General features: G+C 44.9%; 95 protein-coding genes and 1 pseudogene (1 of these 96 running past the window's edge). 34 read left to right on the top strand and 62 right to left on the bottom strand.

The window, feature by feature from the left end:
* On the bottom strand, positions 1-1,121 hold the 5' portion of the coding sequence (locus FFR00_RS10735) for a YifB family Mg chelatase-like AAA ATPase (RefSeq protein WP_137673397.1). 394 nt of this gene lie to the left of the window's left edge; the window shows 1,121 of its 1,515 coding nt (coding positions 1-1,121); its start codon is at positions 1,119-1,121; its stop codon lies off the left edge, out of view.
* A gap of 152 nt (positions 1,122-1,273) precedes the next feature.
* On the opposite strand from FFR00_RS10735, the gene FFR00_RS10730 reads away from it, so the two are divergent.
* A complete protein-coding gene (locus FFR00_RS10730; protein ID WP_137673396.1) occupies positions 1,274-2,074 on the top strand; it encodes an ABC transporter substrate-binding protein in 801 nt (266 codons plus the stop codon).
* Between the two features lie 145 nt (positions 2,075-2,219).
* On the opposite strand, the gene FFR00_RS10725 is transcribed toward FFR00_RS10730, so the two are convergent.
* The 4 genes from FFR00_RS10725 to FFR00_RS10710 all read right to left on the bottom strand — a co-directional run bounded on the left by FFR00_RS10725 (position 2,220) and on the right by FFR00_RS10710 (position 4,324).
* Positions 2,220-2,636: a CBS domain-containing protein gene (locus FFR00_RS10725; protein WP_137673395.1), complete on the bottom strand. Its 417-nt coding sequence runs from the start codon at positions 2,634-2,636 to the stop codon at positions 2,220-2,222.
* Positions 2,637-2,758: 122 nt separating this feature from the next.
* Positions 2,759-3,241: a hypothetical protein gene (locus tag FFR00_RS10720; RefSeq protein WP_137673394.1), complete on the bottom strand. Its 483-nt coding sequence runs from the start codon at positions 3,239-3,241 to the stop codon at positions 2,759-2,761.
* 10 nt (positions 3,242-3,251) lie between these two features.
* Positions 3,252-3,815, bottom strand: a complete 564-nt coding sequence (locus tag FFR00_RS10715) for a sugar O-acetyltransferase (protein ID WP_137673393.1) — start codon at positions 3,813-3,815, stop codon at positions 3,252-3,254.
* 59 nt (positions 3,816-3,874) lie between these two features.
* Positions 3,875-4,324, bottom strand: coding sequence for a DUF192 domain-containing protein (locus tag FFR00_RS10710; RefSeq protein ID WP_137673392.1), 450 nt, complete (start codon positions 4,322-4,324; stop codon positions 3,875-3,877).
* A 505-nt stretch (positions 4,325-4,829) separates the two neighbouring features.
* Between FFR00_RS10710 and ilvG the strand changes: the two genes are divergently transcribed.
* The 5 genes from ilvG to FFR00_RS10685 all read left to right on the top strand — a co-directional run bounded on the left by ilvG (position 4,830) and on the right by FFR00_RS10685 (position 11,128).
* Positions 4,830-6,488 carry an acetolactate synthase 2 catalytic subunit gene (ilvG, locus tag FFR00_RS10705; protein WP_137673391.1) on the top strand — a complete coding sequence of 553 codons (1,659 nt, stop codon included), beginning with the start codon at positions 4,830-4,832 and terminating at the stop codon, positions 6,486-6,488.
* A complete protein-coding gene (gene ilvM / locus FFR00_RS10700; RefSeq protein WP_137673390.1) occupies positions 6,488-6,760 on the top strand; it encodes an acetolactate synthase 2 small subunit in 273 nt (90 codons plus the stop codon). The genes ilvG and ilvM overlap by 1 nt, the downstream gene beginning before the upstream one ends.
* A gap of 36 nt (positions 6,761-6,796) precedes the next feature.
* On the top strand, positions 6,797-8,644 hold the full coding sequence (gene ilvD, locus FFR00_RS10695; protein ID WP_137673389.1) for a dihydroxy-acid dehydratase: 1,848 nt from the start codon (positions 6,797-6,799) through the stop codon (positions 8,642-8,644).
* Positions 8,645-8,708: 64 nt separating this feature from the next.
* Positions 8,709-10,244 carry a threonine ammonia-lyase, biosynthetic gene (gene ilvA, locus FFR00_RS10690; RefSeq protein ID WP_137673457.1) on the top strand — a complete coding sequence of 512 codons (1,536 nt, stop codon included), beginning with the start codon at positions 8,709-8,711 and terminating at the stop codon, positions 10,242-10,244.
* Between the two features lie 146 nt (positions 10,245-10,390).
* The gene (locus FFR00_RS10685) at positions 10,391-11,128 is read left to right on the top strand and encodes a hypothetical protein (RefSeq protein WP_137673388.1); all 738 of its coding nucleotides are present in this window, start codon (positions 10,391-10,393) and stop codon (positions 11,126-11,128) included.
* 25 nt (positions 11,129-11,153) lie between these two features.
* Here the strand turns inward: FFR00_RS10685 and FFR00_RS10680 are convergent, their stop codons facing one another.
* Together FFR00_RS10680 and rlmF are read right to left on the bottom strand one after the other, a co-directional pair.
* Entirely contained in the window at positions 11,154-12,038 is an 885-nt protein-coding gene (locus FFR00_RS10680) for a PA4780 family RIO1-like protein kinase (RefSeq protein ID WP_137673387.1), read from the bottom strand.
* 79 nt (positions 12,039-12,117) lie between these two features.
* Positions 12,118-13,077 carry a 23S rRNA (adenine(1618)-N(6))-methyltransferase RlmF gene (rlmF, locus tag FFR00_RS10675; RefSeq protein ID WP_137673386.1) on the bottom strand — a complete coding sequence of 320 codons (960 nt, stop codon included), beginning with the start codon at positions 13,075-13,077 and terminating at the stop codon, positions 12,118-12,120.
* 289 nt (positions 13,078-13,366) lie between these two features.
* Between rlmF and FFR00_RS10670 the strand changes: the two genes are divergently transcribed.
* The 3 genes from FFR00_RS10670 to FFR00_RS21815 all read left to right on the top strand — a co-directional run bounded on the left by FFR00_RS10670 (position 13,367) and on the right by FFR00_RS21815 (position 17,233).
* A complete protein-coding gene (locus FFR00_RS10670; RefSeq protein ID WP_137673385.1) occupies positions 13,367-14,995 on the top strand; it encodes an alpha-amylase family glycosyl hydrolase in 1,629 nt (542 codons plus the stop codon).
* Between the two features lie 154 nt (positions 14,996-15,149).
* A complete protein-coding gene (locus FFR00_RS10665) occupies positions 15,150-16,910 on the top strand; it encodes an alkaline phosphatase (protein WP_137673384.1) in 1,761 nt (586 codons plus the stop codon).
* Positions 16,911-17,059: 149 nt separating this feature from the next.
* A complete protein-coding gene (locus tag FFR00_RS21815; RefSeq protein ID WP_201798731.1) occupies positions 17,060-17,233 on the top strand; it encodes a hypothetical protein in 174 nt (57 codons plus the stop codon).
* A 427-nt stretch (positions 17,234-17,660) separates the two neighbouring features.
* Here the strand turns inward: FFR00_RS21815 and FFR00_RS10655 are convergent, their stop codons facing one another.
* Entirely contained in the window at positions 17,661-20,075 is a 2,415-nt protein-coding gene (locus FFR00_RS10655) for a TIM-barrel domain-containing protein (protein WP_137673383.1), read from the bottom strand.
* A gap of 371 nt (positions 20,076-20,446) precedes the next feature.
* On the opposite strand from FFR00_RS10655, the gene FFR00_RS10650 reads away from it, so the two are divergent.
* Entirely contained in the window at positions 20,447-22,153 is a 1,707-nt protein-coding gene (locus FFR00_RS10650) for a hypothetical protein (RefSeq protein WP_137673382.1), read from the top strand.
* 38 nt (positions 22,154-22,191) lie between these two features.
* On the opposite strand, the gene FFR00_RS10645 is transcribed toward FFR00_RS10650, so the two are convergent.
* From FFR00_RS10645 to FFR00_RS10625, 5 genes are all read right to left on the bottom strand, one after another.
* Positions 22,192-24,399, bottom strand: a complete 2,208-nt coding sequence (locus FFR00_RS10645) for a multiheme c-type cytochrome (RefSeq protein ID WP_235836205.1) — start codon at positions 24,397-24,399, stop codon at positions 22,192-22,194.
* A 223-nt stretch (positions 24,400-24,622) separates the two neighbouring features.
* Positions 24,623-25,030 (bottom strand): GNAT family N-acetyltransferase, encoded by a 408-nt coding sequence (locus tag FFR00_RS10640; protein ID WP_137673380.1) that lies wholly within the window; start codon positions 25,028-25,030, stop codon positions 24,623-24,625.
* A 358-nt stretch (positions 25,031-25,388) separates the two neighbouring features.
* A complete protein-coding gene (locus tag FFR00_RS10635; RefSeq protein WP_137673379.1) occupies positions 25,389-25,826 on the bottom strand; it encodes a GNAT family N-acetyltransferase in 438 nt (145 codons plus the stop codon).
* 159 nt (positions 25,827-25,985) lie between these two features.
* Positions 25,986-26,519, bottom strand: a complete 534-nt coding sequence (locus tag FFR00_RS10630) for a DUF1993 domain-containing protein (protein ID WP_137673378.1) — start codon at positions 26,517-26,519, stop codon at positions 25,986-25,988.
* A 122-nt stretch (positions 26,520-26,641) separates the two neighbouring features.
* Positions 26,642-27,997, bottom strand: a complete 1,356-nt coding sequence (locus FFR00_RS10625) for a DUF4397 domain-containing protein (RefSeq protein WP_137673377.1) — start codon at positions 27,995-27,997, stop codon at positions 26,642-26,644.
* Positions 27,998-28,559: 562 nt separating this feature from the next.
* On the opposite strand from FFR00_RS10625, the gene FFR00_RS10620 reads away from it, so the two are divergent.
* Positions 28,560-30,779: a glycoside hydrolase family 3 N-terminal domain-containing protein gene (locus FFR00_RS10620; protein WP_137673376.1), complete on the top strand. Its 2,220-nt coding sequence runs from the start codon at positions 28,560-28,562 to the stop codon at positions 30,777-30,779.
* Positions 30,780-30,830: 51 nt separating this feature from the next.
* On the opposite strand, the gene FFR00_RS10615 is transcribed toward FFR00_RS10620, so the two are convergent.
* The 6 genes from FFR00_RS10615 to FFR00_RS10590 form a co-directional block, all read right to left on the bottom strand.
* The gene (locus tag FFR00_RS10615) at positions 30,831-31,361 is read right to left on the bottom strand and encodes a DinB family protein (RefSeq protein ID WP_235836204.1); all 531 of its coding nucleotides are present in this window, start codon (positions 31,359-31,361) and stop codon (positions 30,831-30,833) included.
* Positions 31,362-31,379: 18 nt separating this feature from the next.
* Positions 31,380-31,826 carry an N-acetyltransferase gene (locus FFR00_RS10610; RefSeq protein ID WP_137673375.1) on the bottom strand — a complete coding sequence of 149 codons (447 nt, stop codon included), beginning with the start codon at positions 31,824-31,826 and terminating at the stop codon, positions 31,380-31,382.
* Positions 31,827-31,906: 80 nt separating this feature from the next.
* Positions 31,907-32,356, bottom strand: coding sequence for an inner membrane protein YiaA (gene yiaA, locus FFR00_RS10605; protein ID WP_174235946.1), 450 nt, complete (start codon positions 32,354-32,356; stop codon positions 31,907-31,909).
* A 127-nt stretch (positions 32,357-32,483) separates the two neighbouring features.
* Positions 32,484-33,287, bottom strand: a complete 804-nt coding sequence (locus FFR00_RS10600; RefSeq protein WP_137673373.1) for a DUF2145 domain-containing protein — start codon at positions 33,285-33,287, stop codon at positions 32,484-32,486.
* Between the two features lie 31 nt (positions 33,288-33,318).
* A complete protein-coding gene (locus FFR00_RS10595) occupies positions 33,319-33,705 on the bottom strand; it encodes a hypothetical protein (protein ID WP_137673372.1) in 387 nt (128 codons plus the stop codon).
* A gap of 34 nt (positions 33,706-33,739) precedes the next feature.
* Positions 33,740-34,045, bottom strand: coding sequence for a hypothetical protein (locus FFR00_RS10590; RefSeq protein ID WP_137673371.1), 306 nt, complete (start codon positions 34,043-34,045; stop codon positions 33,740-33,742).
* A gap of 113 nt (positions 34,046-34,158) precedes the next feature.
* Between FFR00_RS10590 and FFR00_RS10585 the strand changes: the two genes are divergently transcribed.
* Positions 34,159-34,905, top strand: a complete 747-nt coding sequence (locus tag FFR00_RS10585) for a helix-turn-helix transcriptional regulator (protein WP_137673370.1) — start codon at positions 34,159-34,161, stop codon at positions 34,903-34,905.
* Between the two features lie 79 nt (positions 34,906-34,984).
* Positions 34,985-36,355, top strand: coding sequence for a carboxylesterase (locus FFR00_RS10580; protein ID WP_137673369.1), 1,371 nt, complete (start codon positions 34,985-34,987; stop codon positions 36,353-36,355).
* Here FFR00_RS10580 and FFR00_RS10575 read toward each other — a convergent pair.
* Together FFR00_RS10575 and FFR00_RS10570 are read right to left on the bottom strand one after the other, a co-directional pair.
* Positions 36,352-37,476 carry a diguanylate cyclase gene (locus FFR00_RS10575; protein WP_137673368.1) on the bottom strand — a complete coding sequence of 375 codons (1,125 nt, stop codon included), beginning with the start codon at positions 37,474-37,476 and terminating at the stop codon, positions 36,352-36,354. The genes FFR00_RS10580 and FFR00_RS10575 overlap by 4 nt on opposite strands.
* A gap of 203 nt (positions 37,477-37,679) precedes the next feature.
* Positions 37,680-38,087, bottom strand: a complete 408-nt coding sequence (locus FFR00_RS10570; RefSeq protein WP_137673367.1) for a 2TM domain-containing protein — start codon at positions 38,085-38,087, stop codon at positions 37,680-37,682.
* Between the two features lie 385 nt (positions 38,088-38,472).
* Here FFR00_RS10570 and FFR00_RS10565 point away from each other — a divergent pair, with 385 nt between their 5' ends.
* A complete protein-coding gene (locus tag FFR00_RS10565) occupies positions 38,473-40,098 on the top strand; it encodes an AbgT family transporter (protein ID WP_137673366.1) in 1,626 nt (541 codons plus the stop codon).
* 62 nt (positions 40,099-40,160) lie between these two features.
* On the opposite strand, the gene FFR00_RS10560 is transcribed toward FFR00_RS10565, so the two are convergent.
* The 7 genes from FFR00_RS10560 to FFR00_RS10530 form a co-directional block, all read right to left on the bottom strand.
* On the bottom strand, positions 40,161-41,444 hold the full coding sequence (locus tag FFR00_RS10560; RefSeq protein WP_137673365.1) for a TRAP transporter large permease: 1,284 nt from the start codon (positions 41,442-41,444) through the stop codon (positions 40,161-40,163).
* A gap of 21 nt (positions 41,445-41,465) precedes the next feature.
* Positions 41,466-41,984 (bottom strand): TRAP transporter small permease, encoded by a 519-nt coding sequence (locus FFR00_RS10555; RefSeq protein WP_137673364.1) that lies wholly within the window; start codon positions 41,982-41,984, stop codon positions 41,466-41,468.
* A gap of 71 nt (positions 41,985-42,055) precedes the next feature.
* Positions 42,056-43,042 (bottom strand): TRAP transporter substrate-binding protein, encoded by a 987-nt coding sequence (locus FFR00_RS10550; RefSeq protein WP_137673363.1) that lies wholly within the window; start codon positions 43,040-43,042, stop codon positions 42,056-42,058.
* A gap of 377 nt (positions 43,043-43,419) precedes the next feature.
* A complete protein-coding gene (locus FFR00_RS10545) occupies positions 43,420-44,244 on the bottom strand; it encodes a pentapeptide repeat-containing protein (protein ID WP_235836203.1) in 825 nt (274 codons plus the stop codon).
* A 6-nt stretch (positions 44,245-44,250) separates the two neighbouring features.
* On the bottom strand, positions 44,251-46,236 hold the full coding sequence (locus tag FFR00_RS10540) for a DNA topoisomerase III (RefSeq protein ID WP_137673362.1): 1,986 nt from the start codon (positions 46,234-46,236) through the stop codon (positions 44,251-44,253).
* Between the two features lie 50 nt (positions 46,237-46,286).
* Entirely contained in the window at positions 46,287-47,432 is a 1,146-nt protein-coding gene (locus tag FFR00_RS10535) for a glycerate kinase (protein ID WP_137673361.1), read from the bottom strand.
* Positions 47,433-47,467: 35 nt separating this feature from the next.
* The gene (locus FFR00_RS10530; RefSeq protein WP_137673360.1) at positions 47,468-48,370 is read right to left on the bottom strand and encodes a LysR family transcriptional regulator ArgP; all 903 of its coding nucleotides are present in this window, start codon (positions 48,368-48,370) and stop codon (positions 47,468-47,470) included.
* Positions 48,371-48,462: 92 nt separating this feature from the next.
* On the opposite strand from FFR00_RS10530, the gene FFR00_RS10525 reads away from it, so the two are divergent.
* On the top strand, positions 48,463-49,074 hold the full coding sequence (locus FFR00_RS10525) for a LysE/ArgO family amino acid transporter (RefSeq protein WP_137673359.1): 612 nt from the start codon (positions 48,463-48,465) through the stop codon (positions 49,072-49,074).
* On the opposite strand, the gene FFR00_RS10520 is transcribed toward FFR00_RS10525, so the two are convergent.
* The 5 genes from FFR00_RS10520 to FFR00_RS10500 all read right to left on the bottom strand — a co-directional run bounded on the left by FFR00_RS10520 (position 49,071) and on the right by FFR00_RS10500 (position 53,612).
* Entirely contained in the window at positions 49,071-49,616 is a 546-nt protein-coding gene (locus FFR00_RS10520) for a DUF2301 domain-containing membrane protein (RefSeq protein WP_137673358.1), read from the bottom strand. The two genes, FFR00_RS10525 and FFR00_RS10520, sit on opposite strands and share 4 nt — an antisense overlap.
* 14 nt (positions 49,617-49,630) lie before the next feature.
* Positions 49,631-50,164, bottom strand: coding sequence for a hypothetical protein (locus FFR00_RS10515; protein ID WP_137673357.1), 534 nt, complete (start codon positions 50,162-50,164; stop codon positions 49,631-49,633).
* A 78-nt stretch (positions 50,165-50,242) separates the two neighbouring features.
* Positions 50,243-51,136 (bottom strand): DMT family transporter, encoded by an 894-nt coding sequence (locus FFR00_RS10510; protein WP_137673356.1) that lies wholly within the window; start codon positions 51,134-51,136, stop codon positions 50,243-50,245.
* A gap of 145 nt (positions 51,137-51,281) precedes the next feature.
* Positions 51,282-52,100, bottom strand: a complete 819-nt coding sequence (locus tag FFR00_RS10505; protein ID WP_137673355.1) for a hypothetical protein — start codon at positions 52,098-52,100, stop codon at positions 51,282-51,284.
* A 165-nt stretch (positions 52,101-52,265) separates the two neighbouring features.
* Positions 52,266-53,612 (bottom strand): class II 3-deoxy-7-phosphoheptulonate synthase, encoded by a 1,347-nt coding sequence (locus FFR00_RS10500; protein WP_137673354.1) that lies wholly within the window; start codon positions 53,610-53,612, stop codon positions 52,266-52,268.
* A 248-nt stretch (positions 53,613-53,860) separates the two neighbouring features.
* Between FFR00_RS10500 and FFR00_RS10495 the strand changes: the two genes are divergently transcribed.
* The gene (locus FFR00_RS10495; protein WP_161985146.1) at positions 53,861-54,874 is read left to right on the top strand and encodes a LacI family DNA-binding transcriptional regulator; all 1,014 of its coding nucleotides are present in this window, start codon (positions 53,861-53,863) and stop codon (positions 54,872-54,874) included.
* 2 nt (positions 54,875-54,876) lie between these two features.
* Here FFR00_RS10495 and FFR00_RS10490 read toward each other — a convergent pair whose 3' ends face one another.
* A complete protein-coding gene (locus FFR00_RS10490) occupies positions 54,877-55,500 on the bottom strand; it encodes a DUF1349 domain-containing protein (protein ID WP_137673352.1) in 624 nt (207 codons plus the stop codon).
* Positions 55,501-55,515: 15 nt separating this feature from the next.
* Positions 55,516-56,124 carry a GNAT family N-acetyltransferase gene (locus FFR00_RS10485; RefSeq protein WP_137673351.1) on the bottom strand — a complete coding sequence of 203 codons (609 nt, stop codon included), beginning with the start codon at positions 56,122-56,124 and terminating at the stop codon, positions 55,516-55,518.
* Between the two features lie 182 nt (positions 56,125-56,306).
* Between FFR00_RS10485 and FFR00_RS10480 the strand changes: the two genes are divergently transcribed.
* The gene (locus tag FFR00_RS10480) at positions 56,307-56,546 is read left to right on the top strand and encodes a GlsB/YeaQ/YmgE family stress response membrane protein (RefSeq protein WP_137673350.1); all 240 of its coding nucleotides are present in this window, start codon (positions 56,307-56,309) and stop codon (positions 56,544-56,546) included.
* A gap of 64 nt (positions 56,547-56,610) precedes the next feature.
* Here FFR00_RS10480 and FFR00_RS10475 read toward each other — a convergent pair whose 3' ends face one another.
* The 6 genes from FFR00_RS10475 to FFR00_RS10450 all read right to left on the bottom strand — a co-directional run bounded on the left by FFR00_RS10475 (position 56,611) and on the right by FFR00_RS10450 (position 64,565).
* Positions 56,611-57,441 (bottom strand): carbohydrate ABC transporter permease, encoded by an 831-nt coding sequence (locus FFR00_RS10475; RefSeq protein WP_137673349.1) that lies wholly within the window; start codon positions 57,439-57,441, stop codon positions 56,611-56,613.
* 9 nt (positions 57,442-57,450) lie between these two features.
* Positions 57,451-58,443, bottom strand: a complete 993-nt coding sequence (locus FFR00_RS10470) for a carbohydrate ABC transporter permease (protein ID WP_137673348.1) — start codon at positions 58,441-58,443, stop codon at positions 57,451-57,453.
* Positions 58,444-58,497: 54 nt separating this feature from the next.
* The gene (locus tag FFR00_RS10465) at positions 58,498-59,757 is read right to left on the bottom strand and encodes an extracellular solute-binding protein (RefSeq protein WP_137673347.1); all 1,260 of its coding nucleotides are present in this window, start codon (positions 59,755-59,757) and stop codon (positions 58,498-58,500) included.
* 86 nt (positions 59,758-59,843) lie between these two features.
* Positions 59,844-60,947, bottom strand: coding sequence for an ABC transporter ATP-binding protein (locus tag FFR00_RS10460; protein WP_137673346.1), 1,104 nt, complete (start codon positions 60,945-60,947; stop codon positions 59,844-59,846).
* A 319-nt stretch (positions 60,948-61,266) separates the two neighbouring features.
* Positions 61,267-62,373, bottom strand: coding sequence for a helix-turn-helix domain-containing protein (locus FFR00_RS10455; RefSeq protein ID WP_137673345.1), 1,107 nt, complete (start codon positions 62,371-62,373; stop codon positions 61,267-61,269).
* Between the two features lie 110 nt (positions 62,374-62,483).
* On the bottom strand, positions 62,484-64,565 hold the full coding sequence (locus FFR00_RS10450) for a glycoside hydrolase family 52 protein (RefSeq protein ID WP_137673344.1): 2,082 nt from the start codon (positions 64,563-64,565) through the stop codon (positions 62,484-62,486).
* Positions 64,566-64,985: 420 nt separating this feature from the next.
* Here FFR00_RS10450 and FFR00_RS10445 point away from each other — a divergent pair, with 420 nt between their 5' ends.
* Entirely contained in the window at positions 64,986-66,671 is a 1,686-nt protein-coding gene (locus FFR00_RS10445) for a PKD domain-containing protein (protein ID WP_235836202.1), read from the top strand.
* A gap of 185 nt (positions 66,672-66,856) precedes the next feature.
* On the opposite strand, the gene FFR00_RS10440 is transcribed toward FFR00_RS10445, so the two are convergent.
* The 10 genes from FFR00_RS10440 to ilvY all read right to left on the bottom strand — a co-directional run bounded on the left by FFR00_RS10440 (position 66,857) and on the right by ilvY (position 73,941).
* Entirely contained in the window at positions 66,857-67,357 is a 501-nt protein-coding gene (locus tag FFR00_RS10440) for a carbohydrate binding domain-containing protein (RefSeq protein WP_235836207.1), read from the bottom strand.
* 40 nt (positions 67,358-67,397) lie between these two features.
* On the bottom strand, positions 67,398-67,931 hold the full coding sequence (locus FFR00_RS10435) for a carbohydrate binding domain-containing protein (protein WP_137673342.1): 534 nt from the start codon (positions 67,929-67,931) through the stop codon (positions 67,398-67,400).
* 63 nt (positions 67,932-67,994) lie between these two features.
* On the bottom strand, positions 67,995-68,747 hold the full coding sequence (locus FFR00_RS10430) for a hypothetical protein (protein WP_137673341.1): 753 nt from the start codon (positions 68,745-68,747) through the stop codon (positions 67,995-67,997).
* 364 nt (positions 68,748-69,111) lie between these two features.
* Positions 69,112-69,621 carry a carbohydrate binding domain-containing protein gene (locus FFR00_RS10425; protein ID WP_137673340.1) on the bottom strand — a complete coding sequence of 170 codons (510 nt, stop codon included), beginning with the start codon at positions 69,619-69,621 and terminating at the stop codon, positions 69,112-69,114.
* A gap of 42 nt (positions 69,622-69,663) precedes the next feature.
* Complete coding sequence (locus FFR00_RS10420; protein WP_137673339.1) at positions 69,664-70,215, bottom strand: carbohydrate binding domain-containing protein; 552 nt, start codon at positions 70,213-70,215, stop codon at positions 69,664-69,666.
* 86 nt (positions 70,216-70,301) lie between these two features.
* A complete protein-coding gene (locus FFR00_RS10415) occupies positions 70,302-71,024 on the bottom strand; it encodes a hypothetical protein (protein WP_137673338.1) in 723 nt (240 codons plus the stop codon).
* 462 nt (positions 71,025-71,486) lie between these two features.
* Positions 71,487-71,741: an accessory factor UbiK family protein gene (locus FFR00_RS10410; RefSeq protein WP_137673337.1), complete on the bottom strand. Its 255-nt coding sequence runs from the start codon at positions 71,739-71,741 to the stop codon at positions 71,487-71,489.
* A gap of 68 nt (positions 71,742-71,809) precedes the next feature.
* A complete protein-coding gene (locus FFR00_RS10405; protein ID WP_137673336.1) occupies positions 71,810-72,547 on the bottom strand; it encodes an ABC transporter substrate-binding protein in 738 nt (245 codons plus the stop codon).
* 28 nt (positions 72,548-72,575) lie between these two features.
* On the bottom strand, positions 72,576-73,049 hold the full coding sequence (gene ybaK / locus FFR00_RS10400) for a Cys-tRNA(Pro) deacylase (protein ID WP_016401925.1): 474 nt from the start codon (positions 73,047-73,049) through the stop codon (positions 72,576-72,578).
* 10 nt (positions 73,050-73,059) lie between these two features.
* A complete protein-coding gene (ilvY, locus tag FFR00_RS10395) occupies positions 73,060-73,941 on the bottom strand; it encodes an HTH-type transcriptional activator IlvY (RefSeq protein ID WP_137673335.1) in 882 nt (293 codons plus the stop codon).
* Positions 73,942-74,185: 244 nt separating this feature from the next.
* On the opposite strand from ilvY, the gene ilvC reads away from it, so the two are divergent.
* Positions 74,186-75,667, top strand: coding sequence for a ketol-acid reductoisomerase (gene ilvC, locus FFR00_RS10390; protein ID WP_137673334.1), 1,482 nt, complete (start codon positions 74,186-74,188; stop codon positions 75,665-75,667).
* Between the two features lie 229 nt (positions 75,668-75,896).
* The gene (locus tag FFR00_RS10385) at positions 75,897-76,883 is read left to right on the top strand and encodes a fibrinogen-like YCDxxxxGGGW domain-containing protein (RefSeq protein ID WP_137673333.1); all 987 of its coding nucleotides are present in this window, start codon (positions 75,897-75,899) and stop codon (positions 76,881-76,883) included.
* 946 nt (positions 76,884-77,829) lie between these two features.
* Here the strand turns inward: FFR00_RS10385 and FFR00_RS10380 are convergent.
* Positions 77,830-78,636, bottom strand: a complete 807-nt coding sequence (locus FFR00_RS10380; protein ID WP_137673332.1) for a helix-turn-helix domain-containing protein — start codon at positions 78,634-78,636, stop codon at positions 77,830-77,832.
* A gap of 97 nt (positions 78,637-78,733) precedes the next feature.
* On the opposite strand from FFR00_RS10380, the gene FFR00_RS10375 reads away from it, so the two are divergent.
* Entirely contained in the window at positions 78,734-80,128 is a 1,395-nt protein-coding gene (locus FFR00_RS10375) for an SLC13 family permease (RefSeq protein WP_137673331.1), read from the top strand.
* 41 nt (positions 80,129-80,169) lie between these two features.
* On the opposite strand, the gene FFR00_RS10370 is transcribed toward FFR00_RS10375, so the two are convergent.
* Complete coding sequence (locus tag FFR00_RS10370) at positions 80,170-80,583, bottom strand: glycine zipper 2TM domain-containing protein (RefSeq protein WP_137673330.1); 414 nt, start codon at positions 80,581-80,583, stop codon at positions 80,170-80,172.
* 491 nt (positions 80,584-81,074) lie between these two features.
* Entirely contained in the window at positions 81,075-81,545 is a 471-nt protein-coding gene (locus FFR00_RS10365; protein ID WP_137673329.1) for a carbohydrate-binding protein, read from the bottom strand.
* Between the two features lie 421 nt (positions 81,546-81,966).
* Between FFR00_RS10365 and FFR00_RS10360 the strand changes: the two genes are divergently transcribed.
* Positions 81,967-83,001, top strand: coding sequence for a carbohydrate-binding protein (locus tag FFR00_RS10360; protein WP_161985145.1), 1,035 nt, complete (start codon positions 81,967-81,969; stop codon positions 82,999-83,001).
* A gap of 74 nt (positions 83,002-83,075) precedes the next feature.
* Here the strand turns inward: FFR00_RS10360 and FFR00_RS10355 are convergent, their stop codons facing one another.
* The gene (locus FFR00_RS10355) at positions 83,076-84,029 is read right to left on the bottom strand and encodes a choice-of-anchor A family protein (RefSeq protein ID WP_137673327.1); all 954 of its coding nucleotides are present in this window, start codon (positions 84,027-84,029) and stop codon (positions 83,076-83,078) included.
* Between the two features lie 491 nt (positions 84,030-84,520).
* On the opposite strand from FFR00_RS10355, the gene FFR00_RS10350 reads away from it, so the two are divergent.
* On the top strand, positions 84,521-87,913 hold the full coding sequence (locus FFR00_RS10350) for a DUF5060 domain-containing protein (RefSeq protein WP_137673326.1): 3,393 nt from the start codon (positions 84,521-84,523) through the stop codon (positions 87,911-87,913).
* 90 nt (positions 87,914-88,003) lie between these two features.
* Here the strand turns inward: FFR00_RS10350 and FFR00_RS10345 are convergent, their stop codons facing one another.
* Positions 88,004-88,879 (bottom strand): LysR substrate-binding domain-containing protein, encoded by an 876-nt coding sequence (locus tag FFR00_RS10345; RefSeq protein WP_137673325.1) that lies wholly within the window; start codon positions 88,877-88,879, stop codon positions 88,004-88,006.
* Positions 88,880-89,070: 191 nt separating this feature from the next.
* Between FFR00_RS10345 and FFR00_RS10340 the strand changes: the two genes are divergently transcribed.
* On the top strand, positions 89,071-90,201 hold the full coding sequence (locus FFR00_RS10340) for an S-(hydroxymethyl)glutathione dehydrogenase/class III alcohol dehydrogenase (protein ID WP_137673324.1): 1,131 nt from the start codon (positions 89,071-89,073) through the stop codon (positions 90,199-90,201).
* A 12-nt stretch (positions 90,202-90,213) separates the two neighbouring features.
* Positions 90,214-91,053, top strand: a complete 840-nt coding sequence (gene fghA / locus FFR00_RS10335) for an S-formylglutathione hydrolase (protein WP_137673323.1) — start codon at positions 90,214-90,216, stop codon at positions 91,051-91,053.
* A gap of 62 nt (positions 91,054-91,115) precedes the next feature.
* Here fghA and FFR00_RS10330 read toward each other — a convergent pair whose 3' ends face one another.
* Positions 91,116-92,231, bottom strand: a complete 1,116-nt coding sequence (locus FFR00_RS10330) for a DNA alkylation repair protein (protein WP_137673322.1) — start codon at positions 92,229-92,231, stop codon at positions 91,116-91,118.
* 154 nt (positions 92,232-92,385) lie between these two features.
* On the opposite strand from FFR00_RS10330, the gene FFR00_RS10325 reads away from it, so the two are divergent.
* A complete protein-coding gene (locus FFR00_RS10325; RefSeq protein WP_137673321.1) occupies positions 92,386-93,675 on the top strand; it encodes a hypothetical protein in 1,290 nt (429 codons plus the stop codon).
* Positions 93,676-93,716: 41 nt separating this feature from the next.
* Here FFR00_RS10325 and FFR00_RS10320 read toward each other — a convergent pair whose 3' ends face one another.
* Positions 93,717-94,751 carry an acyltransferase gene (locus tag FFR00_RS10320; RefSeq protein ID WP_137673320.1) on the bottom strand — a complete coding sequence of 345 codons (1,035 nt, stop codon included), beginning with the start codon at positions 94,749-94,751 and terminating at the stop codon, positions 93,717-93,719.
* Between the two features lie 172 nt (positions 94,752-94,923).
* On the opposite strand from FFR00_RS10320, the gene FFR00_RS10315 reads away from it, so the two are divergent.
* Positions 94,924-96,330: a sensor domain-containing diguanylate cyclase gene (locus tag FFR00_RS10315; RefSeq protein ID WP_235836206.1), complete on the top strand. Its 1,407-nt coding sequence runs from the start codon at positions 94,924-94,926 to the stop codon at positions 96,328-96,330.
* Positions 96,331-96,376: 46 nt separating this feature from the next.
* Here the strand turns inward: FFR00_RS10315 and FFR00_RS10310 are convergent, their stop codons facing one another.
* Complete coding sequence (locus FFR00_RS10310) at positions 96,377-96,904, bottom strand: DUF4136 domain-containing protein (RefSeq protein ID WP_137673318.1); 528 nt, start codon at positions 96,902-96,904, stop codon at positions 96,377-96,379.
* Positions 96,905-97,056: 152 nt separating this feature from the next.
* Here FFR00_RS10310 and tcdA point away from each other — a divergent pair, with 152 nt between their 5' ends.
* The gene (tcdA, locus tag FFR00_RS10305; RefSeq protein ID WP_137673317.1) at positions 97,057-97,830 is read left to right on the top strand and encodes a tRNA cyclic N6-threonylcarbamoyladenosine(37) synthase TcdA; all 774 of its coding nucleotides are present in this window, start codon (positions 97,057-97,059) and stop codon (positions 97,828-97,830) included.
* A gap of 183 nt (positions 97,831-98,013) precedes the next feature.
* Positions 98,014-99,648: a methyl-accepting chemotaxis protein gene (locus FFR00_RS10300; RefSeq protein WP_137673316.1), complete on the top strand. Its 1,635-nt coding sequence runs from the start codon at positions 98,014-98,016 to the stop codon at positions 99,646-99,648.
* A gap of 65 nt (positions 99,649-99,713) precedes the next feature.
* Here the strand turns inward: FFR00_RS10300 and FFR00_RS10295 are convergent, their stop codons facing one another.
* Genes FFR00_RS10295 through FFR00_RS10285 form a run of 3 tightly spaced genes read right to left on the bottom strand, consistent with a single transcriptional unit; the run spans position 99,714 to position 104,516 of the window.
* On the bottom strand, positions 99,714-102,785 hold the full coding sequence (locus FFR00_RS10295) for an efflux RND transporter permease subunit (RefSeq protein WP_137673315.1): 3,072 nt from the start codon (positions 102,783-102,785) through the stop codon (positions 99,714-99,716).
* A gap of 11 nt (positions 102,786-102,796) precedes the next feature.
* The gene (locus FFR00_RS10290; RefSeq protein WP_137673314.1) at positions 102,797-103,918 is read right to left on the bottom strand and encodes an efflux RND transporter periplasmic adaptor subunit; all 1,122 of its coding nucleotides are present in this window, start codon (positions 103,916-103,918) and stop codon (positions 102,797-102,799) included.
* Between the two features lie 16 nt (positions 103,919-103,934).
* Positions 103,935-104,516, bottom strand: coding sequence for a TetR/AcrR family transcriptional regulator (locus FFR00_RS10285; RefSeq protein ID WP_137673313.1), 582 nt, complete (start codon positions 104,514-104,516; stop codon positions 103,935-103,937).
* Between the two features lie 154 nt (positions 104,517-104,670).
* On the opposite strand from FFR00_RS10285, the gene rep reads away from it, so the two are divergent.
* From rep to FFR00_RS10260, 5 genes and pseudogenes are all read left to right on the top strand, one after another.
* Positions 104,671-106,695, top strand: coding sequence for a DNA helicase Rep (rep, locus tag FFR00_RS10280; RefSeq protein ID WP_137673312.1), 2,025 nt, complete (start codon positions 104,671-104,673; stop codon positions 106,693-106,695).
* A gap of 204 nt (positions 106,696-106,899) precedes the next feature.
* Positions 106,900-108,003: a phosphotransferase gene (locus tag FFR00_RS10275; protein WP_235836201.1), complete on the top strand. Its 1,104-nt coding sequence runs from the start codon at positions 106,900-106,902 to the stop codon at positions 108,001-108,003.
* 274 nt (positions 108,004-108,277) lie between these two features.
* Entirely contained in the window at positions 108,278-111,283 is a 3,006-nt protein-coding gene (locus FFR00_RS10270) for an alpha-amylase family glycosyl hydrolase (RefSeq protein ID WP_137673311.1), read from the top strand.
* A 68-nt stretch (positions 111,284-111,351) separates the two neighbouring features.
* Complete coding sequence (locus FFR00_RS10265; protein ID WP_137673310.1) at positions 111,352-114,423, top strand: alpha-amylase family glycosyl hydrolase; 3,072 nt, start codon at positions 111,352-111,354, stop codon at positions 114,421-114,423.
* A gap of 95 nt (positions 114,424-114,518) precedes the next feature.
* Positions 114,519-115,343, top strand: a pseudogene (locus FFR00_RS10260) (IS3 family transposase); the annotation flags it as partial.

Below are 115,343 nucleotides of genomic sequence, written 5' to 3'. Positions count from 1 at the left end.
GAAAGCTTACTCAAATACTTGAGGATTTGATCGGGGTTACTGCGCAATTGTTGGCCTTGGTAATATCCACAGGGCGACGGATTCATGGCTGCTATGAGCTGAAAACGCGAAGGGAAACGAACTTGCAAAGCAGCGCGTGATATATGTACCTCGCCTGATTCTAGGGGCTGACGCAGGGCATCTAGGGTACTGCGGGCAAACTCTGGTAGCTCATCTAGAAATAACACTCCATGATGAGCCAGAGTAATTTCTCCCGGCTTTGGGTTTGATCCTCCGCCCACTAAAGCCACCATAGACGCACTATGATGTGGGCTTCTAAATGGCGGTATATACCATTGTTCAAGCTCTCTTTGCTGGGCACTGACCGAGTTAATCGCCGCGACCTCTATTGCCTGCTGCTCACTTAGGCTAGGTAAAATACCCGGTAAACGGCTGGCCAACATGGTCTTGCCCGTTCCCGGCGGGCCTAACATCAATAAGTGATGTGCCCCTGCCGCAGCCAGCTCTAAAGCACGCTTGGCTAAGTGCTGGCCCTGCACGTCACTCATATCTAACTCTAGCTTGCTTAATGCCGGCTCAATGGGGCTTGCAGCCAACAGATTAAAAGCGCTTTGACCATTTAAACCAGCGCTAAGCTGCTGCAGGCTGGCGCTGCCATGTACTTTCACCTCAGGCACCCGTGCTGCGGCGTCAGCGTCTTGTTCACTAGTGACTAAAGTGAGATGCTGCTGGCTTATAGACAGTGCCGTGGCAATGGCACCGCTAACTGGGCGAATAGCACCGGAAAGCGCCAGCTCTCCACAAAAAGCCATATCGTTTAAACAAGCTAGCGGAATATCGCCAGCAGCAGCGAGGATGCCTATCGCAATAGGTAAATCAAATCGACCTCCGCTTTTAGGAACGTCTGCTGGGGCAAGGTTTACGGTGATGCGTTTTGCCGGAAAAGAAAAGCCACTGTTTAGTATCGCACTACGCACTCTGTCTTTCGCTTCTTTAACCGAGGTCTCTGGCAACCCCACAATACTAAAGGCTGGTAAACCGTTGGCCAAATGAACTTCTACGGTAACGTTTAAGGCTTCCATGCCTACCAAAGTACATGTTTTAACAATCGCTAAACCCATAATTTTCCCAACAATTAATAACACCTTTGATACTAGTCGTATTTTAATAAAAGTGTCATTAATGGCCCCTCACTAACCTAGCAGCTTTTCTAGTGAGTATGGCCCTCTTGAGTGTGCTCGTTTTTGCTTCAGCAACTGCTATATTTTAATTTATGATATGGATCCGCAGCGCCTTCACCGTTTGCCTATTGCTTATGAGTAGCTCTCTTTGCTTAGCGAAGGATAATGTCATTTTGATCGGTGTGGCTGACTTTCCGCCTTACAGCATTGTAGAGGGCGACAAGTTTTCTGGTGCCGAAGTGGATATAGTGCGAGAGAGCCTCACTATTGCCGGTTATCAGGTAGAATTTACTAGCTATCCCTACGGACGCCTGCCGATATCCTTTCGCCAAAAGCAAATTGATGGTGCCATTGTTACCTTAAAAAACTTTAAAGATATTGAGGTTTTTTATTCCGATATCGTGCTGCCCGAATATCAAACCGTCGCAATACACTTAAACAAGACAGGTCTCGATATTTCAACGATTAATGATTTACAAGATAAGTCGATATTGGCGCATCAACGAGCCAGCCTATTTTATGGCGATGACTATAAGCGCATAGCGCTATCAAACAAGGAGAAATCTCTATACCAAGAAACCTCAAAACAACAATCTCAAATCTTAATGCTGTTTAAAGAACGTGTAGATGTGATTGTTTTAGCCCATGAAATCTTCAACTATTTTAAAGCGAGAACAGAATATAAGAACTCCGATACTGAGTACGTGGTGTCAAAAATATTTGGTGAGAAGTTTGGTTTTTATAACGTGTTTTGGGATCGCGAAGTATGCGATGGCTTCAATAGAGGGCTTTATATCATTAAAGAAAATGGTACCTATGACCGGATTGTCAGCCAATACCTTGAAAGCCAAGAACCCAATCCTCACCAAGAACGCTTCAGAGATCTCGAGTAAGTTGATATTGAGCGTTTAAGAGAATCAATATTTTCCGCTTCTTAGAATCGGCCTAAAAAGCTTTAGGTAAAAGCAAAATGAAAGCTCTCGAAAAGAAGAGGCACTTATCAACGTTCTCAGTTGAATAAAGCGCCATTAATCGCTTCTACTGCTTTACGCTAAAACATTGCTGCTGTTGTTTATGTAGCGCGGCTAATACTGCCTTGCGTTCTATTAAACCCAGTAATTTGCCATTTTCAACCACCGGATAGCTCTTCGGTTTGTTGTCGGTCATGCTTTTAGCCAAATCAAGAATATTCTCGTCGGGGCCAACACTTAATACCTCTGTGCGCATGATGTCTTTCACTAAGGCACTTTGGTCACAGTAATAACCGGCTTGCAGCATTTGGGTTACGCAGTCTAACTCTGATAACCAACCGATTAAGGCACCCTTGGCATCAACCACTGGCGCACCAAGTTGCTGGGATTTTGTTAGGGCGTCACTGGCTTGGTTAATGCTTTGCTCTTGAGTAAAGCTAAGTAACTGAGTACGCATATAGTGTCGAACATTAAGCTGTTGCATAAGACCTCCTTCAAGGGCCTTTAAGATTACAACTTAACGGTATTACAAACCAAGACAGATAAGAAATGGCTTATAACTATTAGATTGATAGGCATAGATGTAAAACACCTCAAAGCCCACTATTAGTTTGGTAAGCTTTTAAGCAATAATTGCTCTTGAAAGTGAAACAACGCGATAATAATCCAAAATGAAACTACCCTAGCCAACTGCTTTTGCATTGCATGTTGCTCTGTTAGATAAGCAGCAACACTATTTACTATGCCAAAGCCAATATGCTCACCCTCGGTGATAGGAAAGTTCAATAGGCGCTGCCTTATTACTTTCTCATGCAACAGTGCCAGACAATTTAATCCACTATCTTCATCTTTATTTACTGAGTATTTGACACTATCCATTGTGAAATTTACATAACCAAAAGACTGAATCGAATCTATCAAGGTATAGGTATGCCACATAAGGTGCTTTAACGTTACTTTTTTATCTTGCCCCAAATACTGAAAATACATCTCTTTTGGCCTCTGCCGCTCGATATCGGGGACTAACAAAGTAATAAATTCGTCATAAGAAAAACTGCGAATAAAATGCTCAATTAAAACTGTTTGCACAACTTACCCTTCACTGGTCTTCATCTTCTGGCACGTCACGCAGATACTTGACCGGTACACCTGCCACCACAGTATTGGCCGCAACATCTTTATTCACCAAGGCACCCGCGGCAATCACTGCATTGTCACCAATGGTGACTCCAGGTAGTATATTCACTCCCATGCCTACCCAAACGTTGTTACCAATGGTCACCGGTAATGCGGTTTCTAAACCTTCGGTGCGCTGCTTAACATTTAAAGGGTGAGTGGCTGTGGAAATATTGACAGATGGTGCAAACATGACATCATCACCAATCGTCACTGGCGCACCATCGAGAATCACGCAATTATGATTAGCGTAAAAGTTTTTGCCAGTGGTAATGTTATAACCGTAGTCACAGTAAAAATGCGGCTCTATCCAAGGATCTAAACTATTAGGCAATAACTCGGCAAGCACTTCGGCACGTAAATCTTCCTCTGGGTGTAACAAGTTCAGCTCGTAACACAGTGACTTGGCAATATTGCGATCTTCAACTAACTCGCCATCAAAGGCTAAATACAGCTTCCCCGCTAACATCTTTTCTTTTTCTGTCATGCCTACCTCTTGAGTGAAAACTCACAGCAAAAATCACGATATCTTTTAGTTTCAATAACTTATTCTAGCGGTTTTATGCTCGCCATATCTCCGACCTGGATTGCATTTTTACTAAACCACCCTAGGTTCATTTCCCAAGCGTAAAGAATATTCTGTTTAGCAACGGTTAACCGAACGTCATGAGCTTGCATAGAACAAATTTCAGAAATACGTCCATCTTGACGGATAAAAGCAACATCCAGTGGGAGATAAGTGTTCTTCATCCATAAACCAGCGCGCTTAGGCTGCTGAAAGTTAAATAACATTCCGCAGTCTTCACACAGAGACTGACGATACATTAGCCCTCGAGTGCGCTGTTCTCCACTATATGCATATTCCAATACATAGACTTGTTGTTTAACCCTTACTTCAACGCTAGAGAACGTCACTTTTTCAGGCGTTGCCGTAGCATTAACACTCAGCAAAAAGCTCAACAAAAAGATCCAATGTGATGGTTTGCCAATGCCCATATCTAAGATCCTTTGCTTACTTTAGCGTACTGTGACCTAACCATGACAGATATCACCATCAACACGCAATAAGGCTAAGTGATTTCTCATTAGGCCCATTCTGCAAAAAAGTTGGGAGAAAAACAGTCAATTTAGCAATGAATAATATGCTAGAGATACAACAGATATAACCATGACCAAAGAGTTAAATAAAATATAAAACTACAACTAAAACACAAAGCAGCTAATGGCACTTCATTTTGTATATTAAGTATACAGAAAGCAGAGCTTTTCACAGATAAAGCGGACTTGAATCACATTTTATCCTGTGGTACTTGTTAACCAATGCTTTAGGAAAGTTTTAAATATGTCTTTTTCAGTTGCACTAATTATTAGCGTGGTCCTTGTGGTGATTATTCTGTCACCTCGCGGGGATGCGCTGTTGTAACTGAAACAAGCAAACAACACCAAACCCCCGCGCTGCAAAGCTCGGGGGTTTTTTGTTAACGGTGGAAAGGAAGTAGTGATGAATGGTGCTCAACAAATTGTAGCGACTCTGAAACAACAGGGCGTTGAACAAGTATTTGGTTATCCCGGTGGGGCAATTATGCCGCTTTATGACGCGCTTTATGATGGTGGGGTCAAGCACATGCTGACGCGCCATGAACAAGGTGCGGCAATGGCTGCAGTGGGTTATGCCCGCGCAGGGGCTAACCGTGGACTAAAAGTAGGCGTATGTATCGCTACTTCTGGGCCTGGCGCAACCAACCTTGTCACCGGCCTGGCTGAGGCACAATTAGACTCTATTCCTTTAATCGCCATTACCGGGCAAGTTGCCCAACCTGTGATTGGTACAGATGCCTTTCAAGAAGTCGACGTATTAGGCATGTCTTTATCGGTGACCAAACACAGTTTTATGGTCACTGATGTTAAAGAGCTAAAGCGCACCATTGAGCAAGCCTTTGAAATTGCCACTAGTGGCCGCCCCGGCCCAGTATTAATTGATGTGCCTAAAGATATTCAACTGGCCGAAGTGGAAGAAAGCCTAGCCTACGTGGCCTCGGCTAAACCAGCCACAGCGCCTAATGCCAGTTCACTCGCTCAAGCCAAGCGATTAATTTCCGAAGCCAAACAACCCATGGCCTACGTGGGTGGCGGAGTAGGTATGGCGAACGCAGTAAGCGAATTACGTGCGTTTTTAACAGATAGCCAAATCCCTAGTGTGAGCACGCTTAAGGGTATTGGCGCAATCACAGAAGACCAGCCTTACTACTTGGGTATGTTGGGTATGCACGGCACTAAGGCCGCTAATTTAAGTGTTCAAGAAACCGACTTACTGATTGTTATTGGCGCTCGCTTTGATGACCGCGTTACCGGCAAGTTAGATGAATTTGCACCAGATGCTAAGGTCATTCACTTAGACGCCGATGCCAGTGAGTTTGGAAAACGCCGTGAGCCAGATGTTGCCCTTGATAGCGATTTAAAACTCACCTTGCCAGAACTGCATGGCAAGTGCGACATAGCCCCTTGGCAAGCTACGGTAAACCAACGTAAGCATGATTTTGCATGGCGCTATGATCACCCTGGCGCACATATTTTTGCTCCAGCAATGCTTAACGAACTAAGCAAGATGATCAACAAAGACACCGTAGTAGCCTGTGATGTTGGCCAGCACCAAATGTGGGTGGCTCAGCATATGCAATTTGACGGCCCAGAAAATCACCTTTCTAGCGCTGGCTTAGGCACTATGGGCTTTGGTTTGCCCGCGGCTATTGGCGCTCAGTTTGCTCGCCCTAACGATACCGTGATTAACGTATCTGGCGATGGTTCGTTCATGATGAATGTACAAGAGCTCACCACTATTAAACGCGCTAAGTTACCCGTTAAAATGTTGCTAATCGATAACAATCGCTTAGGCATGGTGCGCCAGTGGCAAGATCTATTCTTTAATGGGCGCTTTAGCGAAACCATTCTTGATGACAACCCCGATTTTGTAAAAATGGCCTCTGCCTTTGACATTCCGGGTGAAACCATTAGCAATAAAATTGATGTTCACGCTGCACTGCAACGGATGCTAAATAGCGACGGCCCTTACCTGCTGCATGTATTAATTGATGCTGAGGAAAACGTGTGGCCATTAGTGCCACCGGGTGTGGCCAACGACAAAATGATGGAGGACTGCTAATGCAACATTCACTAACCATTACTACCCGCAGCCAAGCCGATGTATTAGAACGTGTATTACGAGTGACACGTCACCGTGGTTTTTTAGTACAATCGATGCACATTGAACATGAGGTTCAGCACCTGCCTGCGGGTTATGCGATTGAACTAACCGTCACTAGCGAGCGTCCAATAGCGCATCTCACTAATCAATTAGTGAAGTTATTCGACGTAGAGCAAGTAACATTAAAGCAATTACAAGCAGTGGCTTCGCCAGAAGCGGCCATTGCCTAAACAAATAGCAAACACAGATTAACGGAGTAAACCGCAATGCCTAAACTGCGAAGTGCCACCACCACCGAAGGCCGTAACATGGCCGGAGCTCGCGCCCTTTGGCGAGCAACAGGAACCAAAGAAGAAGATTTTGGTAAGCCAATTATTGCGGTAGTGAACTCTTTCACTCAGTTTGTACCGGGTCACGTTCACCTTAAAGATCTTGGCCAACTGGTTGCACGCTCAATTGAAGATGCAGGCGGCGTAGCCAAAGAATTTAATACCATTGCTGTAGACGACGGTATTGCCATGGGTCATGGCGGTATGTTGTATAGCCTACCGTCGCGCGATTTAATCGCCGACTCTGTTGAATACATGGTAAACGCTCACTGTGCCGATGCCATGGTGTGTATTTCTAACTGTGACAAAATTACTCCAGGCATGTTAATGGCGGCTATGCGCATCAACATTCCAGTTATCTTTGTGTCTGGCGGTCCAATGGAAGCTGGCAAAACCAAACTTAGCGACCAAATCATTAAGTTAGACTTGGTTGACGCAATGGTAATGGGCGCAGATAAAAACGTCTCTGACGAAGACAGTGAAAAAGTTGAGCGCAGCGCTTGCCCAACTTGTGGCTCGTGTTCAGGCATGTTTACCGCCAACTCAATGAACTGTTTAACCGAAGCGCTCGGCTTAGCCCAACCAGGTAACGGTTCTATGCTGGCCACTCACGCCGATCGCGAAAAATTATTCGTGAACGCCGGTAAACGCATCGTAGATTTGTGTAATCGTTATTACCAACAAAATGACGAAAGTGCCCTACCGCGCTCTATTGCTACTTTTAAGTCGTTTGAAAATGCCATGACACTTGATGTTGCCATGGGTGGCTCAACCAATACTGTATTGCATCTATTGGCCGCCGCCCAAGAGGCTGGCGTAGATTACAACATGGACCACATGGATGAGCTGTCTCGTAAGGTACCTCAGTTATGTAAAGTTGCCCCATCAACCAACAAATACCACATGGAAGATGTACACCGCGCGGGCGGTATTATGGGTATTTTAGGCGAGCTAGATCGCGCCGGTTTAATTAACCGCGACGAGCCAAATGTAATGGGAGGCACCCTAGCTGATACCTTGGCTAAATGGGACGTAATGCAAACCCAAGATCAAGCCGTAAAAGATTTCTATCGCGCTGGTCCTGCGGGTATTCGCACCACTAAAGCCTTTAGCCAAGATTGCCGTTGGGATGAGTTAGATACTGACCGCGCAGAAGGCTGTATTCGTAGCCTTGAAAACGCCTTTAGTTTAGAAGGTGGCCTAGCAGTACTGAAAGGCAACATAGCTTTAGATGGCTGTATTGTTAAAACCGCAGGCGTAGATGACGACAACTTAGTATTTCGTGGCCCAGCCTGTATTTTTGAAAGCCAAGATGATGCAGTAGCCGGTATCTTAGACGGCACCGTTAAAGCAGGTGACGTGGTATTGATTCGCTACGAAGGCCCTAAAGGTGGCCCAGGCATGCAAGAAATGTTGTATCCAACCTCTTACTTGAAATCTATGGGACTCGGTAAGAAGTGTGCCCTACTTACCGATGGTCGCTTCTCTGGTGGTACTTCTGGTCTATCGATTGGCCATGTTTCACCAGAAGCTGCTAGCGGTGGCATAGTCGCTTTGGTTGAGCCGGGCGATATTATCGACATCAACATTCCTGAGCGCAGCATTGTGCTAGAAGTGAGTGATGCAGAGCTAGCAACACGTCGCTCAGCCATGGAAGCAAAAGGCAGCGATGCTTGGCGACCGATTGGCCGTATTCGTGAGGTGAGTACTTCACTGAAAATGTACGCCCACTTTGCCACCAGTGCAGACAAAGGCGCAATTCGCGATCAAAGCAAACTAGACTAGTTTTGCACTAGAAAGTTTGCGTAAATAGCCCGGTACGCCGGGCTTATTTTTTTAAGGTTATATGATGACGCAACACCTCCCCTCCGCTAACGAATATCTTCGCCGAATCCTGCTTTCGCCAGTGTATGAAATTGCCCAAGTCACCCCGCTGCAAGACATGAACAAACTGTCGAAGCGAATTGGCAATAACATTCTTCTCAAACGTGAAGACCGACAAAGTGTGCATTCGTTTAAATTGCGTGGGGCTTACAACAAAATAGCGCAACTTAGCCAAGAGCAAGGCCAGCGAGGAGTGATTGCTGCATCAGCGGGTAATCATGCGCAAGGTGTGGCAATGTCGGCACAGCGTTTAAATATTTCCGCCATCATTGTTATGCCTACCACTACGCCCGATATTAAAGTGGATTCAGTTCGTGCCATGGGCGCAGATGTGCGCTTAGTCGGCGACAACTTTGACGAAGCCAGCCACTATTGCAAACAGCTAGCCGCCGAGCACGGTTATACCCTCATACCTCCCTTTGACGATGTAGATGTGATTGCCGGACAAGGCACCATTGGTAAAGAACTACTTGAGCAAGACATGCACCTAGACGCGGTGTTTGTGCCAGTAGGTGGTGGCGGAATTGCCGCTGGCGTATCTGTTTACATTAAACAACTGATGCCACACATTAAGATTATTGGCGTAGAAGCCGAAGACTCAGCCTGCTTACAGGCAGCGTTGGCTGCAGGAAAGCCAATGCCTTTAGAGCGAGTGGGCCTGTTTGCCGATGGTGTGGCAGTAAAGCTCATTGGCACAGAAACCTTTCGCTTATGTCAGCAGTATTTAGATGAAGTCATCACGGTAAACTCTGATGAGATATGCGCTGCTGTAAAAGATATATTTGAAGATACTCGTGCTATCTCAGAGCCCTCTGGCGCTTTAGCCTTAGCCGGCTTAAAAGCCTACGCTCAACAACACAAGCTTCAGGATCAACGTTTAGCGGCGGTATTATCCGGTGCTAATGTAAATTTCCATAATCTACGTTATGTCTCAGAGCGCACTGAACTAGGCGAGAAAAAAGAAGCGGTATTAGCGGTCAATATTCCCGAGCGCCAAGGTGCTTATTTGGAATTTGTAGAGCATTTAGGTGGTCGCGCAATTACCGAGTTTAACTACCGCTATGCCAGTGAACAGCAGGCCAGTATTTTTGTCGGTATTCGAGTAAGCAACAGCGATACCGAACTGCCAACACTATTAGATACGCTCAATAACAGTGGCTACCAAGTGGCGAATTTAAGTGACGATGAACTCGCTAAGCAGCATGTTCGCTATATGGTGGGCGGCCACCCGGGCGCGAAGCTAAACGAGCGCTTATATAGCTTTGAATTCCCAGAACAACCCGGCGCTTTGCTTAAGTTTCTGCGTACCCTTGGCCCACATTGGAATATTACTCTATTTCATTATCGTAACCACGGTTCTGCCTACGGGCGAGTCTTAGCCGGTTTTGAGCTGCAAGACAGTGATCAACAGGCTTTTAGCAAGCACTTAGCGCAGCTTGGTTTTGATTATCGCGACGAAACTAATAATACCGCTTACCAGTTTTTCCTGGCACAGCAATAACCTTGCGTTAATCTAGAACCGCAGCTCAAGATCCCATCAGCCCGATAATTGATATTTATCGGGTTAATCGGTCTCATCACAGGCTTTATCTCTACTCAACTGGTAAAAAGATACCTTGTTTCTTTTAGATACTGGATAAACAAACCATGTTGAAGACGACTCCTTTAGTTAGCGTATTTATCGCCGCTATTAGCTTTAATCTTAGCGCCGACACTCTCACCCTTAATAATGGCAGTGTGCTTGAAGGTACCTTGCTTAGTCGCGATGCAGAGAATATTCAGTTTGAAATGGCTGGCAACGCCATGACGTTTAGCACCAGCGACGTTAAAGACCTAGACGTTTCTTTTACTGCCCCAGCGAAAGCTGAGCCAGCTCCGGTAGAAAATAGTAAGGCCGCTTCAGCTATAACGCACATCCCGGCAGGTACCCCCTTAATGGTAAGCTTAGATACCGCCATTAGTAGCCGTGAACATCGCTCTGGCCATCGTTTTTCAGGCAAACTAGAGGGTGATTTATCGGTAGGTGGACACCTTATCGCAAAAACTGGCGATACGGTTTACGGCAAGGTAATACAAAGCGAACAAGCGGGTCGTTTAGCGGGTAAATCTAGCTTAAGCATTGCTTTAACCGACATCACAATCAATGGCCAACGTATCGCTATTCAAACCAATAGCTTTAATGGCTTAGGTGACGCACAAGCCAAAAACACCGTGAAAAAAACCGCTGGCGGTGCAGCCATTGGCGGCTTAATAAACGGTAGTGATGGCGCTAAAGACGGCGCCAAGGTAGGTGCAGGATTAGCCCTAATAACTCGGGGTGGAGCGGTGCAAATCCCCGCAAATACCTTGTTAGAATTTCACACCAGTGCAAATGTGAATATCTAAGCCAATACACGCTGGGCAGATTAGATTAATCAGCCCAGTTAAATTTACTTTCATCTACCCCTTGTTGGGCTTCATTAATTCGCTCTCGGCGCGCCAACTCTTCTTCGCGAGCAGCATCAATCTCCTGCATAATCGCCGCAATATCTGCCACGGTGTCCTGCTGAGTAAATTCTCCGGTCAGTTCGGTATCTGCAGTTAACTCGCCTTTTTCAAACAGTGCCCACATCTCTTTGGCATATTCGGTGCTGGCCAGCGAAGGCGCAAATTGGGTGTAATAGTCGCGCATGTTATTGATGTCACGCGCAAGCATCCACTCGGCGTTATTGTTAGCAGCAGCATCTACTGCTTGCGGTAAATCAATAATCACGGGGCCATATTCATCCACCAGCACGTTGAACTCTGATAAATCTCCGTGTATCAAACCCGCACACAACATTTTTACAATGTAACCAATCATGGTTTGATGGTCTTCCAAAGCTTGCTCTTCAGACATCAGTACATCATTTAGTCGCGGTGCCACATAACCTTCATCGTCGGTCACCAACTCCATCAACAACACGCCATCAAAGCAGCCGTAAGGCTCCGGCACTCTCACACCTGCTGCAGCTAGCTTATACAGAGCATCAACCTCGGCACTTTGCCACACTTTTTCCTGTTGCTCACGACCAAAACCAGAGCCTTTTTCCATCGCTCGAGCACGGCGACTATTACGTACTTTACGCCCCTCACGATAAGCCACCGCCTGTTTAAAACTGCGCTGGCTGGCATCTTTATACACTTTAGCGCAGCGGATTTTATCGCCGCAGCGCACCACGTAAACCGAGGCTTCTTTGCCACTCATCAGCTGGCTTTTCACTTCATCTACTAAGCCATCATCAACTAAAGGCTGGATTCTTTTAGGCGTTTTCATTGCTCTCTTTTATCACTAATAATTAATAGATTCAGCACCTTGATTAACGATGCTGAAACGACAAAAACAACAGCAAGGCTCATGATGATAAAAGCCACTGCGCTTGTTGTTCTGGTTTTTGGTAAGTCCACGCGACAAAGCGACTCACTTTGTTACCTTGGCCCATCTTTATGGTTTCAAATTGCGCCACTTTTTGCTGCTTCAACGCTTGATATATTGCCTTAAGATTAGCCTCTTTTGATACCAAACTAGTAAACCACAATACTTGAGCCGAAAATTGCTGGCTTTCACTGATCATATTTTTAATGAAGCTTAGCTCTCCTCCTGGGCACCATAGCTCGTTGCTTTGGCCGCCAAAATTCAAGCTATCTTTATGTTTCAACGAGGCTTTTAAGTTAGTTTGCTTACGCTGCGTTCCCGCTTTAGCCTCCGCTGCCGAACGGTGAAAAGGCGGGTTACATATACTTAAATCAAAACGCTCAGCGGCTTGAATTATACCGTTAAAAATAGCTTTTTTATTGGTTTGCAAACGTAAATCGATTTGGCGCTCTAACTGAGGATTGGCTGCCAAAATTAATCCGGCCGAGCGCAACGATGCGGCTTCAATATCGCTACCGACAAACGACCAATCATACTCACTGGCGCCCACCAAAGGGTAAACACAGTTTGCCCCAACACCAATATCGATGCAGCGTATGGCCTTGCCTGTAGGAACATTTCCTTTGCTCGATATTGCCAATAAATCAGCCAAGTAATGCACATAATCAACACGGCCAGGAATGGGCGGGCAAAGGTTATGTTTAGGAATGCTCCAGCCATCAATCGCATAAAAGTGCTTCAACAAAGCCTTGTTTAAACAACGTACTGCGTCAGGGTTGAAAAAGTCGATAGACGCATCACCATATTGATTGTCTGCCACAAAGCGGGTCAATTCAGGGCAAGAGCTTATCAACGCAGGAAAATCATAACGCTGGCGATGTTTGTTGCGCGGGTGCAACTGACTTTTAGTGGCTGGACGGGCTGTTTTTTTATCTCGCATTAATCAGCAAAGGCCTAAAGGTTTATAAATACTCCACCATTATAAAGCGAAGCGCGAGCAAAGGCTTGTATCGATCGAGATAAAGCCAAACTCAACACTATTGATAAATATGTGATCAACAGTGGTGATAAAAAAAACAATATAGTGAAAAATATCATCATCAATTATTAGTAATTGATATAAAAAGCGCTTGTGTGAATAAAGATGACAAATTAATCACAGATCATCGTAGCCAGCACTACTTAACACAAGCCTTGTTTTCAGCAATGTTACAAGGAAAGTAAAAACAATGATTAAACACCTACTATACGGTGCGCTTCCGCTTGCCGTACTTACAGCCCTAAGTGGCTGTGGTTCTAGCACAGAAACACCCGCTCCCATCGAGTTACCCGTGGGTGAGGCTAAGGCCGATACTCTGGTTGATATGAGTTCAGTTGCTGTAGACGACCAACCCGCCCTAGCCAAAGATTGGTACAAAGGGGCAGTGTTTATGGAGATCTTTGTACGCAGCTACAAAGATTCTGATGGCGATGGAATTGGAGATTTTAAAGGGCTTACCTCTCAGCTAGATTACATTGCAGACTTGGGGGTTGAAGGTATCTGGTTACTCCCCTTTAGTAAAAGCTCTGATAAAGACCACGGTTATGAGGTGGTGGATTATCGTAGCATCGAAAGCGACTACGGCTCTCGAGAAGACTTTGATGAATTTTTAGCGCAAGCGCATGCCCGCGGAATTGGCGTTATCGCCGACTATCTCATTAACCACAGCTCTGGTGACAATCCAGTATTTGCTGACTCTAACAATAATGCTGGCGGAAAACGCGATTGGTATATGTGGCAAGACAGCGATCCTAAATGGACAAATTGGTCTGGGGATTCATCTTGGCATAAAGGACAATATGGTTTTTATTACGGTATTTTTCAGCCCAATATGCCTGATTTTAACTTACAAAATGAAGAGGTTATTCAGTTTCATTACAACAATCTACGTTATTGGTTAAATGCAGGAATGGACGGTTTTCGTTTTGACGCGATGACCCACTTAGTCGAGAACGGGCCTAATCAATGGTCCGCACAACCGGAAAACGCAGCGATTATGTATGGTATCCAACAATTGGTGATGGAGGACTACAGTAATCGATACATGATCTGTGAAGACTCTTCAGATTCACTGGCCGCTGCTCAGCAAAGCTTTTGTGGATCTGCGTTTTCCTTTTACCTGAATAAAGCCATTATGTCGGCTGTAAATTCAGGCTCAAGTGATCAGACTTCAATGTCTTATTGGCTTAACCAGAGCTCTCTAGATAGCATGGGTTTATTACTCGCTAATCATGATTCATTTGCAGGCCAACGTATATTCGAACAATTTTCCGGTAACGAAGCTAAATATCGCTTGGCTGCTGCCACCTTATTAACCCTACCAGGTCAGCCTTTTATTTATTACGGTGAAGAAGTAGGCATGGCACACACCAAAAACAGTGGGGGCGACTATTTACTCCGTGCACCAATGAGCTGGACAGCCGATGGTGGATTTACTTCAGCCACGCCATATCGAGAAATTGCCAATAACACTGCAAACTATAACGCTGAAAGCCAAATGGCTGATAACAGCTCGCTTTACCATCATTACAAAAACCTTATTCAACTGCGTAAAGCCACACCGGCATTGCGCAATGGTGAATTAACATTACTCAATCAAGGTGAAGTACTGGCCTTTACGCGCACAACAGCAGGCAGCAACGTGCTAGTTGTATTTAACTACAGCGAAAGTGCCCAAACCCCGAGCATTGCTCTTGAACAACAGTCTGCGGTGCTAACTCCGCTGGCGGGCTTTGGCTCAGGCAATATCAGCAGTACTTCTGCAGGCCAAGTAAACTTAAGCTTAGTCCCGCAGGAAATTAGGATTTACCAGTACTAATCTAAGCAGCAGAACCAGCTCTTCGGCAGTTTAGCGAGGAGCTTTTTTATTATTGGTTTTGTTATTTTTGACAACTTAATTAAGTTGTCATCTTTTCTGCACACACTCTTCCTTTTTAGATATCTGGCCAGTTTTATTTACTGAGGGAGTTGTAATGGCGAGTCCAATTTCACGTCGAGATTTTTTAATCATGTCTGCCAAAGGTGCAGGTGCAGCGGTGGTGTCTTATGGCCTAATGGGATGCGGCAGCGCCATCGAACCAGAGCTCCCTGTTGAGTTTACCCACGGCGTAGCCAGTGGCGACCCCTTAGCTGATGCGGTCATCTTATGGACACGCGTAACGCCCGCCCGCACCGGTAACATTAAGGTGGCTTGGGAGATCGCAACAGATATAGACTTTGCCAATATTATTAGTAATGGCAATACCACCACCAACGCCAGCCGCGACTATACGGTTAAAGTAGACGCTATTGGTTTAGAAGCCGGTCAACACTATTACTATCGCTTTATCAGCGCTGGCACCCTGTCAGCCATAGGTAAAACCAAAACCCTAGTACAAGGCTCGCCAGCCTCTGTGAAACTGGCTGTGATGTCTTGTTCTAATTATCCTGCAGGCTATTTCAATGTTTATGATTTAGCCACTCAGCATGAAGATATCGACGCGGTATTGCACCTCGGTGATTACATTTATGAATACCCACGTGGCGGCTATGCCAGCGAACAAGCCGAACAACTCAATCGCCAAGTATTGCCTGAAGGCGAGTTGTTTAGTTTAGACGACTACCGCACGCGCTACGCCCAATACCATGGTGATAGCAGTTTACAAAAACTGCATGCCATGGTGCCATTTATCACTGTATGGGACGATCACGAAGTTGCTAATGATACTTGGCGCGATGGCGCAGAGAATCACCAAGCAGGCGAAGGTGACTTTGAGCAACGTAAAAACGATGCCCTACAAGCTTACTTTGAGTGGCTGCCTATTCGCCCTTGGTCAGAAGGTAACCATCAAGAAATTTACCGCAGTTTTAAGTTTGGCGACTTAGTTGATTTACATATGTTAGATACCCGCGTTATTGCTCGAGACAAGCAACTAAATATTGCTGATTATGTCGATTCAAGCACCGGTAGTTTTAACGATACCGCTTTTCATGCAGACCAAAACGACCCTAATCGCAGCATGTTAGGTGCAGAGCAATTACAGTGGTTGCAAGACAGCGTCAGCAACACCAGCGGTCGCTGGCAGGTACTTGGCCAACAAGTATTGATGGGCGAAATGTACCTACCGGGTGCAGTAGCACTTAACCTTATGTCGATTCAGCAATACGCAGAGTTGGGTGCCTTAGCTCAGTTGGCTGGCCGCGCTCAAGCAGCTGATCCTACGCTCACCGCTGATGAACTAAGTTATTTAGCTGCCAACCAAGATAAATTAACGCCTGAAGTCATCGCTCAGCTGCAATTACCAAACGTCCCCTACAACCTAGACGCTTGGGATGGCTATGCAAACGAGCGTGAAATCTTACTACAAAGCTTTAAAGCGCAAGGTAAAAACCTAGTGGTACTTGCTGGTGATACGCATAACGCTTGGGCTAGTGAGCTTGCTGAGAAAAGCGGCCAGGTGGTGGGTGTTGAATTTGCCACTTCATCGGTAAGTTCACCGGGCTTAGAATACTACTTAGGCATAGATGCCACCGCTGCACCCGCTGCCGAAGCAGGTATTGTGTCTTTGATTGACGGTTTAAAATACATGAATATTCTCAATCGCGGCTTTTTAACCGTGACTTTTACCCAGCAAAGTGCCAAAGCCGATTGGTATTTTGTGGACACTATTTTGTCCACCAACTATCAAGAACTCGGCAGCCGACGAGCTAGTGCAACCAGCACTGCGGGAGCACCAGCAGTAAGCTTAAGCTAATACTCGGTGTAACCGGCGTAGTAATAACTCCAGTATAAACTGGGGTTATTTTTCCCTTTGCCACTCCCCACACTCCATGCTGTTATTTAAGGCTTGAGTTTCGGCTATCCAGAGTATTCTAGTGTCTTACTCATAAGAAGGATCTTACGATGCCTAGCCCCACCTTAATAACGGCGAACTACAGTGATATTCCAGCCTTAAGCCAGATGTTTATCGCCGCCTACGCCAACAACGAAACCATGCAAGCAGCACTTCGTAGTAATGAAATTGATAACTACGCTCATGATAGCTATGGCGCTTTGCTCTGGGTGAATGGGGAATGAAGCAAGGGACGGTATTTACTACCGCAGATCATGAAGGCTGCGTGATTATGGTGCCACCGGGCAAACACCACAAAAAATAGAAGCTTCGGCTATTGTGGCACGCATTATAGATGCCCGAAACACTGATCTAGCCAAAGACATTTCGAAGCAAATGCTTATTGGCCTAATAACCAAGATAGCTATTGGCTATGGGGGTTAGGCGTCGCGCCTTCTGCCGGAGGGGAAGGTCTAGCAGATGCTGATAATAAAGCCTGTTTTGTTGTAGCCTCTAGCGAAAAAGTGGTACTTACCGTTGAGCATAGAGGCTTTGAAACGCTGTCAAAAAATGACAATTTTCCTTACTGGTTTATGTTACACCCGGCTCAAGCTTAAATCAGGTTAATAACAATAAGCTCACAGCCTACTTCACTGTGCGCTTTATTATTGATTACTCGGCAAATTCCACCAACCATTCACCACCTTGTTCCACGTCAATGCTTTGCATGCCAAGGATTAATCGATGCCCATGCTGCTGCCATTGAGTGACTTGCTCCCCCTCAAAACTCACATTTTTAACCACTGTTTCTGGGGGAATATTGGCTAGTTCCAACTGATAAGCCTTATGTGTTGGGGCCTTAGCATAGCTACCTTTAGCGGCTGATAGCTGTATACCAATGTGCTGCTGATGAATCTGCGCGCTAAACTCTGTGAATTGCCACTGCTGCTGTTGATAAGCAATAGACTCCCCATCATCTTCAATCAACTCTCCTCTAGCGTAACCGCGCTCATCAAGCACTACCAATAGATCAATGGTTTCATCTTCATTAGTTCGAGGAATCACTGCTCCAGCTTTTACAAATAGCGGCAAACGGTATACACCATCAATGTATAAAGGCTGCTTATAATACTCACCACCGCTGTTTAGCATTTGTTGGCTGCGGTAGTCATACCAAAGACCTTGTGGCAAATAAGCTTGGGTATACTTAGCGTTATCTTTCGCCTCTAAGGCCACCAGCATAGCGTCACCCACCAACTTCATTGAACCATTAGTTCTGGCCTTAACATCTTCTTGGTAGCCATATACTAGCGGAGCAACCACTGCGGTGCCGTTGCGCCATGCTCGATGAGCCAAGGTGTAATAATAAGGATTTAGAGCATAGCGCTGCTGAACATTAAACAAGTTGCTGGCAGTATCGCCAATCCTGTCTGGTGCAGTTTCTTTGCAGTTACACAAATTTTGGGTATGCGGGCGCACAGGTAAGTCGGTAAACAAGGCTGCTGCTAACCACTGAGTATATTGCTCGTCCCAAGGCGTACCATGAAAACCGCCAATATCTGAGCCGAAGTAATCAATACCCGACAAACTCATGTGCATTTGGGCATTAAAATGGCTGCGTAAATTGGCCAAATTTACTCCAATATCACCCGACCACATGACCACACCGTATCCTTGGCTACCGGCAGTGCCGGAACGACTCATAATAAACGGACGCTGGCTGCGTTTATTGCGCAAATACCCTTGGTAAATACTGCGGCTCCACAGCAAGTTATAAAGATTATGCACGCTTTGATGATCATGTTTTAGCGCACCATCAATTTTCACCCCTGCATACCAGGCTTTGCGATGATAAAGCTCGGGTTCTCCGAGATCAGTCCAATGGGCAATAATGCCGTCGTCAATCAAGGCTTCACGGCGGTAGTCATGCCAAAATGCCGCACCTTTTTCACTGGAAAAATCCAGCATACCACCCTTACCCCACCAGGGATTTTCCTTGATTTTGGCAGGTGTCATGCAAGGGGGTTCGCAATTGCGGGCCAATGCGCCAGCGTGCGCTAACGATTGAAACTCATTAAGCGCACCGCCGATATACGGCTCCTCAATGGCCATCACTCTAATGCCGCGTTGTTTTAAGTCGGCAATTTTTTGTTTAGGATCGGGGAAGTTTTTTTCATCCCAAGTAAGTGACCCCATTTGCGTATGATTAGAATTTTCGCGTATTCCACCAAACCACTGTAAATCCATCACCACGCCCGACAAGGGGAACTTAGCTTGCTGTAACGTAGCCAGCTTATCGTCTAACTCTTGCCAGTTATCAAAGCCGTATTCAGATAACCACAAACCAAACATTGCCTTAGGTGGCACCGGCGGTTTGCCCGTTAGTGTTAAATAGCGCGCTCTCAGATCAGCGAGGTTATCACCAGCAATAACAATAATTCGCGCGCGCTGGCCCTTACCCTGAATCTGATAAGGCTGCTTGGTAAAGTCAAAAACTAGCGGTTGAATATGATCAAAAAACAAAGCAATGTTTTGTTTACCCTCACCCAGTAAATACATAATGGGTATTTGAGTATTGCCCACGGCACCTTCACCTTGGTAAACCATGGCATTTCCCATTCGGCTACCCGGTAGGCGTTTTCGCCCCAGCCAATCGCCATCGGCTTCGCCTTGAGTATTATGCTGCTGGCCTAATCCATACACCTGCTGAATACCACCTCTGCTTAGGCTTAGCTTCCATCGTTGATGGGTGGTGGATTCAATACACAATTCGCTGAGTGCCTGCTTTGCATGAGCGGCATCTGTTAGCAACAAACAACGGCCATTCGCGTTTAAGCTAAGCGAATACCAAGGGCTAGAAACAGCATCAACAATAGGCGATAAAGTCTGGGTGTCGATGCGCGAAGCCGCTAACATTAAGCTTGGCTCAAACTGGCTGAGTGCGGCATCGCCAGCCAAGAGAATAACGGTATGCTCGTCTAATACCTTGCTTTGCCAAATTGCCTCTGCAGCCTGAGTCGCAACACTGCTTATTGCCAATACCAAAGCAGCGGCTAGTTTAGCCGAAAGGTGTAAGCCCATCTTCATATTTGTTCCTTCAATAAAGGCCTAATAACTAGCAGACCTTACCAGTAAACAAATTCCTTAATAACTAAATTAATCAGCATCTTGTAAAAATGTGACTCAGCAAATTAAGGGCTTCAAATTGTCATCAAAACAGCCTAAGTAACCTTCGTCATTTGCTCCTTCAACAAGCCAAACTCAATTCACACCAAACAGCACAATATTTTAATTTTGAAAAATTAACAGGATAAACACTCTACCACTTGACGTCTCAGCCATCTTTAACAGAGTTTGTTGATAAAAATATAATTTTACTTTACGCGCTAAATAAAACACATTCCCCACTCAAAACAGCAGTAATTACTGCCATAAAAATGTAAAGGATTGAAAGTATTATGAACAAGTTTGCAGTACTCGGCAGCAGTGCCTTGGTAACGTTAGCCTTAAGCGCGTGCGGTGGAAGCAGTAGCGATAACGGCAATGAGCTCCCTCCAACTACAGACCCAGTAAACGGCACCTTTATTGATGCCGCCGTAGAAGGTTTATTCTATAAAGCCTCTCCCAGTGGTTTAAGTGGCTACACTAACGCTGAAGGTACCTTTGAGGTTGAACCTGGTGATGTAGTGTCATTTTATTTGGGCGGCGAAAATGGCATGTTCATCGGAAATAGCTCTTACCGTAGCGTTGTCTCTCCCTTTGAAGTCACCGCCGATACCGGCTCTGCTATGAACTTAGCACGAATACTGCAATCGTTAGATGATGCCAGTACCGGCAGCATCGTTATTCCAGACGATATTGCTAAACCAGCAGCCGACAGCAATACCCTTATCGCACTCAAGCAAGTGAAGCTAAACAACCTTAATTCTGCAGATGCATTACTTGAAGAAGTGGAAGCCAGTGAGTGGGTAAGCGAAGAAGAAGCCGCCGAGCATTTAAATGAATCACTAGATGGCATTGAACGTGGCGATAGCGATGTAATTGATGCCTTTAGTAAAGGCAGCGGCGAATACTTACGTTTATCTGAAGTGGTTATGAACGGCCAGTACGGCAATAACTCAACGCTATATCAAAACGTACACATGGACCGGACAATTCCCGATGAAGCATTCAAAAATGCCAGCTTCGGAATAAGCTCTGAAGTGCTGCATTTAGCCAGCAATGCATTGGTCATTAAAGCTGGAACGTCTGACCAGCGTTATAGCTCACAATGGGCCAAAGAGTTCATTGCTTGTGAACTAAACGGCGGCGAATTTACCGTAAATAACAACACTCCAGAGTGTTTTAACGCAGATTCAAACACTTACTCTGCAGAAGACTTCGCGATTGAACCCGGCTTTCAATTAGTGGTTAAAGATCCAAGCCAAATTAACACCGAAGATGAAGCAATTGATTACGCAGAAGTGGCCAGTTTTGGTGGCTTATTTGCGTGTATGAACGAGCAAAACTGTAGCCAAGCAAACTTAACCGCTTTAGGTCAAAGCGAGTTTGAAGACGATGGCGAACTTAAGCAACAAACCTATAGCACCAGCTACGACAATGCGACCGGAATTTACACCGACCAAACCATTGAAGTTACCCTTGACGGTGCAGGCAATCAGCTAAGAAAAAGCGCATCTACTTCATACAGCTATTTGGTTAATCCAAACGTAGACAATGGCGAACGCTATATAGATTTTAGCGGTACCTGGTTAGCTGAAACCAATATCGCAGGCTGTAGCTTAACCGGTCAACTCAGCTATCAGTTTGGCGCAAGTGATATTCGCGTGGTAGGCAAAGAGTTGCATACTCAACAAGGCGGAGATTGCATACTTGAAGATATGGACGAAACGGTTTCTTACGCAGATTTAGCCAACATGGCCTTTTGGTGGTTTGGCGTAAATGCTGGCCAAACAAGCAAAGCGACCTTAGCTCAACTTAACTCGTCAGTTCGTTGGTGTGATGACGACGAAGTGATTGAGGGACAATTGTGTCAATCACCAAAGATTGAACAATGGAGTTATGTTGCAGCAGGTAAAAACTGGGACCAAGGTGTATTAACCTCTACAGCCTTCGTACAGGGTGGTCAGCCTAGCTTTATTACTACTTACACTAAATCATTGTAAGTAATAAAGCTTTCGAAAGGCGCTCTAGAGCGCCTTTTTTATTGCCTATTCAACTCTAGATTGAGTCTCTTAATAACATCCGGTGGAGCTAAAGCCTGCAGCTGCAAAATACATAATTTTGCTTTTGCATCTTTGTGCCGCACCTTCATTTCACACAAGGCGTATAAGTGCTGGGGATTCCGGCTCGTATCATAAGCCCTGCTTAAAGCTTGCTGGGCTTTGCTTACGTCTAAAGACTCTAAAGACAAGCCATAAACATACCAAAAATGGCTATTACTCGGTTCACGTTCAGTGGCTAACAAAAAGTACTGACTAGCCTCCACCACTTGCTTTTGCCGCAATAAACTCAAACCAGCGCTATACACCAAAGCAGCACTTTTGGGTTGGCCTTTAATACCTTGCGTTAACACAGCAAAGGCTTTTTCTTCTTGCTGAGTGGCGCGGTACATATCCGCCAAATTCACATAGCTATTAACAAAATAAGGCTCTAACTCTATTGCTTGTAGGTAGAGTTGCTCAGCCTTTTTAAACTGACCCTGCGCTAAATACACACCCGCTAGATTGCTTAAAGCAAAACCACGGTCAGCATTGTATTGCTGAATAGCAATATACTCTTCAAGCGGCCCTTGTAACTGCTGCTGTTGCACTATGCTTAAGCTTTGCCAATCTTTGACCAATGCCGCTGCCGCTTGGCTACGCACTGCCAAAGTCGCATCGCTTAGCAAAGGTTCCAATAAGCGCCAACGCTCGGCAGCCGGGTAATGCTCAATAGCTTGTACCGCCCCCAAACGCGCTAACGAATTCTCACTAGTCACTGCATTGGCAATTGCAATCACTCCCCTGGACCCAGGAAAGCCAGCTAAACGCTGTACCGCAGAAGCCCTAATAATGGGACTTTGATGACGATCTTGAGCAATCAAGGCTAAAGCTTGCTCGGCGCTGCGTAAGCCTTGGTTGGCAAGATAAAATGCCTTAGCGAAATGTTGTTCTTGTGTAGACGCTGAATCAGGAAACCACTGCCTTAATACTTGCTCTGCCCAAACCGCATTTTTATCGGTGTGACAGGTCGTACATACGTTTGGTACACCTGTGGACTGACTAAGATCCGGCCGCGGAACTTGCCAACTATGATCGCGTCGTGGATCCACCTGCATATAAGTAGTGGCAGGCATATGACATGTGGTGCATTTTGCGGCATCTGTTCCTGCTGCATGAAAGCTGTGTTTATCCTCACTGTATTCAGCAGCTATATGGCACTGCATGCATAGTGCTTGTTCGTCCATTTTCAGTTCAGTTGTGTGGGGATTATGGCAATTACTGCAACTCACGCCTGCTTGATGCATTTTTGATTGCTTGAATGACCCCCAAACATACACTTCATCATAAATTTGCCCATCGTCATGGTATAAATCGGCACTAATTAAACTCGGCTGGTAACGATCTAATAAGCTTCCTGTTACATGATTGTTGGCCTGGCTAATTTGGATTCGGCGGCTATGGCACTGAGCACATACTTTAACTTGCTGACTTGCTTGGCGCTTACCAGCCTGCAAAGTAGACAACCCCTCTTGATAAACCCATTCGCTCACCTCTTGCTGTAAGCTGCGGTCAAAGCCGCTTTGTTCAGCTATATGCTGCGGGTTTAACTCTACTTGCTGGGCCCATTTTAAATGCTCACTTGCTGGGCCGTGGCAAGCTTCACAGCCAACGTTTATTTCAAACCAAGTGGTATTGTAGGTATTGCTGCTAATGTCATAGCCCTTTTGCAGCTGAGTTGAATGACAGTCTGCACACATGTAGTTCCAGTTTTGTCCGGCATTGGTCCAATAAAACTCATCAGTCTTTTGCATCTTTGGATACAAATGAAACCAACGTTGGCCACCTTGCTCTATAGGGCGAGAATCCCACGCATAGGGAATAAGCTGAACTCGCCCATCGGCAAATTCCACCATGTATTGCTGCAAGGGGTAATAACCAAAGGTATAGCTAATTTTATAGTCTTGTAGCTGTCCATGTGAGCCTTCAATAGTCACCCAATACTGCTCAGCTTTACGGAAAAACTGCATGCTTTTGCCCGCAAAGCTTAAGCTAGCATCAGCAAAATTACCCAACACAGCGTCTTCATTAGCATGGCGCATGGCCATATCGTGGTCAGAGCCCTGCCACTGCTGATACTGATCTTGATGGCAGCTAATACAACTACTCGTGCCGACCCACTCGGCTGCAAATAAAGCTGAGCACATCATACAAGAGGCTAGAAATTGAAGACCAAAAAGAAGTCGTTTAATTCGAAACATTGCTCACCACGATTTAAAGCAAATAAAACTACTTAAAACGGCGATAAGACTAAGCAACTACCACAAGCTATCTCACCACACTTAGTTTAAAAGTGTAGCAAGCTTGAACTAGAGCGCGGCACAATGGCTTATAAAACAAAAACGAGCACCTACCAGCCAGAAAACTTGGGTATCAACAACGCTCCAAGTGGATCTGTGGTTCTGCGAGTTGGTTAAAACCGAAAGCGCGGTAAAATTCATGGGCACCTTTACTGGCAAGTTTAAAGCGACGAATAGTTTGTAGTTGGGGATGACCCATAATGCGGTGCATCATGGCCTTAGCCAATCCTTTACCTTGATGTTCTTCTAACACAAACACATCGGCTAAATAAGCCACAGTGGCGTAATCAGACACCACCCGCGCAAAGGCCACTTGTTGCTGGTTTAAGTTAAAAGCAGCGAAGCACATCGAGTTATCGATAGCGGTTTTAACCGCCGCTTTAGAGATCCCTCTCGACCAATAGCTGCGCACCAATACTTGGTGAATCATGCTTACATCTAACTGCTTTTTGTCAGTAGCAACGTAATAGCCCTGTTCCATTGTAAAGTTCTCCTCATCCCTTGAATTCAGCATTACAACTTATGGTGTCAGCCAGAAGGCTAAACCCAATAAACCTAGGCTTTGGCTAGAAAACACTCAAGCGAAGACGGGTAACGTTTGGTAACTTTGCTGCGGCCAAATGTAACAACTTGGTAACAATTAGATCTTAAGCCTTATACAACTGGCTTAAGGTATGCTTTGCAGGGATAGAGTCTAAAAAAGTAAACAACCAAAGATAAGGAAAAGTGTGAGTTGGGTTGTTAAGGTCAGCTTTAGCTAGCAGGGATCTAGACACTTTAACATTGATAGCAAATAAGCCGACTAGCGCTAATCATCCTTATAAGAAATCGAAGAAAAACTAGCCTTTAGGAAGTAGATAGAAGTTAGGCTGCCATCGTTCCATATGAATTTCAGGGTGAGCCAATTCGGTAAAGCCAAATTGCTCGTATAAGGAATGAGCATCTTGAGTCGCAAGTTTAAACCGACGGATCCCTTGCAACTTTGGATGCGCCATAATTCGATGCATTAAGGCTTTAGCTAAGCCCTTACCTTGATGCTCTTCCAATACAAATACATCGGCTAAATATCCAAATGTACTGTAGTCACTGATCACCCGAGCAAAACCAACTTGCTGCTTGCTAAAGTCGTAAACCGCAAAACACAAAGAGTGCTCAATGGATTGTTCAACAGTGGCTTTAGGAATACCTTTTGCCCAATAAGATTGAAAGAGTACTTGGTGAATAAGATCGATATCTAATTCAGCTTTATTAGTACTTATATAATATTCTGGATGCATTAAATTACCTCCCCCAACCCTGCTAAACTACAGCTTACTGCAAATAATTTACCGATTGTATCTCGCTAACACAAGGTTTTAGCTGGGATTTTTTACACAGTCGAAATTATCATTAGCCTTGTTATTTTAAATGACTAAATAGCGAGAAAGTAATTGTTTTTAAAAGCTAAAACCCATCGGATATTGATGAAACCCATCAAAATCTTGTTTACTTAGCGGACAGTCCATTTTTCGTAAAATGGCGTAACACATCGAGTAATGAAAAAAGAAGTTAGGCAGCATATATGCTTGTAAATATTCACCAGCAGCTAATTCTAACTCAGCAAACCCGGCCGTAGTAGCTATCGATAAACCTTCAGCACCCTCAAACTGTTCGGGGCGCAATTGTTCAAGATAACAACGGGTCTCTCTAATCTGCTTATGCAAGTTATCGTAGCTAACACTCTCAGGGTGATAGTTTTTTATGTCTTGCCTTGCTAACGGGCAGCATGCTCTCAGAGAAAAGCCAATGGCGGTGCTTAATTGCTGACCCAAAGGAAACATATTATCGGCCAAACCAGCAACTAACAAAGTCGCTTCTTCCATCGATTGTGATATGGCAAAGCATTTGGCTTTATCCAGCAGCAATTCAATTTGATTTAGATAGCGAATAAACACTGGAACACTGGCGTGATAAAGGTTTATTTCAGACATGATTAAACTTAATCCTTTGACAAAAAAACCAGCTTAATATGCATTGTGGTGAGTTACTAGCGCGAGGCCCTTACAGCAAAAAAGAGGCCTGAGGCCTCTTTATATAAATGAACAAGGATTACTTATGGAGCCATAGTATCTACGTTTAACACTAGCCCTGAGAAATCATCAGTAGCTACTGCAGAGTATACTGCACCATTTTCTACCGTCGCCATGCTAGATACCGCTGGCGTGTAAGACATGTCACTAGCTAAAATAACCGCGAAGGTATAACTACCGCCTGGTACATTCAACACAGCGTTGCCTTTAAAGTCGACACCCGATAATACGGCGGTATCGGCGCTAAAGTTGCCATCTGTTGAAGCATGAATGTCAACCAATCCTAAACCACCAGCAGCAGGGCTCGCATGTACCACGCGAATTTTTGAGTAAAGCGCTACCGAGCGTAAGTCTTCGGCAATCACCAAAGGTTCAATAGTATTGTCGGTAATAGCGTTAAGTTTACCAACGGCGTAGATACTGGTTTCGGCACCGGCGTCTAGCACCACTCTAGGGGCTTCGATAACAACCAAGCTATTATCAGCACTGGCTGCAACACTTAGGTCGTAAGTATCAGCAGGTAGATTACCCGATTGAAAATCTTTGAAAGAGATTCCAGTAAAACCACTTACTGGAGTACCACTGGCGAGCACATCAACCATTGGGGCATCATCTACCGCGTGCACCACTCGTACATGGCTAGTGGCATCCATATCACGCACTACGCTTACCGCTGAGCCGTCGGCCAACAATAGATTCACCGGTGAAGCAGCGCCTGTATCAACATTAGGCACCGCAGTTAACATCAGATCTGACCCCCCTGCTAGCGCCACCTCGCCACTATCAAACACCACGGTTTTATCGCCAGTTACAGTAATGCGAATGCGGTAAGTATCAGCAGGTACGGTTACCGGTAGGTCTGCACTGTCTACTTTAAACTCTAGATTAGTAATGGCAGCTGCTTCGCTGGTGATCTCAGCTGCAGTTGTTAGGTAAACGTCTACTCCTCCAACCCCCGGATGACCATGTAATACATCTATTCGCACACTGCCAGAATCAACAGCTTCATGGCTGCGACTTAACACTACTGGCTCTAAAGACGCCGCGTTGTTTAGGGCAATAATGTCGTATTGCATGTCTGGTGAAAACTCCAGATTTGCAGCTATCACTTCAGCATTATCACCCGGTAAAATGGCGTCAACGCTAATATCATAACTACCTGAAGCCACCGACACCCAAGCGCTGCCTTGGCGATAATCCACCATGCTGAGTCCGGCAAAGGTTTCACCGTTGGCTTTCACTTCTACCATGGGTGCGTCTGCACTGGCGTGAGTGACTCGTACTGAAGACATTGGAGTAGCTGGATGGTCGTCGTCACTGCCACATGCAGTGAGCAATACAGCGGAGCCAATTAGAAGACCTAGGTTGGTAAGTTTCATGTTCTTTTCCTTAAGTATCTCTGTAGTGGTATCAGCACTAAAACGAGGGCTTTAAGAAATAGGATCACAAGAAAGAGTTAACTATTTTGATATTCTTCAAACAGAAAACATCATACAAATAATGGGTTTACTGGCGCTAGAGTATTGCCAAGCTAATGAATTCATTAGTTAATGTTCAGCAGATAGAACCACTCAACGCGAGGGATTAAACCGTTACCTTTAGTAATACCTAGAATACAAAAACAACCTGAAGCTTAGCAATAAACAGTCTTTGCTAAGCCCCCCTATTCACGAGCGAGTGAGCAGCTTGCTGTTGCTAATTAAGCAATGTTCGAGGTCTTTTTATTTTACCAAATAGCACTCTCTTTTATCCCTGAACGTTAGCTAGAGCGCAAAAGTGTGAGCAACTCTCATGAAACCGCTTACTTTTAATTATTTCATGCTCAATTTTATCTAAGATAGACATCATATTATTAAGATTGCACTGCAAGTTGTTGCCAGTAAAAGTGGCTTACTTAGCATCCAATTAATTCCACTACTCGTTAACCAGAGGAACTGCAGTATGTCGCAGCCGTATACTAACCCGTCTCTTAGCACCGCTGAGCGTGTCGAGAATTTATTATCTCTAATGACTGTTGAAGAAAAAGTAGGGCAAATGCTGCAGTTACCGGCCAACATGCCGGAGAACTTGGGTAAGTTGGAAGACTGGAATGTCGGTAGCTATTTGCACTGTACTGGCAACATGGTGGCAGAGTTACAGGCCCGTGCAGAAAAAACCCGCTTGGGTATTCCACTGATTTTTGGTATCGACGCTATCCATGGTCACTGCTTTGAGAACAACGGTACGGTATTTCCAACTCAACTCGCTTTATCTAGTGCTTGGAGCAAACAACTAAGCCAAAGCATGGCTCATGTTACTGCCGTAGAAACTCGAGCTTGCGGTTTACATTGGACTTTTTCACCAGTGCTTTGTGTGGGGCGTGATAGCCGCTGGGGCCGAGTAAACGAAACCTTTGGTGAAGATCCATGGTTAATTGGCGAGCTCGCCGCCGCTGCAGTATACGGTTATCAAGGTGATACACTGGCCTCAACCGACACTATTTTAGCCTGTGCGAAACACTACGTTGCCTATGGCGAAGCCACCGGTGGCCGCGACGCTTATGAAGCGGAAGTCTCACCTCGTAAGTTGCTATCGTTATTTTTGCCGCCCTTTGAAAAAGCCGTGAAAGAAGCCAAGGTTGCTACGTTAATGGTGGGTTACCAAGCCATTGACGGCGTGCCGTGTAGCGCCAATAGCTGGCTACTTCGCGAAGTGCCTAAAAACCAATGGGGCATGGACGGTTTTATTGTTACCGACTGGGACAATATTGGCTCACTGCACGACAAACAACGGGTAGCCGTTGACCTACGCCACGCAGCCAAAATTGCGGTGGAATCGGGTAACGACATGATCATGACCACCCCGTCGTTTTACCAGCACGCAATAGATTTAGTGGCCGATGGCGAACTAGATATCGCCTTTATCAACGACGCCGTGTCGCGCATTCTAAAGTATAAATTTGAACTCGGTTTATTTGATGAACACCGCTACACCGATCTCAGCAAGAAAGACCAAATTCTTGGTAACCCAGCTCACTGGCACGAAGCATTAGAAGCTAGCCGCCAATCTCTAACACTACTAAAAAATGAGGGTGTTTTACCGTTATCAAGCGACAGTAAGCCTAAAATTCTTTTGTGTGGCGCCAATGCAGACGACGTGGTAGCGCAACTTGGTGATTGGTCGTTTGGATCTATGCAAGCGGGCGCGGCTGATGACAGTTACCACCAAAAAGATGCCATTACCCTACGCCAAGGCTTACAAGCTGAAGCTGACGCAGGCCGTTGTGAATTAAACTATGTGCGCGGCGCTGCGCCAGCCGAACCAGACTTTGAAGAAATACTGGCAGCTGCAGACGCCGCTAGCAACAGCGACATAGTTATTGCCTGTGTAGGAGATACCTTAAGCCAACATGGTGAGTTCCACGACCGTGCGGACTTAGATTTAAGTGGTCATCAGCAAGCCATGTTGGAAGCCGTTAAAGCCACCGGTAAACCGTTAATCGTGGTATTTATGGCCTCTAAGCCACTGACTATTGGCTGGGTAAAACAACATGCTGACGCGGTAGTTTGCGCCTTTAACCCAGGCGCTAAAGGTGGCCAAGCACTAAGCGAATTACTGTTTGGCGAGCTAAATCCTAGCGGTAAACTCACCATTAGTTTCCCAGAGCATGTTGGTCAATCGCCGGTTTACTACAACAAATACGAAGGCTGGCACGCGCGTTTATCTGAAAGAACCAACAATCAAGAGCGCTACATTGATATGCCAGCATTGCCACTGTTTAGCTTTGGCGAAGGTAAAAGTTATAGTGAGTTTAGCTACAGCGACTTAAGCGTAGCTAATCCTCAACTACCTGCCAGTGATGACTTAGCCAAAGGCGAAGCCCTAATAGTATCGGTAAACATTAGTAATGTAAGCCAACGTACTGGGCTAGAGATTGCTCAGTTATATATTCACGATAGCGCTGCTTCAGTCACGGTACCGGTGCTGCAGTTACGTGGTTTTGAACGCGTAGAACTAGCCGCAGGTGAGACTCGTCGAGTTGAGTTTAGCGTGCCATATAGTGACTTAGCCTTAATCAATGCCAAGTTAGAGAAGGTAGTAGAACCGGGCGAGTTTAAAGTGTTTGTTGGTGCATCCTCTAAAGCAGATGATTTACTAAGCGCCAACTTCCGCGTGGAATAAGCGCGTAACAACCAGCATATAAAGCCTCTTAAGTTTAGCTAAGGGGCTTTTTTATAGCTCGGGAATATGCACCAGCAAATCACTTACTCCTATATCCTGCCCGCATTGCGACAGTAAAGTGCTCAGCTGGCCACGATGATGAGTTTGGTGGTTAAAAAAGTGCTGCACTAACAAGCCAAAGTGTTTTTGTTGAGAGAGACCTTTACTGTTTACGTAGCTTAACGGCTGGCTTAAGTCTTTTTCTGTTAGCTGCGTGCTAAATTCTACTATCGCAGCATCCATGGCATTTCTCGCCTCACTTAGCGCAGCGAAATTATCATGAATAATCTCATCTAATTGCTTGGGAGTGGCAAGAGCCTTAACCTTATCCAGGCTACTAAATCCGCTAGGGTGAGCAGCAAACCGCTGCAACCAGAGAGTATCTCCCACCAGAATATGATTTAAGGTGCCAAAGATAGAGCCGAAGAACGCTTGCCTATCTCGTTTTAGTTGCTCATCACTTAGCTGAGCAGCACAGTAGTATAGTTGGCGATTCATCATTTGATTATATCGCGCCATTAATTCAAAACTTTGCTTCATCATCACTCTCTATTTCAGCAACTATACATTCAGCTCATAATGTAGGAATTCACTGTCTCTTTGATAACCCAAACTCTCATACAATGCTTGCGCCTTATGGTTGTTATGGGCAGTGGCTAACTCGATACTCACCGCGCCTACCTCTAAAGCGTGTTGCTTGGCAGCATCCATTAATTGCCGAGCAAAACCTTGTCCACGTGCTGATTCACTCACGAACAAATCGTTAAGTATCAATATCGGCTTCGCTTGGGTTGATGAAAAGCTTGGGTATAGCTGAGTAAAACCAAACGCTTGCTGCAAAGACTGTGCGAGTAAAATAGTTGATTGCTGGGCTTGCATGCGCTGTTTAATAAAATGCGTGGCAAGCACGAGATCGTCGGCTTGCTGGTAGAACATTCGGTATTGATTAAAAAGCTCAGCAACTGCGTCCAGTTGCTCGAGTCCTGCTTTAACAATGGTCACTGACATCGGCTAAAATCCTTTTTACTGAAAGCCTTATGGCAATGTTTAACGCTAGCCAATAATAACCTTATTAGCTAGCAACCTATTTACGCCTCATCTGTCGATTCGCTATCAACGCTTGGCGCGCTGTCTTCATCTTCAAAGTAAGCCATATCACGGGTATTCTTTTGTACCGCGATAGCCGCAAACAAACACAAACTGAAAGCCATGGCATAGAATCCTTTTTCACTTAACGCTAAGGTCGCATTAAATAAGCCTATCGCTAACAAACCAACCGAAGCCGCCAAAGAAAACCAGCTTAAACCATAGTAGATGGCGGTTACTTTGATCCCTTCTAACTTGTCTCTTACAGACTTTTGTAGCGATACCGAAGAGAACAGTCCAAATAGTAATAAGGTGAAATAATAGCCTTTTTCGTTTAATTGCATGTCGGCATTCCACAAGCCTATAAGGTAAGCCCCTGCGCCTAAGAATAAAGCCGCCCATGACGCGCCAACAAAGGCTGAGGTTGGTTTAGGTAACTGTGCTGATTTCATCTCGGTCTTATTCCTTAAGTTTGTGTAAAACGTTCCGCTATCTTGCTGATTAATATACTCTATATCACTTAACGATTGTTTCATATGCTATTCCTTAACTGGCTAATTAAAATTTTTATCAACAACATTACAGTAAAGGTTTATAAGCATCGTGTTGGTATAGCACTACCGAGTGCTCAATGAGGTCTTTCTCTTTTAAGTAGCGTGCAATGCTAGTAAAAGTGGCTGTGTGCGGCTTGCCAGTGTGGTCTTTAGTCGTCACTTCATCAAGGAATAAACCTCCCATAAATAACTTAAAGCGATTTATCTTAATTGGTTGAGAATTAAAGTCAGATTTTGCCAACCATTTCAGTTCTTCTTTGTCGGTAGTATCAAAAATTGCCGCATTTAGCATATCTAAAGTATGCTCGGTACAATTTTGGTATTGGCTATTATATGGGTTAGCTAACACCGAATAGTTGGCATTGTGCACCACATGATTACCGCCATTGTTAATCAACGCCAACAGCCCTGCTTGAACGTCTTTTTTAGGAATAATGATTCCGGCTTTTAAGCTATCCGCTCCCCAGAAAAAATCCACAGGATGGTCGGTGACTAAACTACTATGGCCCAAATCACCTTGGTTTTGATAGAGATTGTAAATAGCGTAACCATTAGTGGTTTCACCCGAATCCAAAGTGATGCTTGAGTAAACCGCTAAGGCGGTATGGGTAAATTGAATCCCTTTAGGTAAGTCTTTTTGTGGCCGCCCTACGCGGCCAATAATAAATACATTGGCGCGCTGAGCGGCGGCATACTTTTCTACATCTTTAGAGAATTTGGCAATCGCCTCAGGTTTGTGTTTGGCATCTTCAGCTGGGGCGCTGCCTGCGTAACAAGTAGCGCTAAGCAAAGTAATAGACGCGAAGATTAATCCTTTTAATATTTTCATGGTGTTACTCCCTGTTTGATGACTTAGCTTATTAATGAATGCCAACTAAAATTTGCTCGCCAATCTTAAAAGGCACAGGTGCACCGGCTTTCTCTGCGACTCCTTGAGCACTTGTGGCTGCAGCGCTGCCGCCTACTGCGAGTGAGGCCGCAGGAACCATTACCGGAACAGAGATAGGCCCGCTATCTTTAACGCCCTTGCCAATACCCGTTCCAACATTGGCGCTGGCACCACCAGCTACGATAACGGGAGTAGTTACCGCACTTACCGCTACTTGGCCACTCCCCTTAAGCCCTGTTGAACCCGCTAAAGCAGAGTGTTTTACCGATTGATTAACATGCTGACCAGACTCAGTCGCAGACAAATGTAGGCTCGAAAGTGCTAACGAAGAGATTAATAATGATTTCCATAATTTCATGATGATAAGTCCTTTATTTTTGTTATTGAGAGAATTAGTGAGTAGAACCAATGATGACTTCGTCACCAATTTCAAAAGGCACTGGCACCTCGGCACTTTCAGCAATATGTTGCGCACCGCCAGCTACCCCTCGGCTCACTTCGGCGATGCTGCCACTGGCTAACATCACTGGTGTAGTTATCGCAGCAACTGCCACTTGGCCACTTCCTACAAGACCAGTAGAGCCAGCTAAGAAGATATGATGTGCTGATTGACCAAGGTTTTCGAGAGAGCCTGCAGCCATTGCGTTCACGCAAGAAAGCGTAAGAGATGTGATGAACAGTGATTTCCATAATTTCATAATATTTCCCTCTTGGTTAAGTTCGCATTAACCATAAAGTTCAGGGATTTGGGTGTAAACGACCTTGTATTATGTTTATTATGAATAAACACTAAGTATAGTATTTGTATACCATGAGCCAGTTAAAGCAGATCCGCGACACCCTGAAGCAAGTTTTTCGCCAGCAAGGTTTAACCTATAAAGACATCGCTCAGCGGCTTAATATGAGCGAAGCCAACATTAAGCGAATGTTCTCTACCAATAGCTTTTCGCTAGAGCGACTGGAAGAGATGTGCCACATTGTAGAGCTCAACCTGATTGATTTATTTTTGCTGGCCGACCAAGAGAAAGAAAAGCTCACTCATTTAAGCCACGAGCAAGAGCAGGAGCTAATAGACGACCACAAGCTGTTTTTAGTCGCGGTATGTGTACGAGACTCATGGACCTTTAAAGAAATTATCCAGCGTTATGAGATCAGCGAGCATGAGTGCATTCGCTTAATGGCCCGCTTAGATAAACTCAATATGATTCAACTACTGCCAAATAACGCCTATAAACTGCTTATTGCTCAAGATTTCAGGTGGATTTCTAACGGACCTTTAGAGCGTTTTATGGAAAAAATTGTTCTCACCGAGTTTATGAATTCACGATTTAGTGGCGAAGACAGCTTTCGCTTTTACCTACGTGGCCACTATTCTCAAAGCTCCATTGAAATCATCCGTCGTAAACTTAATCAACTCACTAAAGAGGCGGCAGCGCTCAATCAGCAAGATGCCTCATTGCCGCTGGAAAAACGTCGTCATACAGGTTTGTTGTTGGCCTTGCGCCCTTGGGAAATATCTATATTTGAGAAGCTTGCTAGAGAAACTAAGCTCACCTAAGCAAGACGCATAACAAACATATTTAACGCATACACTCTCTTTACTCAGCAGAGTAAAGACACCACTTTAAGGAACAATCATGCAGTGTTTAATACCTCTTTTGCAGCAACGCTTAGGCAAAGCAAGTTTAGTGCTTAGCCTCTTATTCACCAGCACTTTAGCGCATGCAAATATAGCTCAAGAAGACTGCGTAAACATCCACTCTCAGCAAACCTTAATAGAGCAATACATAGAACAAGCGCCCTATCGCCAAGCGCTGGCCTCCAAACCCAAGCCTTTTAGCTATTCAGTGGATCAAAGCTATCAACGTTACTTAGACTACGCCGAAAAACTGATCGCCCAACGTAACCCGCGCGCGATGATGGCCTGCCCTATTTCCACTCAAAGTTACCAGTTGTTAGCTAAGCAGCACCAATGGATAGGCAAACCTAAAGTTATCCAACTGATCGCGCCGTTTGAACTTCGTCATGGCGAGAACAATAAAGCCGTTCTGCTGATCCACGGTTTAACCGATTCCCCCTATCACTTTCATGACTTGGCGTTACAATTTTACCAACAGGGCTTTGATGTAAGAACCTTATTGTTGCCGGGCCACGGTACTGCGCCTTCTGATTTAGTCAAAGTAAAGTACCAGCAATGGCAGCAAGCCACCGACTACGCGATTCAACGCACTCTTAAAGATTACCAAGAAGTGTATTTAGGAGGCTTTTCTACGGGCGGGGCCCTGATTCTTAATCACTTGATCACTGAACCCAATAGTGCAGAACAAGTGCAAGGTGTGATGCTGTGGTCGCCCGCTTCTGAAGCCAGCAGTGGCCTAGCTTGGATGGCAAAATATGTGAATTGGTTTAGCACTTGGTTAGATAAAGAAGGGGATGTTGATTTTGCTAAATATGAGTCCTTTCCTTATAACGCAGGGGCGCAAGTGAACGCATTGATGAAACAAGTTAGCAAGCGTATTAGCAAGGCCGACAACTTACCGGAAGTGCCAATGTTATTAGTAGTGAGCGAGCACGACCAAACCATTAATACTCAGGCTAGCTTACAAATACTTAGCCAGTGGCACCGTCCGAATCAGGCTGACCACTTGGTATATTACGGTGATGAATCAAGTTTAGACGCAGGGTTGGCCAAAACCATTTTGGTAGAAGTACCGCAATGTACCACGGCTTCTTGCTCTGCAGTTAAGCACGTGGCCCACACCGCCACTATTAATGCGCCAAGTAATCCGCATTACGGAGAGCGAGGTTACTACCGCAATTGCAGCCATTACCTTAGCGATTTGAGCCTTTATCAACAGTGTAAGCAAGGCAGCAAGGTGGTTAAAGGTGAGAAAACCGAAGCAAACTTGGCTCAATACCCAAGCTTACAGCGGATTACTTACAACCCTTACTATCAGCAAATGTTAGCCAGTATTAAGACATTTATAGCAAATACCGCTAACAACTAAGCTTCCACGGGCATTTTCATGCCTTCGGGCAGTTGGTAGTGATTATGCACTTGGTGCTGGTTTCTACCGCTGTGTTTGGCAATGTACAAGGCTCGGTCGGCATATTTACATAACGAGGAAAAGTTATGGTCAATTGTCGAACTAGCCACACCAATGCTACAAGTAAGGTACATAGAGCTTAATGATTCAGGGTGAGCAATCATTAGCTCTTCTAGGTTATGAACAATTTGCTCGGCTAATAGGGCGGCTTGGTCTTCGCGAATACAACCGGCCAATACAAATTCTTCTCCGCCCATTCTTCCCACGACTAACTTATGGGGCTTAGCTAAGTCGAGCAACAACTTACCATAGCGCTGTAAGGCTTGGTCACCTACTGAGTGCCCCATACTATCGTTCAGTAATTTAAAATAATCTAAATCACAATACAGTACCGAAAACGCCTGTTTATCACTGCTACTGAGCAATTTTTCCGCACGCACATCAAAGGCATGACGGCGTAAACACAAACTTAGCTGGTCAACATCAGCAATATATTGCAACTGCTTACGTTGCTCTACCAACTGGCTAAACACCCCCACTCGGTGGCTAAACAAAAGCAGCGATACCATCACACTCATGCCTAAACCAAAGGCAAAATGCACCACTATTTTGGTGTCTTGATGCATATGCATCACCATGCTGGCCCAAATTACTAAGCCACTAAACAGTGATAACAACAGCAAACGTCGCTCCACCATAAAGCCGCCTAAAGCGACAACCACTAACATCAAGGTGCTGCTTTGCCATAAGCTTTCACTTAAATACATATGCATCAAAGTGTTTAACAGCATCAGTAATACCACTACTAAATGCATCGCAGATGTTGCAGGATTCAAATAACGCGGTAAATAACGGGCAGTAGCAAAAATAGCTAAACCTGAAAACAAGCCGAGAGGCACTAAAATCAGTTTATCAGCGGTGCTATTTAATACGAAAAAATGAGAAATACTCACCAGCAAATAGACAACACTCACCACGTAAGTAAGACGCCTAGTTTGCGGAAAAGCCAAATCTTGCAGCAACTTATGCTGTTCTTCATTATGCGGCTGGATAAAGCCCATCTTTTTTATCAGTTCAATCAATCCATGACTCCAGCAATTCTTCCAATCGCAATCTAAGGCAACTCCTACCTTAGCAATTTTACACTTTTCAAATTGATAGCTTGTTATCAACTATGAAAACTGAATGCCGGAGCTTACTAGAAACAGATTAATGACTGAACACAAATCACCCTATCTTTATAAAATAATTACAAATTTGACAGTAAGCCCTCACTTTATGAGCATTAAAAGTGTCGAAAACACCCGCCAAGCCTCGTTCTGTCGCCGATTGGCGACAATTTTATGAACTTTAACGCATGGCCTAATAAGCCCATTCCCATGCCCAGTATTGGCCAAAAAAACCACCAAACACCGCCTGTTACCCAGTCAATCATAAACAGCAATACGCTTATCGATAAATAACTTATCGCATGTAATTTAAACGCGAGAAAATGTTTATCATGCCGCCGCTGTAATTGCTGCCCAGCTTTCCACTGCTTAATCGCAGCCTCAATTTGCTGGGAATTCAACCCCGATTGCTCAGCAATCTCATAGAGTTCTTGTTGATTCACATTGCTTTGCTGGTGTTGTTGCTGGCGTATGCCTAGGGCAATTATTTGCTTTAATTGTTGAGGTGAGTAGCTGTTGTTCATTGTGGCATCCTACACTAGGTGATTATTGATAGGATAAACGCTAGCTAATCACTCACTGGTGCTCTGCGATAAGAAGAGGTAACTCGTGATAAGTGGCTAAACACTCCGATGAATGGTGAAACAGCGATACACAAAGTGAAGTGTCAGCTAGCAATAGCGCCGTAGATGTAATCACTTAAATTAAAGAGCAATATACCGGGCTGAAAACAGTATCGAAGCATTAAACCAATAAAACATGTAAAATAGGTTTTATTATCTAACATCAAAGCAAGCCATAGGCTTATTAACTAAGCTGATTGGATAAGTTTATATTTTGATCACTTTGGGTGATTAACCACAACAAAACTAACTAAACCGGAGAGTTTAGCTAAACCTAGAGGTACATATGAGTTCTACCACTACCAATGAAGCCGCCCCCAAAAAAGGCGGTATCGCACGCTTTTTAGACACCATTGAGCGTGTTGGTAACAAACTGCCTGATCCAGCAATGCTATTCCTAGGATTAATGTTTTTTGTATGGCTGTTGTCCGCAGGCCTATCTCACTTAAGCTTCGCTGAAATAGATCCTCGTAGTAGCGAAACGATTGTTATTAACAACCTATTGAGTGCCGAGTGGCTTACCACGTGGATGACGAGCATGGTGAAAATCTTCACCGGTTTTGCTCCTTTAGGCGTGGTGTTAGTAGCAGTACTGGGTGTAGGTGTGGCTGAACGCTCTGGCTATATTAACGCAGCGTTAAAGGCAATGCTCAAAGTAACACCTGCCAAAATGATCACCCCAGCGGTGGTAATGATTGGTGTTATTTCGAGTGTTGCTACCGACGCAGGCTATGTGGTGGTAATTCCCTTAGCTGGAGTCATTTTCCATGCGATGGGTCGTCATCCTATTGCCGGTATTACGGCGGCTTTTGCCGGGGTATCAGGCGGCTTTTGTGCTAACTTCATTCCTTCAGGTTTAGATCCATTACTGCAAAGCTTTACCCAAAGCTCAGCCCAGTTATCTGATCCTGAAATGATGGTAAACCCGCTCAATAACTGGTTCTTTGCCTCTGCATCATGTTTACCTATTGTCGCGACTATTTGGTACATCACCGATAAGATTGTTGAGCCTCGCCTGCTAAAAAACAGCCCAATATCTAAAGATTTAGATATTGCCTCAGACATGCACAGCTCCAACAAAAAAGAGACCTTTGCTTTTAGAGTTGCCAGCCTTGTTATGCTTGGGTTAATTGGCGTACTTATCGCGACAGCACTGCCAGCAGACTCTCCACTACGAGCGCCCGCTGAGATGATAGAGGTCACAACAGCTGCTGGTGAGGTCATGCTTCAAGAAAGCACCGAACCACGCTCTTTAACCAGTTTTAGCGCACCGATGATGCAAATCATTGTGCCGCTTATCTTTATCTTCTTTGTTATTCCGGGCGTTGTTTTTGGCTACTTAAATGGCAGCTTTAAAAACACCGATGACATCGTCACGGCCATGTCCAAAACTATGGAAACCATGGGTCACTACATTGTAATGGCATTTTTCTGTTCAATGTTTGTATGGGCCTTTGGACAATCAAACATTGGCGTATTAATGGCAGTGAAAGGGGCTAACTTCTTACAAGCTATTGGTATGGCAGCACCAGCCACCATCGTAGGAATGATTGCCTTAGTGGTGCTAATTAACTTATTTGTGGGTTCTTCTTCTGCTAAATGGGCACTTATATCGCCAGTATTAGTACCGATGCTGATGCAGATGAATATCTCACCAGACTTAGTACAAGCGGCTTACCGCGTGGGCGATTCGAGTTCAAACATTATTACCCCGCTAATGCCGTACTTTCCACTAGTAGTGGTGTACTGTCAGAAATACGTTAAAGGCACTGGTATTGGTACCTTGGTAGCCACCATGTTGCCGTATTCTATCGCCTTAGCGATTTTCTGGACAATTTTCCTATTGGCTTATTGGGCACTTGGTTTCCCACTAGGCTTAGGCGCTAGCTACGTTTACCCACCAGTAATGTAAACTAAGCCTGCAATCAAAAAACGCGCCTATATGGCGCGTTTTTTATTACTTTCGAAAGGCAGCTAACCCGCTAGCCAAGTAGGTAGCGCCAGTGATACTGCTGGAATAAAGGTAGTCAGCACTAGGGCAAACAAAATTGCAATATAGAATGGCCAAATAGATTTAACCGCAGACTCCATCGGCACCTTGCCCACCGCACAACCCACAAACAAACAGGCGCCCACAGGAGGTGTACACAAGCCTAAGCCTAGATTCATCATCAAGATCATACCAAACTGCAATGGGTCAATTCCCAATGACTGAGCCACCGGTAGAAAGATGGGAGTACAGATTAAAATCAGCGCCGCCATGTCCATTACCATGCCCAGCAATAACAACATCACATTGATCAGCAAGATAATCACGATGGGGTTGTCAGAAATACCGCCAAGAAAGTCGATCATTTTGCTGGGCACTTGAAAGTAAGTCAGCATATAAGCAAACGCAGCGGCACAGGCAATCAATACCATCACCATAGAGGTGGTTTTTACCGAATTAACCACCGCAGTTTTAAACTTCTGCCAAGTCAGTTCTCGGTATACCAACACCGTTACCACCAGCGCATAAATGGTGCCAAACGCGCCTGATTCGGTCACGGTAAATACCCCTGATAACACCCCGCCAACAATAATCACTGCGGTGAGTAAACCCGGTAAAGCCACCACAAAATGGGTGAATAACACAGTAAAGCCAGGGAACGTCTCAGCGGCATAACCCCGTTTTACCGCAACAATATACGCGGTTATTGCCAAACATATACACATCAATACGCCAGGCACTACCCCAGCCAGAAATAACTGCGAAATAGAAATACCACCGCCAGCCGCCACCGCATACAAAATCATATTATGGCTAGGTGGGATCATGATGCCGGCAATCGAAGAGGTTACCGTTACATTCACTGCATAGTCTTCGTCATAGCCCTTCTTTTTCATCACAGGAATGAGAATAGAACCCAAGGCTGAAATATCAGCCACTGCCGAACCAGAGATCCCTCCGAATAGCATCGACGACATAACGTTTACCACGCCTAAACCACCACGCACAGCGCCCACAGCCGAAGATGCAAATCGCACCAAACGCATGGCAATACCGCCATGAAACATAAGCTCCCCAGCAAAAATAAAAAACGGAATCGCCATTAAAGAGAACACACTAATGCCTGCGGTAATTCGCTGAAACGCAATCAGCAAGGGGAGCCCTTCAAAGGCAAAAGCCGATACGGCGGCAATGCCTAAAGCAAATGCCACTGGCGTGCCAATAATCACTCCAACTACAAACACCGCCATTAAAATCAATAAACCCATGAACAAATCCTTGTGTTTCCGCTAGCGTTTAAAGGCAGCTTTTACCTGTTGAAATAAGTGAATTAAATGCCCAATGGAGTAAAGCAAGACCAAGCCGCCACAGAGCATAATTGGAATCGCCCTCACCCCTTCAGGGATCCCCAGCAAAGGGATGTTTGAACCCCATTTAAATTGCATGAGCTGATAACTGTTCACCATCATTACGCAGCCGAAAATGGCCAAAGAAAGCTGCGAAATAAGCTGAAAGATCTGCTGCAGCCAAAACGGACTTTTATCGCGAAAAAACGACACACCTAAATGGGTATTCTTGTGAATGCCTACCGATGCGCCAAGAAAAGCAATTAACACCACCAGCAGCAAAGACAGCTGCTCTACCCAAGTAGGCGTTGAGTTAAGCACGTAGCGGCCAAACACCAACCAACCAAAAGTAGCGGTAAGCACCACTAAGGCAACACCTGCAATCCACATGCTAATGCGACTCAAGATCTCCAGAAATTGGTCGTATTTGGATAATTTGAAATGCTCAGGAGGCTGAACCATAAATACCTCTACATCGACTCAACAAAAACATCGCCCTCAATAGAATATCGAGGGCGATAGAGAGATTGCTTTTATTTGGTATTTTTGATGAGCATAACCAAAGGCTTAAGCTCTGGGTTTTCGCCTAAATACTTGTCGTAAACCGGCTGCATAGCCAATTGGAAAGGTTGTTTTTCACTGATTTCATTCAGCTTAACGCCTGCTTTAACCACTTTGTCACGGCTAAAGGCTTCACGTTGCGCCCACAAATCTCGTTGCACGTTGGCCGACTCTTGAGCCGCTTCTTTTAGCAACTGTTGTTGAGCCTCTGGCAAGTTACGAAATGCAGTGGCGTTAACACACAAACACTGAGGAATAATTAAATGCTGCGATAAGGAGTAATAACCAGCCACTTCAAAATGGCCCATCGACTCATACTCTGGCCAACCATTTTCAGCGCCATCTACCACACCGGTTTTCAATGATTGGTAAACCTCAGCATAAGCTATTGGCGATGGGTTACCGCCCAAAGCCGATACCATGCCCGAGTACAGGTCATTATTCATCACTCGCACTTTCATCCCGGTTAAATCTGCGGGGGAGGTAATGGGTTTCTTAGAGTTATAAAACGAGCGAGCTCCAGCGTCATACCAAGCCAAACTAATGAGGCCTTTTTGCTCCATAGCCATATTGATTTTGTCGCCAACTTCGCCGTCCATTGCGGTATGCATATGCGCCACGTCATCAAACACAAACGGCAGCGACAATACATTAGCTTCTTTAACAATAGGACCAATCGGGCCCAAGCTAAAATTACCAATTTCTAAGCCGCCAATGCGCACTTGTTCAATCGCATCAGGTTGATTCCCTAATACCCCTGCATGGTACATCTTAATGGTAAAGTCGCCGTTTGACTTCTGCTCCACCAACTCGGCAAACTTGTCCATGCCAACTGTATTCGGGTAGCCCGCTTTGTGAATGTTCCAACCCTTCCATTCGGTGGCTTGCGCCCCTAAACAAAGGCCCAACGCTAAGGCTAGCGAACTCACTGATAAAGCCGCTTTATTAAGCTGTTTCATGTCCATTCTCCCTTTTGTCCATTATGTACGCACGCGCAATCCAAACATCGGAACAGCTGAGCGAGCAGCTCAAATTGATTAGCAAATCAATTTTGGTAATACAATATTGCTAATGATCGATTTTTAGGCAAGTTTTGCTGAGATTATTTATAAAATAAATGCAACAGAAGCATCAAATAGACTAAAGGAGTAGCAGGCAAAGGTAAGAAATAAGAGCCAGAGCGCAGATTACGGTTACTTTATGAGCTAAGCAACACAAAGTCATCGGCATGCTAACAATTTAATGTTAAGCAATAGAGCTTAAAGAATATCAGCTAAGGACATGAAATATATGAATATGTGGGCAAAGGCTGGTCTTTCAGAGCCAAGCCTTTTGACTAGTTGTCAGCAAATACCACAAAACCTAAGTTTTCCATCAGCGCTGCCATTTGCCAATCAAAAATCTTAACCCCAGAAAAGTCCAAGTGACGAATATCGATACCCGCAATATCTGCGTTACGTAAATCCGCTTGAAACAACTGCAAACCTTGATAAGCACTAGGGGAGAACTGCGTATTGCTTAAGTTGGCTCCTTCTAGGTTTACTCGGCTTAGCACAGCTTCGCTAAGGTTACAGCCCGACAAATTACACTTGGCTAAATTCACCCCTTCAAAGTCACTCAAACTGAAGTTGCTGTCTACCAAATGGGCAGAACTAAACACCACTTTTCGGCTCACTACCTTTGAAAAGTCAGCGTATTCAAAACGACAGCCCTGAGCATGGCAATTCTCAATAGTGACATCAAATAACTCAGCGCGGCTAAAGTTGGCAGTGGAGATATCGCAGCCTTTAAACACCGCTTGGTTGAGGTTGGCGGTGCTAAAATCGCAGCCTCGTTGGCGCTTACGGTCGTACAAGCTGCAATGAGTAAATTGGCTATCACTTAAGTTTGCACCGCTAAAATCGCAATGATATAGCTGGCAATGCTCAAAGCTTACTTCACTCAGGTTCGCCTCGCTAAAATCACAATCCACAAACAAGCACCGCCTAAACTGCAAATGAGGCTGGTCTACCATCGCCCATTCAAGCGCAGTAAAATAACGCTGCTCAATAATGCTGTCAGTGTCGCTAACTTCCAGTAACATTTCTGGAGTTAACTCTGCGGCGGCTATCTTATTCGTACCCGCTTGGTCGATGTTTTGCCGATCATCTTCTATCATCATTAGCTCCTAGCTCGCAGCGGCTTTTCGCCCTCGAGGTGCTGGTTTAGCCTTGTTAGCACCTTTGGCCTTATAGGCCGAACCACCACTTTTAGTATTAGCTTTTCCTTTACGAAAGCGCCGTTTAGTTTGAGGTTGCGCCAACCCAGCAAAGGCTTGGGCGTTTACACTGGCACTTTGCTCAACTAACTGATTTAACTGTCCTTGCATGCCTTGCATAAAACCTTGGTAACTTTGGTTTTTCTGGCTAATGGCATTTAACTGGGTTTCCCAATGCGCGGTCATGTCTGGCCAAGTACACATGGTAGGCAAAGCATTCACCAAGGCTTTCCCGCTGTCGCTAGCATGGATCTGTTTGGCTTGTCGCAGTAAAAACCCACGTTTGAATAGCAACTCAATAATACCCGCTCGCGTGGCTTCAGTGCCTAAACCATCGGTTTCTTTTAACACTGCTTTTAGTTCCTTATCTTGCACAAACCTCGCAATGCCGGTCATGGCCGCCAGTAACGTTGCGTCGGTAAAGGCCTTAGGCGGTTGAGTGTGCTTATCAAGCACTATGCCCTCTAGGCAATGCAAAGGCTGGCTCTTAGCAAGTGGTGGTAAGGTTTTTTCACTTTCTTCACTGCCTTTCTTTTGCGGAAACAAAGTCTTCCAACCAAGTTGTTTGATTTGGTTGGCAGTAGCTTTAAACAGGCCATCTTGAATGATTATTTTGGCTTCGGTGTGGGCATAAAGATAATGTGGGTAAAACTGAACAATGTATTGGCGGGCGATTAACTCATATACGCGGCGCTCTGCTTCGCCTAACTTAGCCACCGCGTAATGCTTTTCGGTAGGAATAATGGCGTGGTGAGCATCTACCTTGGCATCATTCCACGCTTTACTGCGCTTACTGACATCAGCCTCACTAACGGCCTTAGCAAGCTCTTGGCTATTACCTTGAATCGCCGCCAACACCTTGGGCGCGTCAGCATGGTGCTGCTTAGGAAGATAGCGGCTGTCGGAACGCGGGTAGGTAATTAAGGTATGCCGCTCGTACAAGGCTTGGCAAATATCCAGCACCTGTTTAGCGCTATAAGCAAAACGTTTAGCTGCGTCAATTTGCAGGCTAGACAGGTTATACGGTAAAGGGGGAGCTTGTTGTTTGTCTTGCTGCTTTAAGGCGCTAACTTCGGCACTTTGCTGGGTAATTCGTTTCGCAACATGCTCGGCTAAAGGCCGACTCAGCACCCGGCCTTCTTCATCTTGATAGGCTTCGCAGGCGTCGCTAGGTTGCCACATAGCACTAAACATTTCCCCTTGCTCGGTTTGCAATTTAGCCTCAACCTGAAAATAAGGGCGACTAACAAATTCGGCAATCTCTTGATCCCTGCGCACCACTAAACCCAAGATAGGGGTTTGCACACGCCCTACCGATAGTACGCCTGAATACCCTTGCTGTTGGCCTTTTAAGGTGTAAGCGCGAGTAAGATTAATTCCGTATAACCAATCGGCTCTGGAGCGTGCCAGTGCTGAGGTAGATAAAGCGCTAAATTCTTGATTAGACTTTAATTGCGTTAAAGCCCGAGATACCGCAGCAGGGTTTAAATCACTGAGTAACACTCGCTGACATTGTTGCTTTAGTGCCACTTTAGCTTTGCAATGGTCAATCACCAAATCCACCAGCAGTTGCCCTTCTCTGTCGGGATCCCCTGCGTGCACCAAACTATTTGCTTGTTTGATTAAGCTCTTAATCACTTTTAACTGAGAGGCGGTTTTAGATTTAGCTTTCCATTGCCACTGTTCGGGCAATATGGGCAGGTGTTCGAAACGCCATTGTTTAAAACGGCTGTCGTAATGCTCAGGCTCGGCTTGTTCCAGCAAATGACCTATGCACCAAGTTACACAGTCACCATTGGCTAACTGAATATAACCATTTTGTTTTTGTTGAGGCTTTGGCAACACGGCAGCAATGGCGCGTGCAAGGCTTGGTTTTTCAGCAATATAGAGACGCAATGGGCTACAACACCTGTGATTTTATACAGCATTGTAGCCGATTTTTATTATTAGCTAAATATTTGTTGGCTAAGTTTGAGGGTTGCCGCTACGTTACGCGCACTCACAAACAGGTTTTGCTCAGCTTCAACTAGAGCATGGGCTAAATCGCAAGGCCCTGGCACCACCGAGAACACCACATCTATGCCATGTTCATGCACTACTTCGTAACCAGGTAACATCGCCCCCGCTAACGCAATCACCGGTACATCAAACTGCATCGCAATTTGCGCTGCGCCATAGGGGGTTTTACCGGCAATGGTTTGACTATCGATGCGCCCTTCACCTGTGATGAGCAAATCAGCACCTTCAACACTATTGGCTAAATCTACCGCTTCGGTAACAATTTGCACCCCAGGGCGCAAATCGGCCTGCATAAACGCTAGCAAAGCAGCGCCTAAACCACCCGCCGCGCCGCTACCCGCGGCATGCATAATATCGATGCCAAATTGGCTAAATACCACAGCCGCAAAGCGGCCAAGGGCAGCATCAAGCTGACGGATCATCTCTGGTGTGGCACCTTTTTGTGGACCAAATATAGCACTTGCGCCATGTTCTCCACATAAGGGGTTATCAACATCACAAGCAACTTCAATCTCTACTTCAGCTAAGCGCGGATCTAAGCCTGAAATATCAATCGACTCCAAATCAATCAGCTCACCGCCACCGCGTTTTAGTGGTTTATTAAACTTATCGTAAAACTGCGCCCCCAGTGCTTGCAACATGCCTACTCCAGCATCATTGGTCGCGCTACCGCCTAAGCCAATAATCAGCTTGCTAGCACCGGCATCTAAAGCAGCACTAATTAACTCGCCAGTACCATAACTTGAGGTTTTTCGTGGGTCGCGCAGTGCAGGTTCAACCAAATATAAACCCGAGGCAGCGGCCATTTCAATAACAGCGGTTTGCTTGTCACCAAGAATGCCAAAAAACGCTTCTACCTGATTCCCCCTTGGACCTGCCACTAGTACCGGCATAATTTGCCCCTTGGTCGCATCAACCATGGCTTGCACAGTACCTTCACCACCATCGGCCAAGGGCACCTTTAGATATTCAGCATCAGGGAAAATTTGTTGGAAGCCTTGTTCGATCATGTCGGCCGCTTCCATGGCACTTAGGCTCTCTTTAAATGAATCAGGCGCAATAACAATTTTCATCGGCTGTCCTTCTCAGTAATGTCTTAGGCTATTAGCTAGTGCTGGGGTAAACACCTTTTGGTGTAGCTGCAGATTTGCTCACTTAACTGTTTCATTAACTTACCTGCTAATTGCCAATGATGCCAGTACAGCGGCACCCTTACTTGCAGGGCCGGTGTAAGGTTTAATAGGCTGCCATTGGTTAGGTGTTTGGCCACATGTAAACGCGGGTTAAGGCTATAGGCACCACTGGCTAACGCCAGCTCCATAAAGGCTTCAGAAGAGCGTACTGTGTGGCAAGGATACTGCCCTGGACTTAAAGAAAAATGTTCTAACAAAAACTGAATATGCATATCATCGTGCTGATCAAACGACATGCCAGGCGCTAAGCTCAAACTCTCTCTGTTGACTCCCTTGGGGAAAAATCGCTGGGCAAATTCGGGGGTAGCAACACACAAATATTCCATGTAACCCAAAAAATGGCTTTCGCTGCCCGCTACCGCTGCAGCACGGCTGGTCACACAAGCTAATACTTCTCCACTACGCATCCGCTGCCAAGTACGAGACTCATCTTCTACATACAAGTTCATCTCTACCCTTTGCTGCTGCAAGGTAGGGCTTAGTGCCGGAATTAACCAACTCGCTAAACTGTCGGCATTCACCGCTAAAGGCAAGGCTTGAGCGCGAGTATCATCAACATTGAGTTGGCTGGCTAGCTCGGTTTCTAACTGCAGAACTTGCTGATAGTGGCCGAGTAAGCGCTGGCCTAACTCAGTAGGCATAAGCGGCTGAGAGCGAATCAACAAGGGCTGGCCCAGTTGGCTTTCAAGTGCCTTAATGCGCTGCGAGATGGCCGATTGAGTAAGATGTAAACGTTGTGCGGCGCGCTCAAAACTCTGCTCACTAAGCACTGCATCTAAGGCTTTCAATAACTTGTAATCAATATCACCCAGCTTCATTAGCAAAACTTATCTAGTATTAAATTTATTAGCTATATTAAAGCAAATCCTCTGGGTATAGTCCTGTCATTATTTCGCCAACGACGCTTTTTATGCTTAGTACCTACTTTACCGGCCTTAGTTTAATGGCTACGCTAATTATGCCCATTGGCATGCAAAACGCCTTTGTGCTTAACCAAGGCATTCGTCGTCGTCATCATTTGTTAGTCGCTAGCCTATGTTCATTGGCCGATGTGTTTTTTATGTGCATCGGTGTTTGGGGCGGAGCCAAGTTATTTAGCGCTTATCCTTGGTTGTTATACACCATTAGTATTTTAGGCTCAGGCTTTATGATGATGTATGGCTTTCAGTGTTTACAGCGGGCTTGGCGAGGTGAAAGCAGCTTAGAACAGGGCGAAGCTAAACATGAGCTTAAAGCCATTATCTTGGCTTGTTGTGCATTTACCTTCTTAAATCCACATGTCTACATCGATACCATTGTGATTTTAGGTGGGTTTGCCGCCAATATTAGTGTTGAGCAAAGGCCAATGTTTGTGGCTGGCGGAATTAGTGCCTCGTTCCTGTGGTTTTTTGGTTTAGCCTTGATGGGAGCCAAGCTAGCACCGTGGTTAGCTAAACCTCGCGCTCAACAAATTATCGACAGTTTAATTGGCGTCATGATGTTTGGTTTAGCCATTTATTTACTCAAGTTTGTGTTTGCTTAGAGCTGATAATTGGCCTTTTTACCAATATCGTAATGCAGTGGCTGACGGCATTTTTGAACAGCAATATAAAGGCATACAGCTGCGATAATCAGCAAGCTTATACTACGCAGGTTTGGCCAAGGGCTTAGGTTTATTAAGAAGTCCACGGCTAATACCGCGCCTAGCCAACGCAGTGAACCCAAGTTAAAACAAAAACTCTCTTTAAAGGCTACTGCGGCAAAAACCAGATAAAAGCCGGCTAAGGCGAACATGTCTAAGATTGGCCAATGCCACAAGTAATAAGCCATGCTAAGCCACACTGCACTCCACGCAGCGCTTTGGACCAGATAACGAATGGCTTTGTTATATAAGTGAAGATTGTGCGCCAGTAATGCACTGGCTGCTGCAAGCAACCATAGCGGCTGCCAAACCACACCATCAGCAATACTGTGGTAACAGGCACATGCAAAGCTAAAGCTTAGCGTTAACCAACCTACGCGGTAACATAGCACGCTAATAGTATCGATAAGATCGAGCTGTTCTTGGTGTTCAGTATTTGCCAATGGTCTGTCCTTAACTACTCGGGGCGGCTTAAATCTCGGGCTAGAATTAGCGCTAAGCCGATCATTTGTAAAAACAGGGCGAGATTTCGCAGGCTAGAAATAGTGCCCATCTGGTCGGTATAAGCGCCCATTAAATCGATGTTCTGCAAGTACCAATTATCTATGCGCTCGCGTAATTGATTTTGCACCTTTGAGACTAAACGATCTAAAGCCGCCAAATTACTCAAATTGATACTAGGCACTTCGCCCATTTCTAACCAATATTTAAGATCTTTAGCCAGCAGTTGTTGCACGGTTTGCGGGATGGGCTGAGAGGTTTGTGCTTCATTACTCACTAAAGCCAAAATTAACTCACGCTTGCGCTCTAAAGACTCTATCTGCAGCCAGGTTTGTTTGATTAGGTTGTCGTTTGCTTGCTGCTGTTGCACTAATTGATGAGCATCTTGGCTCACACTGTCGATGTAAAAGTTGGTCATTAGCGCTGCCACAATATTGAACAGCAAGCCTATCGATACCAAAACTTGAGTGCGAGTAAAACGCCAGCGCATAAGCCCTCCCAGAAAAACTTAAGTATGGCTAGCGCTTGGCTGTTTGGCTAGTTAAGTGCTTGTTTATTGATGCAAAGCCTAACGACTGGTTTGTTGTCTTGCGGCAAACACGGTGCGAGGAGAGAAGCCGGTAACTAAAGCGGTACCCACCAATATCACCGAGGTGCCTAACAAGGTATTCCAAGACACTGCTTCATTTAAGAATACGCTGCCCCAAAGAATACCAAACACCGGAATCAAAAAAGTAACGGTGAGTGCAGAGGAAGCCCCCACATCACTAATTAATCGGTAATACAGTAAATACGCTACACCACTGCATACCACGCCCAAAAACACCACCGACAGCATTAAGTTAGCCGAGGGTGCCTCTACAATGGGGAAAAATAGCATGGCTGGCGCAACTAACAGGGTGGATGCCCACATGCCCCCGTGGGCATTAGCAAAAGGCTCAACGGATTTAGCTGAATGCGCATAAGTGCTGGCAATGCCGTAACACACCGCAGCACCAATAGAGGCACTAATGGCCACCTTGGCATCAAGGCTTAGTGCAGCGCTATCTACTCCAACCAATATCGCTACCCCCGCGATACCCACCACCAAACCTAATACCTTTTTAAACGGCATGGCTTGGCGCAACCAAAGCGCGGAAATAATCGCCCCCCAAATAGGCGCGGTGGCATTGAGAATAGAGAGTAAAGACGCCGATAAGGTTTGCGCAGCATAAGCCAATAACAAGAACGGTAAGGCAGAATTAAACAAGCCCAATATCATGTAATGACGCCAGTGTTCGCGCCACTTGAGCTGCTTTTTAATGGCGAAGCCCACCAGCATTAAAAACAAAGCTGCAAAGCCTACCCGAAGCTCAATCAGGATACCGGGGCCTAATACAGGCGCGGCGATACGCATAAACAAAAACGAGCTGCCCCATATTGCCGATAGCAGTAACAACCTAATTACACTGGCTAAATCCATTTTGTACGTCCTTAATCCTACTTATTTGAGCAGTGTGCATCAAAGCTAAACAACAAGCGACCCGATATTTGCTCAGCCATAAAAAAGCCGCGTGACCGCGGCTAATTCATTGTTGGTTTGGCTAACTAATACTTAATGGCCAAGCCTAAAACTGGTAGTTAAACTCTACTCGATGATCACCATCTTGAAAGTTTGAATACTCGGTCCAATTCGCAAAGTAACGGATATTGGCACGCGCGTTAATTTGGTAAGACGCAGCGAATTCATGAGCGAATACATCACTATTGCCCATACCAAAGGCATTGTCTTTGTAAAAGTCTGAACCGGAAAGACTGCTCATCCACATTGGGTTGTAGTTAAGCCATATTTTATCGGTAATGGTAATTTTTGAGTAGGTACCCACTAAAGCAAAGGTACCCGGTACCGAGTATCCAGCAGCGTGGTCTGCAGTGCCTTCGGCATAGTTATTAGCAAAGGCTACACCAGCACCAGCTAAAGGATAAAACTGCACAGGGCCAAATTTAGGCAAGGCCTGAATGAATGAATAAGACGCGCTGCCCATCTCATTGCCGATATCGTAACTTACGTCTAACTGCGAACCACGACCATTACTTAGATCTACACCGAAATTACGAAATCGAATGGAATCAACGGAGTCATCGCGCTGGCTGCTTCCATCCCAACCTAAGGCTTCACCCGCAAAGCCTTTTACTTCGATGATGTTCATCGCCATGGTATTCGCATTACCCGTATCGTAGGTTTGCCCCACTTTTAGGTTTAAGCCTTTGTTAGTAACACCTACACCCGCTTGGGTATAAACCGCTAGCGGATCCGACATGTCTTGTAGCTCTTGCTCGGTGCCTTCCGCCGGAGAATGAGGCTTAGAATCGGCAATACTTAGCGCACTTACAGATAGCGCACTAAGCAGTAAACTTGCATTAAAGATAGGAGAGATTAAAGACATAGAGCCGCTCTTAAATAATCAAAAAGCGACAATTTATGGAGTGCTATGCAGGCCAGCAAGCAAGCCGTCTAGTTACATCAGTTTTTTCGACTTTATCGATTAAAACTGTCAAAAAAAGGCCACAAAAAAACCGCCCACAGGCGGCTTAATCACAGGTGCTAAGTCTTAACGTGCTGCCTTGATATGGTCTGCAATCAGGAACGCTAATTCTAAAGCTTGGTCAGCGTTTAGGCGTGGATCACAGTAAGTATGGTAACGCTGAGCCAGATCATGCTCAGTGATTTGGAAAGCACCACCAACACATTCTGTCACGTTACGACCAGTCATTTCAAAGTGAACACCACCCGCATAGGTCCCTTCAGATTTATGGATCTGGAAGAACTGCTGCACTTCACGCAATACATCATCTACGCGACGTGTTTTGTAACCGTTAGGCGCTTTAATGGTATTGCCGTGCATAGGGTCTGAACTCCACACTACGTTTTTACCTTCACGCTCTACCGCTTTAATTAGGTTAGGTAGGTGATCAGCCACTTTATCAGCGCCCATACGAACGATAAGGTTCAAACGACCCGCTTCGTTGTTAGGGTTAATGATGTCGATAATGCGCAACAACTCTTCTGGATCGGTAGTTGGGCCGGCTTTCAAGCCAATAGCGTTTTCTACGCCACGTAAAAACTCGATGTGAGCGTGGTCGATTTGGCGAGTACGGTCACCAATCCACAACATGTGAGCAGAACAGTCATACCACTTGCCCGTTAGGCTGTCACAGCGAGTAAGAGCTTGCTCATACGGCAGTAACAAGGCTTCGTGTGAAGTGTATAAGTTAGTTTCGCGAAGTTGTGGTGCGGTAGCTGGGTTAATGCCACAAGCGCTCATAAAGGCCAGTGACTCTTCAATGCTACCCGCTAGCGCTTCATAACGCTCGCCTAATGGGCTTTTCTTAATGAAGTCTAAGTTCCATTTGTGCACTTGGTTTAAATCAGCCAAGCCACCTTGGGCAAATGCACGTAGCAAGTTTAGCGTTGAAGTAGATTGGTTGTAAGCATCTACCATACGCTGCGGATCTGGCACGCGGCTTTTCTCGTTAAAGTCGATGGCATTGATAATGTCACCGCGGTACGACGGCCAGCTTTCGCCGTTAATCGTTTCCATGTCTTCGCTACGAGGTTTAGCAAATTGACCAGCAATACGGCCAATTTTAACCACCGGCTTCTGACCACCAAAGGTTAGTACTACCGCCATTTGCATTAATGCTTTAAACGTATCGCGAATATGGCTAGTACGGAATTCGTCAAAACTCTCGGCGCAATCACCACCTTGCAGTAAAAAGGCTTCACCCTTGGCTACTTTGGCTAAGTCTTCACGTAAAGCGCGCGCTTCACCAGCAAAAACTAGCGGTGGCTGATCAGCCAAATACTTCTCGGTTTGTTGAAGCTTTTCTTGATCAGGGTAAGTAGGTAATTGTTTTACTGGTTTGTCTCTCCAGCTTGAGGGTGTCCATTGCGTCATGTTGCGTTCCCGAGAGTGCTCTAAAACCCCCATAATAGGCATTCTAGAGCACATGAAAAGCGCTAATTGTAGTTTTTTTCTACCTACCTAATTATTTATCACTTAATAGCAACAATAAAACATAAATCCCAACAAAAAAAAGTAACTGAATAAATTCACATTTTTATACTAATGTAATGGGCTTCCCTTAGGGGTAACGCAGCCATTTTGCTACTATGATCAACAAGCTAATTAACCCTATGAAACCTATGAAACAATCATCAGTGACCTTAAAAGACGTAGCCAAAACCGCCGGAGTCTCTCACCAAACGGTAGCAAGAGTGGTTAGAAAATCGCCGAAGGTTGCTGAAAAAACGCGAATTAAGGTCCAGCAAGCAATTGCTGACGCAGGTTACTTACCTAACCGCATGGCTCAACAATTGGCGAGAAGGCAGTCACTCACCTTGGGATTTGTATCAATAAACATTTCTCTACACGCCATTGCTAAAATCGCTGATGGGATCCGCCGCGAAGCGTTAAAGCAAGGTTTCAGTTTATCCATTTCAATGATGAACGAGTTGGATCAAGATTCTTGTAACAAAGCTATTGATGAGTTACTTGGTCAGCAAGTTGACGGCTTAATTATTAATACCTCAATCACTCACGCCACCATTAAGCTAATCCAAGAGCGTGAAAATTTGCCCCCTTGTGTATTCATCGACTTTGATAAAAACAACGATGCTTTGCAGGTATCTCATGACCAAGTGGGCGGCGCCAGCTTAGCCGCTCAGCACCTTATCGACCTAGGGCATCGTAATATTGCACTGATTAATGGTGCCGCTAACACCTGTGTAGCGCATTGGCGCGAGTCAGGTTGGTTAGAAAGCTTGTCCAAAGTCAACATTACGCCGGTGAATCGAATGGACGGCAACTGGAACGCCCGCAGTGGCTACCAAGCTACCTTAGAGCTGTTAGATGCTGAAACGGACTTTACTGCCATATTGGTGGCCAATGATGAGATGTGCTTAGGCGTGCTGCGAGCACTCAATGAGCGCAACATTAACGTGCCACAAGATGTTTCGGTAGTGGGGTTTGATAACCACGACGACAGCGAGTTTTACAACCCACCACTCACCACTATCGACCAAAATTGTCATGAGCTAGGGGAAACCGCGGTCACTTTACTAATGCAAAAAATGAACAGTGAACAACAATCTGAATCCCGCGTTTTACTCACCACCAAGCTGGTTAAACGACAAAGCTCTGGCCCAGTCAAAACCTAGTATTAATGAGGGTGTGAACGCCACCTGCAAGGCGCGATGGTGAGTTGTTCAAAACAAGCAGTAAACGATGAATCGCTGGGGCTGCAAGCATATAGCCCTAGCTTAACGGCCTGTTTGGCAGCAGCTGGAGGATCGGTTTGCACACTTGCTGTTTCACCAAGTTGGTGAAGATGAAAAACCCGCATTTGCTGATACGCTTCACCGTCTTGCGAATACTCAATCAAGAAATCGGGCCCTCGTCGGCTTAAGCGATACCAAATATGTTGCGGTGTACTAATATCAGTTGTTGCCCAATCCGAATAACCCAAGTTAGTCACGACTGAACCCAAGCGTGACAATGCTGCTGTTTCAAATTCAATGGATGCCTTAAACCAGTTTTCGCTGTCGAGATAAATAATCACTCCCGCTTGGTCAAACTGCTTCTGATAGTCAAAACTCACCTTCACACTAACGCTAAAGTTGTCTTGATAGCTTAAGAGTAAAGCCGGTGCATTGTCGTTGCGAAAACCATAGTACGAGCGCTGCCAAAAATCGGTATGCGGATCGGTGGTCAGGCGTAACTGATGGTCGTCTAATACATATTGCTTAGGTGGGTTGAGCCACTTAGCCTGTGAAAATTCTTTCATCACTACCTCTCCCTGTTAATTACCTGCGTAGCTGGCCAGCTTATGCAACAAAGCATGTTTCACCGTGGGCCATTCTTGATTAGTAATCGAAAACACCACTGTATCGCGATAGTTACCTTGAGCATCAAGACTATGATTGCGTAAAACCCCATCCTGTTTAGCGCCTAAACGGGCGATGGCTGCGCGTGAAGCATGATTGTGCCAATGGGTTCTAAATTCCACAGCAATAGAACTGAGTTGCTCAAAAGCGTAACTCAGCAATAGCAATTTGCATTGGGTATTTACTGAAGAGCGCTGATAGCTTTTTGCATACCAGGTATAACCAATCTCTAAACGGCGGTTAACAACATCGGCATGGCAATAGCGAGTTGCACCAATAACGTTGCCGCTGGGTTTATCTATTACAACAAACGGCAGCGCCACACCTTGCTGCTTATCTTGTAAAGCACTGTCAAAGTAAGCATCAATAGAGTCTGCATTGGGAACGCTGGTGTACCACAACTGACTTAAGCGCCCATCGGCTTCGGCGGCTAATAGCGCTGCTCTATGGCTTAACTGCAAGGGCTGCAACAGCACATTTCCGGCGCTTAATTCTGATTCAATTAAATAGGGCTGCCTAGTCATCCATTACTCTCACTCATCGTTATTTCAATAGGCAGATTAATACGCAACAGAATGAATAGAAAGCGAAAAAATGGCTAATCATTAAGCTATGAAGTTCATTTCGTTTACTACACTTAGCCAATAACGACTCAGAGCTTAAAAGCATTCACACAATTAGGGTTTCATACTAAAAAGGAAAAATTATGGGCATTATTATTTGGTTACTTATTGGTGCGGTGGCAGGTTGGCTTGCTGGCAATATTATGAAAGGCGGCGGCTTTGGCGTGTTAGGCAACATTGTGGTGGGCATTGTTGGCTCGGTAGTGGGCGGCTTTGTTTTTGGTTTGCTTGGTTTTGGAAGCACCAGTATGTTGGGGTCGCTTATCACTGCCGTTGTGGGCGCGGTAATTTTGCTCTACATCGTTAGCATTGTAAAAAAGTGAGCTAAATGACAAACGCAAAAAAGCCAGCTAATAAGCTGGCTTTTTTAATCTAATAAGTTCTTGTTTAACCTTTAACAGCACCTGCCGTTAGGCCGTCAATCAACTTACGAGAAGTCATTACGAACAAGATCATCAGAGGTACTACCGCAATCGCAGCACCAGCACAAATTGCGCCCCAAGGAACCTGGCCGGTACCTTGCAATGCTCGAAGAGCTAGCGGCACGGTAAACATCTTCATGTCATTCATTACCACTAATGGGCCCATGAAGTTGTTCCACTGGCCAATAAAGGTAATCAAACCAAGCGTACCAAAAGCAGGTGTAATTAATGGCACAACTACACGCCAGTAGATAGCAAACTCATTACAGCCATCCATACGTGCTGCTTCAATCAGCTCTTTTGGAATCGCACTAGAGATGAACTGGCGCATCATAAAGATACCCATTGCCCCACAGGCCATAGGAATATATAGCGCTCGTGGTTGGTTCATCCATTCTAGCTTAGACATAATTAATGCAGTTGGAATCATGCCCAAGAAAGGTGGTAACAACATGGTGCCCATAATTAATATGAACATTACGTTGCGGCCTTTAAACTCAAACAAGGCAAATGCATAACCCGCTAATGAACAGAAGAACAAGTTAAGTATTGTAGTAATCAACGCTACATAAAAACTTAAACCAATGTTGTGCCAAAAGTACGGCAGTGCATCTAACAGAATGCCAACGTTATTAATAAATTCTCCACCGAACCACATTGGTGGCGGCACCGACAAAATCGATGAGTTGGTATGCGAAGCAAATATAAACATGAAGTAGAACGGCGCCAACATAATGATGGAACCCATACCTACAATGAAATAAGCGATTAAATGACTCTTAGTTAGTTTATTCATAATTTACTCCTACTTCTTCTCACCGAGTAATTTGTTGTTACCCCAGGTAAGGAAGGCAATCAGCGCAAACAGAATCCAAGAGATAGCTGATGCAGTACCAAAGTCACCCTCAACAAACGCGGTAATGTACATATGCATTGCGGCTGTTTTACCCGCTTGCTCAAGACCACCAGTACCACCAGTAATAATGAACGGTTCTTCAAACAATTGCAGGTTACCAATAATGGTTAAGGTTACCGCGAAGAACATCATTGGCTTAAGCATAGGTACCGTGATGTACCAAAATTGCTGCCAACGTTTAGCGCCATCCACCGTGGCCGCTTCATACAAATCTTTAGGAATGGTTTGCATCGCAGAAAGATACAGAACGGTATTCCAGCCAACGAAGCGCCAGAACACAACAAAAGCAATCATGGTTTTGGTGTACTCAGGTCGATTCCAATCAATATTTTCTGTAGGGAATAACCAAGCTAGAGGTTGAATATCACCAATGGTCCAGTTACCCGCCGAGGTAAATAGCATGTTAATCATGCCAAAGTCTCGTGAGAACAGGGTTGTAAATACCAAAGAGATAGCAACAGTAGAGGTAATAAATGGCATAAAGTACATGCCAATCACCGTGTTACGGCTGCGTTTAAAACTAGTATGTAAGAAATAAGCTAAAGGAATTGCTATTACATGCTGGGGGATACCCGCAGCTAACGCAAGCCACAATGTATTGTATACGGACGTCTGAAACCAATCATCGGTTAAGGCGAATGTGTAGTTTTCAATACCTACCCACTCCATGGCACTTAATCCCGCGGCTGGCTCCCAATAGTGAAACGACAAAAATAAAGAGAAAAGTAACGGAAACAACCCAAAGACTGTAAATATTGCAAAGAAAGGGCTAATAAATAAGTAAGGAGCCCATTTGTAGCCACTTGCATGTAGTCGCTGCTTTAGGGTCCGCTTTTTAATTTTAGCTACTGGTGGTCTTACGGCAGACTCTACAGAAGACATCTTTAACTCCCGACAAAAAAAAAAGTGAGGGAGCGAGCTCCCTCGATATTAAAATTAACGTCTAGCGCGACGTTTGATTTGCTTTTCAGCTTCAGCTAACGCTGCATCAATGTTTTCATCACGCTCTAATACACCTTCAAGTGCATCATTAATGATTTGTTCAGCAACTGGATCATGCTTGTGAACATCCATTGCTGGAATGCGGTCAGCAGAATTCTTCCACTCTACGCGAGCCACTTGGCCACCTAGGTAAGGAATTGGTTGGTTTATGAAGTCATCATTTTGCGCTTCAACTAATGCTGGGAAAGCGTCTAAATCACGGAAAGCTGCAATTTGCATCTCTTTATCCATGGTCATGAACTTAATGAATTCCCATGCTTCAGCTTTGTTTTTGGCTTTCTTAGGAATAGCGTAGAAAGAACCACCCCAGCTTGCATAAGTACCGCCTGGTAGAGCAGCTGAACGCCATAGGCCTTTACTCTCTGGAGCAATCCAGTTAGCTAAGTGACCGCCTAACCAAGCACCCATCATTTGTGAAGCGATAGTGCCGCGACGTAAACCTTCAGTCCACTCTGAGCTCCATGCACCAACTTGTGCATCAATACCGGCTTCACGAACAGCTTTTGCTAAACGGAACGCTTCTTTGAAACGGTCATTGTTTACCGTGATGTTGCCTTCTGCATCAAAGTAGATACCTTCGCCATCTTTAAGACCACTACGAATCACAACGTCTTTAATATCTACAGCACTGGCAACAAGGTAAGAACCGGTTGTTTCTTTGATTTTTTTACCCGCAGCAATAAAAGAATCCCAGTCTTTAATAAGGTCTTCTTCAGTTACGCCAGCTTTGGTAAAGATATCTTCGCGGAAGAACAACGCACCAGGGCCAATATCTGCTGGAATTGCTGCTAATGTACCGCTACCACCAGTGGCTAGTGGCACAGTAAATTTAGAAAATAGTTTTTCATATTGCTCTGCACTGTATGGAGCAGCGCGTAAATCTTCTAAGCCACCAGATGATGCAAAGCGGCCAATGTAACCATATTCAATACCCATTACGTCAGGTAGGTTACCGCCAGTTGCTAGCGCAGTAGTCATCGCATTATGGTGATCACCATAAGCTAACGATACGAGCTTAATTTCTACATCTGGATTAATCTTTTTATAAAGTGGAATAGCCGACTGTACAGCAAGGTCAAAGCTAGGGAATGAAGCTACTGTTAGGGTAGTTTTCGCCCATGCTGACGTTGCGGTTAACGCCAGCGTAGTGCCGAGGGCTAACGCTACTGTTCCAAGTTTCTTTTTGTTAAACATCCTATTCTCCTAAGTACATGAATTTTATTATTATTCAGTGTCGCAATTGGCTAGTGCGCCGACGCTTTTACAAGCGCTGGGAGTAACTAGTTCATTTGTGGCAAAATTGCCTTTCCGGTTTCATTGTTAAACAAGTGGATCCGCGAAATATCGAAGAACAACTCCACTTTATCGTCTATATCCGCATTCACATCATCAGCAATTGCAACTTCTGCAATAAAACGAGCACCATCCAGTTCACACTGTACGTGGTAGGTAGAACCAAGAAGCTCGACGCCGATAACATCTGCTTTCACGCTACCAATGGTTTCTGATTCAATAGAACGTTGATGTAGATACAGGTCACTTGGGCGAATACCCAAAGTGCATAGCAAGTCATCTTCTGCATACACCGCTGGTAAGTCGATGTGCTGGTCAGAAAACACCAAGCTAGAAATAGTGCCAGTTTTCTTAATGGTTGCAGGAATCATGTTCATTTCAGGCGCGCCAATGAACGATGCAACAAATTTGTTGGCTGGCTCTTCAAAGATTTCTTTTGGCGTGCCTACTTGCTCAATGTAACCATCTTTAAGAATCACGATACGGTCAGCTAAAGTCATTGCCTCAACTTGGTCGTGGGTTACGTATAAGGTGGTGGTGCCTAATTTGTCGTGCAGAGTTTTGATTTCAGCGCGCATTGAGCCACGTAGTTTGGCGTCAAGGTTAGATAGCGGCTCATCGAATAAGAATACTTCAGGAGTACGTACCATTGCGCGGCCCATTGCCACACGTTGACGCTGACCACCTGATAACTCTTTAGGTTTGCGATCAAGTAATGGGGTTAGCTCTAACATATCGGCTGCGTATTTCACGCGCTTAACGATCTCGTCTTTTGCTACGCCAGTCATTTTAAGACCGAAGGCAATGTTTTGCTCCACACTCATGTGCGGGTATAAAGCGTAGCTTTGGAACACCATGGCGATGTTACGTTCCATCGGGTGTAAGTCATTCACTAGCTCATCAGCGATGAAAATTTCGCCATCCGAAATATCTTCCAAGCCAGCCAGCATTCTTAGCGTTGTTGATTTGCCACAACCAGAAGGACCAAGTAGCACAACAAACTCGCCATCATTAATGTGCAAGTCGAAGCTTTTAACGACTTCAGTTTTACCAAAGCGTTTTTTCAAATTGTTAAATGTAACTGCTGCCATGATGTTTCATTTCCATAAGATTAAATGTGGAGAGGCCTTAAAGAGAGTCGACAAATTCAGTTTATTTGAAACTCTGTGTAAGCGCTTTCTTGGGTTAAACTTTAGCTAAGCCTGAAAAGGTCTTCAAACGAATAAAGGTTAAGATTTGAGGCCTGTCATAAAAAAAGCCACTATCATGACAATTAGCAATTATTAAACTATAAAACGTAATATTTCCCGGCTAAAACCACTGTTTAGACAGCAAAAGGCCGCCATCAAAAACTCAATTATTTGTAAATGATAGGGGTTTCACAGTGTGAAAAACTGCGTCATGGCCGATTTAGGCAAACTTTTGTCTATATTGATTCGGCGTCATCTCCATCTCCTGCCGAAACAAATAATATAAATAGTGTTGATTAGAGAACCCAGCCGCATCGGCGATGGCATCAACCGGAGAGCTGGTAGAGGTGAGCTGTTGCTTAGCGAATTCCATACGAACTTGGTGCAATTGTTGGTGTACTGTTTTGCCAAGAACCTGCTTGAAACGTGTTTCAAGGGTTTTGCGAGATACCGCACAGTAGTCAACAACCTGCTCAACTTTAATTCTTCGGTGAAAATTACTGTTTAGAAAGAATAAAGCTTTGGTGATAAGAGGGTCAGCAGGCACCGCTTCGTCGGCAGAATCACCACTGACGATCTCGGTAGCGGGCACCAATACCTCTCGTGCAGCAAGGCCGTCAATTTGCTCTTTTAGCACCGCCACAGCTTGTTCACCAATTTGTTGGATAGGTAACACCGCGGAGCATAGAGAGATAGGCGATAAAGCGCTTTCTGTAGGGTCTGCATCAATGCCAATCAGCGTGTAATCATTAGGCACGCTAATCCCTTGATCATGACACAAGCTAGCAAATTGCCGCGCTTGAGTGTCTGAGGCAGCAACCACCCCTACTCGTGATTCAGGCCGAGTTAAGTCAGGAACGCTTAACTCCACCAGCTCGAGGCGGTATTGAAGGGCTATTTTCGCTAAGGCGATTTTGCGTTCTTTCACCCACGGAGCGGTAAAAGTAGGCACCCCGCTAAAAAATGCCACGCGACGAATGCCTTTGGCTAAAAAAGACTGCACTATTAACTCTACAATCCCTTGGCTATCAGGGCTTACTCGCGCTAAATGGGTTTGCGAAGGAAGGTTTAAGCGTGAACCAGAAATAGCCACTAAGGGCAGTGAAAGGTTTTCACAGAACGCCGCCACACCAGGTTTATCAAAATCAGCGATCACTCCACAAAAGCGCTCTAAGTTAACCAGATTCGCTTCAGCAATGGTCATTACCTCCGGCTGCATCCAGCGCGATAAGGGGCTGATATTTTGGGTAATTCCTTTTAGTATTTCTCGATCGTAAGGATGTTTAACATCCAGTAGCAGTAATACTGCGTTGCCGTCGCGCATCATTGAGGCTCCTTTTAATCACTAACAGCCGCTAGCACTGGTATAACAATATTAGTACCCTTTTCTTGACTCAGCGGCTAGCGCTAAGCCAAGAATTAGTGGTGATGTGTCGATTATTCGTCTAACCATAAGATATTGGTCACACAGCGCGGGTAGTACAAACTGCCAATAGGCTTACCTGAGCTGAACTGATCACAGCAAGCGTGTTTGCTTGCGCCAATCGTTTGCCAACGTACATGCGCCGCATCGGCTTCAACGCTGTTGGCCTGCTCTATTTTTAAAATTTTACGCGCCACATATTGGTTTAAGTAAATTTTACTTACCCATGAATTGTCAGCCGTAGACGATAGTTTCCAAGCCCCGTCAGGATACAAGCAGAACCCTTGGTTTAATACATACTCTAGATGCGCCTTTAGTACTTTAATGTACTCACCGTAAGGGCCTTGCTCAGACACGGCCTCACTCAAGCCCATCTCATAAGGATACACCAAGGCCTCAATGGCCGGAATAATCGCGCTGGTTGAGTGGCCATCTAGCACCGCCGGGATATACCCTAATTCTTTATCAAAACTAGCACTTAACTTATCGGCGCAACGCTTAGCGGCGTCTAACGCGAGCTTAACCTGTTCGGTTTCCCCTAAATCTTGTAGTACTTTGGCAATCGCCAAATAAGCAGCCCAACTTTTACCCGCCAAATAAATATTTCCGCGAGCTTGGCCTAAGCTATGATCGAGAGAATCATAGGTGGTAATTTCCCCACCCTGCTGAGTTCGCGTTGATTCAAAACCCATAATGCCGTCGCGTAACTCTGGGTTTGGGTTATCGCGGTTTAACAGTGACTGCAAGCAATCAATCAAGGTGCCACGCTGCTCAATAGCAAAGGCCTTATCTGCGGTTTTGCTAATATAAACACCACAACACAATACCCAGTTAGTGAGCTGTTCGTAAGTCATGTGACTAAAACATTCTCGATCTAAACCCGCCACTTCGTAGGAGCTTTCTCCCTTAGGGCTCCAATTGTTTGATACCCCCATGTCATGAGTAAATGACAAACCACCAGGGTAATTTACTCCGGGGTTTTCAGGGTCAAAAACCTCATCGTAAAAGCTGTAATGACTTAAGAACTGCTTCAGTGTGTTTTTAACTGTCCATGGGTTTTTCGTTAATTCAAAGAACAACATATCTACGGTAAGGTCGAGCGTATTCATCATCAAATACTCGCCTTCGTTAACCACCCAGACCGACTCTGTGCCGTCAAACAACCATTGGGTCGAACCATAATAACTGCGTGTAGCATGTGCTAGAAGATATTGCTGATGGGCATTCAAAGCACTGGCTTGCAATTCTTTATCAGCTTGTTTTGCAATCGCGGCATATTCATCAAAATGGCCTAAGGCATAGCTAAGCACATCGTTTAGCCCAATAAAATGCTGCGTATAGTAATATTGCATCGCACGGTTAAACGTTGCATTCCCACCTAAGTAGAAGCCTAAGGCTAAACGTAGCGTTACCTTTTCACCAGCTTTCACGTCCACCATAAAACCGGCTGTTGGACCGAGCATGAAACAGTCGTTATTGCCGATTTTACTCAGCGCACTTTGTACAGAAAAATGGCTAAATGCTGTGGCAGATTTGCACGTGGTAGCCAAGCCAATATTGTCTCTGCAAGTGACCCCAAGCATCCCGTTACTGTCGCCGTCTAGCAGCTTATTCCAGCGTAAATCATCGCCCTGTAAGGCAAAAAAACCGGTCCAATCTTGGTTGCTAGTATTGTCAAAACTTAATTCAACATATACCGCAGGACAGCTGGCTTGCTTGAGCTTTTGATGTTGCGCTAATGCCGGATCGGGGATCTCAAAAAATGGGCTGAGAACGTTAAAACTAATGCCAGGCGCTGAGAATGTATCGCTGGCCCATTGGTAATCACGCTCAACATTTTCAAACACTCGCTCGCTAAGGCTAGAGGTGTCGTCTTTTTGTACATAGCGTTCGCTTTGGTCGTTTGCACCCTTGTAAAATGGAAACGAATTAACCACACCTTCGCCATCTTGATAACCAACAAATATGTTACCTGCAAAAGGAGCACCTAACTCCAGACCCATTCCTCCATGCTCGCCAGACTCGCCGACAGTAAAGCTGGCTAACGCCCCCATGGGTGAGTGGTGAGCATGAAAAAACTGCTGATTTTGTTCCATAACAACTCCTAAGGAATAACAAACGCGATGGTAATAACGGTTAGCGCTACAACTTGCGAATAAGTGTAAGCGCTTTCACCAGTGTTAATCTACCCAAGCAAGATAGGCGATTCAAAGAAATAAACAGTAAGATTTGAATTTGGTCATAAAAAGCCAATGCTTTATGACATAAGGAAATAGCAGACTAAAAAAACGTAAAGCAATAGCAGTTAACAAACAAGACGCCACCGCTTCCTTTTCTAACTTACCAGCCTCAAAGCTCCGTTTTGTGCACGCTATAAAGTATTTCGCTGCCCATGATAAAAGGATCAGCGCGCTTACATTAAGGTGACAAAGTTTACATACAATATTGTCAGCGCCTTCGCTATATTCAGCTTAGAGTAAACACTCTCACTCAAATTCCACCAGCAAGGACGCGAAATGGTGCACGATCTATTTTACTTTTCATCTAAGCCTGCGATGCCGCTATTTTCTGCACTAGTTACTTCACTATTATTGTCGGCATGTGGCGGTGGCGGAGAATCCTCCTCCACCGAAACAGTATTCACGCAGCCACGTAATACCATTAAAAGTGCATATTTGCGGGATACCGACGGCCAAGCTAATCGCTTAGCAGGACAGATAAGCCTCACTTTAAGCAATGAAACGGTTTCGCCAGAGGCAAAAACACAATCAGTTTGGGTCTACTGGGCCGATACTAAGGGCAATAACCTAGGAGAGGCATGGTTAAAAACGCCGTCTAATACCCCGTTTTTGATTAGCATTCCCGAGCAAAGCGTGATTCCAGCCAATGCTACAGCACTAAACTTGCTGCCAGTGAATCAGGCGGGTCCAGCAGCCACCGCGCGTTTAGTAAGGTTTCATGATTTTACTGGGAACACGCAGTTATCTGGTCCCGGCGGGAGCTACCTTACGCCATGGTATTACGGCACTAGCCGACCACATATCGCCATTCAAAGAATTAACCACCAAGGTGGAACATGCATTTTTGATAACGGCTTGGTCAGTGTAACGGATATGCAGAATCAAATAGACCCGCGTGCCCATGATGCAAATGCGGGAGCTTTAGAGGCAGACGAGCAAGCGTATCCAGCCTACGAGTACTTATGTGCCGCTCAACCAATAAACACCTACAAGCAAACCAACGATAGCAACGGCCTTTGGACGTATTCAGCGATTAACGATGCCATGTATTACGGTACCGCGGTGTACGATGCTTTCTTAAAACACCTCAAAGAACCGCCACTAGAACAGAAAATTCGGCTGCGGGTTCACTACGACAAAGCCTCGTCTATTCGCGCTTTTTGGGACGGTGCGTACGCCAACTTTAGCGATGGTATTCCGTTCTTTCAAAATCTCGCCACGCTCGATCATATTGCGCACGAAGTTGGCCATGGGGTTTTGAACCGAATAGGTAAAATAGATGGCTTTAAAGAAGACATTAGCCTCGATGCACAAACCGCACATGAAGCCTTTGCCGATATTTCCGGTGTAATGGTGAAATACGAATTTAACAATGACGGCAATTATTGGATACATGGTGAAGAATCTAATGGCTACACTCGCCAACTGGATCAAATTCAAACCGAAGCTGGCGCTATTGCCAGCTTTTTAGATTACGACGCTGCAGGTAATAACTACTATCAACGCATTGGTATGCTAAGTTATCCTTTCTATTTGCTTGCCAATAAGTGGGGTATAGACACTGCTTACGCAGTTTATCTAAACGCAGCAAAATCCTGCTGGTTACCAGATTTAACCTTAACAGACGCAGCAGACTGCATTCGTCAACAAAGCCTTGCTGCCAACTTACCAGAAGCAGACGTAATAGAAGCCTTTAAAAGCGTAAAAATTAAACTATTTGATCAAGGTGTATTAAGCCACTTCACTGTTGAGAGTAGCGATACTGGAATCCAATTTTCTGACAATAGCCGCAGTACAAATCAAGTACTAGATTGGCAATGGGACTTTGGGGATGGCAGCAGTTCAGAGCTCGCTAATCCGCTCCATCAATTTGCCGCCGGTACATATCAAGTCACGCTGAGCGTTAGCGACCAGTCTAATGATCACGATAGCTTTAGTCGCACCATTCGAGTGAGTAATTAACACGCGAATTAAACGCATTATCTTATTCATAGCTGCAGATAAAAAAGCTCCTCACAGCAAGGCTGGGAGGAGTAAACAAAAAAAGTAGACGAGATAACTTGAGTGCTAAGGGCTCAGTTATCGTTCGATTATCGTCGATTGCCTTTGGATTAATGACAAAGAGCCTACAGCATTGTTAAAAGTTATTAATGTTCGCTCACCAAGCGTATGTTGTTAAGGGTATAAGTCACTTCAGACTCGGCCCCTCCAACGAAAAAAGCAAACGCTGCTTTTTTGTCAGAATTAGTGGCTACAAATGTTAAGTCCACTTGTTGTGGTTCTCGGTTCACCACCAAGTCCTCTGCAAAGTAGGTCATGTAGTCACCAGAATCTTTCTGCAACATAATAGTGAGGGGGCTTTCTTGGCTGGCGCTAAGCTCAGCGGTGATTTGATAGCGCTTGCCTTTGCTTAAGGCCACTCGAGCGCGTTTCAATTGAATGTGCCATGGATTACTGGCTTTTTCTTTCACCGTTATGGTTACTTTGTCACCGCTAAAACTAAATTGACCAGAGCCATCTCCCCAACCGTCAGTGCCTGCGTTAATCGGTTCCCAACGCTTGCCTCCATCTAAGGCAATATCTAAGCTTGCGGCGTAACCAGGCACCGCTGCCAATACTAAGCTCAACGCTATCATTAAAGGCTTCATAAAATTCACAGTTTGTTCCTTAAGTTGGGTATCCGACACACTAGTAAGTTGAGTTAAACTTAATATTGTTCAGGCTATAACTCACACCCGGACGACCTTCGCCAAACATAATTGCAAAGGCGGCTTTTTTCTCATCCTTTGGCATGACAAATTCATAAGTAAATTGCTTTTTCTCAACACCCACTAATTCAGTGCGTTGAAAGTAAGTAGCGTATTCTCCGCCATCTTGCTGCACCGTAAAGCTAAGCTTGCTAGATTCACTGGCCGAAGCTTCAACAGAGATTTCATACTTTATATCTTCAAACAAATACAAGGGACGTTTAAGCTGAATATGCCAAAGGTTACTGGCTTGTTTCTTTATTCGAACATTAGCCTGTTCATTAGCAAGACTAAAATCGGCAACGCCATCGCCCCAACCTTGTAGCCCAGCACTGATTTTCTCCCAGTCTTTGCCGTCATTAAGGGTGTATGTCACCATGACTAAAGGGGAAGTCTGCACCTCTGGCTCAGAAGTGGTACTTGCACAAGCCGCTAGAAAAAAAGCACTCGCAACAAAAACACAGAAACCTTTCATTTTCATATCCCTCATCGTTACACTACGCCAGTGCTCACACTCGCGTAGTTAGCAAACAATTAATTACTCGCAAGACCACTCTATCGCGCCAGCTGGCAGCGTTGTCGTTTTCTCAAAAGCCACTTTTCCGATTTCGTAGCTCACACTTTCATTACCACGAATGTCAAAACTCATTAAGTCATTCACTTTGGCAATATCAAATGCGCCAGTGGCATCTTGTATCGAGAAACAGCTCATATGAACCGCTACAGTTGACCAACCGTCAGCTTCAAGATCTGCCAGTTGCGCTTGGCCAAAGTAAAAGGCTTGGCGGTTTTTGTAATCTTCGCCAGCGTCAGTATTGGTTTGCATAAAAATTTGATGGGAGGTTTCGCTGGTTGTCGCCACCAATACCGAAAGGTCAATCAGCAGCAATCCATTTTGGTATTCAGTAAGATCTAATTGGTTTTCTGTGCTACCCACAATGAAATAAACTTCAGCAGGGCCATCTTCACCAGCAGAGAAGGTATCTACTTGCCAGGTTGCTACTCCATCGCTCTCTTTAGCAGTAACCTGTAATGAATCCGTTTTAGGGTAGCCTTCACCGCGCGCCAACACTTGGCGGTTATAGGAATCTGAATTTGAGCCAACCATTACAGAGAAGTTAGTCGCAGCAGACCCATCATTAAGAATGACCAAAGCATCACTAACAGGTGGATCTACTGGCGTCTCGTCAACAGGTGGAGCCACTGGCGCTTCTTCTATCGCATCAGTACAACCAGCCAGTGCAACAGCGCCTGCTAACATTGCTACTTTAAAAACTGTTTTTTTACTCATATTCATTTCCCTTTGAAATTGTTAAAGGCTAATTAGTAAGTTCACTATCAAGCCAGCGGGAGCTATGTTAACGAGGAAAATAAAATAGAAAATAGACAAACACTAAATCGAAAAGGCTTTCACGGAGAATCATAAAATAACAATAAGTCAGTCAAAAAAAGCCAAAAAACAATTGCTTAAAAATAAACGCCTTGAATTTATAAGAAGCCCTAATAATAAAAAAACTCCTCGCAGCAAGGCTGAGAGGAGTAAACAGAAAGGTAGGCTAAGTAACAAAGCTAGCTAATAGGCTTTATTACCAATAGGTTGTCGGAATTTGCTTTTGGGATTAATAGCAAGGTGCCTACTGTACTGTTAAATATGCTTATTTTTCGCTCACAAAACGTATATCTTTAAAGGTAAACGTCACCCCGGGAGCAGCACCGCCTACAAAAAAGGCAAAGGCGGCTTTACTATCACTAGAAGGGGCTTTAAAGCTCAAATTAAATGTTTGTGCTGAAGGGCTCACTGATAAATCTTCAGCGTAATACGTGGCGTAATCACCAGAGTCTTTTTGCACAATAATGGTCAATGGGCTTTTCGCACTAGCACTCACTTGTGCAGTGATCTTGTAAGTTTCACCTTTATTCAACTTCACTTTTGGTCGTTTTAATTGAATATGCCATGGGTTACTGGCGGCATCTTTTACGGTTACTTCAGCGGTTTCACCACTAAAGCTAAAGCTACCAGAACCATCGCCCCAACCGTCGTCGCCAGCGTTAACTTGCTGCCATCTTTTACCACTGTCTAAGCTGATATCGAGGCTAGCCGCTACCGAGGTTGTTGCTACACTTAACAGGCTAGCCGCTAAGGCTAAGGACTTAAGCAATGTCATGGTTTATTCCTTACATCTAAAACTAACTAATATTAAAAAAGACTAGTAGGTAGAATTTAGTTTGATATTGCTTAGGCTATAGCTCACACCGGGTGCGCCATCACCGAACATAATCGAAAACGTTCCTTTCCTTTCGTCACTAGGCATGGTGAATTCGTAGGTATATAGTTTGCTTTCGACACCAACTAATTCCGCACGATAAAAGTAAGTAATATACTCACCGTAGTTTTGTTGAACAGCAATCACCATGTTGCTTGGCTCACTTGCAGAAGCCTCAACAGATAGCTCGTAATGCATATCTTCCACTAACGCCACAGGGCGTTTAATTTGAATATGCCAAGGATTACTCGCTTTCTTTTTAATCCTAATATTGGCTTGTTCATTGGCTAGGCTAAATGCCGCTACGCCATCTCCCCATCCTTGCAAGCCCGCACTTACTTTGTTCCAGCCCTTACCGTCGTTAAGGGTATACGTCACCATCAAAGGAATGGCAAATTGGTCATCTTCGCTGGCACTTTCAGAGGTTCCAGTACTTGCACAAGCCACTAAAAAACTGGAAGAAACAGCAATTAAAAAAACATAAAAACCTTTCATTTTCATATTCCCTGAAAGCTATAAATCCATTAATTCATTAAATAGCGCACGGCATCAATACCGTGCGCTGGAAGGTACTTGGTAAATTACTCAGCACATGTCCACTCAACCGCACCGTCTGGGATCATGGTTGCGTCAGCATCGTACTTCACAGTACCTAGTTCATAAGTTACTGATTCATTGCGAATATCTAGGCGGAATACTTCATTAACCTTAGTGATATCGAATGCACCAGCATCATCTGGAGCAAAACAGCTCACCTTAACGGCATACGTTTTCCAACCCGCTGATTCTTGCTCAGCGAGTTGGTCTTGACCAAAGTAGAATGTATTACGATCTAAGTAATCAGCGTCACTACCGTTAGTTTGCATAACAATTTGATGACTAGTGCTACCAGTTGCTGTGGCATTAGTTACCGACATATCAAACAGCAAAACACCGTTGGCGTAGTCAGTCATGTCCATTGCCGCATCACCACTAACAATGAAGTATGATTCGCCATGCGCACTATTAGTGGTTACTTCCCACACATATTCAGCATCATTAGCACTTGGGTCTACAGAGAAACCATCATCGGCATAGCTTTCATCTTTTGCCAATGCATTTTTGCTGTAAGCAGGCGCATGACCTACTAGTACACCCATGCCTGAGGCAGTAACACCATCATCAATAACCACAAATACTTCACCTACTGGCGGATCTATTGGCGGATCTACTGGGTCTGCTGGTTCTTCAATTGAATCAGTACAACCTGCTAAAGCAATTGCACCGGCTAACATTGTGATTTTAAAAACTGCGTTCTTACTCATGCTCTTCTCCCTGTGAATAGTGTTGAAGGCAACAGGTCTTCAATGTCCATGCGCCTTTGAAATCATCCTAAGGCTTGGTAACCGGGCAAAGAAACGACAAAGATCACAGTGTTAGCGTTAACAAACTTGAAAGTGCAATAAAGACAAAGCTCACTAAAAAAACGTAAAATATAAAAAAACTAACAAAAAAATAAGTAACACAAATTAAACCATTGTTTTTTAAATTAAAGATGGCTAAGTAAGTGATTAAAAAAGAAACTTTAACAGTACTTAAACAGTAAAAACCCTGTTAAAAATAGGCCTATAATTTCACAGTATGTTTACCAAAAATCACACTAAAAAATGAGGTATGTGGTCATTTTTCACAATAAGAAAAGCATTTCATGACTCAAAATCACAAACAATAGCCACAAAAAAGCAGAGCATAAGCTCTGCCTTATCAACAAGTTAATTAGTTATTAATTAACTTTCTTGGTTTAACCTTTTTTCGAGTTCGGCAACTTTGGCTTCTAGGGCTGTCAGCTTTTCTCGAGTACGCAGTAAAACTTGAGTTTGCACATCAAACTCTTCGCGATTAACCACATCAAGTTGACTCAACTTTGCTTGAATCACTTGTTTTACTTTACGCTCAAACTCATCGCCGGCATTTTTCAATCCTGGCGGCACCATATCGCTAACTTGCTTAGCAATCTCTTCAATTTTGGCCGGGTTAATCATGGTTATCTCCTTTATTTGGCCTCATTGTATAGAAGCTGTTTTATAGGCTCAAGCTAGCAAGCTGACTATTAGTTCTGTTTAGCCAGCACTGCATCTATGGAAAATATATCATCGAGTACGCCTTGCTCTCGCAGGCGACTAAGCGCTGTTTGCAAACGCTTAGCTTGCTCCATTTGATTAGACGCCCGAGACCAGTACAAATTGCCGTAACGAGTAGCAAGATGATACACCGGAGTAATACGTTCTGGCTCTATGTATAGCTCTTGCAAAGAATGATTGATCGAGTAATTGGTGGCTACCATTACATCTATACGCTCCAGCAATAACATCTGAACACCTTGCGCAGTATCATTAAAGCTAACTCGTTCAATATTGGGATTGTCGTCAATATCAGGGCCATAAGCGGCGCCGCGAATCACCCCCACCCTTTTGCCATTTAGCTGTTTAATGTTATTTATTGGCTGTTCTCCGGCATTGGCAATAGCAACCACCTTCACTGTAACCACTTGACCTAAATCCACGGCAATTTGTTCAGCCTTAGGGCTAGCAAACATTACCGCGAAATCGGCAGTGCCAGATTTAATTTCTTTAATCACTCTTGGATAGGGCCGCATAACATTATTAAAGGGAAGCTCAGCTTCGCTGGCAAGCGCACGTGTAAACTGAACTAACAAGCCCTGTTCGTGTAAGTCAGTGCTTTTGTAGCCCCAAGGCTTTACCAAGCTGGTCGAAAACTTGGCAGGTGCAAGATCTGTGGCCAGCACATTCCAATTCACTAATAGCAGTAAGCAACACAGTAGCCGCATCCAAACCCTTAAATAGTCATATCGCCTGTTATTGGCTAAGTTTAGCAAACTGCGCTCCCAACACGGTTTGCAACACACTGGCTTTAAGTTGCAAAGACAATCCTCGCTTACCAGCACTGACCACTACTTCAGCAAATTGCTCGGCACTACTATCAATAAACGTAGGCAATCGCTTTTTTTGACCAAAGGGGCTTATGCCTCCTTTAACGTAACCCGTGGTTCGCTCGGCTATTGGCACTTCTGCCATGCGCATCTTCTTAATGCTAGCTGCTTTCGCCAGCGCCTTTAGATCAAGTTGGCCACTTACCGGAACTATCGCCACCACCATATTTTTGGGGTTGCTGTCATCACAGGCCACTAAGGTTTTAAATACCAGCTCTTCTGCCAAACCAAGCTTTTCTGCGCTGGCTTGGCCAAAATTGGCTTGCTGCGGGTCACTCTTGTATTCCAGCAACTGAAAATCTTGTTTAGCTTTTTTAAGTTGTTGTACTGCGGGAGTCATCGCTACTACCTTAGTTTCGTGCGGCTATTTGCCAAAATCGCTGCATCAGCGGTTCGTGCAACCTTCTTGATAACATACAGATCCCCAAATCAAAAGGTTCAAGCTCCACCCCTACTGCAATACTTTGAATACGCTCGCGAACTGGGCTGTTATCTACCACTACTTCGGGAGCGATCCCTACACCACTGCCTAGCGCCACCATACTCACAATGGCTTCATGCCCTGCCACTTTAGCATGCACATTCGGCGTAATACGCATGGCTTTAAACCAATGGTCAATCCTCGCTCTTGCTGGCCCATGTTCAGGCAAAATAAACGGCACTTGATCCCAAGGAATAGGATTTCGCTCTAACAGCTTACGCACGTTACACGATACTGTAGGCCCAATAATAGACAGCGGTATTTTACTAATACTGGCAAAAGCAATGTTTAGCGGAAGGTGATCGGGGCGGGCTGCAATGGCAATATCCACTTCACCATTAGCCACCTTATCTACCGCCATTGCCACATCACCAGTGGCCAATTTAATGTCGGCATTTGGGCAAGATAAGCGGTATTTGTCCAAAATGTCCGGTAAGTGGCTATAACTAGCAGTTACTGAGCAATAAAGCGTCAGCTCCCCTGCCAGCGCATTCGACTGCAAAGACAAATCCATTTGCAGCAAACGCCATTGCTCTAACCATTGCTCAGCAAAGCTACGAAAGCGCTGCCCCGCTTGAGTAAGATGAACACTGCGTTTATCTCGAGTAAATAAACTGCTGCCTAATTCGTCTTCAAGCCTTTGTATCACTCGGCTCAAGGTAGATGCACTTACATGCATAGCTTGGCTGGTTTTAGCAAAATGCAGGCTCTGACTTAAGTGCAAAAATAACTCAACACTTCTTACATCCACTGGCAGCTCTCCCTATTGAGTATTGTTTGTTGAGGCCTTAATCGAGACATTTTACCAAACTGTATTGCAATATATGAAACACAATATCCCAAAAACATCATTTTACGCAATGATGCTTTGGGTTTATATTGAGGCCATCACGAGACAGGTACAAGAAACGCGCTCACAAAAGAAGTGCATCGGGATCTCGTAAACACAACAACACCATCATCATTTGATTAACGCTATTTTTACGGAGTCGAACATGGCTAATTATTTCAACACCCTTAGCTTGCGCCAAAAGCTTGAGCAATTAGGTAAATGTCGTTTTATGGATCGCAGCGAATTTGCTGATGGTTGTAACTTTATTAAAGACTGGAACATCGTAGTTGTTGGTTGTGGCGCACAAGGCCTAAACCAAGGCTTAAACATGCGTGATTCTGGCCTAAACATTTCTTACGCTTTGCGTGACGCTGCGATTCAAGAGAAGCGTGCTTCTTTTGTTCAAGCGTCAGACAACGGTTTTACTGTTGGTACTTACCAAGAGCTTATTCCACAAGCAGATATGGTACTTAACCTTACTCCAGACAAGCAGCACAGCAATGTTGTTGAAACGGTAATGCCGTTAATGAAGAAAGGTTCTACCCTGGCTTACTCACATGGCTTCAACATTGTTGAAGAAGGCATGCAAGTACGTGAAGACATTACTGTAGTAATGGTTGCACCTAAGTGCCCAGGTACTGAAGTACGTGAAGAATACAAACGTGGTTTTGGTGTACCAACCCTAATCGCTGTTCACCCAGAAAATGACCCACAAGGCAACGGCCTTGCAATTGCTAAAGCTTACGCTTCTGCAACGGGTGGTGACCGCGCAGGTGTACTTGAGTCTTCATTTGTGGCTGAAGTTAAATCAGACCTTATGGGCGAGCAAACAATCCTTTGTGGTGTGCTACAAACTGGCGCTATCTTGGGTTACGACAAAATGGTTGCCGAAGGCATTGAGCCGGGTTACGCCGCTAAACTTATTCAGTTTGGTTGGGAAACAGTCACTGAAGCACTTAAGCACGGCGGCATCACCAACATGGTAGATCGCCTATCTAACCCAGCTAAAATTAAGTGTTTTGACCTAGCCGACGAACTTAAAGACCTAATGCGCCCATTGTTTGAAAAACACATGGACGACATCATTGAAGGTGAATTCTCACGCACTATGATGACAGACTGGTCAAACAACGACGTTAACTTGCTTAAGTGGCGTGAAGAAACTGGCCAAAGCGGTTTTGAAAAAGCCCCAGTATCTGACGTAGAAATTACTGAGCAAGAGTTCTTCGACAAAGGCATCATCTTAGTTGCACTGGTTAAAGCCGGTGTTGAACTAGCATTCGAAACTATGGTTGCTGCTGGCATCATCGAAGAAAGTGCTTACTACGAGTCACTACACGAAACGCCACTTATTGCTAACACCATTGCACGTAAGCGTTTGTACGAAATGAACGTAGTAATCTCTGATACTGCAGAATACGGTTGTTACCTATTCTCACACGCTGCAGTGCCACTATTGCGCGACACCGTGAACAACATCAGCCTAGAGTACATCGGTAAAGGTTTTGAAGAGCAAAGCAACGGCGTTGATAACGCTCGCCTAATCGAAGTAAACGAAGCACTACGCAGCCACCCTGTAGAAGTTGTAGGTACTAAGCTTCGCGGTTACATGACTGATATGAAGAAAATCGCCGTTGGTGGTTAATCTTCTCGCTTTTGGCTAATGACGATTAGCTAATGGTGGAAATAAAAAGCCCTAAGCAGTAATGCTTGGGGCTTTTTGTTGAGCCACTATGTAAATAAAACTCTCAAGTTTTGATTCCTTCTAGCGAAACCCACTTCAACTAAATTAGTTATTGGTAACAATCCAAAAAATCATTTAAAAAAAGATTCCCATAGAATAACATTCAATATTATCAATAAAGGGATTTTTCATGCGTACTAAAATATCTGTAACTATTGCCATTCTTTTTGCTAATTATACCAGTGCTACAAATCTAGATAGCACAATGACGTTATCATTAGACAGCCTGCTTGATGGAGTGGTGGTTGAAACCTCATCATTTGAACTCAATTTAACACAAAACAATAGTTCTATTATTTCTACTTTAAATAAAGATCAAATACTAAAAGGCTCAATAAACGATGGGCGTGTTATTTCATTTGCCATCGAAGGGATGCAACAAACATCCTATTTTCTAGGCCTTAAAAATGAAGCGCGCGGCTACTCTGGTACATGGTATTCATTAGAGGGAGCAAAAGGAGACTGGGATTTATTGTCTCCGAGTATTACAGAGATAAAACGAGACTGTAGTGAAATTTATGACGCTGGAGAATCAACAGGAGATGGTTATTATCAAATTGATCCTGATGGTGAAAACTTTGGTATTGAAGCATTTGAAGTTTATTGTGATATGACAACCCAAGGTGGTGGTTGGACATTGTTTGCACACCATAAAGACGCGATACCTCAAAACATAGAAGGAAACCCTGTTAGTCCAAACGAATATTCAGTTCTATCAGATGAAAGATGGAAGGCCCTGAGGGAAAACATCAACGTAGGAATTATGTTGATTGATGAATTAAACAAAATTACTCATGTATCAAAAGATACTATGTCTCCGACTAACCCAAACAATGTATTCCACCCATGGGTCGTCGATTCGTTATCAACAGACAACTACAATACCAACTATGGTGGGCTCATGATCTGGTGCAATACAACCTATAGTATACGATGTACCAACGGTTCAAACATAAGTACCCACCCTTCAATGATTCAATTAGCAGGGCAAAACTATACTGGTTATGGGATTGCTGGAGCAGCAGTGTACGATGGAGAGAATCAGATTGATTCATGGCCCTACCCAACTCACTACTCTTATAGTCAACAAAATGAATTGCTTTACTATCTAAAATAGTCAAATCGAGCCTAGAGCATGCTCTGGGCTTCTTTTTTGTATTAAACGGAAATTGATTTCATTAAGCTTTGAGCGAGTGAAGCTTAACTAAGCAAAAAGAAAACTCGCCCTGCATTATCTTCTTCCTCCGTTGCACGTATCCAAGTGCGTCGAAAAACTCGCTGCGCTCAAACAAGTTTCGACTTCATCACTTGGCCACTTGCGCTACTCAGCGATAATGGAGGAATCAAAAAGCAGCTCCGAGTTGTACTTTAGGTTCATTTTAACTAGGTACTAAACATAGTCTTTTGATGTTGAAATCAAACTATAAACAAACATTCCACGAATGCCCAAAATAAGATAGCCATGAGAACAACCACACGAATCGATCCCTATCATCTTCGCCGAGTAGCGTAAATGAACAAGGGAGAAAAGTTGAAGTCTGTTTGAGCGCAGCGAGTTACTTCAACGCCCTTGTGAGTGCGCAACGCAGGGTATAAGAAGATGCGGGGTGGCCTTTCTTTTGTATACTTTTCTTTGGCCACGCAAAGAAAAGTATATCGCCGTCAAGGCGAAACCCAAGCTATCCACAGGCTAGATAGCTAAATAAGAGCATTAACTAACAAACCCATATTTCCCCATCATCTTCGCCGAGTAGCGTAAATAAACAAGGGAATAGAGTTGAAGTCTGTTTGAGCGTAGCGAGTTACTTCAACTCCCTTGTGAATGCGCAACGCAGGAATCAAGAAGATGCGGGGTGGCCTTTCTTTTGTGTACTTTTCTTTGGCCACGCAAAGAAAAGTACATCGCCGTCAAGGCGAAACCAGCACGACCAACACGCCATTATGTGTAATCAGAGTTGCAATCTAAAAGCAGAGCTTTCTTTTGCTTGTAAGCTTTAGCTGAGCAAAGCTTATGACGTCGCCGCAGGCGAAAACATAACTCACCACACGTTCGTGAACTAAAGTTAAAACTGGCTATGCTTCGCAAAACTCTGTGGCGTTTCCCCAAACTCTTGGCGAAACACTTTCACAAAACTACTCACACTTTTGTACCCCAAGGAATGCGCGACTGAAGTGCTACTCTCGCCTTTGCTTAACAACTCTAGCGAGTTCATTAAACGAAAACGGCTGCGCCATTGGCGAAAGGTCATTCCTGTTTCGGCTTTAAATAAGCGTTCTATGGTTCGCACGCTCGCGCCAGCCATATTCGCTAGAGTAGCCAATGATGGTGTTTCATTGGGGTGTTGCACCATATAGCTAATTAGCTTTACTAATCGCGAATCTTTACCTGAAGGAAGGCTCATTTCAAAAGGCGTCAAATTCTCTAGCTCATCAATGGCGACCATGCCTAAGCGCTGAATGTTTTGCGGGGCCATACGCTGAGGAACTTGAGTGAGTCGCAGCACTATTTTCCGCATTAAAGGGCTCATGCTTAGCATTACGCCTTTCTTTTCGCTTTGCCGAACCGGGAAGGAAGGGTCGATGAATAGGTTGCGTGTTCGTGCGGCGATTTCGCAGCTCACTTGATGGCTTACGCCGCCAGGGATCCAAACAGAGTGGCTTGACGGCACAACCCAAACCGCTTGCTCACTGGCAACACGTAATACACCTTCTGCTGCCCACAGCAACTGACCGCGCGGGTGAGAATGCGGCACCATTCCTGACTCAGCAAGCATACTTCTGGCGTTAGTTAATACCGGTTTATCTGGATCAAGCGTAAAGGCCACTTCGCTAGGCATCCACATTGTCGACTTAGGAACACGCTTTGTCATATTTAGCACTTAAAACGACAGAGAGGTTTCGCTATCTTAGAAACATGAACACATTCAGTTCAAGTTTAATTTCATAGCCTTTAATCGGAAACAACACATGGACAGTAAATTCAGCATTAAACAGTCAGCATTATTACTCGCCTTTATCGCTGCATGTTGGATTGTAGTATCTCCGCTGCAAGGTTACCCCGCGCTGTTTTCTTATAGTGCTGCGCTGGTAATGATTACGCTAGCGCTATGGAGCACAGGCGCTATTCCCCCATTTCTAACCGGATTATTGTTTTTTGCACTAGCCGCCACGTTTAAGTTAATTCCCAGTGATATTTTGTTTTCGGGTTTTGGCTCAACGGCTGTCTGGTTGATTATTTCAGGTTTTATTATTGGCTCGGCGATCTCGGTATCTGGCCTAGGTAAGAAGCTAGCCTTAGCGATTTCTCCTCACTTAAGCGCTAGCTATACACACCTGATTGCAGGTTTGGTCTTTAGTGCAATGCTATTGGGATTTGTAATGCCTTCTTCAGTTGGCCGAGCGGTAGTACTAGTGCCGATTGGTATGGCTTTAGCTGAGCAAATGGGTTTTACTCAAGGCAGTAAAGGCCGCATCGGTATTGCCACTGCACTGGCGCTGTCTTGCAACATGCCTAGCTTTGCCATACTGCCAGCTAACATTCCTAACATGATTTTGGCGGGTTCCAGCGAAACGCTGTTTGATATTAGCTTTAACTATACTGAGTATTTACTGCTGCACTTTCCTATTCTGGGCATTGTTAAATCAATTTTGATTGTGATGTTGGTGCTGCGCATTTTTCCTGCCGAACTCCCAGCATCACAGCCAATAGCCTCCTCTGAGCAAGGCGAAAAATTTGATAGCAAACTGCAAAAACGCGTCGCCATACTGTTATCCATCACCTTGTTGTTTTGGGTGACAGACTCGATTCATGGCATTAACCCTGCTTGGGTTGGCCTAATCACTGCGGTTATTTTGCTAATGCCTAAATGGGGTGTGGTAACAGCTAAATCCTTTAACAACTCGGTAGATTTCGGCACCATTGTTTTTGTCGCTGCAGCTCTAGGGCTGGGGGCCTTAGTTAATAGCTCTGGCCTTGGTGAATATGTAGGGCACAGCTTTAGTCGCCTATTGCCAGAATCAACCAACAGTTCGTTACTGCACTTTATGTCGCTGTCATTAATTTCAACATTTACCGGTTTAGTGACTACCATTCCAGGAGTACCTACGGTGCTAAGCCCAATGGCGGCGAACTTTGCCGAAGCCAGTGGTTTTAGTTTGCCCGCGGTATTGATGACTCAAGTGATTGGCTTTTCTACGGTGATCTTTCCCTACCAAGTCGCGCCACTTATTATCGCTATGCAGTTAGCTAACGAACGACTCACCGAACTACTTAAAATTACTATTCCACTGGCGGGTATCACCATCGTTGTATTGATGCCATTAGACTACCTATGGTGGTGTTTATTGGGCTGGATACACTAAGCGACATGCACCAACAAATACCGAATAACTAGCGCAAATAGTTAAGGCAGCACGTTAATCCGCTCTCGGCCATTAGATAAGTTTTCTACTATCACTTGGCTGCCTATTTCTTTTCGCCGAGTGTTAGTTTCAAGAATAAATTTTTCACCATGGTCCATGTGAACAATATACTCGTAGTGAGTTTCTTCACTCTTTGATGCCTGGTGACCAACTGCGCCCCCTACCACTACCCCAGTAACGGTAGCGGCTGTTTTACCACGCCCACCACCCACTTGATTACCCAGTAGTCCACCAATAGCGGCGCCACCTATTGTGGCTAAACCGCTAGAGCTTGACTTAGCCACAGTTTGTTCGCTCATTATCTCTCCGTAAGAGGTGCGCAAAACAGTAATCGGTTCAGACGCACAAGCGCTAAGCAACAAACAAAAGGGGATTGATAAAATTATATTTTTCATTAACTTACACTGCTATTTTTTTGAAATTATACCCTATACAAAAACTGATAAACGCAAACAATAATCATATTTAGATAAATTGAGTTAATAGAACAGCGAATAAATAAACCAAAGGTGAAAAACACCGCAAACCCTTTGTAGAGATTGGTTTAAGAGGCAAAACTAGCGTGGACTTAGGCTGAATCATCTTTGTCTTCGATGAGGGCGTTGCAACAAATAGAGCCAGCCGTGGGAGGACGAAAAATATAAAACAGCTTGGCGAGGGGCGACTCGATAACAATGCGACAAATAAGAAATGCGTGTTTAGAATAGCTTGAGAATAGAGTTCGCCAGTTAACCCAGCAGCTTGTTAAGCGTTTAGGCTAACAAACCTAGCATTTAGCAAAAACGCTCACTGGTCACAGTTTACCAGTGTGTATAAATACCAATAAACACAGTGTTAAGTGTTAAGGCCAAAGAGCAACAGCGAAATACCCTTTAGCCCAGACTTACTATTGGGCGATAAGTTCAAACCAATTCATATTGAATAAGTAACCAGAACCGCCTTTGAAGTTGAAACGTAAGGTTTGCGGGCCAGCTTCTAACATAACGGTAGACTCAATGGTTTTCCAAGCTTGCCAATTGCCGGTGCTTTTAACCTTAACGGTGGCTTTTTCACTGTCATTTGCTAACACCACAAAACGACCACCATCAGTAGCACTCGCAACACGAGCAGTCAGTGTGTAACTGCCGCTAGCAGGCACGTCAATCGCATATTCAACCCAGTCCCCATTTTCAATGTAACCTATGTTTACACCTCCGCCAGTATCAGAGCTAGACTCGGTTTTAATGCCTTTTTGATTAGTGAAATCTTCAGCTTCAACTTTCACAGAGGCATTGGCCGCTACACTAACAAATGTTGCTAAGGCCAATACACATACAGAACACACTTTAACGAACTTGTTATTAAATAAAACAACCATAGGTTTTCTCTCTTCTAATAAAATATCGGTAGATGGCGAATACGGAGAAAACCTAAGCCTGGCAGAACTACGCACCTATTCATTGCTTATAATTTAACCCGTATCTGCAGGTTATATAGATTCATTTTTCCAGCAAATTTTAGCCGCGCCATTTGTGATCAAGCACTCGCGCATAGTAATTATTGTTAAATCAAGTAACATTTTGTTAGCGTTAACAAAGTTAATACTCAAAACGAATTACTTTCAAAAATACCCACCCTCTCATTGAACAAAATGAGGCGGAGCGATACGCCTCTCGTACTAAAGTACGAAACAATTCATACCGCCATGATGATTAACCCAGCAAGCTTGATGGCCGTTGCTATATTCAAACCTGCTCACCGCGTTAAGGATGGTGGGTTTATACAGCAAGGAAGATAATATGAATAAAATACTAACAATAATGAAGATCGCCGCAGCAGGTTTAGCATTCATCGTAAGCGGCGCGCAAGCTACCGAAGAAGTTAGGCTAAGGCATGCCCAATTTACCCCGTATCTTGAGAATGGCTTTGCTAGCGCAGAGCTAGAAGGCGCGGTAGAAGTGAAAAACATCGGCCCAAACAAACAAGTGTGGATACACTACCAAACTAGTGATGGCCAATGGCTAGATCATCCCGCCTTTTACGTAGCCGCCACCAGCAATGGCTATGAAGCATTTAGTTTTCGCTTACCGCTACAAGGCTCAGTATCTGCGACTCAATTTGCCATTAAATACCAAGTCAATGGCGATACTTATTGGGACAATAACAACCAACAAAACTACCAATTTGACGCCACTACCCAAACCCATTTAGCCCATCAAGCAGTAGCTTTGGATGATGCCTACCGAGAGTCATCATTAATCACCGTAACCGCCCGCGCCTTAGCCAGCGGCAACGCAGATAAAGTGACAATGGTGTACTCAGACACCAATTGGCAGCATAGCTACCGTACTAATCTTACCCTTAGCCATACTGTTGCCGACGGCAATGGCTTAAGTGGTGTATGGACTGGCCAGCAGTACATTGAATACTACCGCCGCTTTGAGTTTTATCTTGAGTACCAAGATGGTCAGAACACGTTTATTGATAACTACTATGGCAAAAATTATCGACTGTTCAAAACGGGTGAAAGCCTCGGTCGCGGTGAGCTGTTGCAACGCTATCCTCAAGTGTACTTTCGTGGCGAACCGAGTGGCTGGAACTCATTACCTATGAGCTTAATTGATGATTACACGTGGTCAACAGTGGTGTATTTCGACGGCACTACCGACTTTAAGTTTGATATCTACAATGATTGGTCACGTAATTTTGGTGACGACACTAACGATGGCTTTGCCAACTTAAACGGCGCCAACATTCAAGTAGACCACGCGGGCTCTATTCGCATCACCTTTAATAGCTTAACTGGCGCTTATCAGGCCACACCCGTTAACTAATACGCTTAATAAAAGCCGGAAACAAAAAAGCCTCGAGCATAAACTCGAGGCTTTTAAAACAGTTGGTGTGCTTTTTAGATGCGGGTTTTACGACGCGACAGCGCTAAAAATACCAAGCCAAAGGCGAATAGAATGGTGGTTGAACCTTCACTTACCACTGCAGGTACTTGAGGAGGTGTCCAGTCAAAACCAAAGCTGTGAAATTCGCGAGCACCAGTATAACTCTTAGCCGCTACACTACCGTCAAATACTGCTCCGCCGGTAATGTCAGCATCTAAAGCGAGCACCGAACCAACAGTGGCTAAGTTATTAAAATCAATGGAATCTGCTTCGTAAAAGTTCCAAAGAATATTGGCTGCACCAATGTTTATACCGCCTGCTTGTAAGCCAAAACCGTTAGTAAGGTTTACCCCGCCACCTACAGTTACATCGCTGCCAGATACGTTAATCACCACTGTTTCTGCAGTGCCAGCATCTAAAGACAATGAGTTGTTCTGAGCAAATACTTGACTAAAATCGAGGTCAAATACAGCCACGCTATCTGCACCGCTATATAATAGCTGGCTGCCGTTTAACACTGCATTACTGCTCAAGCTAGCGAAATAAGCTGAATCATTACGCAATTCTGTTTCAACATCATCAAAGGCTGCTTGCATGTCAACTTGATTGCCAGCAGTCACACTTTGTACACTAGAACCACCGCCGTTAAGGTTAACATTCCACGCTAAATTGTAGCTGCCACCATAGCTTAAGCTGCCCGCATTAAGGTTAATGTTACCGGCATTTACATCGCCAACAATAGTAACGGTGTCTTTATTAGGTACTGTTGTTTCGCGCGTAGCAAAAGTAGGTGAATGCCCGGCCGCATTTAAATTACCGCCTAATAAGGTGCGCCCTTCTACTTCACCGCCTTGGTAATTGTAATCGCCAGTTAAAATGAGGTTGAAATCGCTAAGAGGGGTAGCCTGAACGAAGCCCGACATTAGCATTGACGCTACTACAATGAGATGTTTTTTACTGCTAAACATGTATTTCTTAATTCCTAATCTTACTAACACGGCGCGCAGGGTTCGCGCTAATCTGTCACTCGTCACTCACCGACCATTTCGGTGGTGAATCAAACAATACACATCACTAAGCACAAATCAGACCACTAAGTAATAGCCTTTATTTATCATACAGTTAAAAGTTAGTACATTATTATGAACACATAGAAATAATATATTTTGTAAAAAAAGTCGACAAATGCAAGACTCTAAACTAGTAAACACCAAAAACACTTCCCTTAAGTATTATCAAATTAAAAACTACATTAAAAAATCAATAAAAACAGTAAATTACTACTGGACAGATTAGTGATAAATTGCTCAAATCCTCGCTGACAAAAAAATCATAATAAATAGTCAATTTTAATACTCAACGCTAAGTACAAACGTTACAGACCAGACGACTGGCTTATCACTGAAAAAGATAAGCCTTCTTTGCACTTTGTTGAACAAACAAACACAAGGAAAACACAGTGAAACAACATCAACATCTATTAGGAAAAGCGAGAGGCTTTATAAGCCTGCTTTGTTTAGCTTTTTCCTTCTTTGCCAATGCAAATACCAGCAACGACAGCATTGATTTAAACCGCTTACTTAATAGTTTCAGCGCGCAACCGGCTACGTTTCAAGTGGCAGCAGTAACTAGCGATGAATGTAACTTAACCTCTGAATGTAAAAGTATTTATGGCAACAGCGCTTACGATTGCGTTAATTCCCGCAGCTCGCAAAGCTATTGCATGTGTGAAGACGGCGTATGTGCCGACATACAAAGCCCTGTGCTACCGGAACCTGAACCGGACTACGGAGACGAGTGTGACACTACCGCTCAATGTAAAATCATCCACGGAAGTACTGCTAATGACTGCGTAAATTCACGCAGTGAGCAAAGTTATTGTCAGTGTGGAACCGAAGCATGCCGAGATATAAATGACGGCGGCGACAATGGTGGTGACAATGGCGGTGACAATGGCGGTGACAACGGCGGCGATAACGGTGGCGACAACGGCGGTGACAATAACGCACCAGAGGTCACTACCCAATATCAAGAGCTGAATGGCTTAATCATTATTGAAGCTGAGAATACCTTATCGGACTTAGGCGAATGGCAGCGTAAATCTGATGTAAGCGGCTATACCGGCAATGGATACTTAGAGTTTAACGGCAACAGCTATATATCTGGTCCGGTTAACTCTCCTTTGGTGTACAGCTTTACCGCTGCGCAAACGGGTACGTATCACTTACATATGTACGTTGCGAGAGAAACCATTGATAACCGCAGTGACGTAGCCAACGACGGTTATGTGCGATTAGATGGCAACTATCAATCCATTGATGGCGATGGTAATGCCACTAAAGCCATTTTAAGCTCTGATACCAAATTCTATGGTGGAGCGGATAAAAAATTCGTGTGGGCTTCTGGTAAACGTTTAGATAAAAACCATGCTAAGCACAACGCTATTTATCACTTAAACGCTGGCGAAACATATACTTTTACCCTTTCTGGCCGCTCTAAGTTTTTTAAAGTAGATCGCTTTGTATTCCGCCATACCTCGGTGGGAACTGCTGAAGCACAAAATCTGAATCTGCCAGAAACCCTTGCCACAGCGACAGCAAAAACCTGTGAAATAGTGGGCGAAAATCAACAATGGCATAGAGTAGAGCTTAACTGTAAAGGTTACTTTGCTGATGAAAGTGATACAGCCACCTTCACTAACCATCGTTTTGATGTCACCTTCAGCCAAGGCAATCAGCGTGTTGTGGTACCGGGTCACTTTGCAGCCTCAGGCGATGCTGCCGACAGCGGCGCTGGCCAAGGTGATGTATGGCGCGCCTATTTTATGCCACCAAACACGGGAGACTGGGATTACCAAGTATCTTTCCGTAAAGGCACTAACATTGCGGTAGATAACCAAGCGAATTCAGGCCAAGCAATCGCCGGTTTCGATGGAAATAAGGGAACCTTTACGGTTACTGCCTCTACTGCCGATAGCCAAGATTTGCGTAGCCAAGGTTTATTGCAGCATATAGATGGCGAACGTTATCAGCGCTTTGCCGGCAGCGGCAATGTATTTATTGAAGCAGGAATGGGTAGCCCAGAGAACATCTTTGGTTATGCTGACTTTGACAACACAGTAAAAGGCAGCGGCGGCTCGTGTAAAGGCATTTTGCACCAGTTTGCTGAGCACGAAAGTGACTGGCAAGTCGGTGATCCAAGCTGGTCTGGCGCTCAACAAAAAGGCAAAGGCTTAATTGGCTTAATCAACTACCTAGGCTCGCATCAGGTAAACAGCGCTTACATTATGCTGAACACCGTAAAAGGTGATGGCTGTGATGCCCATCCTTGGTTGATTTATCAAGAAAATGGCAATAACAAACGCACCTTTGATGTGAGTAAATTAGACCAGTGGGAACGCGCCTTTTCACATATGACACAGCAAGGCATTATGCTGCATATGATGACTCAAGAAACCGAAAACGAAACATTGCTTAACAATGCCAGTTTAGGTTTAGAGCGTAAGCTGTATTACCGTGAGTTAATCTCACGCTTTGCCCACCACCCCGCAGTGCAGTGGAACCTAGGCGAAGAGCAAGATGCCACTTCAATTGCAGCGTTAAAATCTTACTCGGATTATATTCAAAATCTCGACCCCTATAATCATGGCATTACCCTGCATACTTACCCAGGTCAACACGATCGTTACGATGATATGTTAGGTCACGCAAGCTTCGGCGGCCCAACTATTCAATATGGCAGCATTCCAGAAAACGCTAGCGCAACGGCAACACGTAACTCAGTTTATGGGGAAACCATTAGCTGGTTAAACAAATCTGCGGCAGCGGGTAAACAATGGTACGTTACCTATACCGAAGCCTCGGGTAGCCATGCACCTAAACCTTATCAAGATGTAAGCTCTCGCCAGCGTGTTTACTGGATGTGGGCCAGTGTTATGTCGGGCGGTGCTGGCTTCTCTTGGTACTTAAAAAATGACGGTGGCCATGCTTACGACTTGGCGGTAGAAGATTTACGCGAATTTGATCAGTTATGGCAACAAACAGGTCACGTTCACTACTTCTTCAAAGAGGTCTTGCAAGCTCAGTTAGGTTTAAACCTACAAAACCTTGAGGTAGATAATTCAGCCACTTCAAGCAATAACAATTGGGTGTTATCTGATAAGCAAAACAACTACATCATTAACTTGCGTAAAGGTGGCAGCACTAACATTACCTTAGCCAATAACAACCTTTATCAAGTGTACTGGTACAACCCACGCAGTGGAGCTCTCAGCAAAGGCTTAAGCCTAAGCGGCGGTACTACGCTTAATATTGGCAATCCACCTAGCGAAACCATTCAAGATTGGGTCGCTCTGATCACCAATCGTGAGCTAGGTGAGAATGGCCAAGGTGGCGATAATCCTAGCCAACCTCCCGTGAGTAAAATTGTCTTAGATATAAATAGCTTTGATATCTCAACAGTGAATGGTTTTGTACCTGCTTATAAAGACATTGCTCGCAATGCTTTGGCGGTAAATGCAGGGAGTTATAAAGATAAGTACGCTGCAGCGCGCTACACCTTTAATGGTGATAACGCAGACTATAGCATCACTATCACAACGCTTACTGAAAATGACGGAGAGAGTAACTATCGTTTAGTGGTCAATGGCCAACAAGTGGGTGAATATACTAACCCTAAATCGGCAAACAACTACCAAACCAGTAAACATACTTGGAGCGATATTTCGTTAACTCAAGGTGATGTGATTCAAATTGAATTTAACTCCACCTCTAATGGCGAAGTGATTTCGAGTAACGGACAAGCAGACTACGCACGTGGTCGCTGGCGTTCACTAGAACTAAGCGCGCAATAAACTCCATTCAGTGGGCTAAGCTTACTTAGCCCACTTTTAATATACTACTCACTGGTAAACTTCTACTGCACAGGTAAGCTCATCAACCATTTATACATCCGCGAAATACGCCTGCAGGTGAGACAGCATTAAACTGGCTTTATTAGATAAATAACGATTATGGGGATAGAGCGCCCAAATACCCTCAGGGTCTTTTTGATAAGGCAGCAATAACTCTACCAATGCTCCCGATTGCAAATGCTCTTTCACGTAACTATCGGGTAACTGCACAATGCCCAGCCCTTTCAAGCTAGCGTCTACCAGGGCGTTCCCACTATTACAGCGCAAACGGCCCCTCACTTTTAAGGTAGTACTTTTACCCTGCTCAGCAAACCGCCAATACTCGGCACTTCCCTGAAGACAATTATGCTTGGTAAGTTCATTAACACTATAGGGCGCACCATATTGCGCCAAGTATGCGGGTGATGCACACACATGTAAGCTACGTTCACCTAATCGTTTGGCCATCATGCTTGAATCAGGTAAATCACCCAGCCGTATCGCTAAATCAATAGCTTCATCAACTAAATCAATTTTTTGATTAGTTAGCTGTAGCGATACTTGTAACTCAGGATATTGCAGGCAAAAATCATTCACTGCTGGCGCGATATGCTGCTCACCAAAGGTCACTGGTGCTGTCATGCTAAAGCTGCCACGAGGCACGTTTTGTAACTGGCTTAAACTTCGTTCAGCATCCTGCAAGCCCTCAATCAATGGCCTACACTGTTGGTAGAATAATTGACCACTATCGGTCACCGAGACCCGTCGAGTGGTGCGATAAAATAGCTTAATGGCCAAGCGAGTTTCCAGCTGAGAAATTTGTCGACTAACTTGGGCTGTGGAAATACCTAAGCGTTGAGCCGCCACTGTAAAGCTCTGCGTTTCAACCACTGCCACAAATTCGTTAATACCGTCCCACTGGAACATAGTGACCCACCTAAGCAAATAACACTGCAGGAAATACACTTGAGCAAGTCACAGGACTTCAATCAATGATTATTACCACACAGTAAAAGTGAATTAACAAAAAACCAGATTATCACCAAACTAGAAATAAATATAATGTTCGCATTAGATACGCCCAACCTGGCGATCACTAACACCAATGAGGAAGAGCAATGACTGCCCAAACCATTCAATCAAAAGCGGCTGTAGCATGGGCTGCAGGCCAACCATTAAAAATGGAAATTGTGGATGTTGCGCCACCTAAAGCAGGCGAAGTTCGCGTAAAAATCATCGCCTCTGGCGTATGCCACACCGACGCATTTACGCTATCGGGCGATGATCCTGAAGGGATCTTCCCCGCCATTTTAGGCCACGAAGGCGGCGGCATTGTAGAATCCATTGGCGAAGGTGTCACCAGTGTAAAAGTGGGTGATCACGTTATTCCGCTATACACCCCAGAGTGCGGCGAGTGTAAATTTTGCAAATCAGGTAAAACTAACCTGTGCCAAAAAATTCGTGAAACCCAAGGTAAGGGTTTAATGCCCGACGGCACTACCCGTTTTTCTATCAATGGCGAGCCAATTTATCACTACATGGGTTGCTCAACCTTTAGTGAATACACGGTACTGCCAGAGATTTCACTGGCTAAAATTAACCAAGAAGCCCCATTAGAAGAAGTGTGCTTATTAGGCTGTGGGGTAACGACGGGCATGGGCGCGGTAACCAACACTGCCAACGTGCAACCCGGTGATACCGTGGCGGTATTTGGCTTAGGCGGTATTGGTTTATCAGCCATTATTGGCGCTCAAATGGCCAAAGCGGGTCGCATTATTGCCATCGACATTAACGAGTCCAAGTTTGACTTAGCCCGCAAGCTAGGCGCAACTGATTGCGTAAACCCTAAAAACTTCGACAAGCCAATTCAAGAGGTGATTGTTGAGATGACTGACGGTGGTGTGGACTTCTCATTTGAGTGTGTGGGCAACGTTCACTTAATGCGTAGCGCGCTAGAATGCTGCCATAAAGGTTGGGGCGAGTCGGTGATTATTGGCGTAGCCGGTGCCGGCCAAGAAATATCAACACGACCTTTTCAGTTGGTCACCGGGCGAGTATGGAAAGGCTCTGCATTTGGCGGCGTAAAAGGCCGTTCAGAGCTTCCTGAATACGTAGAGCGCTACATGGCTGGCGAGTTTAAGCTTGATGACTTTATTACCCACACCATGGCCTTAGACAAAGTAAATGAAGCATTTGACTTAATGCATCAAGGTAAGAGCATTCGCACCGTTATTCACTTCGACAAATAGGAGTAAAACGGCATGCAAGACATTGAACTTATCAGTGAAAACAAAAGCTTTGCCGGCTGGCACAAACGCTACAGCCACCATGCTAGCAGTTTAAATGGCGTGGCTACATTTGCTATTTATTTGCCGCCACAAGCCAGTGCTAATCAGCCTGTCCCCGTGCTGTATTGGTTGTCTGGGCTCACTTGTAGCGATGAAAACTTTATGCAAAAAGCCGGCGCACAACGTCTAGCTGCAGAGTTAGGCATTGCCATTGTGGCGCCCGATACTAGTCCACGAGGCAATGATGTGGCCGATGATAGCGGCTACGACTTGGGCCAAGGGGCCGGTTTTTACCTAAACGCTAACCAAGCGCCGTGGAGTTCGCACTATCAAATGTACGACTACATTGTGAAGGAGTTACCAGCACTGATTGAGTCGCGCTTTCCGGTGAGCAACAAAAGGGCGATTTCAGGCCACTCAATGGGGGGACATGGCGCCTTAACAATCGCTTTGCGTAATCCGCAACGCTATAGCTCGGTATCAGCCTTTAGCCCCATTTGTAATCCCAGCGCAGTACCTTGGGGACAAAAAGCCTTTACGGCATATTTGGGTCAAGACCGACAACATTGGGAGCAATACGACGCCAGTTTGCTAATGCGTAAGGCTAGCCAGTATGTACCGGCCTTAATTGACCAAGGAGAAGCAGATCAGTTTTTGTTTGAGCAACTAAAACCTGAGGCCTTAATCGCCGCCGCGAAGCAAAGCAATTACCCGCTGAAGGTAAACATGCATCCGGGTTATGACCATAGCTACTTCTTCATTGCGAGTTTTATTGAGTCACACTTAGCCTTTCACGCTCAGCACTTACTATAACGAGCACTTGAAATACAGCCAAAAAAGCCAAGCTATGCTTGGCTTTTTTATTTGTTGCGGTTTTAGTCCTGCGTTAATTCAAAGCCCAAACGCGCAATCTCTTGGCCATTGATGTGCAAGGCTACAAAGTGTTCACCGGGATAATATTTGCGGGTAGAGATCGCTTTAAACGAGTGTTGTTTTTCAATCGCAAACATTTCATCTTTGTTTAAGCTAAGGTTCTTTAACTTAAATACCTTGGCAGCGGTTTTCCCATTTGCTTTAACAAAATGCACCGCAAAATCTAACACAAACTTTTGCTTAGCTTGCTTAGCCCGAATCGCCAAGGCAAAGGTGAGCGAATCCCCCATTTTTACTTGTGGCTTAAGTAACGCAAATTCTTCCAACTCAATCTGCGGCTTAGCGGTGTATCCCAACAGGGGGAAACTTAAAGGGTGCCCTTGTTTCACCAAGCTACGAGTCGCATGTTTTATCACCCATTCCACTTCTTCACTGGCCTTGCTTTGCCAACGTTGGCAAAGCGCTAACACCTGCTCGGGGTGATCTTTGCTGATGTCATTTAAGTTATTCGCCACCGAGCGCCGCACGTATAAACTATCATCTGCTTTAAGCTTATCCAGCAAAGCAAGAATAGGAGTGGGATCGCCAATCAACCCTTTTAATTGCGCCCCCCAAGGTAGCCGCGGGCGGCACCCTTCGCTGGCTAAACGCCTGATGTGCTCATCTTCATCTTCACACCAATCATGTAACTGCGACCACGTTAACTCTGGATACTTTTCAATAAACGGACGAATAGCGAACTCAGCACTAAACAAAGGAGTTAATAGGGCTAATACAGGCAAGGCGCGTTGAGGATCATTTATCCCTGCAACGGCAACATAATCAGTCACTGGCCAAATAGCAAATCCACGCAAGCTATCATCCGGGTCACCGCGATCCCAATGCTTTGGCAGTTCAGACAATATCTTTGCTGTCTCACTAAAGTCAGCCGGTAAGGTTTGCTGTAACACCTCAATAATTTGGGTCACCCGCTGCTTTAGCTCTAAGGCTTCAAGACCATCTAGCACCAAAGACATAAAGCGCTCACGATCAAACTGGGGATAAACTGCAGTTAACCCTTTTGAAATACGCTGTAATGCAGGCTCAGCTAAGCCATTTTTCATGAGCATTTGTTCCATCAAACTTCCTCAGTAATCGCTACTGCCACCACGCTATTGACATTAATCACAATTAAACGGTGTGTAGCTATTAACAAACGATAGAAACCAATATATTGAATAAAAAACAATTAATCATCTCAATATACAAAACTGCTCAATCAAGAGGCTATAAATGGAATTATTGCGCCCGTCCAACTTACTCATCCCAGTGTGTTTATCACTAACCCTCGTCGCTTGTGGGGGGGGAGGCTCAGCAAGCTCTAACAATTCACAAACTAGTGAACCCGCACCAGAACTACCTACTGTAAACGGAGTGATGAAATCAAAAGCAGCTAGCGGCTTTGTCTATCCAACGAATACCCTAAGTATGTATGACAGCAAAATATGTAGAAATTACGATCGCTATTATGAAACTGATAAGGTAATGGTTTTTGGGGGAAGTAATACTTCTACTGAACTATTTGAGCGCTTCGCCAGCTGGACTGAATTTGGATTAACGGATTTACAACAACGAATGGGAACAGATTTACTGGCGCTACAACAACGCTATCCGTTTAGCTTGGAAACATATCTTGTTGCGACTACATTTTTCCAAGAGCATGCCAGTACTTTTGAAGGAAAACAGTTATATCTACAAATCACCGGGGAAGAGCTAACAACAGACTACGACGATCTTATTGACGAGACTTTGCAGAAAAAATACCTTTACCAGAAGGTCCGTCATTTAGACAAATCTCAAATGGCTAATTTGATAACAATGGTAAAAGAGCAACTAGATCCAAGCTCGTTATCAGATTCTTTTGGGCAATCTCTCCCTGAAAAACCTATTGTGTGCCTAAATAACGGATTCAATAACACGAATTATTGGGCCACTGGTAACCTGGTTGGCTATACAGCCAGAACTGATGATGACAGACCGACTTCGGCTTATATTGTCACGCATGAGCTGATGCATACCGTGCAGCACCAATATGTGACTAACTTAAGCCAAGTAGATCGCTGGTTTTTAGAAGGCAGTGCCGAGCACGCAATGGGGCACATACCCGATCCCACCACGCATAACAATCGCTATCCTTTAGACGATAAGTGGGAAAGCACTTTAGGCTCAATCGCTTATAGCCACTACGGTATCGCAGTAGGTTACTTAGAAGCCACATCTCCGGGATTTATAATTAATGTGCTTAAGTACATTGCTGACAATGGCGTGTACCACGTGGTTACCCATAAACAAAATTCTGAATATAACTATGATGTTCTCAATCAACCTAACCCCGACTTTAGAGAAGCATTTAATGCTTACGCCAAGCGCCCTGATGGAAGTGCGTTAACTTACTCAGATTTTGAAAGTGAATACCATGAGCTAATTGATCAATGGATAGCTTTACAGCCGCAAGTCGAATCTCGCTCAATCAATACCACAAGCAACCGTGTTTCTTATGATTCTTTTGACTTAAAGCGTTAATACCTTTAGCTAGTCGCCTACTTAAATAGGCGATTAGCACTTTAAGGCACTAACCAGCGGGTTAACGATGAACGCGTTAGCAACCAGCTAACCACAAACGCTAAAGATAAAGCCACCACAGTAATTACCAACAAGGCAATGCTTGAGTGGCCGAACCATTGGTAAATCCCATAATCTGGATTTCGCACTGGAATCAGAAAAAGTGGATGGACTAAATAGATACCGAAACTGTATTTTGAAATGATTTTAATCAACGGTCTAAAACCGTCAGGCACTCGTTCAGCATAAGCTTTAATCAATACAAACAAACTCATAGCTATTACCGCTGTATTCAAGCTTTTGTAACCCATAAATACACTGCTGTATTCGCCTTGCTGCCAAATGAAAAAGGCGCTACCGAATACGTTAAACGCTAGAGTTGCCGCGCCAGTGGCAAGCCAAAACTTCAAATGGGCTTGTTGGTCGTTGTTAAACAGGTACCAGCCCATAATCAGGTAACCGGTATACAAAATAATATTTTGGCGTAGCGGCGTTTCTACTTTTAGCCAGTGCATTAAGGTCAGCAATAACCAAGCAGCTAGCAGCAGCAGAATCCGCTGCTTATCCATTTTATATAACAAAGGAGCGAGGAGCGGAATCACAAAATATAGAGGGATAAAATCGTAGAAAAACCAGAGGTGATACCAAGTATGTTCATTCGGCGCATTTTCTAATAGCGTTGCCGTTGCCTCCCAAGACCAAGCACTTTCTTGGTAACCACCAACAAAGGCGTAAATCACTGTCCAGGCTAAAAAAGGGAGTAACACTTTGGCTAAACGACGCGGCAAATAGTGAGCAACATTAAAGGGCCGCCGATCCGACATTAACAAAGCACCACTAATCATAATAAAAATAGGTACCGCCCATCGGCTAATTGCGTTGAGGGAAATAGCCGGCAGCCATTCGTGCCACGCTAAGTCTGGGACCATGTCTCGATAAGGGCCGAGCACATGAATTCCCACCACGGCAATAGCAGCAATAAAGCGCAAACATTCAATGTAAAACAAGGACGGGCGAACAGCTTGGTCGTTAGCCATAAAAACATTAACCTTTTTATTATTAATGGTTAGAGCCAGCCTAAGCGAGTTGCCTAAGACTAACGTTAACCTTACACTAAAACATTGAATAAAGGCCATAATGCAAGGAGAGCAAGTGCCTATTAACCGTTCATGGAAGGACAAACGTAAGTTATTACTGCTGTTACCACTTATGTTGCTATGCGCATTTTGCTTTACTTCTTGGCTTAGTTATCAAGTGGCGTATAACTCTTTAAAAGAGCAAATCGAAACCACCCATTTACCCCTTACCAGTGATACGGTTTACTCCGAAATTCAACAAGATTTGTTGCGACCAATTTTTATTTCATCACTAATGGCTCAAGATACATTTTTACGAGACTGGGCCTTAGAAGCCGATCCAGACGCTGCACCAATTATTCGTTACTTAAGTACTATTCAACAACGCTATCAAACTGTGACTAGCTTCTTTGTATCGGCCAGTAGTAGCCGCTATTATCACCCAGATGGGGTGATAAAAAGCCTGTCCATTGATGACCCTGATGACGCTTGGTTTTACCGCGTTAGCCAGCTTCCTCCCTCGCAAGACTATGAAATAAACATAGATTACGACACTGCCGATACAAGCCGTACTACCGTGTTTGTAAACTACAAAGTCTATGACTTTAATGAAAAGCTGATTGGTGTTACCGGTGTTGGGCTAAGCGTAGACTCGGTGAAGAAACTGATTGGCCACTATCAAAAAAACTACCAGCGTAGTGTTTATTTTATTGACCCTTTAGGCAACCTCACCTTGAGCGATTCTGGCTTTACTGGGCCTCGTAATATAAAACAGCGCGCAGGCTTAGCCGAGCAAGCTACCTTGATATTAAGTGCCACTGAAGGCCGATACAGCTTTAACGAAAATGGTTCGCAGATTTATCTCAATGCGCGCTACATTCCTGAGTTTAATTGGTACCTTATTGTTGAGCAGCAAGACCTACCTGCTACTGCTCAGTTGCGACAAACTCTTTGGATTAATCTGTTTATTAGCCTAGTGGTCACCCTGTGTAGTTTAATTGTCGCTAACCTCACTGTGGGCCGATACCAGCGCCATTTAGAAACGCTGGCCTCTACCGATAAACTCACGGGAATGTCTAATCGACAAAGCTTTGAAGGACATTTAGAGCAAGTAATTGATATTCAACACCGAGCCAATAGCCCCTGCTCGATTATTATTTTCGATATTGACCACTTTAAAACAGTGAATGATAACTACGGCCATAATGTTGGCGATATTGCACTAAAACAAATGTCCGAATTAACCCAAAAGCATATTCGTCAATCCGATGTAATCTGCCGCTGGGGCGGCGAAGAGTTTATTGTATTGCTACCAAACTGTGATGCCTTAGCTGCTTTAGAGGTGGCAGAGAAGATCCGCCTAGCGGTTAATCACAACGAACTAAACATTAACGGCCATCTCATCACCATGACCATTAGCTGTGGTATTGCGCAGATTAAAACCCATGAAGTGCTGGCAAGTTTACTGATAGACCGTGCCGACAAGGCGATGTACCAAGCCAAGCAAAATGGCAGAAATAGAAGTGTTATTGCAGAATAGCTAAGTACTTAGGCCCGCTGCGTCAATATGCAGCGGGCAATACTCATTATTTAGCTTTAGGCGGGTAGTTTTCTAACATTAAAGCTACTTGCTCATTAATGAACTTAGCACGGCTTTCTGGGCCCATGGTTTCACGTAATTGGCTTTGTGAAATAGAGCGCCATACCAAGGCTTTGGTTTCAGGATCTAAAAACTCCACCACCAACTTACCGTATTTACGTTCCTTATAACGATCTGGCGAACTCACGCCAATCGCCCCGTGTTTGCGGCCAACACCTACCGAAAACGAACCGCCATAAGATTCCAACTCAGTAGCAGTATCTATTCGATAATCCACTAACAAATCGGCCTGTTCAAGCTCTACCACCTGCAAGCCTTTGGCTTTCAGTTGGCTATCCAGTTCACGCTCAATGCGCTGGCCGTCAATGCTGGCTACGGCATCTTCTGGCATCGGTGCAAAGGCAAAATCTTTGTATTGGCTAAAGTCTTGATCTATGTTGTAGTCAACAGCAGGTTTTATGGTGCATGCTGCCGCAGTAAAAGATAAACAAGCAATAATAAACAAGCGATACATGGTTTACTCCAAGCGCTAATCGCGCAAACTTCGTTAAATTAAATCTAACATAAGTCGCCAATTTTACCCTACCCGTTATTTACATGACTAATGCTTAACCGCAGCTCAGCGCTTTGTTATAATTGCCGCCGTTAAAATATTGGTGGTTTATCATGTCTCAATTCGAACAACGCTTTGGCGGTATTGCCCGCCTTTATGGCCAAACAGCCCTTGCTACATTTCAGCAAGCTCACGTATGTGTCATTGGCATAGGTGGTGTGGGTTCTTGGGCGGCAGAAGCGCTAGCCAGAAGCGGAATAGGTAAAATCACCCTGATCGACCTCGATGATATTTGCACCACCAATACTAATCGGCAGATCCACGCAACCACTGGCACAATAGGTCAATCTAAAACCGAAGTAATGCGCGACCGAATTCTGCAAATTAATCCTGACTGCGACTGTCGTGAGATTGAAGATTTTGTCACTAAAGACAATTTGGCTGAATACATCACCAAAGATTTTGATTACGTGATCGATGCCATCGATAGTGTAAAAGCCAAATCAGCCTTAATTGCTTTTTGTAAACGTAACAAGATCAAACTGGTTACGGTAGGTGGTGCTGGCGGGCAAATAGACCCCACTCAAATCCAAATCAGCGATTTAGCCAAAACCATCCAAGATCCATTGGCCGCTAAAGTACGTAACGAACTGCGCCGTTTTTACAATTTTAGCAAAAACCCTAAGCGCAAATTTGGCGTAGATTGTGTCTACTCTACCGAGCAACTTATATACCCCAGTAGTGACGGTGAAACCTGTATGGCAAAACCTGATTCAGGTGGCAGTATGCGCATGGACTGTAGTGGCGGTTTTGGAGCAGTAACCCACGTTACCGCAAGTTTTGCTTTTGCCGCCGTATCTCGGGTATTAAAGAAACTAGCAGCCTAAATAACCACCGAAACAAACCCTTTAAATATCAAGTAAATAGCAACTTTTAATTGATTATTTATTCGCTCTCCCTACAATCCATTTTAAGCATAACAACCGCGAAAAATACTATTGGCCCCAAGGTTTATCTAGTGTTTTAGGGATGCTGTTCTATGCTTAAAACATCAGCAAAGGAGAGCTAAGATGTCTTGGGATAAATCCAGCCTACGCTTCAAAATATTATCAGTACTTATCGCATCACTAGTATTATTAATGGCCGTGGCCATATACACCGCACTTCATTTAAAAGAAACCGCCAACAATTTTGACAAACTCACCCACAATGAAGTTCATCTTGAAGAGGTTGCTCTGCTTTCCCACATTGCATTTAAAACCCAAATCCAAGAATGGAAAAACGTCCTGCTACGTGGCCACGATGCCGAGCAAAACACAAAATATTGGGGGCGTTTTCAAGATAAGCAGCAACAAGTTCAGCAGCAAGTCACCAAGCTTGTGAGTGAACTTGAAGAAGCCAACTATCCGGAATTAGCGCGCACAGCCAAAGACTTTCTAGCATCACACAAAATACTGGGTTCAGCTTATGCCAAAGGGAAAGCTGAATATGAAGCGGCAGGCTTTGACTTTAAAGTGGGTGATAAAGCCGTAAAAGGCATGGATAGAGCGCCTTCAAAGTCGATGGCCGAATTAAGCGATAAACTGAAAGCGGTTACCGCCGAGCTAGTTGAAAAAAACACAATACAAGCGCACAAAGTCAGCTCCATAACGTTTTTGATTATCGGTATTAGTAGCTTATTAGTTATATGTATTAGTTTCATCTTTATGGAACGTGAATGTATCAAGCCAATTAACTCCTTGGTGGACGATATTGATTTACTCTCCGATGGAAAACTCAATGTCACCATTCATTTAGAACGCGGAGATGAGCTAGGTAAACTGGCAAATGCCACTCGAAAACTACAACAGTTTTTGCTGTTAACGGTGTCAGATTTAACCCAGTCAGGGGAGCAGCTGCATAACTCCTCAAGCATGTTAAGCACCATGTCTGAAGACCTTGCCAAAGGCACCCACCAACAGCGAGAAAGCTCAGACTTAGTGGCCACTGCTATTCAAGAGATGTCCCACTCAGCTGACGAAGTGTCGCAAACTGCAGCCAATACCGCAGATACTACCCACAATACTGACCTTACGGCGCACAACGGCGCTCAAGCCATGAAGGAAGTGATAACCAGCATTAACAGCCAAGTAGCCGATATTAGTCATGCTGGGCAGGTTGTAAAAGATTTGGCAGCTGACTCCAACAATGTTGGAGCCGTGCTTGACGTCATTAAGGGCATTGCCGAACAAACTAACTTGCTGGCATTAAACGCAGCCATTGAAGCCGCTCGTGCTGGCGAACAAGGCCGAGGTTTTGCAGTGGTAGCCGATGAGGTAAGAACTTTGGCGCAAAAAACACAGCAAAGCACCAGTGAGATTCAAAACATTCTCGAAAAAATCCAAGGTGGCGCCAATAACGCAGTAACGGCTATGGAGCAAAGCCAAAGCCGTACCGACGAAGTGGTCACGCAGGTAGAAACTGCCGAAAGCCTGCTCTCAGAAATTGTTACTTCAATTGGCAGCATCAATGAGATGAACCTGCACATTGCCTCTGCCGCTAAAGAGCAAACAACCGTCGCTGGTGAAATAGCCAGCTTAATTGAGCGCATCGCCGATGTAGCCGCGCAAAACTCACAACAAGTTGATGAGTCGAATCAAATCAGTGACCAACTCAATCAGCTAGCCGACGACTTCACCAGTCAGCTGAAACGCTTCGTTTACTAAGTAATAGGCAGAAACAAAAGCCCAGCAATTAGCTGGGCTTTTTTAGGGTTTATTCATCACCAAGATTAATCGGCGACGGTTTCACCTTGTAAGTGTTCAACACTTGGCACCGCTTTATGATTAGCGCCTAAGTATGAATAAATTACCGGTAATACAAACAGCGTAAACACTGTGCCAATCGACAGGCCTGCACAAATTACCATACCAATATCGAAACGCGCTGCCGCACCCGGACCAACTGCCAATAACAGAGGAATAAGGCCAGCAACCATTGAGATAGTGGTCATCAAAATCGCTCGTAAGCGAATACGTGCCGCATGACGAATAGCGGTAATTTTATCTTCGCCTTTCAGGATCTGGCGCTCTTTAGCCACTTCACACATCAAGATACCGTGTTTGGTAATCAAACCCACTAGGGTGATCATACCAATCTGGGTATAGATATTGAGAGACGCTAAGCCCCAGCCCATCATTAGCAAGGCACCACAAATTGCTAGTGGCACCGACACCATAATCACCAGTGGGTCACGTATGCTTTCAAACTGCGCGGCCAATACCAAGAAGATAATCGCTAAGGCTAAACCAAAGGTGGCATAAAGCGCCGAGCCTTCTTGCACAAACTGACGAGACTCGCCTTTGTACTCGAAGCCATAACCTTTAGGCAGTATCTCCGTTGATTTCTGCTCCAAGAATTTCAAGGCATCACCCATGGTTTGACCAGGCATTAATGCACCGTTTAAAGTGACCGAGTTAGTTTGGTTCATCTGCAATAGTGAATCTGGCTGGCCAGTTAAATCCCACTCAATTAAGTTAACCAATGGTACTGGACTGCCATCCACAGTTTTCACGTAAAACTGACCAATAGCCTCTGGGCTTAGGCGATCTTCACGCTTCACCTGAGGGATCACCTCATAAGAGCGACCATCGTAGTTAATATGGTTAATGTAACCGTCACCCATTAAGGTCCCCAAGGTGCTAGCAATATCGGCCATTTTCACCCCATAAGCACCTGCCTTATCGCGGTTAACTTTAATATCGAGGGTCGCCGTTTGGAACTTAGTATCTAAATCGGTAAATACGAAGTAACCACTTTGCATGGCCGCTTGTTGAAGTTCTTGCGCCAAGCTCACCAAAGTACGGTAATCACCGGTGCCTTGCAGCACAAACTGCACAGGGAAACCGCCACTTGCACCCGGTAAAACCGGCAGCGGGAATGACGCGACTGATACACCAGCTATGTCGGCGGTTTCAGCTTGAATCGCTTTAACCAAGGTATCTTGATCCATGGTGCGTTGATCCCACACCGTGGTATTCAAAAACCCTAAACCTTGTGTAGCACTTGGGATCCCGGCCAGAGTAAATGAACCAGCAATATCATCTAAAGCCAAACCTCTACGGCCTACTTCAGTGGTGTATTGGTCCATGTAATCGATGTTTGCGCCGGCCGGGCCGTTCGCCATAATCATCGCCGCACCTTTATCTTCTGCAGGTGCTAATTCGGTGGGGATAATTTGCAGTAATGGGTATAAAGACCCCATAACAATAATCGCAAATACCACCACTACTGGGCGACGATTAAGCAGCGCACCCACCATTTTGTCGTAACCACTGTCTAAGCGGTCTAAGAAGTTATGAACACCTACTTCAAAACGGCCAGGGTTAGGATTGTGTTTAAGCAATACCGAACACATTACCGGCGACAAAGTTAGTGCAACAAAGCCCGATACCACTACCGCGCCCGCTAAGGTAAGCGCAAACTCAGCAAACAGCACCCCAGTTAAACCTTCCACCATAGCAATCGGTGAGTATACTGCCGCTAAAGTAATGGTCATCGAGATCACCGGCAAGGCGATTTCACGCGTTCCAACAATCGCAGCATCAAAGGGGTTCATGCCTTGGCGAATATGCCGGTCAACGTTTTCCACCACCACAATAGCGTCGTCCACCACCAGTCCAATGGCTAATACCATGGCTAACAGCGTCAGTAAGTTAAGCGAGAACCCTAAGGCTTGCATAGCTAAACACACACCCACCAACGACAGCGGAATCGCAATTACCGGTATCAGCACCGCCCGCAAGTTACCCATAAACAAGAAGATAACCACCACCACAATAATGGTCGCTTCTACAATGGTGGTGAGTACTTCATTAATCGACGATTCAATATATTCGGTCGAATCGTAGAGCACCTTCATACCTAAGCTGTCTGGCAGATTGGCTTCAATATCTGGCAACATCGCAGTCACTAACTGCGCAACCGTTAGCGGGTTTGCCGTAGGCGTTGGATCAATCGCTACTACTACCGCTGTTTTGGCATCAGCTTTAGCACGCACCGTTTCGCGGGCAGAACCCAGCTCAACTTCAGCGACGTCGTTTAAGCGCACAATACCGTTATCGCTACGAGCAACAATTAGCTGTTCAAACTCAGCCCGCGTTTTTAAATCGGTATCCGCTTCTACGTTATACAAGAAGAAACGACTTTTGGCTTGGCCCGGCGCAGAGCGAAAGTTGTTGTTTTGCAAAGCACTAACCACTTCAGCAGCGGTCAATTTATGGTTAGCTAATTTAACCGGATCTAACCACACTCGCATCGACAGCTGCGGACCATAAACGTTTGCTTTAGCCACACCGGTAATGGTCACCATTTGCGGCTGCACATTACGGTTTACGTAATCTACAATTTGCGGAGCTTTAAGTTCATCACTGCTAAAGGCGATGTACATAATTGAGGTACTAGAACCGGTTGAACGCGAAATGTTCGGGTCCAAGGCTTCGCTAGGCAAACGGGCACGCACCGCGTTCACCTTGGCCATCACCTCAGACAAAGCGGCATCTGGGTCAGCACCAGTTTTCATATAAGCAGTAATGGTACTGCTACCCATCGACGAGTTAGACTCTAAGAAATCTAAGTTATCGGCCTCGGCTATCGACTGCTGCAAAGGCTGGGTGATAAAACCTTGAATCACCTCTGCGGGTGCACCGTAATAAGCGGTACTAACGGTAATCACCGTATTGGTAAGCTCTGGGTACTCGCGAATTTGCAGCTTAAAGATTGATTGAACACCAACAATTAACAGCAACAAACTCAAAGACAGAGATAAGATGGGTCGCCGAATAAAGGCATCGGTAAATTTCATGACCTAAGCTCCTAGTCTTTTGGCAGATTTTGATCGCGGTTCAAGAAGCTATCTTCAACAATGCGCACCAAAGCCCCATTGCGTAAGCGTACCTGACCAGAAACCACAACTTGCTCGTCTGCTGCTACTCCTTTCTTGATGATAGCTACATCGCCACGGCGCTCGCCCACTTGAATAGTACGCTGCGTTGCAGTCAAGGTTTCGCTGCCATCTTCGGCAGTTTGGCTTTCGACAACGTATAAAGACTCACCGTACAATGAGAAGGAAATAGCCTGCTGAGGAACCACAATCTGATTGGCTTGAACTGGCTGCCAAATGCGCACGCTGGCATACATGCCTGAGCGTAATTGCCCCTCGGTATTAGGAATAGTAGCTTGCACCTGAACCACACCACTTTGTGGATCAACGGTCGGTTCAATGGTTGTGACTTGACCTTTAAACCACTGATCTGGGTAAGCATCAGAGTTAAGCTCAATCTCGGTGCCTAAGGTAATCAATGAGATATCTTTTTGCGGCACAATAAAGCGCAGCAACATATGGTCTAGGTTTTCTAGACGCGCCATATCATCACCCGCTTGCACATATTGGCCGAGGTTGATTTGGCGAATCCCCATTACACCGCTAAAGGGCGCACGAATTTCACGACGTTCAATGGTGGCTTTTAAGGCCGCAATATCATTTACCAAGGCTAAGTAATTAGCTTCTGAGTCATCAAATTGGGTTTGCGATACCGAACCACGCTCAAGTAGCGATTTATTTCGCTCCATTTGGCGTTTAACCGCAGGTAGTTTGGCGGTGGCGCTGGCTAAATTGGCTTTTTCTACATCAGCTTCTAAGCTCACCAACAATTCACCCGCTCGCACTGTGTCACCCGATGAGAAATGAATTTTTGTCACCAAACCGGCTACCGAACTGGTGATGTTCACCCCTTGATAAGGTTCAATGAAACCAATTGACTCAATCGCTGGCTGCCAATCTTGTGAACTGGCCAAGGCCACCTCTACAGGCATTTCAGGCACCGGACGATTAGCCATAAACTGGGCAATCATTTTCTGCTTAAACAAGTAAAAACCAAACACACTACCAAACAGAATCACTGTAAGGACTAGCATGATTGCCATCCATTTTTTCATTTCCCAACTCCAAAAACTAAGGGTGTATGGTGATAGCATCCCAGCTAGCTAAAAGCGCGGCATCCATGTCTTGCTTTGTAAATGTTACGTCTCTAAAAAAAGAGAACCGACAAATTTCGTGTATTTGACCAAATGCCAAGGCATAAAGCATTTCTCCCGGAAGCGCCTTAAAGCAACCTTCTTCGACACCTCTCGAGAAAAAAAGTTTTACAGGTTCGAATAATTCCATAATCAATTGTTTATGATGTGCATTCTTCGGTAAGGTTTCTAAATGCACCCATAAACGCTGCACGTTCACATGGGCTAAATGATAGTTTAGGGCATTAAGCCACAAACGGCGATGTTGCTCTTTTAACCCTTCATTCGCGTCTACACCCGCCAAAAAAGCATCGGTAAACAAACGCAAATTGCGTTCATGCAACTGTGCCATTAGTTCGTCTTTATCTTTGAAATACAAATAGATAGTGCCAGCAGCCACTTTCGCTTCTTTGGCCACACGCTGCATCGATAAAGCGTCAATGCCGCCTCGCTCAATCAAGTGTTCGGCTGCCATTAAAATACGTAAGTGTTTATCGGGAATCATAAAATGAACGTTCATTCAGTTGTTGAAGGCGATTATAGGCATCATCAAAAAACAATCAATGAATAATTGTTCATTTTTAAAAAATTTACTTTTATTAAAGGTCTCTGTTTACGTAGATCAGCCCCTCCCGATCAGCTAAAATGCCCGACCCGTTTAGAAGGAATGCTCCGTGAAGTTAAACCCCGCTCAAGATAAAGCCGTTAATTTTGTTTCTGGCCCTTGCCTAGTGTTGGCTGGTGCAGGCAGTGGTAAGACGCGGGTAATTACCAATAAAATTGCTCACCTCATCCAAAACTGTGGCTACAAAGCAAAAAACATCGCAGCGGTAACCTTCACCAATAAAGCCGCTCGAGAAATGAAAGAGCGTGTCGGCCAAACAATGGGACGCAAAGAAGCTCGCGGATTAAGAGTATGTACTTTCCATACCTTGGGTTTAGACATTATTCGTAAGGAATATAAGAGCCTTAAACTTAAACCTAACTTTTCGCTGTTTGACGACCAAGACCAAATGGCCTTGCTAAAAGAGCTCACCGAGAAACAGTTGGAAGGTGACAAAGATTTGCTTAAACAGCTGATCAGCACTATTTCTAATTGGAAAAATGACCTAATTCTGCCGCAGCAAGCGGTTGCCCGCGCAACCGGGCAAAGTGAGCAAGAGCAATTGTTTGCTCAACTATACGAGGCTTACCAACGCCAACTTACCGCCTATAACGCGCTCGATTTTGACGATTTAATTTTAATGCCGACTCTGCTTCTGACCCACGATGCAGCCGTGCGCTCACGCTGGCAAAATACCATTCAATACTTATTGGTCGACGAATACCAAGATACCAATACCAGCCAATATCAACTGGTAAAATTGATTACCCAGGAGCGAGCTCGTTTTACAGTTGTGGGAGACGACGACCAAAGCATTTATTCATGGCGTGGTGCTCAGCCTAAAAACTTAATGCAGTTACAAACAGACTTCCCCGCCCTGCAAGTGATTATGTTGGAGCAAAACTACCGCTCTACTCAGCGTATTCTAAAATGCGCCAATATCTTGATTGAAAACAACGAACACATTTTTGAAAAATCGTTGTTCTCAGAGCTAGCCTACGGCGAAGCTTTGAAGATTTTGTTTGCTAAGAACGAAGAGCAAGAATCAGAGCGGGTGGTGGCCGAGCTAATTGGTCATCGCTTTATGAACAATGCCAGCTACAAAGACTACGCAATTTTGTATCGCGGCAATCACCAGTCGCGCTTATTAGAAAAAACCTTAATGAACAACCGTATCCCCTACAAGATTAGCGGTGGTACCTCATTTTTTGCGCGTGCAGAAATTAAAGACATTATGGCTTACCTGCGCGTACTGGTGAACCAAGACGACGACAACGCCTTACTGCGCATCATCAATACACCGCGCCGCGAAATTGGCCCCACCACCTTAGAAAAAGTGGGCACCTACGCTAACGAACAACACATTAGTTTATTTGCTGCAACGACCCACTTTGCCATGACCAGCATTTTGCCTAATCGAGCACTGAATGCCGTTAATCAATTTAGCCAATGGATTATAAGTTTGTCAGAGCGCATAGAGCGTGGCGATGCATTACAGGCCGTGCGAGATATGATCCGCGATATTCATTACGAAGATTTTCTCTACGAAACCAGCCCTAGCCCCAAAGCTGCCGAAATGCGCATGAAAAACGTTTCGGAGTTGTTTCGTTGGGTCAGTGGTATGTTGGAAGGTGATAACGACAACGAGCCAATGACGTTACCGCAAGTGGTTAATCGCCTTATCTTGCGCGACATGATGGAACGAGGCGAAGAAGATGAAGAGAGCGATCAAGTTCAGCTAATGACCTTACACGCGTCTAAGGGTCTGGAGTTTCCTTACGTTTACCTCATCGGAATGGAGGAAGGCTTATTACCTCACCAAAGCAGTATTGATGAAGATAACGTAGAAGAAGAACGTCGCCTAGCCTATGTAGGTATCACCCGCGCTCAACGAGAGTTAACCTTTACCCTCACTAAAGAACGTCGCCAATTTGGCGAGTTAATCAAACCTGAGCCCAGCCGTTTTTTATACGAATTGCCTCAAGATGATTTGGTATGGGAACAGCGCCGTAAAATAGAAACCGCAGAAGAACGCCAAGAGAAAGGCAACATAGGTATTGCCGCATTACGTGCAGCCCTCAACCAGAAAAAATAGCCTTAGGCCTTAATTCACTCTTAAAATTCATCCGATTATCTTATTCAGCATTTAAAATCAATGGTCTTAAATGTGATCCTGCGCCAATAACCTTGTATGGGCGCAATAGATTTGTGATCGAAACGGTTTTCATCTCAATAAAGCGCCTTACTCCAAGGATTTATGAGAATAAACTCACAAAACTGTAAACAAGGATGGAGCGCAATGATGAATGCACTCGTTGAACAACGCCAGCAGGCGCAACTGCATTTTCAACAAGGGGAACAAAATATCGTGGTGGGCAACGCAGCTGCGTGTCCCTTGCCTCCGGAACAACTTGCGTCCTTAGACATAGATTCCGAATACGTAGTTGAGGTATTTGATGGTGGGCTTACCGCTGTTGTACTGCACCTATGTATTAACGGTCGCCACTACAACCTTAAACGCCGTCGCCCAAAAGCGCTGGTGCATAATGTTGATGGCGAAACCTCGTTTCTTAACGAAGTTCAACGCCGTCGCGACATTCAGGCATTAAAAGATCAGCCGACTACTGCCAAAGCATTTACCCATGTAGTCACCACGCTTTACGCCAACTATCGCCTTGGGTTTATATTGTCACCTTGGATTGACGGCAAACCCTTGTGCAGCTTTAGTCGCGAGATTTTCCGCCAAATTTTCGCCACTCAATTTGCCTTAGAGCAAGCTGGATTAATGGAATGGGATTTGTCGCCAGGTAACATTATTTACGATGGTCGCCAGATACACCTATTCGATTTTGGCTACATGTATACCTATAATCCGCTTGAGCACTACAATAGCGACGGCCTCGATGCCCCTGCTTTTCATGCAGCAGAGCGCCTAGAAACCCGCAATGTATTTGGCTATTTGTTACGCTATCAAGACGTAATGACGGCCGCCGATCAGCTTGCAATTTATCGCGAGCTAAAAGAAGCCGCGCTAGACATTTATACTCAAAAGCTGATTTGGCTAAAACAACGTTATGCTCAGCCAGCCATCATTCAATGGCAAACTGACATTATAGAACGTTGGGAGTACGCCTTAGATAACGAGCGCTCATTAAAGAACCTGTTTGTTGCCGAAAGCTTTCGTTCGCACTGCTTAGACATTGCTGATGACATTAGCGGAAAAAGCTGCACACCAATGACCTTAAAACGCATCGATAAAGTGATTACCATGGCGGCAACGGTTTACCTTCAGCTACAAAACAACGGCGCATTGCTATTTGATAATGCCAGCCTTGAGCAAGTAGACCTGATCAAAAAATACCAAGATTACCGCAGCCTTGCGGCCCAGTATCAACAGAAATAGCCTAGATTATTCATACCGTTAAGCTTTGTTTACAAAGGCATCAAGTATAACTGATGCCTTTGTGATGAAAGCATCACACTTCTGTACATTTTTTACCCTCCTTTAATGTTTTTTCTCTACCATGCTAAAGAGCGCTGAATAGCAGATTGATCTGCTCAGAGCTCTTACAACTATAAAAATGATATTCAATTCACCCTTGTTGAGCGGATCTACAAAATTTTCGCCATAACAGGGTGTTTATAAAAACAGCAAAAACAGTATAAGGAAAGGATCCATGAACAAGTTATCGATCGCTCTCGCGGGGGCGACGTTGCTGTCTGCGCCCGTGGCAGCCGAATGGAACTTTAGGGGTACGCCAAACCAATGGTTGGCCACTCCCCTAGAAGTAGTTTCAGGAACCGAATACAAAACCTGCCAAAGCTTTGGAGACAACGACCCACGATTTAAAATCGACCGTTTTGGCGACTGGAATGAAGCCTACCCCAACGGAGATGTACGAGTAGCAGCCAACAAAAGCTACGAGATTCACTTTTTTAGTGACAGCAAAAACATTACCACTAGCGAAGTAAGTTCTTGTGGTGATGTAATTCAGCAAGCTGATAGTTGGTTTTACCGAGGAACATCAAATGGTTGGGCAGCAACTGCCATGACCAGTAGCGACAACCTAAACTTCTGTACTACACAAAGTTTTGCCAACAATGAACCACGTTTCAAAATTGACCACTACGGTGATTGGAACGAAGCTTACCCAACGGCAGACTTCACGGTAACCGGAAATGCCAGTTATCAGATTTGTTTTAACTCCAGTTCAAAACAAATCACCGCAACTCCCACCACCAATGAAGATACCCAAGCGCCAACGGTGAGTGCTAATCCAACAGCTGGCAGTTACACAGAAGCCCAGCAAATTAGCTTAAGCGTGACAGACAACCAAGACAGTGCGCCGAGTATTTACTGTACCACCGACGGTTCAGTCCCCACTCAAGCCTCAGCCCAATGCAATAGCGCTACTTTTTCTGCCAGTGATGTAGTGGCAGATGGCGTGGACTTAAGCCTAAAAGTATTAGCAGTAGACGCTAGCGGTAACTCAGCAGTAAGCAGCTTTGACTACACCATTAGCGATGCTCCAGCCGATACTTGGTACTTCCGTGGTACTTCAAATGGCTGGCAAACTACGCTGATGACCACCAGCGACAACAATATTTACTGTACTACTCAAAGCTTTGGTAACAACGATCCACGTTTTAAAGTCGATCACTTTGGCGACTGGACCGAAAACTACCCAACGGCCGATGTAACAGTAAGCCCTGATACAACTTACGATATTTGCTTTAACGCCACCAGCAAGCAAATCACCACCAGCGAAATTGAGGGTGAAGATACTAAAGCACCAGTGGTGAGCGCGAATCCATCGGGCGGCAGTTACACGGCTGATCAGCAAATTAGTTTAAGTGTGACGGATAACCAAGACCCAGCGCCTAAGCTTTATTGCACCACCGACAATAGCCTACCTACTGCAGCTTTAGCGGAATGTAGTCAGCAAAGCTTTACCGCCAGCGACGTAGTGGAAAGCGGTATTGATTTAGTACTGAAAGTACTCGCAGTAGATGCCAATGGTAACCAAGGTATAACTACCTTTAATTACACCATTGACCCAACCATCACCACCAGTGGCGATTTCCGTGAAGAAAATGTTTACTTCATTATGACTGACCGCTTTGCCGATGGTGACACGACCAACAACAACATCTGGGGCGATGAGTACTTACCCAACGGTGAAGCCGATAAATACAACACCAATACCAGTAAGACCGGACCATTGTCTTACTACCACGGTGGTGACTTCCAAGGCATTATCAACAACCTAGATTACATCCAAGACATGGGTTTTACCGCCATTTGGATTACCCCTGTAGTTAAACAACCAGAAGGTCGCCGCTTTAACGCCAGCGATGACTATGAAGCTTCGGCTTTCCATGGTTATTGGGGTTACGACTTCGATAAAATTGACCCACACCTACATTCTCTTGGTAAAGACAATGACGGCTGGGCAGGTTTTGACGCCTTGGTAAATGCACTGCATGAACGCGGCATGAAAATTATGCTGGATATTGTGGTAAACCATGGTCAACCAGGTTCATCGGTCGTGGGTTCAAAAAGTAAATGGGCCGACCGTGCGCTTGAAATTAAAATGGATGGTCAAACTTGGAACTGGGAAACCAACGACCCTTACATGGATGGCGCAAAAAATGGCTTCTTTAGCTATGCCAGCACCGGCAATACTTGGTTGATTGATTTACTTGATTTCAATGAACACGGTGATGACGACCAAAATGCCACTAAGCACTTAATTAATGTTTATAAGCGCTTTATTGACCACGGCGTAGACGCCTTCCGAATTGATACCGTGTCTTACATGACCGCTGATTTTTGGGAGCGCTTTACCCTTGAGATGGACGCTCACGCGCGCAGCTTAGGGAACGACAACTTCTACATGGCTGGTGAAGCATGGACTGGCGATCGTAAATCTGCGGTAGATCTTATCTACAATGGCCAAGGCAAGAAGTTCCACATGCTGGATCTACACGGTTCATCGATGGACTTCCCAGGTTGGATGGGCAAAGCCTTTAAAGGCGAAGCAGGTTTCGAAGATGGTAATGGTTATGCCCGCATTGCAGGCGCAGATGGCGATGCTTCGGGGATTTACGACCCAACGTATTTAGCCACCTTTGTTGATAACCATGATGTAACCCGCGCCAACGGTATTCTTAGCGAAACTCAGTACATGAACAACTTGAACTTTGTGTACTTGTTCCGCGGATTACCCGTAGTGTTTTACGGTACCGAAGTATTGTATTCAAGCTGGCCACATTACATCACCACTACCGAGAAAGACGATGTAGTGGCACGCTGGATGTTGGGCTCAGAAGGAATTAACTACGCCAAAACCAATCAGCCAACGCTATATAAGCATCTAAAAATGCTTAATAACCTGCGTAGCTCCTCTAAGGCGATTCAGAAAGGTCAACAAACGGACTTGTTGCTTGATGGTGACCACGCCGCCTTCAAGCGTGATAACGGTTCAGAAGTGGCCTATGTTGCGCTCACCAAAGGTAGTGCGTTCAGCTACACCTTTAGCAACCTGAGCAACGGCAGCTATCGCCTAATCACTCCAAACACTAATGCAGCAAGCTATAACGAGCAAATTGTTACTGTATCTGGCGGCAGCCATTCAGTTAACGTGCCTGCAAATAGTTTTGTGGTTTTAGACAAACAGTAAGCGTTTATATCTCATGCAGGCCTAAGTGTGCTTAGGCCTGCCTGTTTAACTATGGAAGAGTTAACACTATGAAATATTCAGCATTATTGATCGGTTTGTTAGCTGCCAGTAGCGCAGCACAAGCTGATTGGTTCTACCGCGGTACCAGCAATGGCTGGGCGACCAGCGCATTAGAAACCGTATCTGCGACAGAGTTTTCAACTTGCCAAAGCTTTGGCGACAATGACCCGCGCTTCAAGATCGATCGCTTTGGTGATTGGAACGAAGCCTACCCCGGTGATGATGTGCGCGTTGACGCGAACAAAAGCTACGACATCCGCTTTTTTAGCGACAGCAAAAACATAACCACCACTGAAGTCAGCAGCTGTGGTGACGTAGAGCCTCCAAAAGACAGCTGGTTCTATCGCGGCACGTCTAATGGTTGGGCGGCTACCGCCATGACCAGTACCGACAATCTTAACTTCTGTACCACTCAAAGTTTTGCCAATAACGAGCCACGTTTCAAAATTGATCATTATGGCGATTGGAATGAAGCCTACCCAACGGCTGACTTTACCGTCACCGGCAACGCAAGTTATAACATTTGCTTTAACGCCAGCTCAAAAGCCATTACTGCTACGCCAGTAAACGGCGAAGATACTCAAGCACCTAGTGTGAGCGCCAATCCCCCGGCTGGCACCTATACTAGTGCTCAGCAAATTAGTTTAAGCGTTAATGATAATCAAGATAGCGCACCAGCGATTTACTGCTCCACTGATGGCTCTACGCCATCTGCCAATTCTAGCCCATGTAATGACCTCACGTTTAATGCTACCGATGTAGTGGCTGATGGCGTAGATTTAAGCCTCAAGGTTTTTGCGGTAGATGCCTCAGGTAATTCTGCGATGAGCAGCTTTGATTACATCATTACTGATGCACCAACAGATAGCTGGTACTTCCGTGGTACGTCGAACGATTGGCAAACCACATTGATGGCGAGTGCTGGTAACGACAACTACTGTACAACGCAAAGCTTTGGCAGTAACAATCCACGCTTCAAGATTGATCATTTTGGCGATTGGACAGAAAACTACCCAAGTGCTGATGTATTGGTTGATGCCAACTCTACCTACAAGATTTGTTTTAACGCAATATCTAAAGCTGTCACCACCGACAAACAGGGCTGTGAATCAAACTGCGGCACCGACACAGAAACTTTAGGTGCAGTGTACTCAGCAACCAGCACAACGTTTTCTATTTGGTCACCAGATCATAGCAATGTAAAAGTGGTCGTAAACGGCGTAGAGCACAGCTTACAAGCAGTGAATGATTTTGCTGGTTACAGCCAGGTCTACCAAACCACCGTAGAAGGCGATTTGCACCTTAGCCCTTATACCTTTTTGATTAACGGCGTGCAGGTTCGCGACCCTTACGGAAAAATGGTACAGCCGGGTACCGGTGATTATGAAGCCATTAACATTGTAATGGATATGAGCCGCACCGAACCAGCAGGAGGCTGGGCAGCGCGTCCAAGTTTGATTGAGCGCGAAGATGCAATTATTTACGAAGTGCACGTGCGTGATTTCACTATTGATGCAAGCGCTGGCGTAAGTGCTGGTAACAACGGTAAATACTTAGGCATGGTAGAAGCAGGCACCACCCATAATGGCGTGAAAACCGGCATCGACCACCTTAAAGAGCTTGGCGTAACACACGTACAGCTATTACCAGTATATGACTTTGCTACCTGTGACGGTTTACCCGATAGCGACCCATGTTACAACTGGGGTTACGATCCTCGAAACTTCAATGTACCCGAGGAGCGTTACTCAAGCGTACCCACTGATTATGAAGCCCGTGCCCGTGAATTTAAAACCATGGTAAACGAGTTCCATAAAGCCGGTATTCGAGTGGTGATGGATGTGGTGTACAACCACACCTTTGACGATGAAATGTTTGAAAACATTTCTGGCCAATATTACACCGCTACCGACTTATCGGGCACAGGTAACTCAATTAATGCCGATGTCCCCATGGTTAGTCGAATGATTCAAGACTCGCTTGAATATTGGGTAGATGAGTACGGTATTGATGGTTTCCGCTTCGACTTGATTGGTATTTTTTCTTACCAAGAAGTAGAAAAATGGGGTCGTCACCTTAACAATCAATTCGCCGACCGCAACTTGCTAATTTATGGCGAACCATGGAACGGCTATGCTACCGATCCGTTAGAAGGGCAACGAGTACGTTACGGCACCACCCATCATATGGCTGACGAACATATCGGTGTATTTAACGGCGCGTTCCGTGAGTCACTAAAAGGTTCAAACGATGATGCTCGCACCGGCTACATGTTTAATAATGTAGATGCGGCTGAATCGGGTTGGGCTATTTATGATGGCTTCCAAGGCTCTCCCTACAATCCAAACGACGGCCGAAACAGCACTTGGTTCCGCAATTATGCTGCCGATCCAGAGCAAACGATTAACTACATTTCGGCTCACGATAACTTTGGTTTGTGGGATAAGGTGTACTTAAGCACTTCGAGTAACGTGCAGCAAAACAGCTCGCATCAGGTGATTAGCTTTAATCCTCCTGGCGATCTCACATACAGCAAGCGGGTAGTTAATTTTGGCATGGGCATGGTACTCACTAGCCAAGGCATACCTTTTATTCACGCTGGCGATGAGTTCCTTCGAACTAAAACCAATAACCAGCAAATTAGTAACCCTTCAGCTTGGAATTACGGGGCTCACGGCGGTACTCACAATACCTACAATGCGCCAGATAGTTTCAATGCCATTCGTTGGTCAAACAAAGCAGACAATATCGCCACATTCAATTACTTTAAGCAGCTGATTGAATTACGCCGTAAGCACGCAGGTTTACGCATGAATACTAGCCAAGAAGTGGCTCAGTACTTAAATGTGAGCCGCCCAGACCAATTTGGTGGGCAGGTGATTACTGGCCACATCACAGACCCAAGTGATAGCCATAATCTGTTTATTGTGTATAACAGCGGAAATAATCAAACCGTAAGTTTACCGGCAGGTAGCTGGACTAAGGTAGCTGATGCCTATGGTGCGGCTAACGCTGGTGGCTTATCGGGTAATACCCAAGTAGAAGGCTCAGCAGTGACTATGTTTACTCAAGCTAAATAAACCATAACGCTGACTAAAAAGCCCGAGCAATTGCTCGGGCTTTTCTTATTCGAGTGTCCCGTCCGGAAATAGGTTGACATAAAGAGGACTTCTTTATGACAACACCCATTAACTCAAGCCGTAAGCGCACACAACGAGATTACACCTTAGCCTTTAAATTAGGTGTTGTAGCGCGCATCGAAAAAGGCGAAATGACGTACAAACAAGCACAAGCCCGATTTGGCATTCAGGGGCGTTCAACCGTACTGGTTTGGCTCAGAAAACATGGTAGGCTTGATTGGTCAAAACCTTTTCAGCATCCCCTTATGCCTAATTCAAAAGAAACGCCAGCAGAAACCATTAAGCGCCTTGAGCGTGAGTTAGCCGAAGAGAAGCTCCGTAACCAAATCCTCAATGGTATGGTCGATATCATGGACAATGAATACGGAGCGGGCCTCAGAAAAAAGTACTTATCCGGTACGTCTGGCAAGCGAAAACCGACAGCGAAATAAACCTCGCTGCTGCCTGTCGCGCGGCAGGTATTTCACGGCAATCTATTTATCAGGCGGTCGCCCGAATGGAAAACCGTAGAGCGACGTTATCGGTCATCAAAGACTGGGTAGCGTACTGGCGTAAATATATGCCGCGATTGGGTGGGCGCAAGCTCTACGCGTTGTTAAAACCAAAACTCCTTGAGCACAACATTAAACTTGGGCGAGATGGGCTTTTTGCTTATTTGAGACGAGAGGGCTTGCTGGTTAAACCCAAAAGAAGCTTCACCAAAACGACGTTCAGCAAGCACTGGATGAAGAAACATCCGAATCTGCTGAAAGAGGAAGGACGGCATGATGCAGAGCATGTGCTAGTTAGTGATATTACCTACTTTGAATCAGACCAAGGTGTGCATTATCTGTCACTGGTCACCGATGCGGGTTCTCGTA

Origin of the sequence: Agarivorans sp. Toyoura001 (genome assembly GCF_005405585.1) — a bacterium.
In the GTDB taxonomy this organism is placed as follows: Bacteria; Pseudomonadota; Gammaproteobacteria; order Enterobacterales; family Celerinatantimonadaceae; genus Agarivorans.
The sequence above is the reverse complement of the archived record's forward strand: the minus strand, read 5'-3'. Positions and strand labels throughout refer to the sequence as shown.

Bases quoted from the DNA above. Each gene is read 5' to 3' on its own strand.
- FFR00_RS10730 (WP_137673396.1), top strand. From the start codon at position 1,274: ATGATATGGATCCGCAGCGCCTTCACCGTTTGCCTATTGCTTATGAGT.
- FFR00_RS10725 (WP_137673395.1), bottom strand. From the start codon at position 2,636: ATGCAACAGCTTAATGTTCGACACTATATGCGTACTCAGTTACTTAGC.
- FFR00_RS10715 (WP_137673393.1), bottom strand. From the start codon at position 3,815: ATGACAGAAAAAGAAAAGATGTTAGCGGGGAAGCTGTATTTAGCCTTT.
- FFR00_RS10710 (WP_137673392.1), bottom strand. From the start codon at position 4,324: ATGGGCATTGGCAAACCATCACATTGGATCTTTTTGTTGAGCTTTTTG.
- ilvG (WP_137673391.1), top strand. From the start codon at position 4,830: ATGAATGGTGCTCAACAAATTGTAGCGACTCTGAAACAACAGGGCGTT.
- ilvM (WP_137673390.1), top strand. From the start codon at position 6,488: ATGCAACATTCACTAACCATTACTACCCGCAGCCAAGCCGATGTATTA.
- ilvD (WP_137673389.1), top strand. From the start codon at position 6,797: ATGCCTAAACTGCGAAGTGCCACCACCACCGAAGGCCGTAACATGGCC.
- ilvA (WP_137673457.1), top strand. From the start codon at position 8,709: ATGACGCAACACCTCCCCTCCGCTAACGAATATCTTCGCCGAATCCTG.
- FFR00_RS10685 (WP_137673388.1), top strand. From the start codon at position 10,391: ATGTTGAAGACGACTCCTTTAGTTAGCGTATTTATCGCCGCTATTAGC.
- FFR00_RS10680 (WP_137673387.1), bottom strand. From the start codon at position 12,038: ATGAAAACGCCTAAAAGAATCCAGCCTTTAGTTGATGATGGCTTAGTA.
- rlmF (WP_137673386.1), bottom strand. From the start codon at position 13,077: ATGCGAGATAAAAAAACAGCCCGTCCAGCCACTAAAAGTCAGTTGCAC.
- FFR00_RS10670 (WP_137673385.1), top strand. From the start codon at position 13,367: ATGATTAAACACCTACTATACGGTGCGCTTCCGCTTGCCGTACTTACA.
- FFR00_RS10665 (WP_137673384.1), top strand. From the start codon at position 15,150: ATGGCGAGTCCAATTTCACGTCGAGATTTTTTAATCATGTCTGCCAAA.
- FFR00_RS21815 (WP_201798731.1), top strand. From the start codon at position 17,060: ATGCCTAGCCCCACCTTAATAACGGCGAACTACAGTGATATTCCAGCC.
- FFR00_RS10655 (WP_137673383.1), bottom strand. From the start codon at position 20,075: ATGAAGATGGGCTTACACCTTTCGGCTAAACTAGCCGCTGCTTTGGTA.
- FFR00_RS10650 (WP_137673382.1), top strand. From the start codon at position 20,447: ATGAACAAGTTTGCAGTACTCGGCAGCAGTGCCTTGGTAACGTTAGCC.
- FFR00_RS10645 (WP_235836205.1), bottom strand. From the start codon at position 24,399: ATGATGTGCTCAGCTTTATTTGCAGCCGAGTGGGTCGGCACGAGTAGT.
- FFR00_RS10640 (WP_137673380.1), bottom strand. From the start codon at position 25,030: ATGGAACAGGGCTATTACGTTGCTACTGACAAAAAGCAGTTAGATGTA.
- FFR00_RS10635 (WP_137673379.1), bottom strand. From the start codon at position 25,826: ATGCATCCAGAATATTATATAAGTACTAATAAAGCTGAATTAGATATC.
- FFR00_RS10630 (WP_137673378.1), bottom strand. From the start codon at position 26,519: ATGTCTGAAATAAACCTTTATCACGCCAGTGTTCCAGTGTTTATTCGC.
- FFR00_RS10625 (WP_137673377.1), bottom strand. From the start codon at position 27,997: ATGAAACTTACCAACCTAGGTCTTCTAATTGGCTCCGCTGTATTGCTC.
- FFR00_RS10620 (WP_137673376.1), top strand. From the start codon at position 28,560: ATGTCGCAGCCGTATACTAACCCGTCTCTTAGCACCGCTGAGCGTGTC.
- FFR00_RS10615 (WP_235836204.1), bottom strand. From the start codon at position 31,361: ATGATGAAGCAAAGTTTTGAATTAATGGCGCGATATAATCAAATGATG.
- FFR00_RS10610 (WP_137673375.1), bottom strand. From the start codon at position 31,826: ATGTCAGTGACCATTGTTAAAGCAGGACTCGAGCAACTGGACGCAGTT.
- yiaA (WP_174235946.1), bottom strand. From the start codon at position 32,356: ATGAAATCAGCACAGTTACCTAAACCAACCTCAGCCTTTGTTGGCGCG.
- FFR00_RS10600 (WP_137673373.1), bottom strand. From the start codon at position 33,287: ATGAAAATATTAAAAGGATTAATCTTCGCGTCTATTACTTTGCTTAGC.
- FFR00_RS10595 (WP_137673372.1), bottom strand. From the start codon at position 33,705: ATGAAATTATGGAAATCATTATTAATCTCTTCGTTAGCACTTTCGAGC.
- FFR00_RS10590 (WP_137673371.1), bottom strand. From the start codon at position 34,045: ATGAAATTATGGAAATCACTGTTCATCACATCTCTTACGCTTTCTTGC.
- FFR00_RS10585 (WP_137673370.1), top strand. From the start codon at position 34,159: ATGAGCCAGTTAAAGCAGATCCGCGACACCCTGAAGCAAGTTTTTCGC.
- FFR00_RS10580 (WP_137673369.1), top strand. From the start codon at position 34,985: ATGCAGTGTTTAATACCTCTTTTGCAGCAACGCTTAGGCAAAGCAAGT.
- FFR00_RS10570 (WP_137673367.1), bottom strand. From the start codon at position 38,087: ATGAACAACAGCTACTCACCTCAACAATTAAAGCAAATAATTGCCCTA.
- FFR00_RS10565 (WP_137673366.1), top strand. From the start codon at position 38,473: ATGAGTTCTACCACTACCAATGAAGCCGCCCCCAAAAAAGGCGGTATC.
- FFR00_RS10560 (WP_137673365.1), bottom strand. From the start codon at position 41,444: ATGGGTTTATTGATTTTAATGGCGGTGTTTGTAGTTGGAGTGATTATT.
- FFR00_RS10555 (WP_137673364.1), bottom strand. From the start codon at position 41,984: ATGGTTCAGCCTCCTGAGCATTTCAAATTATCCAAATACGACCAATTT.
- FFR00_RS10550 (WP_137673363.1), bottom strand. From the start codon at position 43,042: ATGAAACAGCTTAATAAAGCGGCTTTATCAGTGAGTTCGCTAGCCTTA.
- FFR00_RS10545 (WP_235836203.1), bottom strand. From the start codon at position 44,244: ATGATGATAGAAGATGATCGGCAAAACATCGACCAAGCGGGTACGAAT.
- FFR00_RS10535 (WP_137673361.1), bottom strand. From the start codon at position 47,432: ATGAAAATTGTTATTGCGCCTGATTCATTTAAAGAGAGCCTAAGTGCC.
- FFR00_RS10530 (WP_137673360.1), bottom strand. From the start codon at position 48,370: ATGAAGCTGGGTGATATTGATTACAAGTTATTGAAAGCCTTAGATGCA.
- FFR00_RS10525 (WP_137673359.1), top strand. From the start codon at position 48,463: ATGCTTAGTACCTACTTTACCGGCCTTAGTTTAATGGCTACGCTAATT.
- FFR00_RS10515 (WP_137673357.1), bottom strand. From the start codon at position 50,164: ATGCGCTGGCGTTTTACTCGCACTCAAGTTTTGGTATCGATAGGCTTG.
- FFR00_RS10510 (WP_137673356.1), bottom strand. From the start codon at position 51,136: ATGGATTTAGCCAGTGTAATTAGGTTGTTACTGCTATCGGCAATATGG.
- FFR00_RS10505 (WP_137673355.1), bottom strand. From the start codon at position 52,100: ATGTCTTTAATCTCTCCTATCTTTAATGCAAGTTTACTGCTTAGTGCG.
- FFR00_RS10500 (WP_137673354.1), bottom strand. From the start codon at position 53,612: ATGACGCAATGGACACCCTCAAGCTGGAGAGACAAACCAGTAAAACAA.
- FFR00_RS10495 (WP_161985146.1), top strand. From the start codon at position 53,861: ATGAAACAATCATCAGTGACCTTAAAAGACGTAGCCAAAACCGCCGGA.
- FFR00_RS10490 (WP_137673352.1), bottom strand. From the start codon at position 55,500: ATGAAAGAATTTTCACAGGCTAAGTGGCTCAACCCACCTAAGCAATAT.
- FFR00_RS10485 (WP_137673351.1), bottom strand. From the start codon at position 56,124: ATGACTAGGCAGCCCTATTTAATTGAATCAGAATTAAGCGCCGGAAAT.
- FFR00_RS10480 (WP_137673350.1), top strand. From the start codon at position 56,307: ATGGGCATTATTATTTGGTTACTTATTGGTGCGGTGGCAGGTTGGCTT.
- FFR00_RS10475 (WP_137673349.1), bottom strand. From the start codon at position 57,441: ATGAATAAACTAACTAAGAGTCATTTAATCGCTTATTTCATTGTAGGT.
- FFR00_RS10470 (WP_137673348.1), bottom strand. From the start codon at position 58,443: ATGTCTTCTGTAGAGTCTGCCGTAAGACCACCAGTAGCTAAAATTAAA.
- FFR00_RS10465 (WP_137673347.1), bottom strand. From the start codon at position 59,757: ATGTTTAACAAAAAGAAACTTGGAACAGTAGCGTTAGCCCTCGGCACT.
- FFR00_RS10460 (WP_137673346.1), bottom strand. From the start codon at position 60,947: ATGGCAGCAGTTACATTTAACAATTTGAAAAAACGCTTTGGTAAAACT.
- FFR00_RS10455 (WP_137673345.1), bottom strand. From the start codon at position 62,373: ATGATGCGCGACGGCAACGCAGTATTACTGCTACTGGATGTTAAACAT.
- FFR00_RS10450 (WP_137673344.1), bottom strand. From the start codon at position 64,565: ATGGAACAAAATCAGCAGTTTTTTCATGCTCACCACTCACCCATGGGG.
- FFR00_RS10445 (WP_235836202.1), top strand. From the start codon at position 64,986: ATGGTGCACGATCTATTTTACTTTTCATCTAAGCCTGCGATGCCGCTA.
- FFR00_RS10440 (WP_235836207.1), bottom strand. From the start codon at position 67,357: ATGAAGCCTTTAATGATAGCGTTGAGCTTAGTATTGGCAGCGGTGCCT.
- FFR00_RS10435 (WP_137673342.1), bottom strand. From the start codon at position 67,931: ATGAAAGGTTTCTGTGTTTTTGTTGCGAGTGCTTTTTTTCTAGCGGCT.
- FFR00_RS10430 (WP_137673341.1), bottom strand. From the start codon at position 68,747: ATGAGTAAAAAAACAGTTTTTAAAGTAGCAATGTTAGCAGGCGCTGTT.
- FFR00_RS10425 (WP_137673340.1), bottom strand. From the start codon at position 69,621: ATGACATTGCTTAAGTCCTTAGCCTTAGCGGCTAGCCTGTTAAGTGTA.
- FFR00_RS10420 (WP_137673339.1), bottom strand. From the start codon at position 70,215: ATGAAAGGTTTTTATGTTTTTTTAATTGCTGTTTCTTCCAGTTTTTTA.
- FFR00_RS10415 (WP_137673338.1), bottom strand. From the start codon at position 71,024: ATGAGTAAGAACGCAGTTTTTAAAATCACAATGTTAGCCGGTGCAATT.
- FFR00_RS10410 (WP_137673337.1), bottom strand. From the start codon at position 71,741: ATGATTAACCCGGCCAAAATTGAAGAGATTGCTAAGCAAGTTAGCGAT.
- FFR00_RS10405 (WP_137673336.1), bottom strand. From the start codon at position 72,547: ATGCGGCTACTGTGTTGCTTACTGCTATTAGTGAATTGGAATGTGCTG.
- ybaK (WP_016401925.1), bottom strand. From the start codon at position 73,049: ATGACTCCCGCAGTACAACAACTTAAAAAAGCTAAACAAGATTTTCAG.
- ilvC (WP_137673334.1), top strand. From the start codon at position 74,186: ATGGCTAATTATTTCAACACCCTTAGCTTGCGCCAAAAGCTTGAGCAA.
- FFR00_RS10385 (WP_137673333.1), top strand. From the start codon at position 75,897: ATGCGTACTAAAATATCTGTAACTATTGCCATTCTTTTTGCTAATTAT.
- FFR00_RS10380 (WP_137673332.1), bottom strand. From the start codon at position 78,636: ATGACAAAGCGTGTTCCTAAGTCGACAATGTGGATGCCTAGCGAAGTG.
- FFR00_RS10375 (WP_137673331.1), top strand. From the start codon at position 78,734: ATGGACAGTAAATTCAGCATTAAACAGTCAGCATTATTACTCGCCTTT.
- FFR00_RS10370 (WP_137673330.1), bottom strand. From the start codon at position 80,583: ATGAAAAATATAATTTTATCAATCCCCTTTTGTTTGTTGCTTAGCGCT.
- FFR00_RS10365 (WP_137673329.1), bottom strand. From the start codon at position 81,545: ATGGTTGTTTTATTTAATAACAAGTTCGTTAAAGTGTGTTCTGTATGT.
- FFR00_RS10360 (WP_161985145.1), top strand. From the start codon at position 81,967: ATGAATAAAATACTAACAATAATGAAGATCGCCGCAGCAGGTTTAGCA.
- FFR00_RS10355 (WP_137673327.1), bottom strand. From the start codon at position 84,029: ATGTTTAGCAGTAAAAAACATCTCATTGTAGTAGCGTCAATGCTAATG.
- FFR00_RS10345 (WP_137673325.1), bottom strand. From the start codon at position 88,879: ATGTTCCAGTGGGACGGTATTAACGAATTTGTGGCAGTGGTTGAAACG.
- FFR00_RS10340 (WP_137673324.1), top strand. From the start codon at position 89,071: ATGACTGCCCAAACCATTCAATCAAAAGCGGCTGTAGCATGGGCTGCA.
- fghA (WP_137673323.1), top strand. From the start codon at position 90,214: ATGCAAGACATTGAACTTATCAGTGAAAACAAAAGCTTTGCCGGCTGG.
- FFR00_RS10330 (WP_137673322.1), bottom strand. From the start codon at position 92,231: ATGGAACAAATGCTCATGAAAAATGGCTTAGCTGAGCCTGCATTACAG.
- FFR00_RS10325 (WP_137673321.1), top strand. From the start codon at position 92,386: ATGGAATTATTGCGCCCGTCCAACTTACTCATCCCAGTGTGTTTATCA.
- FFR00_RS10320 (WP_137673320.1), bottom strand. From the start codon at position 94,751: ATGGCTAACGACCAAGCTGTTCGCCCGTCCTTGTTTTACATTGAATGT.
- FFR00_RS10315 (WP_235836206.1), top strand. From the start codon at position 94,924: ATGTTGCTATGCGCATTTTGCTTTACTTCTTGGCTTAGTTATCAAGTG.
- FFR00_RS10310 (WP_137673318.1), bottom strand. From the start codon at position 96,904: ATGTATCGCTTGTTTATTATTGCTTGTTTATCTTTTACTGCGGCAGCA.
- tcdA (WP_137673317.1), top strand. From the start codon at position 97,057: ATGTCTCAATTCGAACAACGCTTTGGCGGTATTGCCCGCCTTTATGGC.
- FFR00_RS10300 (WP_137673316.1), top strand. From the start codon at position 98,014: ATGTCTTGGGATAAATCCAGCCTACGCTTCAAAATATTATCAGTACTT.
- FFR00_RS10295 (WP_137673315.1), bottom strand. From the start codon at position 102,785: ATGAAATTTACCGATGCCTTTATTCGGCGACCCATCTTATCTCTGTCT.
- FFR00_RS10290 (WP_137673314.1), bottom strand. From the start codon at position 103,918: ATGAAAAAATGGATGGCAATCATGCTAGTCCTTACAGTGATTCTGTTT.
- FFR00_RS10285 (WP_137673313.1), bottom strand. From the start codon at position 104,516: ATGAACGTTCATTTTATGATTCCCGATAAACACTTACGTATTTTAATG.
- FFR00_RS10275 (WP_235836201.1), top strand. From the start codon at position 106,900: ATGATGAATGCACTCGTTGAACAACGCCAGCAGGCGCAACTGCATTTT.
- FFR00_RS10270 (WP_137673311.1), top strand. From the start codon at position 108,278: ATGAACAAGTTATCGATCGCTCTCGCGGGGGCGACGTTGCTGTCTGCG.
- FFR00_RS10265 (WP_137673310.1), top strand. From the start codon at position 111,352: ATGAAATATTCAGCATTATTGATCGGTTTGTTAGCTGCCAGTAGCGCA.